General features: G+C 59.6%; 106 protein-coding genes and 3 pseudogenes (1 of these 109 only partly in view). 57 read left to right on the forward strand and 52 right to left on the reverse strand.

What is annotated here, in order from left to right; all coding sequences use genetic code 11:
* A partial coding sequence (locus ACR0JN_RS15640) for a hypothetical protein (protein ID WP_480886931.1) occupies positions 1-680 on the forward strand: 680 nt, incomplete at its 5' end.
* 156 nt (positions 681-836) lie between these two features.
* Here the strand turns inward: ACR0JN_RS15640 and glf are convergent.
* The 3 genes from glf to ACR0JN_RS15655 form a co-directional block, all read right to left on the reverse strand.
* Positions 837-1,994, reverse strand: a complete 1,158-nt coding sequence (glf, locus tag ACR0JN_RS15645; RefSeq protein WP_480886933.1) for a UDP-galactopyranose mutase — start codon at positions 1,992-1,994, stop codon at positions 837-839.
* Positions 1,995-2,083: 89 nt separating this feature from the next.
* Complete coding sequence (locus tag ACR0JN_RS15650) at positions 2,084-2,980, reverse strand: hypothetical protein (protein WP_480886935.1); 897 nt, start codon at positions 2,978-2,980, stop codon at positions 2,084-2,086.
* Positions 2,977-3,777 (reverse strand): glycosyltransferase family 25 protein, encoded by an 801-nt coding sequence (locus tag ACR0JN_RS15655; RefSeq protein ID WP_480886937.1) that lies wholly within the window; start codon positions 3,775-3,777, stop codon positions 2,977-2,979. Before ACR0JN_RS15655 ends, ACR0JN_RS15650 begins: the two co-directional genes overlap by 4 nt.
* 479 nt (positions 3,778-4,256) lie before the next feature.
* Here ACR0JN_RS15655 and ACR0JN_RS15660 point away from each other — a divergent pair, with 479 nt between their 5' ends.
* The 16 genes from ACR0JN_RS15660 (at position 4,257) to ACR0JN_RS15735 (ending at position 21,011) form a co-directional block, all read left to right on the forward strand.
* On the forward strand, positions 4,257-6,041 hold the full coding sequence (locus ACR0JN_RS15660) for an ABC transporter ATP-binding protein (protein ID WP_480886939.1): 1,785 nt from the start codon (positions 4,257-4,259) through the stop codon (positions 6,039-6,041).
* Between the two features lie 200 nt (positions 6,042-6,241).
* Complete coding sequence (locus tag ACR0JN_RS15665; protein ID WP_480886941.1) at positions 6,242-6,910, forward strand: cupin domain-containing protein; 669 nt, start codon at positions 6,242-6,244, stop codon at positions 6,908-6,910.
* A gap of 3 nt (positions 6,911-6,913) precedes the next feature.
* Positions 6,914-7,597, forward strand: a complete 684-nt coding sequence (locus tag ACR0JN_RS15670; protein ID WP_480886944.1) for an SDR family NAD(P)-dependent oxidoreductase — start codon at positions 6,914-6,916, stop codon at positions 7,595-7,597.
* A gap of 3 nt (positions 7,598-7,600) precedes the next feature.
* Positions 7,601-8,668 (forward strand): flavin monoamine oxidase family protein, encoded by a 1,068-nt coding sequence (locus ACR0JN_RS15675; RefSeq protein WP_480886946.1) that lies wholly within the window; start codon positions 7,601-7,603, stop codon positions 8,666-8,668.
* Positions 8,665-9,228, forward strand: a complete 564-nt coding sequence (locus ACR0JN_RS15680; protein WP_480886949.1) for a TetR/AcrR family transcriptional regulator — start codon at positions 8,665-8,667, stop codon at positions 9,226-9,228. Before ACR0JN_RS15675 ends, ACR0JN_RS15680 begins: the two co-directional genes overlap by 4 nt.
* A 160-nt stretch (positions 9,229-9,388) precedes the next feature.
* Positions 9,389-9,826 carry a hypothetical protein gene (locus ACR0JN_RS15685; RefSeq protein WP_480886951.1) on the forward strand — a complete coding sequence of 146 codons (438 nt, stop codon included), beginning with the start codon at positions 9,389-9,391 and terminating at the stop codon, positions 9,824-9,826.
* Positions 9,823-10,488, forward strand: coding sequence for a MotA/TolQ/ExbB proton channel family protein (locus tag ACR0JN_RS15690; RefSeq protein WP_480886952.1), 666 nt, complete (start codon positions 9,823-9,825; stop codon positions 10,486-10,488). Before ACR0JN_RS15685 ends, ACR0JN_RS15690 begins: the two co-directional genes overlap by 4 nt.
* Complete coding sequence (locus ACR0JN_RS15695; protein ID WP_480886954.1) at positions 10,481-10,846, forward strand: ExbD/TolR family protein; 366 nt, start codon at positions 10,481-10,483, stop codon at positions 10,844-10,846. The genes ACR0JN_RS15690 and ACR0JN_RS15695 overlap by 8 nt, the downstream gene beginning before the upstream one ends.
* A gap of 4 nt (positions 10,847-10,850) precedes the next feature.
* Complete coding sequence (locus tag ACR0JN_RS15700) at positions 10,851-11,228, forward strand: ExbD/TolR family protein (RefSeq protein WP_480886955.1); 378 nt, start codon at positions 10,851-10,853, stop codon at positions 11,226-11,228.
* Positions 11,225-12,346, forward strand: coding sequence for an energy transducer TonB family protein (locus tag ACR0JN_RS15705; RefSeq protein WP_480886957.1), 1,122 nt, complete (start codon positions 11,225-11,227; stop codon positions 12,344-12,346). The genes ACR0JN_RS15700 and ACR0JN_RS15705 overlap by 4 nt, the downstream gene beginning before the upstream one ends.
* 123 nt (positions 12,347-12,469) lie before the next feature.
* The gene (locus ACR0JN_RS15710) at positions 12,470-13,528 is read left to right on the forward strand and encodes a dipeptidase (RefSeq protein ID WP_480886959.1); all 1,059 of its coding nucleotides are present in this window, start codon (positions 12,470-12,472) and stop codon (positions 13,526-13,528) included.
* Between the two features lie 137 nt (positions 13,529-13,665).
* Positions 13,666-14,688, forward strand: coding sequence for an Ldh family oxidoreductase (locus tag ACR0JN_RS15715; RefSeq protein WP_480886962.1), 1,023 nt, complete (start codon positions 13,666-13,668; stop codon positions 14,686-14,688).
* A gap of 36 nt (positions 14,689-14,724) precedes the next feature.
* Complete coding sequence (locus ACR0JN_RS15720) at positions 14,725-15,849, forward strand: aminotransferase (RefSeq protein WP_480886963.1); 1,125 nt, start codon at positions 14,725-14,727, stop codon at positions 15,847-15,849.
* A 199-nt stretch (positions 15,850-16,048) separates the two neighbouring features.
* Positions 16,049-17,788, forward strand: coding sequence for a type I secretion system permease/ATPase (locus ACR0JN_RS15725; RefSeq protein WP_480886965.1), 1,740 nt, complete (start codon positions 16,049-16,051; stop codon positions 17,786-17,788).
* On the forward strand, positions 17,788-19,104 hold the full coding sequence (locus ACR0JN_RS15730; RefSeq protein WP_480886966.1) for an HlyD family type I secretion periplasmic adaptor subunit: 1,317 nt from the start codon (positions 17,788-17,790) through the stop codon (positions 19,102-19,104). The genes ACR0JN_RS15725 and ACR0JN_RS15730 overlap by 1 nt, the downstream gene beginning before the upstream one ends.
* 875 nt (positions 19,105-19,979) lie before the next feature.
* A complete protein-coding gene (locus ACR0JN_RS15735; RefSeq protein ID WP_480886967.1) occupies positions 19,980-21,011 on the forward strand; it encodes a sulfotransferase domain-containing protein in 1,032 nt (343 codons plus the stop codon).
* A gap of 127 nt (positions 21,012-21,138) precedes the next feature.
* Here ACR0JN_RS15735 and ACR0JN_RS15740 read toward each other — a convergent pair whose 3' ends face one another.
* The 3 genes from ACR0JN_RS15740 to ACR0JN_RS15750 form a co-directional block, all read right to left on the reverse strand.
* Entirely contained in the window at positions 21,139-22,926 is a 1,788-nt protein-coding gene (locus ACR0JN_RS15740) for a DUF4422 domain-containing protein (protein ID WP_480886969.1), read from the reverse strand.
* 465 nt (positions 22,927-23,391) lie between these two features.
* The gene (locus ACR0JN_RS15745) at positions 23,392-24,111 is read right to left on the reverse strand and encodes a glutathione S-transferase family protein (protein ID WP_480886970.1); all 720 of its coding nucleotides are present in this window, start codon (positions 24,109-24,111) and stop codon (positions 23,392-23,394) included.
* Positions 24,098-24,310 (reverse strand): hypothetical protein, encoded by a 213-nt coding sequence (locus ACR0JN_RS15750; protein WP_480886971.1) that lies wholly within the window; start codon positions 24,308-24,310, stop codon positions 24,098-24,100. Before ACR0JN_RS15750 ends, ACR0JN_RS15745 begins: the two co-directional genes overlap by 14 nt.
* Positions 24,311-24,438: 128 nt before the next feature.
* Here ACR0JN_RS15750 and ACR0JN_RS15755 point away from each other — a divergent pair, with 128 nt between their 5' ends.
* Positions 24,439-24,840: a winged helix-turn-helix transcriptional regulator gene (locus ACR0JN_RS15755; protein WP_480886973.1), complete on the forward strand. Its 402-nt coding sequence runs from the start codon at positions 24,439-24,441 to the stop codon at positions 24,838-24,840.
* Here the strand turns inward: ACR0JN_RS15755 and ACR0JN_RS15760 are convergent.
* Genes ACR0JN_RS15760 through ACR0JN_RS15770 form a run of 3 tightly spaced genes read right to left on the reverse strand, consistent with a single transcriptional unit; the run spans position 24,827 to position 27,838 of the window.
* On the reverse strand, positions 24,827-25,834 hold the full coding sequence (locus ACR0JN_RS15760) for an ABC transporter substrate-binding protein (RefSeq protein ID WP_480886976.1): 1,008 nt from the start codon (positions 25,832-25,834) through the stop codon (positions 24,827-24,829). The genes ACR0JN_RS15755 and ACR0JN_RS15760 overlap by 14 nt on opposite strands.
* Positions 25,813-27,180, reverse strand: coding sequence for a sensor histidine kinase (locus ACR0JN_RS15765; RefSeq protein WP_480886980.1), 1,368 nt, complete (start codon positions 27,178-27,180; stop codon positions 25,813-25,815). Before ACR0JN_RS15765 ends, ACR0JN_RS15760 begins: the two co-directional genes overlap by 22 nt.
* A complete protein-coding gene (locus ACR0JN_RS15770) occupies positions 27,170-27,838 on the reverse strand; it encodes a response regulator transcription factor (RefSeq protein WP_480886982.1) in 669 nt (222 codons plus the stop codon). The genes ACR0JN_RS15765 and ACR0JN_RS15770 overlap by 11 nt, the downstream gene beginning before the upstream one ends.
* A gap of 108 nt (positions 27,839-27,946) precedes the next feature.
* Between ACR0JN_RS15770 and ACR0JN_RS15775 the strand changes: the two genes are divergently transcribed.
* The 5 genes from ACR0JN_RS15775 (at position 27,947) to ACR0JN_RS15795 (ending at position 32,940) form a co-directional block, all read left to right on the forward strand.
* Positions 27,947-28,927: a Bug family tripartite tricarboxylate transporter substrate binding protein gene (locus ACR0JN_RS15775; RefSeq protein ID WP_480886984.1), complete on the forward strand. Its 981-nt coding sequence runs from the start codon at positions 27,947-27,949 to the stop codon at positions 28,925-28,927.
* Positions 28,928-28,994: 67 nt separating this feature from the next.
* Positions 28,995-29,477: a tripartite tricarboxylate transporter TctB family protein gene (locus ACR0JN_RS15780; RefSeq protein ID WP_480816281.1), complete on the forward strand. Its 483-nt coding sequence runs from the start codon at positions 28,995-28,997 to the stop codon at positions 29,475-29,477.
* A gap of 1 nt (position 29,478) precedes the next feature.
* Entirely contained in the window at positions 29,479-30,990 is a 1,512-nt protein-coding gene (locus ACR0JN_RS15785; protein ID WP_480886987.1) for a tripartite tricarboxylate transporter permease, read from the forward strand.
* Positions 30,980-32,167: a CaiB/BaiF CoA transferase family protein gene (locus ACR0JN_RS15790; protein WP_480886988.1), complete on the forward strand. Its 1,188-nt coding sequence runs from the start codon at positions 30,980-30,982 to the stop codon at positions 32,165-32,167. The genes ACR0JN_RS15785 and ACR0JN_RS15790 overlap by 11 nt, the downstream gene beginning before the upstream one ends.
* A complete protein-coding gene (locus ACR0JN_RS15795) occupies positions 32,164-32,940 on the forward strand; it encodes a citryl-CoA lyase (RefSeq protein WP_480886990.1) in 777 nt (258 codons plus the stop codon). Before ACR0JN_RS15790 ends, ACR0JN_RS15795 begins: the two co-directional genes overlap by 4 nt.
* A 29-nt stretch (positions 32,941-32,969) precedes the next feature.
* Here ACR0JN_RS15795 and ACR0JN_RS15800 read toward each other — a convergent pair whose 3' ends face one another.
* From ACR0JN_RS15800 to ACR0JN_RS15815, 4 genes are all read right to left on the reverse strand, one after another.
* Entirely contained in the window at positions 32,970-34,172 is a 1,203-nt protein-coding gene (locus ACR0JN_RS15800; RefSeq protein WP_480886992.1) for an acetate/propionate family kinase, read from the reverse strand.
* Complete coding sequence (locus ACR0JN_RS15805) at positions 34,169-35,566, reverse strand: bifunctional enoyl-CoA hydratase/phosphate acetyltransferase (protein ID WP_480886995.1); 1,398 nt, start codon at positions 35,564-35,566, stop codon at positions 34,169-34,171. The genes ACR0JN_RS15800 and ACR0JN_RS15805 overlap by 4 nt, the downstream gene beginning before the upstream one ends.
* Positions 35,567-35,774: 208 nt before the next feature.
* Positions 35,775-37,952, reverse strand: a complete 2,178-nt coding sequence (locus ACR0JN_RS15810) for a Tex family protein (RefSeq protein ID WP_480886997.1) — start codon at positions 37,950-37,952, stop codon at positions 35,775-35,777.
* 98 nt (positions 37,953-38,050) lie between these two features.
* The gene (locus ACR0JN_RS15815; protein ID WP_480886999.1) at positions 38,051-39,247 is read right to left on the reverse strand and encodes an ROK family transcriptional regulator; all 1,197 of its coding nucleotides are present in this window, start codon (positions 39,245-39,247) and stop codon (positions 38,051-38,053) included.
* A gap of 182 nt (positions 39,248-39,429) precedes the next feature.
* On the opposite strand from ACR0JN_RS15815, the gene ACR0JN_RS15820 reads away from it, so the two are divergent.
* From ACR0JN_RS15820 to ACR0JN_RS15845, 6 genes are all read left to right on the forward strand, one after another.
* Positions 39,430-40,449, forward strand: coding sequence for a substrate-binding domain-containing protein (locus ACR0JN_RS15820; protein ID WP_480816289.1), 1,020 nt, complete (start codon positions 39,430-39,432; stop codon positions 40,447-40,449).
* 113 nt (positions 40,450-40,562) lie between these two features.
* Positions 40,563-41,636 carry an ABC transporter permease gene (locus tag ACR0JN_RS15825; protein WP_480887001.1) on the forward strand — a complete coding sequence of 358 codons (1,074 nt, stop codon included), beginning with the start codon at positions 40,563-40,565 and terminating at the stop codon, positions 41,634-41,636.
* Positions 41,636-42,412 carry an ATP-binding cassette domain-containing protein gene (locus ACR0JN_RS15830; protein ID WP_480887003.1) on the forward strand — a complete coding sequence of 259 codons (777 nt, stop codon included), beginning with the start codon at positions 41,636-41,638 and terminating at the stop codon, positions 42,410-42,412. The genes ACR0JN_RS15825 and ACR0JN_RS15830 overlap by 1 nt, the downstream gene beginning before the upstream one ends.
* Positions 42,409-43,047: a nucleoside/nucleotide kinase family protein gene (locus ACR0JN_RS15835; RefSeq protein ID WP_480887005.1), complete on the forward strand. Its 639-nt coding sequence runs from the start codon at positions 42,409-42,411 to the stop codon at positions 43,045-43,047. The genes ACR0JN_RS15830 and ACR0JN_RS15835 overlap by 4 nt, the downstream gene beginning before the upstream one ends.
* Before the next feature lie 74 nt (positions 43,048-43,121).
* Complete coding sequence (locus ACR0JN_RS15840) at positions 43,122-44,066, forward strand: hypothetical protein (protein ID WP_480887008.1); 945 nt, start codon at positions 43,122-43,124, stop codon at positions 44,064-44,066.
* Between the two features lie 106 nt (positions 44,067-44,172).
* Positions 44,173-44,628 carry a hypothetical protein gene (locus ACR0JN_RS15845; protein ID WP_480887009.1) on the forward strand — a complete coding sequence of 152 codons (456 nt, stop codon included), beginning with the start codon at positions 44,173-44,175 and terminating at the stop codon, positions 44,626-44,628.
* 42 nt (positions 44,629-44,670) lie between these two features.
* On the opposite strand, the gene ACR0JN_RS15850 is transcribed toward ACR0JN_RS15845, so the two are convergent.
* The 3 genes from ACR0JN_RS15850 to ACR0JN_RS15860 form a co-directional block, all read right to left on the reverse strand.
* On the reverse strand, positions 44,671-45,138 hold the full coding sequence (locus ACR0JN_RS15850; protein WP_480887010.1) for a nuclear transport factor 2 family protein: 468 nt from the start codon (positions 45,136-45,138) through the stop codon (positions 44,671-44,673).
* 25 nt (positions 45,139-45,163) lie between these two features.
* Positions 45,164-47,221 (reverse strand): 2Fe-2S iron-sulfur cluster-binding protein, encoded by a 2,058-nt coding sequence (locus tag ACR0JN_RS15855; RefSeq protein ID WP_480887011.1) that lies wholly within the window; start codon positions 47,219-47,221, stop codon positions 45,164-45,166.
* Between the two features lie 68 nt (positions 47,222-47,289).
* On the reverse strand, positions 47,290-47,913 hold the full coding sequence (locus ACR0JN_RS15860) for a glutathione S-transferase family protein (protein WP_480887013.1): 624 nt from the start codon (positions 47,911-47,913) through the stop codon (positions 47,290-47,292).
* 117 nt (positions 47,914-48,030) lie between these two features.
* Here ACR0JN_RS15860 and ACR0JN_RS15865 point away from each other — a divergent pair, with 117 nt between their 5' ends.
* Both ACR0JN_RS15865 and ACR0JN_RS15870 read left to right on the forward strand, forming a co-directional pair.
* Positions 48,031-48,918 carry a LysR family transcriptional regulator gene (locus ACR0JN_RS15865; protein WP_480887017.1) on the forward strand — a complete coding sequence of 296 codons (888 nt, stop codon included), beginning with the start codon at positions 48,031-48,033 and terminating at the stop codon, positions 48,916-48,918.
* Between the two features lie 152 nt (positions 48,919-49,070).
* A complete protein-coding gene (locus ACR0JN_RS15870) occupies positions 49,071-49,820 on the forward strand; it encodes an outer membrane protein (RefSeq protein ID WP_480887019.1) in 750 nt (249 codons plus the stop codon).
* Between the two features lie 31 nt (positions 49,821-49,851).
* Here ACR0JN_RS15870 and ACR0JN_RS15875 read toward each other — a convergent pair whose 3' ends face one another.
* Both ACR0JN_RS15875 and ACR0JN_RS15880 read right to left on the reverse strand, forming a co-directional pair.
* Positions 49,852-50,328, reverse strand: coding sequence for a cysteine hydrolase family protein (locus ACR0JN_RS15875; protein WP_480887022.1), 477 nt, complete (start codon positions 50,326-50,328; stop codon positions 49,852-49,854).
* A gap of 34 nt (positions 50,329-50,362) precedes the next feature.
* The gene (locus ACR0JN_RS15880; protein ID WP_480887024.1) at positions 50,363-50,776 is read right to left on the reverse strand and encodes a VOC family protein; all 414 of its coding nucleotides are present in this window, start codon (positions 50,774-50,776) and stop codon (positions 50,363-50,365) included.
* 181 nt (positions 50,777-50,957) lie between these two features.
* On the opposite strand from ACR0JN_RS15880, the gene ACR0JN_RS15885 reads away from it, so the two are divergent.
* From ACR0JN_RS15885 to ACR0JN_RS15895, 3 genes are all read left to right on the forward strand, one after another.
* On the forward strand, positions 50,958-52,775 hold the full coding sequence (locus ACR0JN_RS15885) for a BCCT family transporter (protein ID WP_480887025.1): 1,818 nt from the start codon (positions 50,958-50,960) through the stop codon (positions 52,773-52,775).
* Positions 52,776-52,957: 182 nt separating this feature from the next.
* Positions 52,958-55,021 (forward strand): oxidoreductase, encoded by a 2,064-nt coding sequence (locus ACR0JN_RS15890; protein ID WP_480887027.1) that lies wholly within the window; start codon positions 52,958-52,960, stop codon positions 55,019-55,021.
* Positions 55,018-56,589: a trimethylamine methyltransferase family protein gene (locus tag ACR0JN_RS15895; RefSeq protein ID WP_480887029.1), complete on the forward strand. Its 1,572-nt coding sequence runs from the start codon at positions 55,018-55,020 to the stop codon at positions 56,587-56,589. The genes ACR0JN_RS15890 and ACR0JN_RS15895 overlap by 4 nt, the downstream gene beginning before the upstream one ends.
* A gap of 65 nt (positions 56,590-56,654) precedes the next feature.
* On the opposite strand, the gene ACR0JN_RS15900 is transcribed toward ACR0JN_RS15895, so the two are convergent.
* Positions 56,655-58,307: an ABC transporter substrate-binding protein gene (locus ACR0JN_RS15900; protein WP_480816305.1), complete on the reverse strand. Its 1,653-nt coding sequence runs from the start codon at positions 58,305-58,307 to the stop codon at positions 56,655-56,657.
* A gap of 96 nt (positions 58,308-58,403) precedes the next feature.
* Between ACR0JN_RS15900 and ACR0JN_RS15905 the strand changes: the two genes are divergently transcribed.
* Positions 58,404-59,351 (forward strand): LysR family transcriptional regulator, encoded by a 948-nt coding sequence (locus tag ACR0JN_RS15905; protein ID WP_480816306.1) that lies wholly within the window; start codon positions 58,404-58,406, stop codon positions 59,349-59,351.
* Here the strand turns inward: ACR0JN_RS15905 and ACR0JN_RS15910 are convergent.
* The 16 genes from ACR0JN_RS15910 to ACR0JN_RS15985 all read right to left on the reverse strand — a co-directional run bounded on the left by ACR0JN_RS15910 (position 59,348) and on the right by ACR0JN_RS15985 (position 74,038).
* Positions 59,348-59,686 (reverse strand): type II toxin-antitoxin system RelE/ParE family toxin, encoded by a 339-nt coding sequence (locus ACR0JN_RS15910; RefSeq protein ID WP_480887030.1) that lies wholly within the window; start codon positions 59,684-59,686, stop codon positions 59,348-59,350. The genes ACR0JN_RS15905 and ACR0JN_RS15910 overlap by 4 nt on opposite strands.
* The gene (locus ACR0JN_RS15915; protein ID WP_480816308.1) at positions 59,686-59,961 is read right to left on the reverse strand and encodes a hypothetical protein; all 276 of its coding nucleotides are present in this window, start codon (positions 59,959-59,961) and stop codon (positions 59,686-59,688) included. Before ACR0JN_RS15915 ends, ACR0JN_RS15910 begins: the two co-directional genes overlap by 1 nt.
* A gap of 82 nt (positions 59,962-60,043) precedes the next feature.
* Positions 60,044-60,739, reverse strand: coding sequence for an RraA family protein (locus tag ACR0JN_RS15920; protein WP_480887032.1), 696 nt, complete (start codon positions 60,737-60,739; stop codon positions 60,044-60,046).
* A complete protein-coding gene (locus ACR0JN_RS15925; protein WP_480887033.1) occupies positions 60,736-61,431 on the reverse strand; it encodes an alpha/beta fold hydrolase in 696 nt (231 codons plus the stop codon). The genes ACR0JN_RS15920 and ACR0JN_RS15925 overlap by 4 nt, the downstream gene beginning before the upstream one ends.
* Positions 61,428-62,555: a cobalamin-independent methionine synthase II family protein gene (locus tag ACR0JN_RS15930; protein WP_480887035.1), complete on the reverse strand. Its 1,128-nt coding sequence runs from the start codon at positions 62,553-62,555 to the stop codon at positions 61,428-61,430. The genes ACR0JN_RS15925 and ACR0JN_RS15930 overlap by 4 nt, the downstream gene beginning before the upstream one ends.
* A 16-nt stretch (positions 62,556-62,571) precedes the next feature.
* Positions 62,572-63,534: a cupin domain-containing protein gene (locus tag ACR0JN_RS15935; protein ID WP_480887036.1), complete on the reverse strand. Its 963-nt coding sequence runs from the start codon at positions 63,532-63,534 to the stop codon at positions 62,572-62,574.
* 147 nt (positions 63,535-63,681) lie between these two features.
* Positions 63,682-64,674 carry a nuclear transport factor 2 family protein gene (locus tag ACR0JN_RS15940; RefSeq protein WP_480887038.1) on the reverse strand — a complete coding sequence of 331 codons (993 nt, stop codon included), beginning with the start codon at positions 64,672-64,674 and terminating at the stop codon, positions 63,682-63,684.
* A complete protein-coding gene (locus tag ACR0JN_RS15945; protein WP_480887040.1) occupies positions 64,671-65,714 on the reverse strand; it encodes a LacI family DNA-binding transcriptional regulator in 1,044 nt (347 codons plus the stop codon). The genes ACR0JN_RS15940 and ACR0JN_RS15945 overlap by 4 nt, the downstream gene beginning before the upstream one ends.
* Positions 65,714-66,478, reverse strand: a complete 765-nt coding sequence (locus tag ACR0JN_RS15950; protein ID WP_480887041.1) for an SDR family NAD(P)-dependent oxidoreductase — start codon at positions 66,476-66,478, stop codon at positions 65,714-65,716. The genes ACR0JN_RS15945 and ACR0JN_RS15950 overlap by 1 nt, the downstream gene beginning before the upstream one ends.
* Positions 66,478-67,533, reverse strand: a complete 1,056-nt coding sequence (locus ACR0JN_RS15955) for an ester cyclase (RefSeq protein ID WP_480887044.1) — start codon at positions 67,531-67,533, stop codon at positions 66,478-66,480. Before ACR0JN_RS15955 ends, ACR0JN_RS15950 begins: the two co-directional genes overlap by 1 nt.
* Before the next feature lie 48 nt (positions 67,534-67,581).
* The gene (hisD, locus tag ACR0JN_RS15960) at positions 67,582-68,913 is read right to left on the reverse strand and encodes a histidinol dehydrogenase (RefSeq protein WP_480887046.1); all 1,332 of its coding nucleotides are present in this window, start codon (positions 68,911-68,913) and stop codon (positions 67,582-67,584) included.
* Positions 68,914-68,923: 10 nt separating this feature from the next.
* Positions 68,924-69,454 (reverse strand): ester cyclase, encoded by a 531-nt coding sequence (locus ACR0JN_RS15965; RefSeq protein ID WP_480887049.1) that lies wholly within the window; start codon positions 69,452-69,454, stop codon positions 68,924-68,926.
* 4 nt (positions 69,455-69,458) lie between these two features.
* Positions 69,459-70,613 carry a carbohydrate ABC transporter permease gene (locus tag ACR0JN_RS15970; protein WP_480855175.1) on the reverse strand — a complete coding sequence of 385 codons (1,155 nt, stop codon included), beginning with the start codon at positions 70,611-70,613 and terminating at the stop codon, positions 69,459-69,461.
* Position 70,614: 1 nt separating this feature from the next.
* Positions 70,615-71,637, reverse strand: a complete 1,023-nt coding sequence (locus ACR0JN_RS15975) for a carbohydrate ABC transporter permease (protein ID WP_480887051.1) — start codon at positions 71,635-71,637, stop codon at positions 70,615-70,617.
* A 67-nt stretch (positions 71,638-71,704) separates the two neighbouring features.
* Positions 71,705-72,916, reverse strand: coding sequence for an ABC transporter substrate-binding protein (locus ACR0JN_RS15980; RefSeq protein WP_480887053.1), 1,212 nt, complete (start codon positions 72,914-72,916; stop codon positions 71,705-71,707).
* 48 nt (positions 72,917-72,964) lie between these two features.
* On the reverse strand, positions 72,965-74,038 hold the full coding sequence (locus ACR0JN_RS15985) for an ABC transporter ATP-binding protein (protein WP_480887055.1): 1,074 nt from the start codon (positions 74,036-74,038) through the stop codon (positions 72,965-72,967).
* 272 nt (positions 74,039-74,310) lie between these two features.
* On the opposite strand from ACR0JN_RS15985, the gene ACR0JN_RS15990 reads away from it, so the two are divergent.
* Both ACR0JN_RS15990 and ACR0JN_RS15995 read left to right on the forward strand, forming a co-directional pair.
* Positions 74,311-75,204 (forward strand): ester cyclase, encoded by an 894-nt coding sequence (locus tag ACR0JN_RS15990; protein ID WP_480887057.1) that lies wholly within the window; start codon positions 74,311-74,313, stop codon positions 75,202-75,204.
* A complete protein-coding gene (locus ACR0JN_RS15995; protein ID WP_480887058.1) occupies positions 75,201-76,079 on the forward strand; it encodes an amidohydrolase family protein in 879 nt (292 codons plus the stop codon). The genes ACR0JN_RS15990 and ACR0JN_RS15995 overlap by 4 nt, the downstream gene beginning before the upstream one ends.
* A gap of 5 nt (positions 76,080-76,084) precedes the next feature.
* On the opposite strand, the gene ACR0JN_RS16000 is transcribed toward ACR0JN_RS15995, so the two are convergent.
* Positions 76,085-76,768, reverse strand: a complete 684-nt coding sequence (locus ACR0JN_RS16000) for a DnaA N-terminal domain-containing protein (RefSeq protein WP_480887061.1) — start codon at positions 76,766-76,768, stop codon at positions 76,085-76,087.
* 468 nt (positions 76,769-77,236) lie between these two features.
* Between ACR0JN_RS16000 and ACR0JN_RS16005 the strand changes: the two genes are divergently transcribed.
* Positions 77,237-78,544, forward strand: a complete 1,308-nt coding sequence (locus ACR0JN_RS16005; RefSeq protein WP_480887063.1) for an AAA family ATPase — start codon at positions 77,237-77,239, stop codon at positions 78,542-78,544.
* Entirely contained in the window at positions 78,541-79,647 is a 1,107-nt protein-coding gene (locus ACR0JN_RS16010; RefSeq protein ID WP_480887065.1) for a ParB/RepB/Spo0J family partition protein, read from the forward strand. Before ACR0JN_RS16005 ends, ACR0JN_RS16010 begins: the two co-directional genes overlap by 4 nt.
* A 326-nt stretch (positions 79,648-79,973) precedes the next feature.
* Here ACR0JN_RS16010 and ACR0JN_RS16015 read toward each other — a convergent pair whose 3' ends face one another.
* The 6 genes and pseudogenes from ACR0JN_RS16015 to ACR0JN_RS16040 all read right to left on the reverse strand — a co-directional run bounded on the left by ACR0JN_RS16015 (position 79,974) and on the right by ACR0JN_RS16040 (position 86,046).
* Positions 79,974-80,135, reverse strand: a complete 162-nt coding sequence (locus ACR0JN_RS16015; RefSeq protein ID WP_480816328.1) for a hypothetical protein — start codon at positions 80,133-80,135, stop codon at positions 79,974-79,976.
* A 514-nt stretch (positions 80,136-80,649) separates the two neighbouring features.
* Positions 80,650-81,655: pseudogene (locus ACR0JN_RS16020) on the reverse strand (IS110 family RNA-guided transposase).
* A 94-nt stretch (positions 81,656-81,749) separates the two neighbouring features.
* Positions 81,750-83,477: a thiamine pyrophosphate-binding protein gene (locus tag ACR0JN_RS16025; RefSeq protein WP_480887067.1), complete on the reverse strand. Its 1,728-nt coding sequence runs from the start codon at positions 83,475-83,477 to the stop codon at positions 81,750-81,752.
* Positions 83,478-84,605 (reverse strand): enolase C-terminal domain-like protein, encoded by a 1,128-nt coding sequence (locus tag ACR0JN_RS16030; protein WP_480887069.1) that lies wholly within the window; start codon positions 84,603-84,605, stop codon positions 83,478-83,480. It abuts the gene before it with no gap.
* A complete protein-coding gene (locus ACR0JN_RS16035) occupies positions 84,602-85,348 on the reverse strand; it encodes an aspartate/glutamate racemase family protein (protein ID WP_480887071.1) in 747 nt (248 codons plus the stop codon). The genes ACR0JN_RS16030 and ACR0JN_RS16035 overlap by 4 nt, the downstream gene beginning before the upstream one ends.
* On the reverse strand, positions 85,345-86,046 hold the full coding sequence (locus tag ACR0JN_RS16040) for a GntR family transcriptional regulator (protein WP_480887073.1): 702 nt from the start codon (positions 86,044-86,046) through the stop codon (positions 85,345-85,347). Before ACR0JN_RS16040 ends, ACR0JN_RS16035 begins: the two co-directional genes overlap by 4 nt.
* Before the next feature lie 99 nt (positions 86,047-86,145).
* Here ACR0JN_RS16040 and ACR0JN_RS16045 point away from each other — a divergent pair, with 99 nt between their 5' ends.
* From ACR0JN_RS16045 to ACR0JN_RS16065, 5 genes are read left to right on the forward strand one after another with little or no spacing between them, the layout of a single operon-like run.
* The gene (locus ACR0JN_RS16045; protein ID WP_480887408.1) at positions 86,146-87,387 is read left to right on the forward strand and encodes an NAD(P)/FAD-dependent oxidoreductase; all 1,242 of its coding nucleotides are present in this window, start codon (positions 86,146-86,148) and stop codon (positions 87,385-87,387) included.
* 33 nt (positions 87,388-87,420) lie between these two features.
* On the forward strand, positions 87,421-88,401 hold the full coding sequence (locus tag ACR0JN_RS16050; RefSeq protein WP_480887075.1) for a TRAP transporter substrate-binding protein: 981 nt from the start codon (positions 87,421-87,423) through the stop codon (positions 88,399-88,401).
* A gap of 59 nt (positions 88,402-88,460) precedes the next feature.
* Positions 88,461-88,997, forward strand: a complete 537-nt coding sequence (locus ACR0JN_RS16055) for a TRAP transporter small permease (RefSeq protein ID WP_480816334.1) — start codon at positions 88,461-88,463, stop codon at positions 88,995-88,997.
* A gap of 4 nt (positions 88,998-89,001) precedes the next feature.
* A complete protein-coding gene (locus ACR0JN_RS16060) occupies positions 89,002-90,309 on the forward strand; it encodes a TRAP transporter large permease (RefSeq protein ID WP_480816335.1) in 1,308 nt (435 codons plus the stop codon).
* A gap of 12 nt (positions 90,310-90,321) precedes the next feature.
* The gene (locus ACR0JN_RS16065; RefSeq protein WP_480887076.1) at positions 90,322-91,242 is read left to right on the forward strand and encodes a hypothetical protein; all 921 of its coding nucleotides are present in this window, start codon (positions 90,322-90,324) and stop codon (positions 91,240-91,242) included.
* 113 nt (positions 91,243-91,355) lie between these two features.
* On the opposite strand, the gene ACR0JN_RS16070 is transcribed toward ACR0JN_RS16065, so the two are convergent.
* The 3 genes from ACR0JN_RS16070 to ACR0JN_RS16080 all read right to left on the reverse strand — a co-directional run bounded on the left by ACR0JN_RS16070 (position 91,356) and on the right by ACR0JN_RS16080 (position 94,043).
* Positions 91,356-91,898 (reverse strand): luciferase domain-containing protein, encoded by a 543-nt coding sequence (locus tag ACR0JN_RS16070; RefSeq protein WP_480887077.1) that lies wholly within the window; start codon positions 91,896-91,898, stop codon positions 91,356-91,358.
* Positions 91,899-92,010: 112 nt separating this feature from the next.
* Positions 92,011-93,378 carry a sensor histidine kinase gene (locus ACR0JN_RS16075; protein ID WP_480887079.1) on the reverse strand — a complete coding sequence of 456 codons (1,368 nt, stop codon included), beginning with the start codon at positions 93,376-93,378 and terminating at the stop codon, positions 92,011-92,013.
* On the reverse strand, positions 93,375-94,043 hold the full coding sequence (locus ACR0JN_RS16080; RefSeq protein WP_480887081.1) for a response regulator transcription factor: 669 nt from the start codon (positions 94,041-94,043) through the stop codon (positions 93,375-93,377). The genes ACR0JN_RS16075 and ACR0JN_RS16080 overlap by 4 nt, the downstream gene beginning before the upstream one ends.
* A 139-nt stretch (positions 94,044-94,182) precedes the next feature.
* Between ACR0JN_RS16080 and ACR0JN_RS16085 the strand changes: the two genes are divergently transcribed.
* The 7 genes from ACR0JN_RS16085 to tcuB all read left to right on the forward strand — a co-directional run bounded on the left by ACR0JN_RS16085 (position 94,183) and on the right by tcuB (position 102,384).
* Positions 94,183-95,271, forward strand: a complete 1,089-nt coding sequence (locus tag ACR0JN_RS16085) for a tricarboxylate transporter (protein WP_480887083.1) — start codon at positions 94,183-94,185, stop codon at positions 95,269-95,271.
* A gap of 80 nt (positions 95,272-95,351) precedes the next feature.
* Positions 95,352-97,382, forward strand: coding sequence for a tripartite tricarboxylate transporter permease (locus tag ACR0JN_RS16090; protein ID WP_480887085.1), 2,031 nt, complete (start codon positions 95,352-95,354; stop codon positions 97,380-97,382).
* Positions 97,383-97,390: 8 nt separating this feature from the next.
* Positions 97,391-98,479: a 4-oxalomesaconate tautomerase gene (locus ACR0JN_RS16095; protein WP_480887086.1), complete on the forward strand. Its 1,089-nt coding sequence runs from the start codon at positions 97,391-97,393 to the stop codon at positions 98,477-98,479.
* A 48-nt stretch (positions 98,480-98,527) separates the two neighbouring features.
* Positions 98,528-98,764 (forward strand): hypothetical protein, encoded by a 237-nt coding sequence (locus ACR0JN_RS16100; RefSeq protein WP_480887089.1) that lies wholly within the window; start codon positions 98,528-98,530, stop codon positions 98,762-98,764.
* Positions 98,761-99,738, forward strand: coding sequence for a D-2-hydroxyacid dehydrogenase family protein (locus ACR0JN_RS16105; RefSeq protein ID WP_480887093.1), 978 nt, complete (start codon positions 98,761-98,763; stop codon positions 99,736-99,738). The genes ACR0JN_RS16100 and ACR0JN_RS16105 overlap by 4 nt, the downstream gene beginning before the upstream one ends.
* Positions 99,739-99,935: 197 nt before the next feature.
* Complete coding sequence (gene tcuA / locus ACR0JN_RS16110; RefSeq protein ID WP_480887094.1) at positions 99,936-101,330, forward strand: FAD-dependent tricarballylate dehydrogenase TcuA; 1,395 nt, start codon at positions 99,936-99,938, stop codon at positions 101,328-101,330.
* Complete coding sequence (gene tcuB, locus ACR0JN_RS16115; protein WP_480887095.1) at positions 101,320-102,384, forward strand: tricarballylate utilization 4Fe-4S protein TcuB; 1,065 nt, start codon at positions 101,320-101,322, stop codon at positions 102,382-102,384. The genes tcuA and tcuB overlap by 11 nt, the downstream gene beginning before the upstream one ends.
* Positions 102,385-102,454: 70 nt before the next feature.
* Here tcuB and ACR0JN_RS16120 read toward each other — a convergent pair.
* The 6 genes and pseudogenes from ACR0JN_RS16120 to ACR0JN_RS16145 form a co-directional block, all read right to left on the reverse strand.
* A pseudogene (locus ACR0JN_RS16120) lies at positions 102,455-103,084 on the reverse strand (IS6 family transposase).
* 220 nt (positions 103,085-103,304) lie between these two features.
* A complete protein-coding gene (locus tag ACR0JN_RS16125) occupies positions 103,305-103,610 on the reverse strand; it encodes an FAD-dependent oxidoreductase (protein WP_480887096.1) in 306 nt (101 codons plus the stop codon).
* Between the two features lie 631 nt (positions 103,611-104,241).
* Positions 104,242-104,478, reverse strand: coding sequence for a DUF2798 domain-containing protein (locus ACR0JN_RS16130; RefSeq protein ID WP_480887100.1), 237 nt, complete (start codon positions 104,476-104,478; stop codon positions 104,242-104,244).
* 24 nt (positions 104,479-104,502) lie between these two features.
* Complete coding sequence (locus ACR0JN_RS16135) at positions 104,503-105,933, reverse strand: NAD-dependent succinate-semialdehyde dehydrogenase (protein ID WP_480887102.1); 1,431 nt, start codon at positions 105,931-105,933, stop codon at positions 104,503-104,505.
* 109 nt (positions 105,934-106,042) lie between these two features.
* Positions 106,043-106,993: a LysR substrate-binding domain-containing protein gene (locus ACR0JN_RS16140; protein WP_480887104.1), complete on the reverse strand. Its 951-nt coding sequence runs from the start codon at positions 106,991-106,993 to the stop codon at positions 106,043-106,045.
* Entirely contained in the window at positions 106,990-107,766 is a 777-nt protein-coding gene (locus ACR0JN_RS16145) for an aspartate dehydrogenase (RefSeq protein ID WP_480887106.1), read from the reverse strand. The genes ACR0JN_RS16140 and ACR0JN_RS16145 overlap by 4 nt, the downstream gene beginning before the upstream one ends.
* Before the next feature lie 143 nt (positions 107,767-107,909).
* On the opposite strand from ACR0JN_RS16145, the gene ACR0JN_RS16150 reads away from it, so the two are divergent.
* The 6 genes and pseudogenes from ACR0JN_RS16150 to ACR0JN_RS16175 all read left to right on the forward strand — a co-directional run bounded on the left by ACR0JN_RS16150 (position 107,910) and on the right by ACR0JN_RS16175 (position 113,100).
* On the forward strand, positions 107,910-108,863 hold the full coding sequence (locus ACR0JN_RS16150; RefSeq protein ID WP_480887108.1) for a dihydrodipicolinate synthase family protein: 954 nt from the start codon (positions 107,910-107,912) through the stop codon (positions 108,861-108,863).
* A gap of 88 nt (positions 108,864-108,951) precedes the next feature.
* Positions 108,952-109,494 (forward strand): 3-hydroxyanthranilate 3,4-dioxygenase, encoded by a 543-nt coding sequence (locus ACR0JN_RS16155; protein ID WP_480887110.1) that lies wholly within the window; start codon positions 108,952-108,954, stop codon positions 109,492-109,494.
* A 16-nt stretch (positions 109,495-109,510) separates the two neighbouring features.
* On the forward strand, positions 109,511-110,248 hold the full coding sequence (locus tag ACR0JN_RS16160) for an alpha/beta fold hydrolase (RefSeq protein WP_480887112.1): 738 nt from the start codon (positions 109,511-109,513) through the stop codon (positions 110,246-110,248).
* Positions 110,249-110,276: 28 nt separating this feature from the next.
* Positions 110,277-111,250: pseudogene (locus ACR0JN_RS16165) on the forward strand (TRAP transporter substrate-binding protein).
* Between the two features lie 63 nt (positions 111,251-111,313).
* A complete protein-coding gene (locus ACR0JN_RS16170) occupies positions 111,314-111,844 on the forward strand; it encodes a TRAP transporter small permease (protein ID WP_480816354.1) in 531 nt (176 codons plus the stop codon).
* Positions 111,841-113,100 (forward strand): TRAP transporter large permease, encoded by a 1,260-nt coding sequence (locus ACR0JN_RS16175; protein WP_480816355.1) that lies wholly within the window; start codon positions 111,841-111,843, stop codon positions 113,098-113,100. The genes ACR0JN_RS16170 and ACR0JN_RS16175 overlap by 4 nt, the downstream gene beginning before the upstream one ends.
* A gap of 17 nt (positions 113,101-113,117) precedes the next feature.
* Here ACR0JN_RS16175 and ACR0JN_RS16180 read toward each other — a convergent pair whose 3' ends face one another.
* On the reverse strand, positions 113,118-114,120 hold the 3' portion of the coding sequence (locus ACR0JN_RS16180) for a sulfatase (RefSeq protein ID WP_480887114.1). 521 nt of this gene lie beyond the right edge of the window; the window shows 1,003 of its 1,524 coding nt (coding positions 522-1,524); its start codon lies beyond the right edge, outside the window; it ends in the stop codon at positions 113,118-113,120.

The raw sequence follows: 114,120 nt of genomic DNA on the forward strand, positions 1-114,120 counted from the left end.
GCGGCGTGGCGAATGTGGTCGATGTCGAGGTGTTCTATGGTGCCGATTTGAACAACGACGGTACGATTGGGCATTTCAACACCACAATTGAAAATGCAGGGTCGTCGACTCTCGCCTCGTCGACACGCGGCATGTATCTGATCGACAGCAGCACCGAGATCACCTGGAACGGGGCCACCATGGGGCCAGACAGCCTCAACGGATGGAGCGCCATTCACGTCGAAGCCGACGGCGGTGGGTACCGCGTCCTGTGGCAGCACAACAATGGCAATTATGTCGAGTGGATCCTTGACAGCCAGGGCGAAAGAACAAGCGGCGGCAGTGTGGCGAATGTGGTCGATGTCGAAGCTTTCTACAACTACGATATAGACGGTAGCGGCACCGTTGGGCATACACTGCCGAAGGTCGCTCTTGCGTCGATGGCAGGTCAAGAAACGACACCAATCTCCGATGAATCTGCTGTACTCGACTTCGACAAAAATGCGGATCTATTAGAGTTCGAGTTTGTCCAATCTGATCAAGCTACGGATTTCGATTTCACCGCCATAACAGCCCCAAGTGAATCTGACTTTAACGATGTACAGGCTACTTCTTTAGAAGAAACCTCTCTGTTTAATGATCGAGAAGAGATCAAAACAGACGAGTCCTTCGGTCTCCAAGAGGACTTCTTCTTGCTTTAGCTTGGGATCAACCAGTTGCACAAACAGTATCGGCGGTGGGCATACCAAAGAGGAACCCACCGCCGCTAGCTGAAAGACACAATTCAGTTGAAAGAAGTATCCAGATTTTCGCGCCCGCCGGAGCAACGTCGCGCGGGCCGCGTAAGACCTTAGAATTTACAACACTGAGACGACAAAGGGATCTAGCTGCTTTCCCGCATCAATAGCGGCCAAAGCCGTCTTGGCAGTGTCCAGCGCCTCCCGAATGGTGACGTCCATATCCAGATATCGGTAAGTGCCCAACCGTCCAACAAAAGTAACCTTCTCGGTCTTTTTCGCCAGTTCCACATATTCACTTAGCAGAGCTTTTTCCTTCACCTGCCGGATCGGGTAATATGGGATATCGTCCGGGCCAGCTGCGCGAGAAAACTCACGATAACAGACCGAACCATCATGCGACTCCCAAGGGGCGAAATGTTTGTGCTCAGTAATGCGGGTATAAGGCACGGATTCCTCACCGTAATTCATCACCGCGCAGCCTTGGTAATCTCCGTCATAAGTAAATCGTTCAAAATCCAGTGTTCGATAACCCAATCGGCCTAACTGATAGTCGAAATACCCATCCAACGGGCCAGAATAAAAGATGTGATCGTAACCCTCATCCATGCTGCGGTCGAACGTTGTACTCAACTGTACTGTAATCAAAGGGTGATCAAGAATACCGGCGATCATATCGGTGTAACCGGTCTCGGGCATACCCTGAAACTTGTGGAAGAAGTAGTTGTCGTCATAATTGAACCGTACTGGGAGGCGTTTGAGAATTGACGCTGGCAATTCTGACGGATGGCACCCCCATTGTTTTATCGTGTAACCTTTGAAAAATGCCTCGTATAGATCACGCCCAACAAAACGCATGGCCTGTTCTTCAAAGCTCTGCGGATCCGTTATCGAAGTATCAGCCTGTTCTTGGGTAATAAAGGTATGCGCCTCATCCGGTCGCATGGTCTTTCCGAAAAACTGGTTAATCGTGTGCAGATTCACTGGCAGCGAAAAGACCTGACCTCTGGAAGTGGTTTTTACCCGGTTCTTATAGGGTAAAAAGTTCGCGTAACTGTTGACGTACTGCCAGACTTCTTCGTCGTCTGTGTGAAAGATATGCGGGCCATAAACATGCACCATGACACCAGTGTCAACATCCCGCTCGGTGTGGCAGTTTCCGCCGATATGATCCCGGCTATCCATAACCGTGACCTCGTGCCCGTGCTCAGCGAGTTCTCTTCCGATCACAGCACCGGAAAGCCCGGCCCCAACCATCAAAAAACGCCTCGCATTCATTTAGACACCACCTTGTTTTTGGCAATCATTGCCATTTCACTCCAACCAACGTGCCCACGGGGCACGCGGGGTTTATTGCCTTCACTGGGTCAATTGCGGACAGCTGCTGGCTTCATCGAAATCGTTGTCATATCCAGCGGTTTGCTCAACTGACGGCGGGCGATTTTGAAGATTCCGGCCCGAGCCTCTTGCGCGCTGCGGAAACTCGGCAAAACGGACATCCAGTTCCAGCACATACGCCAGCCAACCTGAAAACGGCCCGAGATCGGCTGTCCGCCTTGCAATATTGCCGCAAAGACAATCGGCACTGTACGGTGCGACAGATCAAACATGTTTTTCAGAACGGCCTCTTCTTCTTCCGAACTCATGTTGCCCTTATCGGCCATGGCGGTTTTCAGATTTTTTCCGACGGGTCTTGTGTGGTGCATCGCGATTTCATCCAGAATCGCCGCGCGAAACGCTCCGGCTTCGGCCCAACGGCACCAGATATAGTCTAAACCGTAGCCGCTCATGGTGTCCTGAAACAGGGGCAGGGCCTTGCTCAGGATGTCCCTATGCAGGCACGGGGCCATGATCTCTATATAGTTCGTGTATCTCAGCACGAAACCCGGGCATTGGCTGAAAACGAAATGAGAAAAGTAGCTATCGGGGCTTAAGGACGGTTGTGCTATGCGCAGACCGTAAACCTGCATGGCTTGGAACAGCGCATTCACGTCCTGCGCGCTGATATCCAGATCATCGTCCGGCAGCCAGAAATAATCATATTGGCTCAAGTCCCGGTCCTTGAGGGTCTGGAATAGCCCATCCCACTTTCCGCCTTTGACCAAAACGGCTTCGACACCGGGCTCGGGGGAAAATTGAGCGTAAGCCTCGTCCGAGAAAAAACTGATCAGAAGATCGAAATTTCGGTCTTCATAGGGAAGGTCCTGCCAGCGGGAGTGCAGCGACTGGCTGCCTGCGCGCACGACGACGAGGTTTTTTTTCATGAGCGCGTCTGGACTCGGGATTCAGCGCGAATTATCGGGGCAAGGCCTTCGATCATGTCCGGGCGCAAAGGATGGCTCAACCGTCCATGGGTGTATTTGGCCTGATAGACGAGGTTGCGCACGAACCTGCTAAAGGACGATCCGGTTTTGGTCGCAATCCGGCAGGGCTCGATTGTACTGCTGAATGTCTTACGCTCTTCAACCATCTGTTCGATCAACGTGAGGATCGGGATTTGATGTTCCCAATAAAACTTCAGATCGATATCGATGGGTCGCGCAATCGGTGCAGCAAGATCAACCAGCCGCGCGGCAGCCCTGCGGCCAAGGACATAACCGGTGGTGCGCGGGGGCAAGCAATCGGACAAAACCAGACTTTGATCTGCAACCGTCCTGAGAACCCGGGTGTTCCTGTCACACACCCCGTCGAGTTTTATCATGACATCTTCAAAACACTCGGCACATTGATCTATAGCCTCAACGAAAGGTCTGGGGTCCTGAACGAATGTGGCGTCGTCTTCCAGCACAAGGCTCACGGAATCAGAGCCATCCGCGACCCTCTGCCAGATCCGGCGATGCCCCAGCGTACATGCGACTTCACTGCGGCTCAGTGGTCGTTTGAACTTGCTGCGGTTCATTTCAGCATCATAAAAGCGCAGCAGATCGGCCTGTTCCAGCTGATCGCCGGAAATAGCATCCGCAAATTCATGCGGCAAACCTAGATGTGTCAGTTCATTCCTACAGGAATGCCGCCGCTCCACATCTTCTGGCAGGCTTAGAATAAAGGTCCTGATCGACACCGAACTATCACCAACAAATCCCAAGTGTTACTAGCAGCACACAAGATGCGAGCAAGGGGATATAAGGCGATCTCTCACCAAATAGCCCGATTTTCTGCATTGCGGCGCTTTTCCGCCCACGTCACGAACAACCCGCGCAAAAAACAAGCTGTGCAGACAAGGGCAAAACCCCGCAAAGAGCCAGAAAAAAAATATCATATTGAAGTATCAAAATCAAACATTTGGCGAAAACGCGCTTTGATCTTGCCTAACCAGAAAACCACCCTCTCTGGAATGGGTTGCAGGTTCACGTGGCCCAAATTGTCACACGTTGGGACACTTGTTCAATCAGCGACCTGTCGCTATCTAGCCCGTTCGGGTCCTGAACAAAGCACCGCCTGCATTCACTCAGGGCCTCGGCCTCGCATCATCTGCACTTTAGGCAGACATGAATATAGGTTATTTGAGCGAGAGCACGGTATCATGATCTGGAGAATGCCATGGTAAAGCGCGCCTGGAACAAATGGCGATCGGGCTATATGGGCCGCCTGATCGGCGAAAGCTTCTATGCGCAAGGCGGGCTGTATGGCGTTGCCATTTTTGCGATGGTCATCGTTGCCATTACGACTGCCGGGTCTGCGTATATGATGGAGTACATCGTCGACGCGATGACCAGCCCGGATATGCGTAGCTGGGCCCATATCATTGCTTTAGGCGTTGTTGGCCTGTTCCTGACAAAAGCTTTGGCGTCCTATGTTCAGGCCATGTACCTCGCCCGCGCGGGCAACCGCATCGTTGCTGCCCAGCAAGAGCGTGTTTACCGCAAGCTGCTTAAGCACGGCATTGCGTTTTTCAGCGCCAACGAATCCTCCGATCTTTTGATGCGGACAACCAACGGTGCGCAAATGGCGCGCCGATTGATCGACGTTCTGGTAACCGGCTTTGTTCGGGACGCTCTGACCCTGGTTGGACTTGTCGTCGTCATGGTCTACCAACAGCCGGTTCTGTCGGTCATGTTCTTCATCGTGGGACCGGTGGCTCTGCTGGGCGTACGCTACCTGTTGAAAAGCGTTCGCTCGATCATGCAGGCCGAGTTCAAATCCTTGGCCGAAATCATCCGCGTTCTTCAGGAAACGTCCAGCGGCATCAAGGTGATCAAAGTCTTTTCGCTGGAAGACCGGATGATAACCCGTATGGAAACGGCGATCCGATCGGTCGAAAAACGATCCAATGACATCGCCAGATTGCAGTCCATCGCCAGCCCGCTGATGGAGTTTCTGGCAGGTCTCGCAGTTGCGGGCGTGCTGGTCGTCAGCACCATGGGGATTGCTGGCAGCGAACAGCCTTCAGCGGGCCAGTTGATGTCGTTCATCACGGCGCTTCTGATGGCATATGAACCTGCCAAGCGTCTCTCGAAGATGCGGGTTCAGATCGAAGCCTGCATGGTCGGCGTAGGCATGCTTTTCGGGCTGTTGGATGCAGAAGACACCATGCAGGAAAGCCCGGATGCCCGTGATCTGCCAAAAGGACCTGGTGAAATCGCATTGCGTGATGTCACATTTGGATATCAAGGCGCCGTTCCGGTGATCCATAATATGGATTTGAAGTTCGAAGCTAAGAAAACCACGGCGCTTGTCGGCCAATCCGGGGGCGGGAAATCCACCATTTTCGGACTGATCATGCGGTTTTATGACCCGGACCATGGCAGTGTGGAAATCGACGGGCAGGACCTGCGCGAGATCAGTTTTGCGTCGCTACGCCGTAAAATCTCTTATGTCGGTCAGGACACATTCCTGTTCTCAACCTCCGTGATGGAGAACCTGCGCTGTTCTGCTCCCGACGCATCGGATGAAGAGGTTATGGAGGCTGCAAAAGCGGCCCATGCCCATGACTTTATCTGCGACCTGCCTAAGGGCTACGACACGCCGGTTGGCGAAAACGGAACTTTCCTGTCAGGCGGGCAGAAGCAGCGCATCGCGATTGCCCGCGCCATTCTGCGCAACGCCGAGATTCTGCTGCTGGACGAGGCCACCAGCGCACTGGATGCGGAATCGGAATCGCTGGTCAAAAACGCTCTGGACGCGCTGACCAAGGATGTGACCGTGATTGTAATCGCACACCGGCTATCGACCATTCTGGAGGCGGACAAGATCATGGTCGTGCAAGATGGGGCCATCGTCGAACAGGGCAACCTGGATGAGTTGATGCAGATCGACGGTAACTTCCGCCGCCTTTTCGAACAACAGTTCAAAAAGCACGACTCAGCCCCGGAAGTCGCGGAGTAACCGCGATTCCGCCCGCGTGCCGTTCTATTTGCACTACCAATAACAGGTTCGGCCACTCGTTGGCCGGACAAAACGTCTTGGGCACACAAATCCGTGAAGGCCGGGTGGTTGAGGGTATTTAGGTTTGAAAAGATACCTACCTTTCAGTAGGTATATGACCAACCTGAAACGCCTGTAACCAGCCGAAGGGACAAAGACCCATGGAACTCAACTCCGACTTCTCCTCCCGCGTCGTTGTGCATTCGGACCAGCTTGATTGGCAGCCCTCACCGATGAAAGGCGTGGATCGACGCATGCTGGACCGGATCGGGGGTGAGGTCGCCCGTGCCACGACCATTGTCCGTTACGCACCGGGCAGCAAATTCTCGGCCCATACGCATACCGGTGGTGAGGAGTTCATCGTGCTGGACGGCGTGTTTCAGGACGAACACGGGGATTTTCCGGCGGGGACATATGTGCGAAACCCTCCGACCTCGCAGCATACGCCGGGGTCCGCGCCGGGCTGCACAATCTTCGTTAAACTCTGGCAGTTTGACATGGATGACCGCACCCAGTTCCGCAAAACCATGGCCGATGAACTGAACGCGCCCGAATACGGTGTGGCCACCGCGACACTGCACGAAGACACGCGCGAGATCGTGACCTATAGCCATCTCGACCCCGGGGCATCGCTGACATCCAACGCAACCGGAGGCATCGAACTTCTGGTCATTGATGGCGCAATCACAGCCGGGGGCGATACACTGGCCAAAAACGACTGGCTGCGCCTGCCCGAAGGTGAACCACTCTCGGCAATCGCAGGACCGGATGGGGCCAAGGTCTGGATGAAGACCGGCCACCTGCCCTTTGCCAAAGCACCGGAGGTTTGATCCATGTCGACTGAAAAACCACTCGCACTCGTCGCCGGGGCCGGGGCCGGTCTTGGCCAGACCCTGCTCGCCCGATTTCAGGCCGGAGGCATGACCGCAGTGGGTCTGGGACGCACGACGCCGGACAACCCGGTTGGTGCGTTTCATCAACTCGATGTCTCTGACCCCGATGCCGTCGGCCCCGTGGTCGCTGACCTGATCGCAACCCATGGCCCGCCAAAGATCGTTGTTCACAACACGGCTGAACTGGTGATCGCCCCTTTCGCTGAGACCACCCTGTCGGACTATCAGCGGACATGGACATCCATGGTCCAGTCGCTGATCGTTCTTGGCCAATCCGTACTGCCGCCGATGGCCAGCGGCGGGGGCGGAAGCCTGATCGTTTCCGGTGCCACCGCCTCGCTGCGCGGCGGGGCACGGTTCTCCGCCTTTGCCTCGGCCAAGTTTGCGCTGCGGGGGCTCACCCAATCGCTGGCACGAGAATACCAGCCAGCGGGCGTGCATGTGGCGCATGTGATTCTGGATGGCATCATCGACACAGCCAGATCGCGTGGGCTGCACAGTCTTGATCCGGCCAAGATGATGAAGACTGACGAGATTGCCGAGGTCTATTGGCAGCTTGCCCACCAGCCCCAATCAACCTGGACCCACGAACTGGACCTGCGCCCGGCCACCGAAGGGTTCTGAGCCGTGCGCACCCAGACGCTCATCATCGGCGGCGGGTTATCGGGTCTCAGCCTAGCCTCACATCTGGCCCGGCAGGGCCGGGACTTCTTGCTGGTCGAAGCGCGGGATCGGCTAGGCGGGCGCATTCTGACCCGGGAAATGGGCGGCGGCCATTTCGATTTGGGTCCGGCGTGGTTCTGGCGTGGCCAGCCCCGGATCGCCACGCTGATCGAACGGCTGGGGCTGGAGTGGTTCGAGCAATATAACGAAGGCGCGTTGAGTTTCGAAGATGAGCGCGGGCGGGTCGAGCGGGGGCGCGGCTTTGCCTCGATGCAGGGTTCCTATCGCTTGAAAAAGGGGTTTGGGGCCTTGATCGAGGCGCTGGCCGCTGAAATCCCGGCGGGGCGTGTGCGCCTCTCGACCCCTATCGGCTCGCTTTCGAAGTCAAGCGACGGTGTCACCGCAACGGCGCACAACGGCCTGACCTTACACGCGCAGCAGGTCGTGATGGCCCTGCCACCACGGGTCGCGGCGAACATCTCCTTCTCCCCTGCCCTGCCCGACCAGACCCTCACCGCAATGACCGGGGTCGCCACATGGATGGCTGCTCAAGCCAAGGCCGTCGCCGTTTACGAAACCCCCTTCTGGCGCGAGGCCGGCCTGTCCGGCGACGCCATGAGCCGCCGGGGTCCGATGGTGGAAATCCACGATGCCTCGCCTGCAAATGGCGGTCCCTACGCCCTGTTCGGCTTCATCGGCACGCCGCCGCATGCACGTCAGAACGATCAGATGTTGCGTCAACTGGTCGAGGCGCAGCTGATCCGACTGTTCGGTCCCGAAGCTGCGAACCCGATGTCGCTCAGTATCAAAGATTGGGCTTTAGACCCTTTCACTTCGACCGAGCGGGACCTGCAGCCGCTCTATGCCCATCCCCAATACGGGCTTCCACCCGCGTTGCAGACGGTCTGGGACGACCGGCTTATCTTCAGCGGCACCGAGGTCGCCGCCGAATTCGGCGGCTATATCGAAGGGGCCCTGGAGGCGGCAGAGACCACACTGGACCGCATTGCATTGGAACAGGTCTGGCCATGACAACCGACACTAAAACAGCCCTGCTTGACGTCGCCGAACACGCCGCGCGGGCGCGTGGGTTTGACGGCTTCAGCTATGCCGATCTGGCCGAAGCGGTCGGCATCCGCAAAGCTTCGATCCACTATCACTTCCCGACCAAAGCCGCCCTGTCCGCCGCGTTGATGGAGCGTTATCACGCGTCGATGGAGGACCAGTTCAACGGCATCGAGGGCCAGTACAAAACCGGGGCCGAACGCCTGCGCGCCGTGATCGCGCTCTATCGCGAGGCGCTGAATGGTGGCGAAACGCTGTGCCTGTGTGTCTCGCTGATTTGCGGTCGCGAGAGCCTTTCGGACGAGGTGATCGAAAAGATCAGGGCATTCCGGGCGATGATGGTGCAGCGGATCACGGCGCTCTTCGAACTGGGACGGCAGGACGGGACGATCCGGGGTATCACGGACCCGGTCGCTGATGCCCGCGCGACGCTGGCGTTGCTGGAAGGCGCACATCTGTCCGCCCGCGCCGAAGAAAACGTGGCAGGCTTTGATGCGGCGGTTGAAATCCTGACCTCTCGGCTTTGATCGCCTCGCTGTAACACCTCAGGCAAGACACCGCTCACGCACCAGGTCACAATGCCGTCGGCCACCCTTTCACCCATGGGTTTACTTGGATATGACGGAAATAGCGCCAGCGGAACATCGCGGGCCTTCACATTCCGCGCCCTGCAATCAGGAGAGCCCCTTGATACCGTTTCGTTCCTTCGCATTCGCGGCCCTGCTTGCCGGGGCAACACCGGTCGTGGCCACGGCTCAGGACACCTCTGATACCGGTGGGGGTCTGCTTCTGGAACTCAACACCCTCAAGGACGTGGGCGGGGCCTGCCGCTTGTCCTTTCTGGCCAACAACCAAACCGGAACCGCCATCGACGAGGCGGTGTTCGAGACAGTGATTTTCGACGCCAATGGCGGTGTCATGAGCCTGTCCCTGTTTGACTTCCGCGACCTGCCCGCCGACCGCCCGCGCGTTCGGCAGTTCGATCTGTCCGGCACGGCGTGCGCCGATGTCGGGCAGGCGCTGATCAACGGGGCAAACTCCTGCGTGGTCAATGGCACGGAAAGCGATATCTGTCAGCAATCGCTGTCGCTGAGCAGCCGTGTGGATGTGGAGCTTCTGGGATGAGCATTCTCGACGCCTTTCGCGAAATTCTGGCCCTCGGCGGGCCTGTCGTCGCCATCCTTATCGTCATGTCGGTGCTGACGCTGGCGGTGACGATTTACAAGCTCTGGCAATTCGCGGCCTCCGGCGTGGGGCGGCACAAGGTGCTGTCCGAAGCCCTGGCTGCCTGGGACGCTGGCGACCGGACCACCGCCCGCGCGCGCCTTGCCAAAAGCGGCAGCTACCTTGCCCCCATCGTCAGCGCCGCGATGGATGCGTCGGATACGCCCGGTCTGAACGATCGGCTGGATGCCGAAGCGGGCCTTGCGTTGGCCGGACTGGAACGCGGGTTCCGCCTGCTGGATACGGTCGCCCAGCTTGCGCCCCTGCTTGGGCTGTTCGGCACTGTGCTTGGCATGATCGAGGCGTTCCGCAGCCTTCAGGCCTCTGGCTCATCGGTCGATCCATCGCTGCTTGCGGGCGGAATCTGGGTTGCGTTGGTGACAACGGCCGTGGGTCTGGCGGTTGCAATGCCCACGTCCATGGTGCTGTCATGGTTCGAAAGCCGCACAGCGCGGGAACGGGTTTTCGCCGACAAGGCCCTGCGCACCATTCTGGTGCCCGGTCATGCGCTGCATGAAATGTCGGGGTCCGAACGCCCCCAAGCAACGCCGGAACATGCGTAACCCGGCCCCCTTTGTCCGGCGCCGCATGGCGATGACGCCTCTGATCGACGTGATCTTTCTGCTGTTGCTGTTCTTCATGCTGACCTCGACCTTTTCCCGGTTCGCCGAGATCGAGCTGAGCAACGCCACAGGGGGCAACGCGACCTCGGGCGAAACCGCCGAGCGGGTCTTTGTCCAGCTTGGCCCCGAACGGCTGGCGCTGAACGGTGCGCCGGTGACACTGGACGCGCTTGTCGCGCAGGTCGAAGCCGGGCAGGTCCTTGTCAGCCTTGATCCCGAGACCTCGGCCCAGCGGCTTGTGGACCTGTTGGTGCCGCTGCGCGGGCGCGAGGGGCTGACCGTGACGGTGTTGGAGTAAGGCCATGATCCGCCACGCCCACCCCCGCCGTTCCCGCGATTCGACCATTCCGCTGATCAACATCGTGTTTTTGATGTTGGTGTTCTTCCTGATCGCCGGCACTGTTGCCCCGCCGCTGGACCCCGACCTCAAGCTTGTGGACACCGCCGAGCTTGAGGGGCGCGAGCCGCCCGATGCGCTTATCCTGCATCAGGATGGAACGCTCAGCTTTCAGGGCGCGCCGACCGATCCCGAACGCTACATGGCCATCCATCAGGAGGGACCCGTGCGCATCGTGCCCGACCGGAACGCCCCCGGCCCGCGGCTGATCAAGGTCGCGGGAACGCTGCGCAGGCTGGGCGCATCGTCGGTGTTTCTTGTGACCGAGCAGGCTCTGGAATGATCCGGGGGTCGGTTTTCGTCGCTATACTGGCCGCTCTGGTGTCGCTTGTGGTGCATATCCTCGGCCTCAGCATGACCGCGCCCAATCTGGCGGAGCCGCAGACCACCGAGACCGCACCCGACACGGTGGCTTTGGGCAACAGTTTCGAAGACCTTGCCGAAACGCCGCCCGAACCGGTTGAACCGGAACAGGCGGAAACACCGGAGCCTCCGGTCGAGACACCGCCTGAACCCGAACCTGCCGAGATACCGACCAGTCAGGCCAAGGTGGCCTCACCCGATCCGCAGCGTGTGTTCGCGCCCGACACGGGGACCTCGCAGATTGCCCAGCCGGAAGCGCCGGAACCCGAGGTGGTCGAGCCCGTCGGCCAGCCTGACAGCGAAGAAAGCGCCAGTGACGAGGTAACCGAAACGCCCTCGGTCGAACCCGATACGGTCACTGAGGTCCCTGAAGGCACCCCGGACGCGCCGATTGAAACCCCCACCGAGGCACCGGTCGAACCCGAGCAGCTTGCTGCTCTGACACCCCCCGAAGCCACGGCAGTGCCCGTGATCCCGCTGGAGCGTGATGCGGTTGAGCCCGAAATCTCGGTTGAACCGACGCCAGAGGACCCCGAAGAAACCGAGTCCGAACAGGCCGTCACCGCCTCGATTCGGCCACGCCTGCCGGACCGCAGGCCACAAACCACGCCACGGGGCATCCAAAGAAACCTGAGGAATTTCGACAATCTGAAATTCCCCGAACAAACCATCGACTCGCCCCTGACCGTCTACCGGCGCGAAGGGCTGGATGCCTTTACCCGCAGCAACTCGGGCACACGGTCCGGTGGCCGTGGTCCCGGCAACGCGAACGAAACCAACTATGCGGGTCGGGTGCTTGTGCACCTCAACCGCGCGCCCCCGGTTTTCGTAAAGGCTCGCGGGTTTGCGCAGGTGTTTTTCCAGATTGACCCCGATGGCTCGCTGGCCTGGGTCGATATCATCCGCAGCTCGGGTTCGCCAGATGTCGAACGTGCGGCCCGCGAACAAGTCCGCGTCGCCGCCCCCTTCCCGCCGCCGCCGGGCGGGGTCAGCCGTAAGCTGTCATTCTACTACCAGAACAGCCCGCCGGGAGGATGATCTGAGGCGGCCAACCCGATCCGGGTACGGGTCAGATTGGTCCGGCAAGGCTTCCTGAGTTTTTCACAACAATCCTGATCAGGTCTGTTAGCGTATGCCGAACCTGGATTTTGCGACGATAAGATGAATACACTCACACCCCTGATTATTGACGGTCACAACGATGTTCTGTCCAACCTTGCAAAGGCGGGCGGATTGCCCGAGGCCAAACAGTTCCTGTCCGGTCTCGACGGCGCGATTGACCTGCCCAAAGCCCGCAACGGCGGCTTTGCCGGAGGGTTCTTCGCCGTCTGGGTGCCATCCCAAGTGGATTGGGACGCCAAAATGGAACAGATGGTGCAGGTGGAATATGACCTGTCCCTGCCGGATCAGATCGATGCCAAGGACGCGTTGCCTTCGGCCCTGAAACAGATCGCTATTCTGTTCGAACTGGAGCGTCTGGGCGGTTTACGCGTGGTCCGGTCCGTGGCCGATATTCGCGACTGCATGGCCGAAAACCGCATCGCCGCGATCTTACATATCGAAGGGGCCGAGGCCATCGACACCGATCTGCACGCGCTGGATGTGTTCCATGCCGCAGGCTTGCGGTCAATCGGGCCGGTCTGGAGCAGGCCGAACATCTTTGGCCACGGGGTGCCGTTCCGATACCCTTCGGGGCCGGACACGGGCGACGGGTTGACCGATCACGGTCTGAGGCTCGTGCGCCGGTGCAATGAGCTTGGCATAATGCTGGACCTGTCGCACCTCAACGAACGCGGGTTCTGGGATGTGGCCCGCCATTCTGATGCACCGCTGGTTGCCACCCATTCCAACGCCCACGCCATTTGCCCCCACGCCCGCAACCTGACCGACGATCAGTTGCGCTCCATCGCCGAAAGCGACGGAATGGTCGGCCTGAACTTCGCCGCCGCTTTCCTGCGTGAAGACGGGCGGATGTTGTCGGTCGTGCCCTTAAGCCAGGTGATGCGGCATCTGGATCACCTGATGGGCATACTGGGCGAGGATCGGGTCGGGCTGGGCTCGGATTATGACGGGGCAATTGTACCGGATGAGATCACCGATATCTCGATGCTGCCCCAATTGCGGGACGCCATGCTGCGGCATGGATATGGCGACGAGCTTGTCAGGAAGCTCTGTCATGAGAACTGGTTGCGGGTTCTGGAAAAGACCTGGGGATCGTAGCCGGACAAGAAACCAAGGTACCGGATAGCTCATCAGGCCAGCATCAGCCGGCTTCCCAGACCCAAAGATCGGTGTATGGTGACCGGCAGGTTTGTCTTACCAAAAGGCATCCTAGCAAAACGAACACGAGGCATCCTGTGACAGACGCATCAACACAACAGCTTTCGCTCGCCGAAATTCGGGATCTGGCCAAAACTGTCCTGACCTTTGCCGGGATGGACGATCACGGCAGCGACGTGATCGCGGATATCATCATGCTGTCGGAACGGGACGGCCCGCGCAGCCACGGCCTGCGCAATCTGCCCGCCTATGTGCAAAGCTTCACGTCGGGCTACGCCAATCCCACCGCCTCGCCCACTGCGACCCGCATCGCGCCGGGTGTGCTGCGGGGTGATGCCGATAACGGGTACTATCAGATTGCTGCCCGCGCAGCGCGCGCCGACCTGATCACGATGGCTCGTGAAAACGGGATCGCCTCGTTCACCTGTGCGAATTGCCACCATCTGGGGGCCCTGCGCTTCGACACGGAACCATTGGCCGAGCAAGGGCTTCTGGCGATTGCCGTCATCAACGCGCTTGCACTCGTGGTGCCGCATGGGGGCGAAAGGCCGGTCTTTGGCACCAACCCGATGGCCTTCGCCTGCCCGCGCGAAGGCGGCGCGCCGATTGTTTGGGATCAGGCCTCATCCGCTGCGGCTCTGCTGGAAGTCAAGCTGGCCGCCGCCGATGGTCACGCGCTGAAACAGCCCTCGGGTCTGGATGCCCAGGGCCAGCCGACAACCGACCCGAACGCCATACTGGAAACACGGTCGATGCTGCCCTTCGGCGCACATAAGGGCGCGGCGATCGCCTTTCTGGTCGAGGTTCTGGGCGCCGCCCTGGCAGGCGGTACGCTGGCGGTCGACAACGCCGAGCGCGAGCGGCACGATGCGCTCAACATCAAGGGCGGCGCGACCCTGATTGCGCTGGACCCGACCCGCTTCGGCAATCCAGCCTTCAACGACTACATCACCCGCATCTGCGCCGAGATCGAAGGCAACGGGCAGGCCCGCGTTCCCGGCGACGGGCGGCTGAAAACCCGGGCCGACGCCGAAGCCAACGGTGTGCCCGTCAGCACCGACATTCTGGCCGCTCTCGACGCGCTGAGGGTCGGGGCTTAAGTTACACCTCTGCCGCAGTGAGTAAGGAACCACCCGATGCATATCGAACCTTTCGGTGTCGAGATCTGGATGAACGAATGGGAAACCAGATGCGACTGGAATCTGGCTGAAACCTGCGTCGAAAGCCTGACCATCCAGGAACTTCTGGCCCTGACAGGCCGCAACGCCACCGATCTGTCCAACCTGCTGGACATGAAGATGACCTATGGCGCCATCGAGGGCTCAGACCGGCTGCGTAGGGCAATTGCGGCGCTGTATGACCAGCAGTCCCCGGAAAATACCATCGTCACCCATGGCACGATTGGCGCGAATATGCTGGTGCATAAGACTCTGGTCTCGGCAGGGGATCGCGTGGTGGCCGTGGTCCCGACCTACCAGCAGCATTATTCGATACCGGCCAGCATTGGGGCCGACGTACATCACTTGCATCTGCGCGAGGAAAACGGGTTTTTGCCCGATCTGGACGAGCTACGTGAATTGGTCGAGTCTGGAACCCGCCTGATTGCGATCAACAACCCCAACAACCCGACCGGCGCGCTGATGGATCAGGCCATGCTGGAACAGATTGCCGAGATCGCCCGCGCCGCCGATGCCTGGATTCTGTGTGACGAGGTCTATCGCGGCACCGATCAGGACGGGTCGGGTATGACGGCTTCGATCGCGGATATTTACGAAAAAGGCATCAGCACCGCCGGGATGTCCAAGGCCTATTCGCTGGCCGGTCTGCGGCTCGGCTGGATCACCGCCCCGCGCGAGGTGATCGAGGCGGTGACGATCCATCGCGATTACGACACGATCTCGGTCGGGATGATCGACGATCACTTTGCGGCGCTGGCTTTGGAAAACTGCGACAAGCTGCTGGCGCGCAGCCAGCAGATCACCCGTGGCAATCTGGCGATCCTGCAGGACTGGGTGGATCACGAGCCAAGGATTTCATGGATCGCACCCCGCTCGGGCACCACGGCTTTGCTGAAATACGACCTGGCGATCAGCTCGCGGGATTTCTGCGTCCGGCTGCTGCAGGAGACCGGCGTTCTGTTCACGCCCGGCGCGGCGCTGAACATGGAAGGGTACGTCCGCATCGGCTACGCCAACAACCCCGAGATTCTGCGGGAAGGTTTGAAACGCGTGTCCGCGTTTTTGTCCGCACAGCGATCTTGACGGCGTCAAGCGCCGCTGTCGCCAAACGAAACGCCACGGCAACTCAACTTTCCGCCAAAACCGGCCAAAAAACGCCTTGGGCGGGTCTTTTCATTCGCGGTTTCTTGCCGGAGTGGATATACCGAGTTGGAAAGGTCAGAGGACCGCTTTAAGTCGCGGGTCTCTCTGATCTCCCACTGCCTGTTGCGGAAGAAAAACCTTGAAACCGAATACCCGTAATTCTGCGGCCCCCCGTCATGAACTGCACAATGTGCGCAATCAGGGCGTAACCTTTTTGGGGCTGGCCTTTTTGTTCAGCATCTTCGTCAATTTGTTGATGCTGACCGGCCCCCTGTTCATGCTGCAGGTCTATGACCGGGTTCTGGGCTCGCGCGCCGTTGAAACGCTGACCGCCCTGTTCCTGCTGGTTGCCTTGCTCTATGGGCTGATGGCGATGCTGGATTTCGCCCGTGGCCGGATCGTGGCGCGGTTCGGCGCCCGCTTCCAGTCGCAACTGGATGAGCGTGTTTTCGACGCCACCCTGCGCCGGTCCCTGATCCCTCAGACCCGGTCTGCCCCAGCAACCGCGTTGCGGGATCTTGAGACCATTCAAAGGCTTTGCGCCTCGCCCGTGCTGCTTGCGGTGATGGATATTCCGTGGACCCCGGTCTTTCTGGCGGCGATCTTCCTGTTCCATCCACTGCTGGGCTGGCTGGCCGTCGCAGGCGGCGGTCTGCTGATCGTCATCGCCCTGCTGAACCAGGCGCTGACCCACCGCAAAGTGGCCGAGGCGCAGACCTCGTCTGCCCGCGCAAACGCCTTTGCCGAACACGCCCGGCAGGCGGCCGAGGTCGTGCGCTCGCAGGGCATGCAAGAGGACGTGACCAAACGCTGGCTGAACCAACGCTCGGACGCGCTGAACCAGACTATCGCGGCCAGCGACTGGACCGGCAGCTTTACGTCCCTGACCAAGTCGCTGCGGCTGTTCCTGCAATCGGCCATGCTGGCCTTGGGTGCCTATCTGGTGCTGCAGAATGAATTGACGCCGGGGGCGATGATTGCCGGGTCGATCCTGCTGGGCCGCGCGTTGGCCCCGGTGGAACAGGCGGTGGGTCAATGGGGCATGATCGAACGCACGCGGACAGCGTGGATATCACTCAGCCGGTTTCTGGATCAGACCCCGCCAGAGCGCGCGCGTACCAAGCTGCCAACACCTGCGGCCCGCCTGACGGCCAAAACCCTGACTGTCATCCCGCCCGGCGCGTCGACCCCGACGCTGCGCAATGTCAGCCTGGGCCTTGAGCCCGGAAAAGCACTTGGCGTCATCGGCAAAAGCGGGTCCGGCAAAACAACCCTGGCCAAGGCTTTGCTGGGCCTGTGGCAACCCGCTGCGGGGGAAATCCGGCTGGGTGGCGCAACGCTGGACCAGTACGACCCTGACGATCTGGGCCATCACATCGGGTACCTGCCGCAAACGGTCACGCTGTTTAACGGCACCGTTGCCGAAAATATCGCCCGCATGTCTGAAAACCCGGACCCTCAGGCCGTTGTCGAAGCAGCCAAAAAAGCCAAGGCGCATGACCTGATCCTGACGCTGGAAAAAGGCTATGACACCTTTCTGGAGGGCAATGACAGCCAACTATCCGGCGGCCAGAAACAGCGCATCGCACTGGCGCGGGCGCTTTACGGCGATCCGGTGCTGCTGATCCTGGACGAGCCGAACTCGGCGCTGGATGCGGACGGTACCGAGGCGCTGAATGCCGCCGTGCGCGGGCTGAAAGCGGCCGGCAAAGCGGCGATCATCATGACCCACCGACCGCAGGCGATTTCCGAGTGTGACGACCTGGCGGTGGTCGAAAAGGGTCAGGTGGTGAAATTCGGCAGCCGGGATGAGGTGCTGAACGCCATGGTGCAGAATGCAGGTGCGATCAAACGCAAGCTCAGCCAGGTAGGTGAATAATGTCCGCTAAGACAAAACAGAAAGCCCGCCCCGTCTGGCGGATCACCGTGCCTGCGATGGTCGGATTTGCCGCACTGGCCATTCTGGTCGGCGGGCTGGGCATCTGGTCCATCAAAACGCAGCTTGCCGGTGCCATCGTTTCGTCCGGTGTGATCGAGGTGCAAAGCAACCGGCAAGTGGTTGAACACCCCGACGGCGGCGTTGTCGGCGAGATTTTCGTTCGCAATGGCGATGTGGTGGCCGAGGGCGATATGCTTTTGCGGCTTGACGACACGTTCCTTTCCTCGGAACAGACAATTGTCGAGACGCAACTGTTCGAACTTCTGGCCCGGCGGGCCCGTTTGGAGGCCGAGCGCGATGGCGAAGACTCGGACCAGTTGGCGACACGACTGGGTGAAGTGCAGCAGGAATACGAAATCGCGCCCGATCTGATCTCCGGACAGCAAAGCCTGTTTGACGCGCGACTGGAAACGAAGAACAAGCAGACGGAACAGCTGAGCAAACAACTGGTTCAGATCGAAAGCGAAATCGAAGGCACCGAAGCCCAGCTTGTATCCCTGCGCCGTCAGGTCGAACTTATTCAGGCTGAACTGGAGGACCAGCAAAGCCTGTTGGAACGAGGCCTGACGCAGGTCAGCCGGGTTCTGGCCCTGCAGCGCGAAGAGGCCAGTCTGACCGGTGAAATCGGCAGGCTCGAAGCCGCCGTGGCGCGCCTGAAAGGCCAGATCGCTGCGACCGAGATCGAGATTGTCGAACTGTCCGCCACTCGGCGCGAAGAGGCGATCACCACTCTGCGCGAGGTCCAGACCCAGATCGCCGAACTGGCCGAACGGCGCCTGTCGCTGGCCGAGCGTCTGTCGCGACTGGATATACGCGCCCCGGTTACAGGCCGCGTCTATGACAGTCAGGTCTTTGCCCTGCAATCGGTGATTCAGCCGGGCGAACCGATGCTCTATGTCGTGCCGCAGGACACGCCTTTGCTGGTCGCGGCACGGGTGGATGCGATCCATGTGGACCAGTTGCATGTAGGCCAGCCCGTCGCCCTGCGCTTTTCCGCCTTTAATCAGCGTGAAACCCCGGAACTGGACGGCCATGTGGTGAACGTCTCGGCCGATACGTTCACCGACGAGCAGACAGGCTTCACCTTCTACCGCGCCGAAGTGGCCCCGGACGAAGGCCAAGTCGAACGGCTGAACGGACAGGAACTGCTGCCCGGCATGCCGGTCGAGACCATGATCAAGACCGACGAACGCACGCCGCTGTCATACCTGGTGAAACCGATGGCCGATTACTTCAACCGCGCCTTCCGGGAATGAACCGGCTGTCAGTTCTTTGGTTCAACGATTACGTGGAAAACCATTGGAGGCCAAAGCCTGCAGAACGTAGCGTCCCTTCGAATTGACCGAACATCCAAAAAACGGAAGGTCACTTCTGACCAGAGCAAAAATAGAACCAAACGTGATATCAGCCTTGTCCAAAGCTGGATAGGGATACATCCACATACCGCGAACACGCAGGTGGGTTTCGTCCGCGCACGAAAATTTCTACGTCGCGCGCTTAATCGACTGTGCTCACACAGCGATCATAGGCGAGTAATTTACAATCCACGCGTGGAGACCCGTGTGATCAACTTGGGCACCGTGTTTGGCTAAGATCTCTTCCAGATCGCGAGTGCAGCGCAGATAGAATTAATCGAGGTGCGAAACGGCAACCTGCGGGAAAGGGCAGCCTTTCAAAGGCAGCATGGCAAGACCTGTTGGAAAACAAACCTCTAACAACAAGAGACGGAACCTGCGTGCTCGTCAACGAACCCAGTCTTCATTGAATCGTTCTTTAAGCGAATAGACACCAAATAAAATAGTTATGCTACAGTGGCTTAGACCGCAACCCAGCATCCAATCCCTGAGCCCATCCGGAGCTAAAGCACCAAGTTGCCTTTTGGAGAAGTTGACCTTTGGAATTCTGAAAGGACACCAAGTCCAAGTGTGTACAAGGAAACTATGCTTCACCACTGGATCAAAGCCATTACTTGCTAGACAAGCAAATCGACCCGTCGTAGACGTTACGAACCATTCTGCATCGTATCGGTGTGCAGAAATTACTATCTCCTGTATCCCAGGTGTTACTGTCGAAGCCTCACCTAAGAGAGAACATCAGTGAAATGATCTTGGACAAGATATGAGGCTACGAGTTGCAGAACGCCAGTGAATTTAGTCTTTTCAGGCAAATCTACCACTATGGGCATGTGGGTAGAGAACCGTTTGGTTTCATGTGTTTCGACAGTAGCGGTCGAATTACGGGCTATTCAAATAAAAAGGAATCGCGGTTTTCTTTTGATGGGAAAAATCTAATTTTGCTGGCCGATGACGGTCGAAAAACTGTTGAGTTTGAGCGAGAAAAAGATGGTCCAAATTTTCGGAGAGTATCGGGTGCGAAACACTATTTAAAGCACATTTTTGGATTAGGGGCACCAAAACCAAGCGATCTGCCGAAAGTTGTTGTCAATACTGTGCCTAAGGCGGGCACTTACCTGCTGGCGGAAGCTTTGTCGATATCAGGCTATTCGCAAGTACGTTTGCATCTGGCAGATCACTTTTTTCACGATAACCGCAATACTCCTGACAACCAGATTCACTGGGATCCAGACGGGCGTAGAGTTGACATTCCAGCTGATGTAGTTTCGCGCATATTGTCCCATGGAGAGTTTCTAGTCGGCCATATTGGGAGTCGGAATGCCCTTAACAGTATTATAGATCAGGAAGTACAGGTTATCAATGCAGTTAGAGATCCTAGGTCACAACTGGTTTCGCTATATCACTTCGCCTTAGCTAAACAGAAACCCACTGCGCGGAGCCATCTCTGGCGCTCAATACCCGAACAACATAGGTTCAAGGCTTTCCTTTTGTCGCAAGATGTCAAAAGCATTGTGGATCACAACAGAATACTAACGTCCCTTGGCCCGTTCTTTTGTTTTGAGGATCTATCGAAAGGGAAAATAATTGAAAGAAACGGAAAAATTTTCAAATCCAAAAAACGTCGCCAAGTTATTTCGGATTTGTCCTCCGCTATGTCTAAAGCAATCGGAAAACCGACGTCTACCCAGTCAAATCGGAACCGGAAAAGAGACTTAGCGTATTTCGACGACCCTGCAATCGCAGAGTTTGCTGCTGGACCTTGCGGGTTGAAAGAATTCTCGGACAAGTATGAAATGTTTCTCAAATAAATTGCGACTACAGGTTGAATTTCCTCACTCAGGAGACAACGGAGTATGTCAGCCATCCAACTTATTTTAGGTCGGTCAGACTAATCGGGTTTATGTACCTATCGGAAAATTTTTCAGTGCATCAGACCTATGGAAGGCACCGAGAGACTTCAGACATGTTCTGTCTGTAACGTGAGTTGAATCGGCACCACAATGCTCGCATAACCCTCCGCCGCATATTTCCAAACTTGGTCTCAGCCCAAGGCGTTTGGTTGAGATGAAACCAGTACAAGTCATAGTATGGGTTGTAGCACTTTAGGTGCCAAGGTTTGCGCTTGTCGGTAAAATGTAAGATGCCAGGGTCAGCGGCGGCAGCGTCGGACTGCTCATCAGAGTATGCGGGATCCAGTTCGTTTTTCATGAAGATCCGGTTGTTTACGTTCCATTTCAGGTCAAGACTCGTGGTGCGGTTTTCAAAAATAATGTTAAGCAAGTCCTGATCTTGCAGCGTAATGAATTTTCCGTATTGCTCAAACGCATTCAAAACAGAAGCATGCAAATCCATACGCCTGAGCCCTGCAGTATCCAATATCAAGATACCGGCGTTGAAGTACGGATGGGTTGTACTCAATCTAAGGCGTCGAGACTGTTGAACGCCGCCTTCGTCGGGTGCACCCGCAATAATGCGACCATCAAGATCGATATCCCACAACTCTTCTAGCGCCGAAGTAGCAACAGTATCTGCGTCCATGTAGATCACGCGTTTTACGTGAGAAGGCAGAAACTTGTCCATGACCAATCTATAATATGTTGTCAAAGAAATGTGAGGCCGATTCAATGGCAACCACTGCAGACTATCCACAGGGACTTCGACAAATTCAATACGCGCGCTAAAGTCACTGGAGACGGCTTCAAGTTTCTGGCGGGAGTCCGGTGTCAAATCGCCTTTATGGAAGACATAGCTGTTATAACGAGCCGGAGTTTCAGCATTCAATAGGACCGAATGAAGTGAAGCGGCAGCATGCTTTGCATAGACCTCGTCGATCGCAAACGCAATGTTTATTGGTTCGTTCGGCACGTTAGAAGAAGCCGTTTTTTTTGGTATTAGTCTCTCAGCGGTTTTCAGTTTATTTGCCACCAGAGCTTTGTGAGGAGGCTTGGCCGCAAATGCAACTGGGCATTCCTTGACCCTTGCGCCCTTAACCGTTTGAGCATAGCGAAAGTAAGATTCTGTCAATCGCTCCGCCAAAAAGCCAATTACACGGGATTGGTAGTTGTCGTAGTTTGAACTGTCAATCTGGCGCTCTGTGTTTTCCAAGATTGGAAAGATCCAATCGGTGTACTCGAAGAACAATTCTCGGCGCATTATGAACATGTTACCAAAACGCGTTTTCGTGTCGTTCAGCGTTTGAAGCAGAAACGGGAATAAGTCACGGTTAGACTCACGACAAACATCCAGACATATGTCCATGTCCTTAACGAAGTGATCGCGAGCGTACATATCATAATTCGTAAGCAAGAGTTCCGGTAAGCCAGCCGGATGAATTCTGTAGAGCGGAGGGGTTACAATGTCGCATACATTCATTTGATTTCGTATCGACTGATCATCCCAAGCAAAACGCTTAAAATCCGATTTTCTTGCCCAAACAAAAGACTTATCTGATTTGATTTTGGGAGAGAAAGAAAGCAGCCGACGATAGTGCATTAAGCCGTAGAAATCAGCGTCAACGTTGTGTTTCATCCAATAAGCTGCAGTCAGTTCGCACCATTTCCGATTCTTGTCCGAGATGTTGGTGCCAGTATTATCAGCAATTGCAAAGTCCAGTTTGACCTGAGAAGACGCAGCACCAACATGAATGGGATTGAGTATCTCAGTGGAAATCACCGGTGATTGCTTATGATAGCAAACACCCACAAAAATATCGGATTTTTTCATAGGTACAGAGCTTTCTAGACCCAGTTTCGCACAAGAGACCTTTAGAGGGGTAATTTGTTTTTGGCCAGCCACCAAAAGTCGAAACATAGGAGTGTCAGACTAGCAGATGGTGGCCCGACAGGAGCAGCCGCAACCGCTTGTCTGTTGAATGAAGCCGAAAACATCTTGAGGCAATACCCAAGAGGAACGTCCGATATGGATGAAGGCGCTCTGCAGTTCTCTTGTAGCGTGTAAAATATGGCCTTATTCTGCGTGGTTGCCTGACCTTGGACGATGCCGTCTCGGATTTGAGCTCTTAAGTTCTAAAGGCAATTAGTCACCTGAGGCGCTTATGGCGTTGATAGATCGGGTTGGCTGAGGCGGCTGCGACCCTGTAGCACGCCAAATTAACAATCAACTTGGATCAGTCAAATGAGTTTGCTCAATCGCTCTTCCCAGGAATAAGCCAGCCATCAGCACTCTGGCTCAGCCTTTCTTGACGTCGCCCGCAAACCGGGCGGCGTTTTCTTTGGCAAAGGCGCTGGCGTCGGCGTCCTTGTCCCAGAATTGCGGGTTCGCCTTGGGAATGGTCAGCGCCTTTTGCACCGCAGGCCGGGCGTCGATCCGATCAAACCACGCTTTCAGATGCGGCAGGTCGTCAACCTCGACCCGCGCCCAGACATAGGCGCGCGCCCACGGGTACAGCATCATATCCGCGATGGTGTATTCCTCGGCAGCGATCCAGTCGCGCCCGTCCAAACGGGTGTTCATCACCTCTAACAGACGGCGGCTTTCGTCGACGTAACGGCGGATCGAAAACGGTTCCTCGTGCCCGTTCGGGGCGGCGATATGCTGGAAATACATCGCCTGCCCCATCATCGGGCCGACATGGCCGACCTGAAAGAACACCCATTGCATGACTTCCGACCGTTTAACCGGATCAGTTGGCAGAAATTTTCCATACTTTTCGGCCAGATGCCAAAGGATCGCACCGCTTTCAAAGATCGCGCGCCCCTCGGCCCGGTCGTAGATCGTCGGGATCTTGCCATTGGGGTTCAGCGCCAGATAGTTGGGCGCTTTCTGTTCCTGTTTGGAGAAGTTGACATGGGTCAGGTCGTAGGGAACGCCCGCTTCTTCGAGGAATACGACTGGCTTGTAGCCGTTCATAGTTCCGGCGGTAGAGAGATGGATATCAGGCTGGGACATTTTCGACCTCGACAAACGGGGGGTTCAGATGTGCGTCAACTTCGGCCTTGGAATTGTCAACATCGGCCACGGAGGTGATCTGTACTACATGCGCCTGCTCAGAAAGTTGCGCACGGGCCCGTTCGGTCAAGCTGGCGTTCAGCCGTCCGGGCGCAAATTCGCAAAGTTGCGTGTCGTTCACAGGCAGGATGTTGCTCATATCCATATCCTCAAGGCCAAAGCTGCCTCCTTGACTTGCAGGGGGCCTGAGCAGAAGTTGGGCAAGTAAGAAAAGAAAAGCAACCAGTATACTTTTTGTAACCACCTGAAACGAGATGGAACCGCGCGATGCATGCGATGATCGAGGAAGACGCCAAAGGTCGCCGCACAGTGGCCCACGCCTGTACCGAGCCCTGCGCCATCGAACGCGGCATGCGGATTATCGGTGGCAAATGGACGGGATCGATCCTCTGGCATCTGCGGGACGAACCGGTCCGCTTCAACGACCTGTCCCGGATGATCGGCGGGGCCAGCAAAAAGATGATCTCGGAACGTCTGAGGCAACTTGAGGCGCAGGGCCTTGTCCACCGGCAAGTAATGGATACCGCGCCAGTCTCCGTCCAGTACTCGATCACCGACTTTGGGCGCACCGCGCTGGGGTTTCTGGAAGAACTTCGGAAGTGGAGCGACGGCCTGCCGCAAAGCCTTGCAGACGGCCCGCAGGCCAAAGCACCCGCTAGCGTTGAATAACCGCGTTTTCCCATTCCGACAGGAATTTCTTTCGCTTCAACCGATCAAGAAAGGTCAGCAGCGCCGGGTCCAGCGATATGGCCGCACGTTCGTCCGTTTCGGTGCCGGACACCAGCCGAGGCAGCGCGAACCCCTCTCCTGAAGGTTCGCTGTTCTTCGCGATCAGGTGCCGCACGAACATCGCGGCAGATTTCGGGTCTTGGGCGTCCTGCAAGACCATCGCCGTGCGCATCATGGTGGTCTGGAAATCCGATGGCAGAATGATCTCAAGCGAGTCTTTCCCCTCGGCCCTGACAGCGGCATAGCTGCCCAGCACATTATAGGCGACCGCGATTTCTCCGTCGGCCAGATCGTTGATCATATCGGCGGAACAGCAGTACAGGCGCACATCCAGCCCGCCCAGAACCTCCATCAGCCGCCAATAGGTCTCGGAGGCGCGCGCATCCTGCGTGGCAAACAGATAGCCCAGCCCGGATTGCCTTATGTCATAAGTCCCGACCTTGCCACGAAACTCCTCGGGGCGCGCGCGCAGGGTTTCGATCAGGTCCTGACGTGTTTGCGGGATCGGCCCGCCCGCGAAGGCGTCGCGATTGACCACGATTGTCGCGGGTTCGGACGTGAAGGCGAACAGGCGGTCGTGCCATTGGGCCCAGGGCGGAAGGGCGACATCCTCGACCGGCAGGGCGAACCCGTCATTGGCCAGTTTCAGCTGCAGGTCCATGGCGCTGGAGATGACGATGTCGAACGCATCGGGCATCGCCCGGACAAGCCTGTCGATATCGGCTGTGCCAGTTACCAGATACTCGACCGAGATCGAGGGATTCTCGGCCACGAACCCCTCGATTATTGGCGCGAACAAGGCGGTGTCGGTGCTGGAGATCACGCGCAGGCGCGCGCCTTCGGCGTCCGGGTTGAAGACCCGCTGGTCCTCCCATTCGCTGGCCCATGCGGCGGCGGAAAACAGGCAAAGGATCAGAGCGATAAGATAACGCATGCGCCGCCCTTCGGTTGGTTGGTGAGCGCAAGCGAACCGCCATGCGCTGTGGCAACATCCTGCGCGATGGTCAACCCCAGCCCCGAACCGATGGTGCCCGTGGCGTTCTGGCCCCGCTCGAACCGCCGTGTCAGCGTTTCGATCTCGTCCGCAGGAAAACCGGGGCCCTGATCTATGACCTTAATCTGAACGCCCGGAACGGCAGTCACGTCAATGATCACGGTGCTGTCCGTAGGCGCATACTTCAGCGCGTTGTCGATCATGTTGCGCACCGCGTTCTGGATCAGGATCGGATCGCCGGAATAGGTCAGTTCGCGGTCCCCGGTCAGGGACAGGGACAGGTCCTTCATCTCAGCGATCGGGGTCAGCCGCTGTACAAGCTCGCGGATGAGGGCGACCAGATCAATATCCTCGCGCACCAGATGGTCGGCGCGGAAGGTGATCATCGCGTGATCCAGCAACTGCCCCGCCGCGCGCGAGCTTTCGTCGATGGCCCGGACCATGGATCGCAACGCCTCGCGGTTTTCTTCCTTTTCGACCCGGTGCAGGGTGGCATCGGCATAGGATCGCACCGTCGCCAGCGGTGTTCTCACCCGATGTGCGGCCTCAGCGATGAAATCTTCGGATTGGCTCAGCGACTGGTCCAGCCGCCCCATCAGTGAATTCAGCGATGTGACAAGCGGTGCCATCTCGCGCGGCACCGGCTTTCGGAACGGGCTCAGATCCTGCGGCCCGCGGCGTGTGACCGAATGGGTCAGCTTGTTAAGCTGACCGATGGTTGATGAAGTCGCCCAAAAGGACAGCCCGGCAGCCAGCGCAAAGAACCCCAGCCCCAGCAACGCCGCATTGCGCGAGATCTGGTCCAACGTCTCGGCCAGCGCGTCCTGTGTCTGTCCCAGCGCCACCTCAATTTCGGTCTGCCGGCCCAGCCCCACCAAAGTGCGGCTGGCACTGACCTGTCGGACGTTTTCGCCGCGCACCTCACCGGACCGGAACGCCCATCTGCCATCTGCCGCCACTTGGGTCAGCGGTAAATCCTGATAGCCCGACAGGAACTCTCCGTCTTGGAAAATGGCATAGAACACCCGGTCATCCGCCGGGGTGGTGAGCATTGAAAACGCCGCATAGGGGATGTCGACCTCAAGCTCTCCGTCCCGCAGGGCGGCTGCGTCCAATATCGACGTCACCGACGCGCCCAGAATGTTGTCCTGCCCCTGCTGAGCCACCTGGGCGGCGTAGTTGCGCACCGCAAAGAACAGCAGCAGCGCAAGGATCGCCGCCCCGCCGATCAGGGTCAGCACCAGACGGTTTCTCAGCGATCCGGAAACGGTTGGACTAGCCGCCATGATCCAGCCTGTAGCCTAACCCGCGCAGGGTGGTGATTTTCAGATCAGACTTCTCCAGATGTTTGCGCAGGCGGCCCACATAGACCTCAATCGCGTTGTCCGAAACATCTTCGTCATAGGAAAACAGCCGATCGGCCAGCTTCTGTTTCGAAAACACCTGACCGGGGGCATTTACGAACAGCTCAAGCAGGCGCAGTTCGCGGTTTCTGAGCGGCACGGCATTCCCGCCGACGGTCAGATGACCAGCCACCGGGTCAAAGACGATGCCGCCAAATTCAATCGTCGATTTCGAAATACCGGACTGGCGGCGCAAAACGGCGCGGCACCGGGCCTCAAGCTCGGCATGATCGAAGGGTTTAGTGACATAGTCATCCGCCCCCAGATCGAGCGAGCCGATTCGATCCGAGACCTGACTGCGCGCGGTCAAAACGATGACAGGCGTGTCCAGATGACTGGCGCGATGAAGTTTGAGGAAATCGCGCCCGTCGCCATCGGGCAGCATGATGTCCAGCAGGATCAGGTCGTATTCGCCGGTCTCCACAAAGGCGGTCGCGTCCTCTAATTTCGCTGCGTGATCAACAACATGGCCGTCCAGCCGCATACGGGAACTGATCGCATTCGCGAGGTCCTGATTATCTTCGACCAGCAGAAATTTCATCGCGTCCCAGCAGTTTTTTCGCGCGTGACAGGTTGATGTCAGGTTGATGTGTTTTGGTTCAGCATGATCTGAGCCGCCCTGCGGCCGATTGTCAAATGGGAGGAAAACATGACGACTTTCAAACTGGGCCGCCGCGCCCTGATCGCAGCCGTGGCTGCTGTTGGCCTGACCGGCCCCGCGCTGGCCGAAGATCAGGTCGTGGACAGCATCCACTTTCTGATCCCCGGCGGCGCAGGCGGCGGCTGGGATGGCACCGCGCGCGGCACGGGCGAGGCGCTGACCAAGGCGGGTCTTGTAGGCACCGCCTCTTACGAGAACATGTCCGGCGGCGGTGGCGGCAAGGCCATCGGCTTTCTGATCGAAAACGCAGACAGCAACCATGGCACGCTGATGGTCAACTCGACCCCCATCGTGATCCGCTCGCTGACGGGCGTGTTTCCACATAACTTCCGCGACCTGACGCTGGTATCGGGCACCATCGGTGACTATGCCGCGCTGGTTGTGGGCAAGGACAGCCCGATCAACTCGATGGAAGATCTCCTGGCCGCGTTTGACGCCGACCCGTCGGGTACGGCTATCGGCGGCGGCTCAGTCCCGGGCGGCATGGACCATTTGGTTGCCGCAATGGTGATGGAAGCGGCTGGCAAGGACGCGCTGGGTGTCAAGTACATCCCCTATGACGCAGGCGGCAAAGCCATGGCAGCCCTGCTGTCGGGTGAGATCGCAGCCCTGTCCACCGGCTTCTCGGAAGCGGTTGATCTGGCCAACGCGGGCGAAGTGAAAATCATCGGCGTAACGTCGGACGACCGTGTGGACGCAGCCCCCGATGCGCAGACCATGAAGGAACAGGGTATCGACACCACCTTCGTCAACTGGCGCGGCTTCTTTGCTGCCCCCGGCCTGCCCGAGGACAAGCTGGTCGCCTATCAGGACGCCATCGCCAAGATGTATGACACCCCTGAATGGGAAGAAGTGCGCTCACGCAACGGTTGGGTCAACATCCACAACTCGGGCGACGACTTCTCGACCTTCCTCGAGCAGCAGGAACAGCAGATCAGCGATCTGATGAAGAAGCTGGGCTTCCTGTAAGCACCACCCAAGGCAGAGCGGTTCGCCGCTCTGCCACACTCAAAGACCATATAAGGGAGGGGACATCATGGCGCTAGATCGCTGGATCGCGCTTATTCTGCTTGGGGTCTGCATGACCTATGGCTACGCCGCCTGGTTCACGATGGATGGCAGCTTGCCCCCTTTCATGCAGCGCAACCCCATCTGGCCAAGCACCTTTCCCAAAGTGCTGTCGGTTCTGGGCATCATCGCCTCGGCCATCATCCTGCTGGGGTTCGAGAAATCCGAACTGAAAGAGGCGGATATCGACTACAGGCGGTTGGGCGAATACCACCTTGGTCAAGCCCTGATGCTGCTGGCATTGATGGTGGTCTACGCTCTGTGCCTGCGCCCTGTCGGGTTCCTGATCTCAACCTCGGCCTTCCTGATCCTTGGCTCGTTTATTCTGGGCGAGCGCAAGTGGCACATCATGCTGCCCGTCGCCCTGATCGCAACCGGGTTCGTCTGGTATCTGGTTCAGGAAGTCCTTGGCATCTACATGCGCCCCCTGCCGGGCTTTTTCGGAGGCTGACATGCTTGAAGGACTTCTGATCGGCCTGCAAACGGCATTCTCAATCCAAAACCTGCTGATGGTGATTGCGGGCTGTCTGATCGGCACATTTATCGGCATGTTGCCGGGTCTCGGCCCGATGTCGATCATCGCCATCATGATCCCGGTCGCGATTTCCATGGGCGACCCCTCAGCCGCGCTGATCCTTTTGGCAGGCGTGTATTACGGGGCCATCTTCGGCGGCTCGACCTCCTCCATCCTGCTGAACGCGCCGGGGGTCGCGGGCACGGTGGCCTCAAGCTTTGATGGCTATCCGATGGCCCGTCAGGGCAAGGCCGGCAAAGCGCTGACCATTGCCGCCATCGCCAGTTTCGCGGGTGGCACGCTGGGCGCAGTCCTGCTGATGGTCTTCGCCCCGGCCCTGTCCTCGGTCGCGCTTCTGTTCCATTCTGCCGAGTATTTTGCGCTGATGGTCGTCGGCCTGTCGGCCATCGCCGCCTTTGCCGGGTCCGGTCAGGTGGCCAAGGCGATGATCATGACCGTCCTCGGCTTGATCATGGCAACCGTTGGCGAAGGCGCGCTGTTCAACCTGCCGCGTTTCACCATGGGCATCATGGACCTGCAATCCGGCTTTGGCTTCATCACCCTCGCCATGGCGATGTTCGCCCTGCCCGAGGCGCTGTTTCTGGTCCTCAAACCCAAGGACCTGAAGGGCGATGACGGCGAGATCAAAGACTTGCGCATCACCAAGGACGAGGCCAAGGCCATCGCTCCGGTCGTGGGCCGCCAGTCGGTACAAGGCTTCTTCATCGGCGTTCTGCCCGGTGCGGGTGCCACAATCGCCAGCTTCCTCGGCTACGCGGTCGAACGCAACATCGCCCCGAAAGAGGAACAGGAAGAATTCGGCAAGGGCTCGATCAAGGGCCTTGCCGCGCCCGAGACAGCGAATAACGCCGCCTGCACCGGTTCTTTCGTGCCGCTGCTGACGCTGGGCATTCCTGGTTCCGGAACGACCGCCATCCTTCTGGGCGCTCTGATCGCGCTGAACGTCACACCGGGGCCGCGGCTGATGATCGACGATCCGCAGATTTTCTGGGCCGTGATCATGTCGATGTTTATCGGCAATCTGGTTCTGCTGATCCTGAACCTGCCGCTGATCCCCTACATCGCCAAGGTTCTTGCCGTTCCGCGCAACTTCCTGATCCCGTTCATTTTGTTCTTCACCCTAATGGGGGCCTATATCGGACAGAACAACGCGACCGAGTTGCTGATCCTTGTGGGTTTCGGCATATGCGCCACCGCGCTCAAGTTCGCCGACTACCCGCTGGCCCCGCTGCTGATCGGCTTCATCCTCGGCGGTATGATGGAGGACAACTTTGCCCGCTCCATGCAGCTTTACGATGGCATCGCGTTCATCTGGGAACGTCCGATGACGCTGGGCCTGCTGGTGATCGCTGCCTTGCTGGTGCTGCTGCCCAGCTACCGTGCGCGGCGCGCACGGGCGCGGGCGGCCGGGATCGCGGATGGCGACTGAGCCGCTTGCTGGCATACGGGTTCTGGACCTGACCAACGTTCTGGCCGGACCCTATTGCTGCTACCAGCTTGCCCTGATGGGGGCCGAGGTGATCAAGGTCGAACGCCCAGGCGGCGGCGACCTTGCCCGCGTTCTGGGGGCTGACCCCGACCGCAACAAAGCGGGGATGGGGATCAGCTTTCTGGCGCAGAACGCGGATAAGAAATCTGTCACGCTGGATATGAAATCCGATCGGGGTAAGGACCTGCTCAAACGGCTGGTGCGCACAGCGGATGTACTGGTCGAAAACTTCCGCCCCGGCGTCATGGACCGTCTTGGCCTTGGATATGACGTGCTGCGCCGCGAAAACCCACGTTTGATCTACTGCGCCATCAGTGGTTTCGGACAGGACGGGCCGCGCCGGGATGATCCGGCCTATGATCAGATCGTGCAAGGCATCAGCGGCGTGATGTCCATCACCGGCGCTGCGGACACCGCGCCCTACCGGGTCGGCTATCCGCTTGCGGATACGGTCGGCGGAATGACCGCCGCTTTTGCCGTGGCCGCCGCGCTGAACGCCACCCCGCGCGGGGCGTTTCTGGACGTGGCTATGTCCGAATCCGTGATCTCGACCATGGGCTGGGTGGTCTCGAACTATCTTGTCGGCGGTGTGACCCCCGGCGCGCATGGTAACGAAAACACTACATCCGCCCCGTCCGGCACCTTCGCCACCGCCGACAGCCCCATCAACATCGCGGCCAACCGCGACGAGCAGTGGCAGGCCCTCGCCCAGCATCTTGGGCGGGGGGACCTGCTGGATCACGCCGATTATGCGACCCGCGAGGATCGGAAACGGAACCGCCACGCATTGCGGGACCAACTTGAGAAAACGCTGCGCACCCGAGCGGCGAGCGACTGGGTGCGCGACCTGAACGCCTTGGGCGTGCCAGCCGGGCAGGTTCTGACGGTGCCCGAGGCCCTGTCTGATCCGCAACTGGCCGACCGGGGGCTGATCGGAAAACTCAATGTTCAGGGCGAAGAAATGCAGCTGGCAGGCAGCCCGGTGGTCATGGATGGCACCCGCCGGATGCCCGCAAGCGCACCGCCAGAACTTGGGGCCGATAACACCACAATCTGGTCCGAACTCGGCCTGTCCGAGCCTGAGATCGACGCCCTATGCCGCGAGGGCGCGATATGAGCGACGTGTCCGACTGGTGGAAAACCGCGATCATCGACATGGAACCCGGCCGGATCGAATTGCGCGGGCAGCCGATTCAGGACCTCATCGGCAATCTCAGCTTTGCCGAGATGATCTGGCTGATGGTGCGTGGCGACCAACCCTCGGCAACGCAGGCGCAGTTGTTCGAGGCCGCCTTGGTGGCCGCCGTGGATCATGGGCCGCAAGCCCCCTCGATCGCAACTGCCCGCATGGCCGTGACCTGCGGGCTGCCGCTGAATAACGCGATGGCCAGCGCGGTGAACTTGTTGGGCGATGTTCACGGCGGCGCGGGTGAACAGGCGGTTGGCCTGTATCACTTCGTGGAAGACCACCCCAACGGGCTGCAGGACGCACTTGATGACTGGATCGCAACGCAGGGAAAAATCCTGCCGGGGTTCGGCCATCGGTTTCACACCCCCACCGACCCACGCGCACCGCGCCTGATGAATTTGGTTACGAAAGCGGTGGCCGACGGGGCCTGCGAGGGCAAATACCGCCAGATCGCGCTGCAGATCGAGGCGGAATTGGCCCGCCGCAAAGGCAAGCCCGTGCCGATGAATATCGACGGGGCCACAGCCGTTATTTACGCCGAACTTGGCTTCGCGCCGCCGCTGGCGCGCGGGTTGTTCTGCCTGTCCCGCTCGGTCGGGATTCTGGCCCATGCGTGGGAGCAGATGCAGCAAGGCGGCCGCAACAAGGGGCCGACACCGCCGCATTATCGCTGGACGTACATCGGTGGCGGCAGCCAGTAGCGCCACCACCATCCCTTCGAGGACGTCCCCTATGCTCCCTTACGAAACTCGGGCGTTTCAACAGCCATCAGATCGGCTGCGGCACGGGCGATGACCAGTTCTTCGTTGGTGGGAACCACCATGACCGCCACCCGGGACAGATCGGTCGAGATGATCTTTTCATTATCCGCATTGGCATTCGGGTCTAGTTCGACACCCAGCCAGCCCATTCCGGTGCAAACCCGTTCACGAACAAGCCGCGAATTCTCGCCAATTCCACCGGTAAACACCAGCGCGTCGATCCCCCCCAGAACAGCGGTCATCGCGCCCAATTCCCGCTGCAGCCGGAAATTGAAATAGCTGATCGCCTGCCGCGCCTCTTTGGTGTCGGCCTGCTCCAGCGTGCGCATGTCATTCGACAGGCCCGACAGCCCCAGCAACCCGGATTTCTTAAACAGCAGGTTCGAGATTTCGGCGGCGCTCATCCCCTCCTGATCCATCAGGTAGAGCAGAACGCCCGGATCAAGCTGCCCGCATCGGGTGCCCATCGGCAGGCCGTCGAGCGCCGAGAACCCCATGGTCGAGCCCACGGACCGCCCACCGATCATCGCACACATCGACGCGCCGTTGCCCAGATGCGCAACAACGACCCGGCCCGCATGCAGCAAAGGGGCGGTTTCGGCCAGATGGCCCGAGATATATTCGTAGCTGAGTCCGTGAAACCCGTATCTGCGCACGCCCTTGTCATAATACTCGCGCGGCAGTGCAAAAACGTCGTTCTCCCACGGGTGATTGCGGTGGAAGGCGGTGTCGAAACAGGCGATCTGCGCCGCGTTTGGGAAGCGCTGCATCGCCGCGCGGACGCCGGCCAAATTGTGCGGCTGATGCAGCGGCGCAAAGGGGGAAAGCTTGTCCAGCGCCTCGATCGACGCCGCCGTCAGCGGCAGGGGAGTTGTGGCATCCGGCCCGCCGTGGACGATGCGGTGGCCGACGGCCTCTACCTTGCAATTGGGATATGCCCGGTCCAGCACGCCCAGCACACAGTCCAGCGCGGCGGTATGATCCGGTATCTCTCCGGCTGCGTCATTGGCAAGGGCCGTGCCGCCCGCTGTTTTGACCCGCAGGGTCGACCCGGATTCACCGATCCGTTCGACGATCCCGGTGCAGACCGCAACCGGGTCCGACCCGCCCAATTCGAACAGGCCGAATTTCAGCGATGACGATCCCGCATTCAACGTGACGACATGGGTCATCTGATCCCTCCTGCCATTGCCGACAGGCGCGCCGCGTGCAGCGCGGCGACGGCGCATGAGGCCAACCGCGCCTTGTCATCATCCGCCCGGCTGGTCAGGATGATCGGAACCTTCGCTCCCATCACCACCCCGGCCCCTTCCGCATTTGCTATAAACGTCAATTGCTTGGCCATCATGTTGCCCGCGTCCAGATTGGGCACCACCAGAATATCGGTCTGCCCGGCGACCCGCGACACGATCCCCTTGGTGCGCGCCGCCGCCAGGCTGACGGCGTTGTCCATGGCCAGAGGGCCATCCACCAGACCCCCTCTGATCTGGCCGCGTTCAGCCATTTTCGACAACAGCGCTGCATCGACCGACGACCGGATCGCCGGGTTCACGGTCTCAATCGCTGACAGCACCCCGGCCCGAGGCTCCTCGATCCCAAGCGATAGCGCCAGATCAATCGCGTTCTGGGTGATATCGATTTTGGTTTCCAGATCGGGCTCGATATTGATCGCGGCATCCGTCACCAGCAAAGGCCGCGGCTGGCCCGGAACGTCCATGACGAACACATGAGTGAACCGACGCCCGGTCCGCAGCCCGTTATCGCGCCGCAACGCCGCCTTGAGCAGCTCATCCGTATGCAGATGCCCCTTCATCAGCGCATTGGCGCGGCCTTCGGCGACCAGATCCACCGCCGTGTTCGCGGCGGTGAAGTGATCGCGCACCGGGACGATCTCGATCCCGTCCAGCGATGCCCCGATCTCATCCGCAGCCGATGTGATTTTGTCCGGATCCCCGATGAGGATCGGCTGAATGATCGTCTCGCGCGCGGCCAGCAGGGCCCCGCCCAGCGAGTTCGGCTCTTCCGGGGCGACAATCGCCGTGGGCATCGCGGGCAGGGCATGGGCCTTTTCCAGCAGGGCATCGAAATGGCGGTGCCGCTTGACGACCAGACCGGGCAGGTCCAGCTCGGCAAACACCATCTCCTTTTCCGGCGCGATCACGACCGCCTGACCGCTGACAATCACAGCCCCGTCCGAGACGCGAGAGACGCTTGTGTCGAACAGAACCTCGCGGTTTGGGCGCTTTTCAAGGACTGTGACCTTGGACAAAAGTTCATCCCCCGCATAGGCGCGTGCCGAGAATTCGAGGTTCTGCGATTTGTACAACGTGCCCGCCCCAGGCAGGATGTTGCCCAGCACGGCCGAGATCAGCGCGCCAACGAACATGGCGGGCGCGACGGCCTCGGGGATGTTGTCGCCGTCGCCGTCTTGGTTCGCCAGATGCAGCGGATTGTGATTGCCGGAGTTGTTGGCGAACACATAGAAATCGTCAACGGAACAGCTGCGTAGCAATTCTGCGGTGTCGCCAATTTCCAGGCGGTCATAGGGTTTGTTCTTATATTGCATGTCTTGCTCTACCCGCCTTCGGACGCCTGCCCGCCTTTCTTCAATCGAACCCACGCCGAGCCGCGCCCTTCTGGCGATCCGTCGTGCGGACGGCAAATATCACTATAAAATGTCAATTTCCAACACCGCTGCGTCAATGCTGCTATGCAGCATCGTCTTAACAATGGCGTGACAAGACGCACAAGGTGCCCGAAGAGATCTGTATCTGTCAGTTTTTTCGGCGGTTCGCCCCTGCGTTCTTTCGCATGCTCAACCCGATGCGTTTGCGGGGCACGTCCACCTCGACCACCCGGACCTTGACGACCTGACCGGTCCGGACGACTTCATGCGGGTCCTTGACGAAGCGGTCGGCCAGTTGGCTGACATGGACCAATCCGTCCTGATGCACGCCGATATCCACAAACGCGCCGAAGGCCGCGACGTTGGTGACCGTGCCTTCCAGCATCATCCCCGGCTTCAGGTCTGTAATGTCCTCGACCCCGTCGGTGAATGAGGCGGTTACGAAGCTGGGCCGGGGATCGCGTCCCGGCTTTTCAAGCTCGGCAAATATATCGCGCACCGTGGGCAGGCCGAACCGGTCATCGACGAACTGCTCGGCCCGCAGCCGTTTCAGCGCCCCGTCATGGCCCATGATCTGCCGGATATCGCGCCCGCAGGCCGCAACGACTCGGCGCGCAACATCATAGGCTTCGGGGTGGACCGAGGACGCATCCAGCGGCTCGGCCCCATCGCGGATACGCAAAAAGCCCGCGCATTGCTCAAAAGCACGCGGACCAAGCCGCGCCACGTTCAGCAGGTCGCTGCGGGAGTTGAACGGCCCGTTCAAGTCGCGATGGGCAACAATGGCCTCGGCCTGCGACGGCCCGAGGCCCGAGACATGCGACAGCAAAGGGGCCGAGGCTGTGTTCAGGTCAACACCCACTGCGTTCACCACGTCCTCAATCGCCGAGTCCAGTGATTGCGACAGGCGGTGCTGGTCTACGTCATGCTGATACTGGCCGACACCGATGGATTTCGGCTCGATCTTGACCAGTTCCGCCAGTGGGTCCTGTAGGCGACGGGCAATCGACACCGCACCACGCAGCGAGACGTCCAGATCGGGAAACTCCCGCGCCGCCAGTTCCGAGGCTGAATAGACCGAGGCACCCGCCTCGGACACCACCACCTTGGTCGGGGCCTTGACCGATTTGGGCAGCAGGCCAAGCGTGTCCGCGACCATCCGTTCGGTTTCCCGGCTGGCGGTGCCGTTGCCGATGGCGATCAGCTCGATCTCGTGGGCCGAGATCAGGTTCAGGATCGCCGCCTGCGCGCCGCGCAAATCGTTCTTGGGCTGAAACGGGTAAAGCGTATCGGTTGCAACCAGCTTGCCAGTCGCGTCTACCACAGCCGCCTTCACCCCGGTCCGGATACCCGGGTCCAGACCCAGCGTGGCCCGCGCGCCAGCCGGGGCGGCGAACAGCAGGTCTTTGAGATTGCGCGAGAAGACCTGAATCGCCTCATCCTGCGCCCGGCTGCGCAGATCGGCCATCAACTCGACCATCATCGACAGCGACAGGTTCACCCGCCATGTCCAGCCCGCCACTTTACGCAGCCACACGTCACCCGGCCCGCTGCCCCGCGTCTGCAGATGCGCCGCCACGATGTTTTCGGCCCGCGCCGCGCCGAATTCCGGTTCCGGCGCAATATCCAGCGTCACAATCCCCTCTTTCGACGCGCGCAACATCGCCAGCGCCCGATGCGAGGGCACCCCGGACCACAGTTCGGAATGGTCGAAATAGTCGCTGAACTTGGCGCCTTCTTTCTCTTTCCCTTCGATCACCCGCGCGCTCAGTACCGCTTCGCGCTGCATGAAACGACGCAATTCACCCAGAAGGGCGGCGTTTTCGGTCAGGCGTTCGGTTAGAATATCCCGCGCGCCGTTCAGGGCGTCTTTCACCGTCGGCACCGCATCAGACACATAGCCTGCCGCCAAGCCCTCGGGGTCAGCGTTGCGGTCGCCGAGGATAGCATCCGCCAGTGGCTCCAACCCGTTTTCCCGCGCGATCATCGCCTTGGTGCGGCGCTTGGGTTTGTAGGGCAGATAGATATCTTCAAGCTGCGCCTTGGTATCGGCCTGCGCGATGGATCTGGCCAGATCGTCGGTCAGCTTGCCCTGCTCCTTGATCGAGTTCCGGATCACCTCGCGCCGCGCCTCTAGCTCTCGCAGGTAAACCAACCGCTCGGACAGGGTGCGCAATTGCGTGTCGTCCAGCCCGCCCGTCACCTCTTTGCGGTAGCGCGCAACAAAGGGCACGGTGGCCCCGTCATCCAGCAGGTTGACCGCCGCGCTGACCTGTTCGGGGCGCGCGTTGATTTCGGTGGCGATGGTGCGGGCGATGCGGTTCAAGGGGTCCTCCTGACACTGGGCTGGAGGGGTTTCTTAGCCAGCCGTTTCAGGGAGGGAAAGAGGGTTCGGCCCCACCCGTTACATTTCCAGCGACAAGGTCACGCCTCAACCAGATAGCGCTCGGACAAGGGCAGGCTGGCCGCGCCAAGCGAGCGCGCATCGGGGCCAACCGTGCCGGCGGCAATCATCGGACGTTCAAGACCCGTCAGGTTCAACTGTGACAGCCGGGCCGTGACTGCCTCGATCAGCCGCGCCTTGACGGGCAGCGGCAGCCAGCCGTCAATCTTCACACATTCGAAGTCGATGACACTGCACGAGGACGCAATCGCATGGGCCAGCCCATGGGCTGCCTGATCCAGCCAGTCGCTCAAAAGCGGCTCGGGCACGTCCCAATGCTCGGTCGTTTCCCAGACCAAAGCCCCCTGCCCGCGCGCAGCGACAGAGCGTTCCAGCGTGTAAAGGCTCGCAACGTCAATCAATGGCTGCACCAGCCCCGACCCGGTCGGAACCAGCATCGGCCCAAGCGCCCCGGCATTTCCCCGGCCCGAAAAGATCGAGCCGTTCAGGACCACACCGCCGCCGATAAAATACCCCAAGTAAAAATACAGAAAATCCCGTGGCCCTTCCTGCGGACCAAAGACCAGTTCGGCCCCACAGGCGGCTGTTGCATCGTTTTGCACGAAAATCGGGATGTCGCAAGTTTGCTCTAGAGCGGCCTTGATATCCGTCTCCCGCCAAGGGTCCATTTTCGCCTGCGGTACTTGCAGGGTTTGCGCCCAATTCCACAGATAGAACGGCATCGCGATCCCCAGCCCGGCCACTCGCGTCTGCGCGGTGGGCGACAGGCCGGACATCATTTGCCCCAGATATTCGTTTGCAAACTCCAGCGTCGCGTCCGGGGTCGGATAATCATAGGTGCGCCGAGCGCGCTGCCGGACATTGCCAAGAAAATCCGTCAGCACCAATTCAGCGCTGCGCCGCCCGATTTTGAGCCCGAAGAACAGCGCGCCTTCGGGGTTCAGCCGCATGGGCACCGAGGGCTGCCCGACCTTGCCCCGCACCGGCTCACCACGCAGCAACAGACCGTCTTTTTCAAGCTGCCGCATGATCACCGAAACCGTCTGCGCTGACAGGCCTGTCATCCGCGCGATCTCGGATTTGGCCAGCGCCTGATGCCTGCGCACAAGGGACAACACAAGGCGTTCATTGCGCGCGCGCATGCCGCTTTGGTTGGTGCCCCGCACGCCCGAAACCGGTTCTGACGGGGTGTTGTCCTGTGTTGTATCGGCAGACAAATTTGCCCCTCCCTGTCTTAAAGAATGGGAAAATCGCCAATCTCTGTCAATAATAATTAAGAGTGATTTATTTATTGACTCAGATTTCGAATCTTGGGATGATTTTCTTGTGGGGTCGGGTCGATTTCCGCCCGATCACCCGTATGCCCGCACGGGCATGGGAGAAAATGGGAGGACTACAGATGAAACTTGCGAACCTCGCGGGCGCAGCAGCGCTGGCTTTGGCTGCCGGAACCGGTGGCGCGATGGCAGCGGGCGAAACCGTCTGCCTGATCACCAAAACGGACACCAACCCGTTCTTTGTTAAAATGAAAGAAGGCGCGACCGCCAAGGCGGAAGAACTGGGCATGACCCTGAAAGCTTTTGCGGGCAAGGTGGATGGCGACCACGAAACTCAGGTCCAAGCGATTGAGACCTGCATTCTGGACGGCGCTAAGGGCATTCTGCTGACCGCGTCGGATACCTCGTCGATTGTCCCCGCCGTGGAACAGGCGCGGGATGCGGGGCTTCTGGTGATCGCGCTGGACACGCCGCTTGAACCCATCGACTCGGCAGATGCCACATTTGCCACCGACAATTTCCTTGCCGGATTGCTGATCGGCCAGTGGGCCAAGGCCACGCTGGGGGATGCGGCCAATGACGCCAAGATCGCCACGCTGGATTTGGCGGTCAGCCAGCCGACCGTGGACGTTCTGCGAAATCAGGGCTTCCTGCAGGGCTTCGGCGTTGAGCTGGCCGACCCCAATGTGATCGGGGACGAGGATGACCCACGCCTTGTCGGCAGTGACGTCACCGCAGGCAACGAAGAGGGCGGCCGCCGCGCGATGGAGAACCTGCTGGCCAAGGACCCGACCATCAACGTTGTGCACACGATCAACGAACCGGCCGCCGCTGGCGCGTATGAGGCGCTTAAAGCCATCGGGCGTGAAAATGACGTGCTGATCGTCTCGGTCGATGGCGGATGCCCCGGTGTTCAGAACGTTGCGGACGGTGTGATCGGCGCAACCTCGCAGCAATATCCGCTGCTGATGGCCTCGCTGGGTGTGGAGGCCGTGAAGAAATGGGCGGATGAGGGCGTGAAGCCTGAAAACACACCGGGCAAAGACTTCTATGACACCGGTGTGGCCCTTGTGACCGACAAGGCCGCCGATGGCGTCGAGTCGATCTCGGTCAAAGAAGGCATGGACCTCTGCTGGGGTTAAGCTGAGTGTGCGGGAGGCTGCCCAAGGCGGCCTCCTGACCCAAACTGCCTGCTCACCCAAATTTCTTGCTAAAGTGATCCCAAGACGGGCGCTTGACGCATGGGGGATTCTCTATGTCCGACACTTCCGGGAAATCCGACGATTTCGAGGCCGCCGCGCAGGGCAGCCCGGAACAGGTCGCCGAGTTTGACGATCACCATCGAGGCTTCGTCGGGACGATACAGCATTTTCTGCATATCAACCCATCCCTCGTGCCGCTGATCGTCCTTGTCGCCGCGATCGTCATCTTTGGCGTTCTGCTTGGGGCCAAGTTCTTTTCACCCTTCGCGCTGACCCTGATCCTGCAGCAGGTGCAGATCGTCGGTATCGTGGCGGCGGCGCAAAGCCTTGTGATCCTGACAGCGGGCATCGACCTGAGCGTCGGGGCGATCATGGTAATGTCCTCGGTGGTAATGGGGCAGTTCACTTTTCGCTACGGCCTGCCGCCCTCGGTCGCGATCTTGTGCGGGCTGGCGGTCGGAACTGCCATCGGGGCCGTCAACGGATTCCTTGTCAGCCGCATCAAACTGCCGCCTTTCATCGTGACGCTGGGCATGTGGCAAATCGTTCTGGCGGCGAATTTCCTGTATTCACAAAACGAAACCATCCGCTCACAGGATATCGAGGACAACGCGCCGATCCTCCAGCTGTTCGGGGCCAAATTCAACGTGGGCGGCGCGGTCTTCACCGTTGGCGTGATCTTCATGCTGGTACTGATCCTCGGCCTTGCCTACGCGCTGCGGCACACAGCCTGGGGCCGCCATGTCTATGCGGTTGGGGACGATCCCGAGGCGGCGGAACTTTCCGGCGTTAACGTGCACCGCACGCTGATGTCGGTCTACATGCTATCGGGCCTGATTTGCGCGTTTGCGGGCTGGGCGCTGATTGGCCGGATCGGGTCTGTTTCGCCCACATCGGGGCAACTGGCCAATATCGAAAGCATCACGGCGGTTGTGATCGGCGGCATTTCCCTGTTCGGCGGGCGCGGCTCGATCCTCGGGTCATTGTTCGGAGCCCTGATTGTCGGCGTGTTTACTCTGGGCCTACGCCTGCTGGGCGCGGATGCGCAGTGGACCTTCCTGCTGATCGGCATCCTGATCATCGCAGCCGTTGCCGTGGACCAGTGGATCAGAAAGGTAGCCGCGTGATGGAACCCATTCTCAAAGGACGAAACCTTGTGAAACGCTACGGCAAGGTCACGGCGCTGGACCAGTGCGACTTTGACCTTATGCCCGGTGAGATTCTTGCGGTAATCGGCGACAACGGCGCAGGCAAATCCACCCTGATCAAAGCGGTGTCAGGAGCGGTCACACCGGATGAGGGCGACGTCTGGCTCGACGGGCACAAGGTGAACTTCCACTCACCCATCGACGCGCGCGAGGCCGGGATCGAGACCGTCTATCAGACGCTCGCCATGTCCCCTGCCCTGTCCATTGCCGATAACATGTTCATGGGGCGCGAGATTCGCCGCAAAGGCCCGCTTGGGTCCGTGTTCCGCATGCTCGACCGCCCGGCGATGGAGAAATTCGCCCGCGACAAGCTGAGTGAACTGGGCCTGATGACGATCCAGAACATCAATCAGGCGGTCGAGACGCTTTCGGGCGGCCAGCGGCAGGGCGTCGCCGTGGCCCGCGCGGCGGCGTTCGGATCCAAGGTCATCATTCTGGACGAACCCACCGCCGCCTTAGGGGTAAAGGAAAGCCGCCGGGTGCTGGAACTGATCCTCGACGTAAAATCGCGCGGCATCCCGATCATCCTGATCAGCCATAACATGCCCCATGTGTTCGAGGTCGCCGACCGCATCCACGTGCACCGCCTGGGCAAACGGCTCTGCGTGATCGACCCCAAGGACTACACCATGTCCGACGCCGTGGCCTTCATGACCGGCGCCAAGGAACCGCCCGCCGAGGATCAGGCGGCGTGAGTAACAACGCCGCCTCTCCCACAACGCTGGCAGAGCGGATCGCCGATGCCGCCGCCGCGTTGCCGCCCCAGCATGGGCGGCATCTGGTGGCTGTGGCCGGCCCGCCGGGTGCGGGCAAGTCGACGGTCGCGGCACTGGCGCAGGCAGAGCTGAACCAGCGCGGGCATCCTACCGGTCTGCTGTCCATGGATGGGTTTCACTACGACAACGCCATCCTGACCGCGCGCGACATGCTGCACCGCAAGGGCGCGCCGGAAACCTTCGATGTTGCGGGTTTCCATGCGCTTCTGATCCGGTTGAAGACCGAAGACGATGTTGCCGTCCCCGAATTTGACCGTGATCTGGACAAAGCCATCGCCGCCCGCTCCATCGTCACAAAAGACCAACGGATCGTTCTGGTCGAAGGCAACTACCTGCTGCTGGATGAACCCGGCTGGGCCGAGTTGCAAAGCCTGTGGTCGGTCCGGGTGTTTCTGGATGTCGATCTGCAGACCCTCGAAACCCGGCTGACGGACAGGTGGCTGTCGCATGGCCTGACGCCCGACGCGGCCAAAGACCGCGCGCTTGCCAATGACATCCCCAACGCCCGACGCGTCGTGTCGCACTCATTGCCCGGCGACATGGTACTTGGATAGTCCAAACCTGACATTCGCGCCAAAGCCCCGAACACGGTATCATGCCCAGGCGAACCGAGTTCAGGGGGTGGGATATGCAAAACTCAATTCTCCGGCGCGGCATGGATTTAGCCGCCACAATTGGCCTGAGCCTTTGGATCTGCACGGCCCCAGCCTCCGCCAATCAAAGCGACGCAGAGGCCGCGATCCAAACGTTCGACAAAGCGATGCTGTCGATCTTCCACCGCGGTCAGGACCAACTGTCCGAGGCAACGCGGCCCGTCATGGTCATCGCCCGTGACGTCACGGTGATCTCGGAAAACGGTGAGGCCAGCTATACCAGAAACGCGCCGCTGTATCAGAACCTCAAATCCACCTCGCACGTCCTGCTGGGGATCATCGGCGCGGTGACCCCGTGGCCCGAGGATGCGACCGATAGTGACCGCTGGAAAATGGAGTTCTCGGAAATCGCGACCCAGATCGACACGCTTCTGCCAGCCCTTGAAGACCTCGGCCTGTCTCCAGAGCTACTGACCGGCCAGCAACAGATGCTGAACACCGCACGCAGCTTTGTCACCGACGCCCTGACCAAAGACCAGATCACGCGCGAGGCGGTCACCAAAGCCATCAACGACATGCGCCCGATCTGGGCCGAAAACATGCGCCAGACCGCGCGGGCCGAGCTGACGGCGCTGCACAAGGCGGTCTCGGACGCGCGGGCGGCCATGACCAAGCAGGACTGGGACAAGATGTATATCTTGCACCACGGCGGATCGAGCGTGAAGAACGTCAACGTGGTCCGGCTGTATCTGGAACGCGTGATGCCGGAAAAAGTCGCCGGCGGGCAGGTGCTGTTTGCCGAAAACGCACATGGGACCGACGCGCTGGCAAAACACGCGGGCTATGTCAGGATGCAGCGGCTTGTCGGCCAATGGGCCTTTGGCGACCCCGCCCGGATGGAGGTCGATCTGCTGGGATACGAGGCCGGAGCCATTCTGGACGAGATGATCCCTGCACTGCCGCCGCTGCCGTCGGACTGATCAAGCCGCCCATGAAGCGCAGATGAACATTCCTTTATAATCGGGCCCGGCCATAGCAATCTCCCGCTCCGCTTCCAACATCTATGCAAAGGAAACGGAGGAAATCATGACCAGAGCCAAACTGATCGGTGCCGCCGCCCTGGCCAGCACCCTTGCCCTTTCGACCCACGCTTCTGCCGACACAACGCCCGACCTGACCGGCGTCTGGAGCGGCAACCATACCGTGGTCGGCCTGCCCAACGAACACAGCGACGGTGCCCCGCGATTCAACGAATCCGAGTGGGTGCTTGAGATCAAGGAACAGCAGGACAATGTATTCTGGGGCACCAGCAAATGGAGCCGCGCCAGCTCGGACCGTTGGGGCGAAGCGCAGGTGACCGGCACGTTCAATCAGGACGGGTCCGGCACCATCGCCATGATCGAAACCCGGACCGGCCCCGAACGCCAAGTCAACGGCCTGATCGACGCCCGGATCGAAGACGGCAAGATCTATGCTGATTTCCGCAGCCTGCGCAGCGGTATCGCCTACAGCACCGTACTGGAGCGGGCCGAGGGCGTTTGATCAGATAAGCAGGGACCGGCGCGCGCCGGTCCCGTTTTCCGGCTACAGTCCAAGTTCGGACAGGCCCGGATGATCAACCGGGCGTCGCCCCTGCGGCCAGCGAAACAGACGGTCTTCTTCCCGAATGGGCAGATCGTTGATGCTGGCATGACGGTTCTGCATCAGGCCGTCGGGGGAAAATTCCCAGTTCTCATTGCCGTAAGACCGGAACCAGTTGCCACTGTCATCGCGCCATTCATAGGCGTAGCGCACCGCAATCCGGTTCTCGGTGAACGCCCAAAGCTCCTTGATCAGCCGGTATTCATTCTCGCGTATCCACTTGCCGGTCAGAAAAGCCTCGGCCTCTTGTCGGTTGGTGACGAAATGCACGCGGTTGCGCCATTTGGTGTCCAGCGTATAGGCCTTGGCCACTTTGGCTGGATCACGGCTGTTCCAGCCATCCTCAGCCAACCGTATCTTTTCGATCGCGGTCTCGCGGGTGAAGGGCGGCAGCGGCGGGCGGGTTTTCATATCGGTCATCCTTTTTGCACAGGTCTCAGAGGTCGAGTTTCAGGTCAGTTGTCCCTGCGGCGGGAACGGCGCAGCACAGCAGAACGTCATCTGCGGAATGGTCCGGTGTGGGCGGTGTCCGATATGCAACCTTCCCTGCGATCCGGCGGGTCAGGCAACTGCCGCAGGAACCGCCCCGGCAGGAAAAGGACGGGGTCAGACCCTGCGCCTCGGCCAATTCCAGAAGCGTGGTACCACCCGCTTGCCACTCGGCGGTTTTGCCGGACGCCGTGAAGGTCACTGTCGCGGATCGCGCCTCGGGCTCTGGCTCGAATGCCTTTGTTGCAACGTCCAAGCGCCGGTTCAGCGACGCTGGACCAAAGCTTTCCGCCAAAATACGGTCATCCCGCACGCCAAGCCCCAGCAGCATGTCATAGACCGCCTGCATGAAGCCGGGCGGGCCGCAGAGGTAGAATTCATAGTCGTCCAAAGCCAGCGTCTCGCGGATCAGATCCGGGCTGATACGCCCCTCGGCATGGAAATCCACGCCCACCTGATCCCCCTCGTCAGGCCGTCCAATGACCGAGAGATAACGGATACGTCCCTCACTGACCGCCTCGGCCTGGCGCAGTTCCGCATGAAAGGCGCGCTGGCCAGTTGTCCGCGCGGCATAGAACACCGTCAGAGGTCGCAGGTTTTGCGGGTCGCTCAGCACATGGCGCACCATCGACATCATCGGGGTGATCCCGACCCCTCCGGCGAGCAGAACCGCGGGCCGCGCGGCCCTTGCGTCGAAGACAAACCGGCCTTTGGGAGCCTTGACCTCGACCCGATCCCCGACCGTAAACCTGTCGTGCACATGGTTCGAGACAAAACCGCCGGGCTCACGCTTGACCGAGATACGATACCCATCCTCGCCCGGTGCCGAGGACACCGTATAGGTCCGGGTCAGAGGTCGTTGCCCGTCGGGCTGCACCCGGATCGTCAGGAACTGGCCCGGCTCGAACGGCGGCAGCGGCAGATCATCCGTAGGCTCAAACGTGAAAGACCGAATGGTCTCGCTTTCATCCTGAATCCCGGCAACCCGAACCGACCGCCACGCGGACCGCTGCGTTTCGGCCTGCACGCGCGCCTCGGCCCTTGGCCAGTCATCCGCCATCAGGCTGTTGGGCGAATAATCCTGCAGCTCGCCACGAAACGGCAAAGCGTCGCTCAGGCGCAACCCGTGGTCCAGTTCGAACCGCCATGCCCGGTCCGCACCCTGAAACGCCGCGATGTCGGGGTGGTTTTCGTCCAGCACCTCAACCGCCCCGGTCAGCATCAGCAGATCACCGGTCTGATAGTCGGGAAACAACAACCCGGCACGCGAGGTTAGAAGGAAATTCCCCAGCGTGTTGAAGAAGTTGTTCCCGGCGAAATCCGGGACCAGCAGGCTGTCGCCCTCCACTTTGACAAAGCCCGACCGTCCGCCGCGATGGGAGACATCGACGCCGCTCGCAAAAGCCTGCCCGGGCGTATGCGCGTGACTGGCAACATAAAACGAGTTGGCGGCAGAGATCGCCTCGCGCGCGGCCTTGTCCAGTTGTTCCAAACGCTCGACCTGCACTGGCTGCCGTGCATGCGGGTCGCGGACGAACCGGATATCGTGGGTCTGAATATATTGCGGGCAATTGCCAAAGGACTGCACCACGTCCAGAGAAAACCCGGTCGCGGTCATTTCGCCCACAGTCGCGTTTACCCGGTTACGCCGCCGCGTGGGCAGTTCGATCCCCAGCGCCCCAATCGGAGCCCCCGTTTTCAGCGCTGCATCAAGCGGGTCCGCCGCATCGGGATTTGCATCCACAGTCAACCGCCTGTCGGTCGGCGAGCCGATGAACCCAGGCTTGCCCGGCAGTATCGAAGCCCAGGGCCAGCCGTCCTCATCCACGCTTCCCAGAACCAGAAACGGGATTTGCTCGAAAAACGCACGGTGCTGGTCGGGCATGTAGGGCCGGATGACCGCGCGGCCCAGCTTCTCCATATCCGCGCGCTTGCCGATCCGCCTTTGCATCATCTGCTCACCCTCGTGAAACACTGAGATGTCTTTCGCTACCGGCGCAATCATGGCGGGCCTCTTGTCGCAAATGGGTGGGCCAGCCGCGCCCTTGCGGCTGGCACATCTTTTTGGCGGCGTCAGGCGGCGTTCAGACCGGCTGCGGTTTTGGGCATCGGAACAAACCCGTCCAACGCCTCGATATTGGCCAGCAGGCGGCGGACATTCGGGTAAGGTTCAAGCGACACGTCACCTTCGGGCGCGTGGGCCGTGTAGCTGTAGATCGCCACATCGGCGATGGTCGGCGCATCCCCAACCAGCCACTCGCGCCCGTTCAGATGCGCCTCGAGCTTGCCCAGCACTTTAGCCGCCGTCGCATGGGTGAATGCCTTGTCCAACGGCGCGTTGAACACGTTGATCAGACGCGCGGCGGCGGGGCCAAACGCGATCTCACCAGCGGCGAGGGTCAGGAACTTCTGAACCTCGGCCTCAAGCACCGGATCGCTTGGCAGATAGGCGGGCGCGTATTTGCGGGCCAGATAGACGAGGATTGCGTTGCTGTCGGAGACGACCACGTCGCCGTCTTCCAGAACCGGCACCTGTCCGGCCGGGTTCAGCGCCAGAAAATCGTCCTGTTTCTGCGCGCCGCCTGCCAAATCGACATCAGTTACCTCATGGTCGATGCCCGCCAGATTGGCGAACAAAACAGCCCGGTGCGCGTGGCCGGACAGCGGAAAACTGTGAATGCGGATGGTGTCAGACATCGGATGGGTCCCTTTGCAAGTGCTGTGGTGAATCTGTCTTTGGGTCCCAACTTAGCTTGCCCGCCCAATGGCGATAATATACCTTTTCATTCAATGACTATGAAAAATGTGTAGATAATGGATACCATCACCGGAATGCGCACCTTTGCCGCTGTGGCCACCCATGCCTCGTTCACCGAGGGGGCGCGGCAGGTCGGGATCAGCACCAAGCTGGCCAGCAAATATGTCGCTCAGCTAGAGGAACGGCTGAACGCGCAGCTTTTCCACCGCACCACGCGCAGCGTCACCTTGACCGACACGGGGAAATCCTATTTCGACCGCTGCCTGCCCCTGCTGGACCAGTTTGACGAGCTGGAAGGGCTGGTCCAGCAGAAGCAAACCGATCTGGCCGGCGGTATCCGGATCACAGCCCCCACGGGCTATGGCTCGGCCCAACTGGTGCATCTGCTGAAACCGTTTCAACAGGCGCATCCCAAGGTCTCGGTCGAACTGCATCTGTCGGACCACCACGTCTCATTGGTGGATGAGGGGTACGATCTGGCCATCCGCTTCGGCGCGCTGAAAGAGTCGACCCTTGTGGCCCGCAAGCTGACGGACATGCGGATCGTCTGCTGCGCTTCGCCTGATTATCTGGCCCGGTTTGGCACACCCGAACTCCCGGCGGATTTGACCCGGCACAACTGTCTGCTGCAGGCCACCGGGAACAACGTGGACCAGTGGGAATTCAAAGGGCCGGACGGCAAATTTACAGTCACCGTCGCAGGCAATTTCCGCGCCAACTCGCCCCGCGCTGTGGCCAACATGGCGGCTGACGGTATGGGCGTGGGCCGCGTGCCGCTTTACACCGCTCAGCCGTTTCTGGACGCGGGCAGCCTGCAATTACTGTTTCAGGCGCAAGAGGCCAAGGTTCTGGGGCTTTACGCAACCTATCCGCCAAACCGCCATCTGACCGCGCGGATCCGGGCGCTGATTGATCATCTGGTGACGGAGCTGCGTCGCAACTAGCAAACGGCCCATCTTTTCCAAGTGAAGTCATGCGAGCGTCAGACTAAACTATTTAGCACTTATGCGAATTTTTTGATGTTAATGTTCCCATAACGCATACTGTCCCGGTTGCGAGAAGGGGCGGGACAGCACAATCAAGCCGGAGGGACAAAATGACCGGAAAAATCTCCAAAAGAGCAGCGGTCGCAGCAGCGGTTTTTGCGGCAACGGGCACGTTTGCATCGGCCCAGCAGTCCGAGTGGTCTTACGAGGCGACGCTCTATCTGTTCATGCCGGAAACGGATGTCTCGCTGGCGACGCCGGTGGGCACACTGGACGGCACGCTCAGCTTTTCCGACGCTCTCGAGAACCTCGATCTGGCCTTCATGGGCGCGTTTTCGGCAACCAACGGGCGATGGTCCCTGCTGGCCGACTACAATTACACCGACCTGTCGTTCAGCAACGATACGCCCGGCCCGACGAGTTCTGGGCTCAGAACCTCACTAACCACACAGTTCTTCAGCGGGTATCTCGGATACCGGGTCTACCAAACCCCGACCACCAATGTGGATGTCGCAGCTGGCTTCCGCTGGTTCAGAACCGAGACTGACTTTGACGTTTTGCCGGGAACCGCGCCGGGGCGCTCGGTTTCCGTGGATGAAAACTGGACCGATCCGGTGATTGGTCTTCGGGCACGGGTTGCACTGTCAGATCGATGGTCCGCAACAGGGTTCGTGGATTACGGCGGTTTTCGCAGCGACAGCGAAACATGGCAGGTGCTGGTGACAGCCGACTACGCGATCAACGAGCGCTGGTTGATCCGGGGTGGCTATCGCTACATCTCGTTCGATCACGAGATTGACGGCAATAACTTCAAATTCGATCAGTCAGGCCCGGTCATTGGGGCCACCTACCGGTTCTAGCCAGCGATCCGACGCCCCGTTTGGCCGGGGATCAAGGGCTCGGCAACAGGTCAGAGTGCTTGTCGACCACCTGCCCAAAGTGATGCCGCCACAGGTCAACCCCCAGCTTACCGCTGCGATCCAGCGATGAGCCTGCGACCGCATCCGCAACAATGGTCGGCTGCAGGCCCGCATCAAACAGGGCGAAACCCGCCGCCAGAACACAGCATTCGGCCTGAATGCCGCAGACCAGAACGCGGTCCACCTGCCAGCTTTGCAAAAGCGAGATCACCTCTTCCGGCGGCCTGTACCCGAATTTGTAGACAACGTGATCCGTCCCGACCAGCCCGTCATCCACCGAGCGCGGCGTCCACCCGATCTGGCGATAAAACGGCACCTTCTGCTCATCATAGCGGTGGACGGTCGCAATCGACGGCATGCCCGAGGCCAGCGCCTGACAGCGATCGACCAGCCAGTGCGGCGGATCGAAACACGGCTGAACATCGACCACAATCAGAGCCTGTTTCATGTCATTCCCTTACTTTGGCGCACCGGTTGCAGGGTCAAACCGCCTGATGCACCTCGATGATATTGCCCTCGGGGTCGTGAAAGAAGATCTGGTGCCACTCTTTCGCAAAGGCGGTGCCGTAATCCGAATAGCGCACGCCCTTGTCGTCCAGCATCTGCTTGAAGGCCTCGATATCGTCGGTGCGAAAGGCGATGTGGCCACGTTCGACCGGGTTGATCGCCTCACCATGTTTGAAGGCCACATCTAGGTTCCTCTCGGCCAGATGCATCTGCATCGCCCCGTCCGTGGCAAAGCGGATTTTGCCGTTGTATCCGGTTTCGTCCGTCGCCGTGGACCTTGGGAAGTTTTCGATCGGAATGTCCTGCAACCCCAAAACATCCGTATAGAAGTCGTGCAATCGCTCGACGTCATCAGACACATAGTTGATGTGATGGAATTCCAGTTTCATGACCCGCCGTCTTTTCTGTTTGCGCCTGACCCCACCAAACCCCGGAACCCGGCGACTGACAAGCCGGAACGATGCCCTTGTGGACAGGAGTTGCGCTGAAAACGGTTGCAGTTGCGCGGCGTTTCCCAGATGCTCAACTTTGGGGCAAAAGACGCAGGAACCGAGCTGGGCCGGAAGAAATATGTCGCTGGAAGAGCCATTTACAGACCTCAAAATCGAAAGGCAGTCGACCGGGTTTTACAAAGGCTATAGCCTGCCGATTGCTCTGGTCAGCAAAATCACTGTATCGCTCTTGGTTCTGTGGGCCTTGGTCTGGCCGCTTTCAGCCAATGACACGCTGCGATCCTGGAAATCCGGTCTGCTGGCCGAGTTCAACGTCTTTTACGACATCTCCGTCGCGGTGTTTGCGTTTTTTCTATTCCTCGTCGCCGTCATTCCCGCCACCGGGCGCATGCGGTTGGGGGCCGAGGATGAACGGCCCGAATTCTCAAATTTTTCTTGGTTTTCCATGATGTTCGGCGCGGGGTTGGGCGTCGGTCTGATGGTTTACGCTACCGCTGAGCCGCTGGGATTGTGGGAAACCAACCCCCTGACCGTCTCGGGTGAGGTCGCCTCAAAAAGCCAGGACGCAATTCAGGGGGCCTATCGCTATACCTTTTTGCACACAGGATTTCACGCCTGGGCCATCTATGTGGTGACGGGGCTCAGCCTTGCCTACTACGCCTATACCCGAGGCATGCCACTGACGATCCGCTCCGCCCTGACGCCTTTGCTGGGCGAATATTCCAACGGTATCGCGGGCCATGTGATCGACATTCTGGGCGTTGTGGCCACCATCCTTGGCGTGGCCGTGACCATCGGCTACGGCGTGTCGCAGCTTGTCGACGGGGCCTTCCTGATCACCGGCGGGCAATGGCTGATGGAGACCGCGGGCAGCGTGATGAAACCGTCCACCGCCGGGCTGATTTCGGCTTTGGCGCTGGTGATGCTGATGTCCACCCTGTCCGCCGTGTCTGGCGTGGGGCGGGGGGTCAAATACCTGTCGAACCTCAATCTGATCCTGTCGCTGATCCTGCTCGCTGTCTTCATCCTGTTCGGGTCCTTTGCCTTTGCCATGACGACCTACGGGCAGGCCTTGCTGGACTACGTGCTCAACTTTATCCCGCTCAGCCTGCAAGCCTATACCCCGATGTCGCAGGCCGAGTTCGCCTCGGCCCTGCCCCCCGAGGCCGTCCCTTTCGCGGCCGAGCTGTTCCCCGGCGCGACCGATGCATGGGGGACCAAGGACAGTTTTCTCGCAGACCTCAGCGGAGAGGCCGCCGCGCTGGCGGATGCCACCAAAACCGCCATCTACGATGCGGGAACACCGGGGCGGCTGTTCGACTGGCAGTCGGGTTGGACCACCTTTTACTGGGCGTGGTGGATCGCGTTTTCCCCCTTTGTCGGCCTTTTTCTGGCGCGCATCTCGCGCGGGCGCACAGTGCGCGAGTTCATCTTTGGCGCAGTCGTCGCCCCGTCGCTGGTCTGTTTCGCATGGATGACGATCCTGGGCGGCTCGGCCATCGACCTGGAACTGAACGGGGATGCCAACGGGGCGATCCTTGCGGCCTCAACCACGGCGACGCTGTTTGTGACGCTGGAACAGATGATCTTGGGCAATCTGCTGACCATCATCAGCTTCATGTGCGTGGTTCTGACCATGACCTTCCTGGTCACTTCGGCGGACTCGGGCATTCTGGTGATGAACACGATCATGTCAGGCGGCACCGAAGATACCAGTGTTACCCATCGCATCCTCTGGGGCGGGTTGCTGACCCTGGTGATCGGAACGCTGTTGATCGCGGGCGGCGGCGGGCTTGAGGCTTTGACCAACTCGATGATCATCGGCGCCCTGCCCTTCAGCCTTGTGCTGTTGTTGATGTGTGTGTCGCTGGCCAAGGCGATGATCAACGATCTGCGCCGGTCACAATACGAAGACACCCCGTCGCAATCTGAATAAAACATTAAGGGCTGGGGCCGTTTTCTTAATCTTTCCGCCGGGGTGCGCTTCATCTCGGACGGATAGATGTTGATGGACTGTCCAATGGCGAACCCCATCTTACACGCGCCTGACAGCCAATTCGTCGACAAGACTAAACTCAAAGGAACCGCAACGGATCAACTTCAGGAAAGGGCCGCGCCATGTCTGACGCTCAGGTTTATGCACCGCTATTCCAGCCCATCCGCCTTGGTCCCGTTACTGCGAAGAACCGGTTCTATCAGGTCCCCCATTGCACCGGCCTTGGCCATGTCCGCCCGCGTGCCGAGGCCGCGCTGCGCGGCATGAAGGCCGAGGGCGGCTGGGGCGTCGTGTCCACGCAGGAAACCGAGATTCACCCGACCTCGGACCTGGCCCCGTTCGCCGAGGGCCGGCTATGGGATGCCCGCGACATCCCCGCCCTTCACCTGATGACCGATGCGGTGCATGACCACGGCGCGCTGGCAGCAGTGCAACTGGTGCACAACGGCAGCCACGCCACCAACCTTTTGTCGCGTGCGCCGGTGCTGGCCCCATCCGAGATGGCGATCAGCGCTGCGCAACCGAAACAGGGCCGCGCGATGGACAAGGCCGATATCCGTGCCCTGCGCCAATGGCATCGCGACGCCGCCCTGCGCGCCAAAGAGGCCGGGTTCGACATCATCTATGTCTATGCGGGCCACGGGATGACTCTGGCCCAACACTTCATGCTGCCGCACCTGAACTCTCGGACTGATGAATACGGCGGCACGCTGGAAAACCGCGTGCGCCTGACCCGCGAGTTACTGGAAGACACCCGCGAGGCGGTGGGCGACACCTGCGCCGTCGCTTTTCGTTTTGGCATTGACGAAATGCTGGGCCCCGACGGGATGCAGGCCGCCGAGGAAGGCCGTGCCGTGGTTGAACTGCTGGCCGAGCTGCCCGATATCTGGGACGTGAACGTCTCGGACTGGTCCAATGACTCCGCAACCACGCGGTTTCAGCCGCAGGACGGGTATCAAAACGACTATCTGGCCTACGTGAAACAGGTGACGAACAAGCCGGTTGTTGGGGTCGGGCGGCTGACCTCGCCCGATCTGATGCTGTCGATGCTGCGCAAAGGGGTGGTTGACCTGATCGGGGCCGCGCGCCCCTCAATCGCCGACCCGTTCATCCCGCGCAAGATCGAAGAGGGCCGCATTGACGAAATCCGCGAATGCATCGGCTGCAACATCTGCGCCGCCTCCGACGGGCTGGGCATCCCGATCCGCTGCACCCAGAACCCCACGATCGGCGAGGAATGGCGGCGCGGCTGGCACCCCGAACGCATCGCAGCGCGTGGTGAGGCACAGCAAACGCTTGTCGTGGGCAGCGGCCCCGCCGGTTTGGAATGCGCCATGCAACTGGCCCGGCGCGGCTATGACGTGACCTTGGCCGAAGGCGAGATGGATTTCGGCGGGCGGGTCTTGCGCGAAAGCCGCCTGCCGGGGCTGGCCGCCTGGGGTCGGGTCGCGGATTACCGTCTGACCGACCTGCGCCAACGCGCCAATGTTCAGATGTTCACCGACAGCGCCTTGGACGCCGATCAGGTACCGGAACTGGGCATCGACCACGTGTTTCTGGCTTCCGGCGCGCGCTGGCGGGCAGACGGGATCGGGCGCAACACCCGCCGCACTCCGCCCCGGATCGACCCGGCAGCCTTTGTCTACACGCCCGACGACATCATGGCCGGAACAGAGCCCGAAGGCTCGGTGCTGGTCTATGACGATGACCACATCTATCTGGCCGGGGTGATCGCAGAAAAGCTGGCGCAGATCGGCTGCGAGGTGACGTTCGTGACGCCGGACAGCGCGGTCTCGGGTTTCTCGGCCTACACGCTGGAACAGCACCGCATTCAGGCGCGGCTGATCGAACTGGGCGTGGACATCCGCTGCAATCAGGTGCTGCACAGCATCGCGCCCGATCATGCGACCACGGCCTGCACCTATACCGGGCGGCACAGCCCGGTCGATTGCACCTCGGTCGTTCTAGTCACGGAACGGCAGCGCAACACGTCGCTTTATGACGCGTTGCAGGGCAAGGGGCTTAAAACGCTGGAGCTGATCGGCGATGCCGCCTCACCCGGCTTGATCGCCGATGCGGTTTTCGACGGGCACCGCGCCGCGCGCGATTTCGAACGCCCGAAACATGCGGCAGAACAAGACTGGTTCCGCCGGGAAATCACCGATCTGCGGGAGGAGACGCCATGACCGAAGCCACCCTAAACACATCCCGTCGCCGCGGCGGCGGCCGCGCGGCGCGTATCGCGCTGCAACAGACCACAACCGGCAACGAAGCCGTCCACGGCGGCATCGCCGGTGGCCGCTACCGCCCGCTGTCGCAAACGGATATGGAGGCCATCCACAACGCCGCCCTGACCGTTCTGGATCAGACCGGCCTTGCGGATCACTTCCCCGAACTGCTGGATCTGGTGCTGCCCAAGGGCGCGGTGCTGAACGAGCATAACCGCCTGTGCTTCCCCCGCGCATTGATGGAGGATTTGCTGGCGGGCGCCGCGCGAGAATACTACGTCCACGCGCGGGGAGACCGCGCGGGCAAGGACGACATGCACTGCACCGCGCAAAGCGTCTATTTCGCCAATTCGGGCACGGCCGTCACGACATTTGACGCCAAGACCAAGTCCTATCGCCCCTCCGAGCTGCGCGACATCTACGATTTCACCCGGCTGGTCGATAGGCTGGACAATATTCACATGCTGGGCGCAACCGTTCTGGCCACCGATGTACAGGATGATTTCACCCATGACATGAACATGGTCTACGCCATGCTGTCGGCCAGCCAGAAACCGGCCTGCATGGCCTTCCGCGACCGTAGCCATATCCCGCATGCCATCCGCATGTTCGATCTGGCCTCGGGTGGCGAGGGCTCGTTTCTGAAAAAGCCCTCGGTCGTGTTTGGCGGCTGTCCCATCGTCTCGCCCCTGCGCATCGGGCGCGAGAATATGGAGATTTTGATCGACACCGCCAAGCTGGGCCTGACCGTCGATCTGGCCGTGCCGCCGCAGGCGGGCGCAACCGCGCCTGCAACGCTGGCCGGAACGCTGGTGCAGGCGGTGGCGGAAACGTTGGCCTGCGTGGCCATCGCCAACCTGATCAAACCGGGCTGCCCGGTCAGCTTTTCCGCATGGCCCTTCATCACCGATCTGCGCAGCGGGTCCTTCACCGGCGGTAGCGGTGAGCAGGCCCTGATCGGGGCCGCCGCCGTGCAGATGGGGCAGTTCTACGGCCTGCCCACCTCGGTCGGGGCGGGCATGACCGATGCGAAACTGCCCGACGCGCAGTACGGGCTGGAAAAGGCTCTGACCTTCTCACTCGCCGCCCATGCCGGGGCCAACCGGGTGTGCGAGTTCGGCGGCATGCTGGGCAGCCTGATGGGCTGCAGTTTTGAGAGCATGGTCATCGACAATGAGGCGGGCGGGATGATCCTGCGCTCCTTGCGCGGCATCGAGGTCACGGATGAGACGCTGGCAGTGGATGTCATCCACACCTGCGCCATCGACCCCGGTCATTTTCTGGGCAACCCGCACACGCTGGGCTTCATGAATTCCGAATTCGTCTATCCTCAATTGATGGACCGCGCCCGCACCGACACGTGGGAAAATGAAGGCAAGCTTGACCTGCTGGAACGGGCGCATGAAAGCGCAAATGCCATTCTGGGCAGCCATTTCCCGAACCATTTCGGCGCTGCCGATGCGCAGGTGCGCGAGGAGTTTCCAATCCTCCTCAGCAAAGAGGACATGCAGCGCATCCGGGGGTAATCCGGCCACCCCAAAACGAAAAAGGCGCGCCCAAGGGCGCGCCGTCTTCGATTTCAGTCAGGCGTTTAGCCTTCCAGACCCAGCTTGTGCACGTGGATCTCGTTGATCGGATGGCTGTCCGCGCCAACGATTCCCGGGCGCGAGTGCCTGTAGAGAGACCGCCAATAGGGCTGAATGACCGTACCGTCTTCGCGCAGGAAGGTCTGGATCTTCTCCATATGCTGGCGCCGCGTATCCGCGTCGGCAATGGCCGAGGCCGCATCCAGCATCGAGTCGAACTCGTCACTGGCCAGACCGGTTTCGTTCCAGGCCACGCCATTCTTATAGGCCAGCGTCAGAACCTGAACCCCCAGCGGACGGTGACCCCAGTCGGTCGAGCTGAACGGGTATTTGTTCCAGTCGTTCCAGAACGTATTGCCCGGCAGAACGGTCCGCTTCACCTTGAAGCCCGCATCACGCAACTGGGCGGCCAGCGCGTCGGTGGTGTTGCGGCGCCAGTCATCGTCGATCGAGATGATCTCATGCTCGAAATCCATCATGCCCGCTTCTTCCATCAGCGCGCGTGCGCCTTCCGGGTCCAGCGGCGGCGCGCCGATATCGGCGTATTCCGGATGGATCGGGCAGACATGGTGGTTTTCCGCAATCGTCCCGCGGTTGGCATAGCCCAGTTCCAGCAACACGTTGTTGTCGCAGGCCATGGCCAGAGCGCGGCGGACCTTGGCGTCGGCATAAGGTGCAACGCCATCCACTTCCGAATCGCGGTTGGTGCGCAGCACCAGCGTGTTGGCCGAGACGGATTCGCTCTGGTTCCAGCCGATGCCTTCGAAGATTTCGACAAATTCACCGACCGTTTCATAGGTCATGTCGATCTCTTCCGCCTCGGCCGCCGCTAGATGCGCCGCGCCGTCGGTGCCGTAGTCGATGAACTCGATCCGGTCCAGATAGGCCCCTTCGCCCCACCATTCGTGATCGGTGTTCTTCTCAAGCACGACCTTTTCGCCGACCGCATATTCGACCAGCTTGTAAGGTCCGGTGCCGACAGGATCATTCGCCGGGTCGCCCGACCAGCCATCGGGAACAATCGCCGCCGGGTATTCGGTGACCGCCGGGATGATGGTGATATCGGGCCGGGTCAGGTTCAGCTTCAGCGTCAGATCGTCAACAACCTCAAGCGCGCCATCCGCCGGGCCGTCGCCAGCATCGTTCTGCAACGAGCCCATGCGCGCGGCCATCGAGTTGCCTTCCCATGTGCCATCGCACCAGCGCCCGAAGTTATAGGCCACATCCTGCGCGGTCAGCGTGCCGCGCCCGTCGTTCCAGTTCACACCGGGACGGATGCGCAGCGTGTATTGGGTGGCGTCGTCATTGACCTCCCAGCTTTCCAGCAAGCGCGGCTCGAACGTGCCATCCGCGTTGTACTGGACCAGATATTCCAGAAAACCGCGCACCACGTTGCCAAGCTGCGGCCAGTTATAGAGCGGCGGATCAAGCTGCGCGCGCACGACCTGCTGAATGCGGATCGTCCCGCCCTGCTGGACATTGACGGCGGCGCGCGCGGGCTGCGCCAGACCGATCATCGAATAGGCGGCAGATGCCGAAACACCCAGTGCTGTTGCACGGGTCAGAAACTCTCGGCGGCTTAATTTGCCGCTCTCTACTTCGTCCACATGCATGTGAACCGCAGGATGGACCTGCTGCGAATTGCCGAGGCTTGTCATTTATATCTCCCCAAAATCTGGCCTTGCGGGTCTTATTGTACCCATTTGCCTAAGTTTTGGTACAGATTCGATTAAGTTTGCAGTAGTTGAATTTTTATGGATGACATTAGCAAAATTAATCGCAAACTCAGCCGGAACCTGGTCGCGCTGCACGCCTTTGACGAGGTCGCGCGGCACGAAAATTTCACCAGCGCAGCTGAGGCGCTGGGGCTGACCCAGTCCTCAATCTCACAGCGCATCAAGGCGTTGGAAACGGAATTGGGGGTGACGCTGTTCAACCGCGAACACCGGGGCGTGTCGCTGACAATCGAAGGGTTGCGCCTGTTGAACGAGGTCCGGCCCGCCATGACTCAGATGGGCCTCGCCGTCGTTTCCTTGTTGAATCGAAAGTCAAAACCACGGGTGCGCATCTCGGCGGATTTCGCGTTTTCAACCTTCTGGCTGCTGCCGCGCCTGTCGGTCCTGCGCGACGAGATCGGCGATGAGATCGAGATCCAGATCCTCGCATCCCCCACCCCACCGGTCGAAGGGACCGACGATTGCGATATTCAAATTCACGTGGCGCATTACGACCGGATGAAACCCGGCGATGTCCTGCTTATCGAGGAAAAAGTGGCCGCCGTCGCCAGCCCTCAGCTATTAGCCAGAACGGGGCCAATCCAATCTTCCGCCGATTTACTTAACGTTCAACTTCTGAGCCTGTCCAAGCCGCCATCGGCAGAATGGCAGACCTGGCAGGGCTGGTTCGAGCAGCTAAACGTCAGTGGCACGCGCAAAAAGAACTATGTCAGCTTCAACAATTACGACATGGTCACGCAATCCGCCATCGCCGGAGATGGCGTGGCCTTGGGCTGGCTGGGGCTAGTTGACGGGCTGATTCAGTCCGGCGCGTTGGTGCAGGTGACAAGTGACGTCGTGGTCAGCGACGCCGGATATGTGATGTCCTGGGGACAGACCAATCTGGGTCAGGGCCCCCGAAAGGTGTTTGACTGGATATCGAAACAGGTCCGCTCGACAGATAGCGACCGGACCCGGACCTTCTAACCCGAGACCGGAACGGTCCGGCGTCTGGCGGCTATATCCGTCCAGTTCCGCCCGCCGAAAGCGATCAGCGCGATATAGAGCGTGTCCGTCTCAGGCTCGGGGCTGAACACGACGGTCAACCGATTGCCCACGCCGCCATGGCGCACCAGCCAGCCGGAAAGGCGGCCCTGCAACCGCATCCCCGACAGCGGGTTGGACAGGATCGACCGCGCCAGCGCGTCGACCTCATCCAGACGGCGCTGTGCCGCAGCGATATCGCCGTCGGTCACGTCAACGATGTGATCAGCGATACCGATCAGATCCCGTTCGACAAACGGGTGGCGAACCAGCCGCATCAGCGTCGTGAATTCAGTGAAGCCAGATATGCCCGAGCCCCGGCCGAGATGTCCGAAACATCCCCGACCGGCTCCCACTCCCCGGTCGGCAGCGACAGGCGGCGTTCCAGCTCTGCCTCGAGCAGCGAATTCTCACGCTCGCGCGCGGTCTTTGCCTTGGTCAATTCACCGGATACCGCCGCGCTGACATTGGGGTATTCGCCCGCCTCGACCAGTTCCTTGGCAAAGGCATAGGCCGCTTCGGTGAAGCTGACGGATTGCTTTTGAACGGTCATGGCAAATCTCCGATGGTGCTCCATTAGAATACCAGCCAAGCCGTCAGACGGCAATATCACCCGGTTCGGACGCTGAACCCGGTCATACCCGGGCGCGCTCGAACTCGGCCGATGCGGCTTGAAACTTGTCGAAATCGAAACTGGGCGCGCGTGCCGCGTCCAGGACGATCCGCTCGGTCGAGACCATCTTTTCGATCGCAGCTTCCAACTGCCCCTCCAGATCGCCGGGGATGACCAGCGCACCATGCCGGTCCGCATGGATCAGATCACCAGGATGGATCGTCAGACCAAAGACCGAGACCGGTGTGTCGATTTCCCGGACGTGAACAAACCCGTGGCTGGGCCCGACCGAGCCTGCAACCACCGGAAACCCCTCGGGCAGATCGCCCAGATCGCGCATGACGCCGTTGGTCAGGGCCCCGGACATGCCGAACCCCTTGTGCACGCTGGTGTTGATCTCACCCCAATAAGCCCCGATGCAGTGCGGGTAATCCACGTCCTCGATCACCGCGACCGAGGGCGCAGGGGCCTCGGCCATATATCGGTAATAGTCCATACGGCGTTGGCGGATGATCACGGGGGCCTCGGACGGAGGTTGAACCGCAGCAATCTTCGCAGTGCGGGCATAGCCGACGACGGCAGGCTCGGACGGGGCGGAACACAGCATCGTGCCGCGCGTGAACCGGTCAAACCCGCGTTTGCCCTGCGCCACTTCGATGGCGTTGCAGACGGTGGGCGTGTCGACCTTGCGCAACAATGCCAGAAGGGATGGTGTCATGGGGCCTCCAGCCAGCGGACCAGCGCCGCGGTTGTTTTGTCACGTTGTTCCAGAGTGGTCAGGTGCCCGGCACCTTCGATGATCTCAAGCACGCTGTTTGGCATCAGATCATGCATCAATTCGTGCCGCTCGACAGGGCACAGCCCATCCTCGCGACCGCACAGGATCAGGGTCCGGCCGTCGTATCCGGCCAGCGTTTCCGTCTGATCCGGGCGGGTCATCAGGGCCTGCGACTGGCGCAGGAACACATCCGGCCCCAGATCCATCGCCATCGCCATGCACAGATCCAGAATGGCCCCCTGCCGGGGACCGTCTGCCAGATAGTTGGGCTTCATCTCATCCCGCATCACCTGACGCAGACGGCCCGCGCGGGCGGCCTCCATCTGAGGGCCGCGCCGCGCTTTCACCGCTTCAGTCTCAGCCAGCGGGTTGGTGTCCATAAGCGCCAGCTTCTTCACCCGGTCGGGGGCCTGACGCACGATCTCCATCGCGACGATCCCGCCCATGGACAGACCCGCCAGCGCAAAGACGGGCGGAGCGTTTTCAAGCACATGCCCGGCCATCGCTTGAACGCTGTCTTGTTCGGACAGTGGGAAGCTCATCAGCGGCACCGTGCCCGACAAGGCATCACTCTGCGGGCCGAACAGGCGCGCGTCGCACATCATGCCGGGCAAAAGGATCAGCGGTATCATTTGGACGCCAGTTCTGCCCCCTGCGCCAGTGAGGCCAGCTTGGCATAGGCGATATCCGGATCAACCGCGCCGAACCCGGCGAAAGTGCCGAAGCCACAATCACTGCCCGCAATCACCCTGTCTGCGCCGACAATCCCCGCAAAGCGCTCGATCCGCTGGGCGACGAGTTCGGGGTGTTCGACAAAATTGGTCGTGGTATCGACAACCCCCGGCACCAGCACCTTGTCGTCGGCAATCTCAGCCCGGCGGTCCCGGAACACGGTCCATTCATGGGCATGACGCGGGTTCGATGTCTCAAACAGAACATAGCGGGATTTGGTGCGCATCAGGGTCGAGAACACCGTGTCCATCGCAATATCGCAGCAATGGGGCCCTTCATAGTTGCCCCAGCAGATATGCACCCGCACTCGGTCCTGAGGAACGTTCTGCAAGGCATGGTTCAGCGCCTCGACATGCATGTCAGCGATCCGGACGAAATCCTCATCCGACAGGTCGGTGAAAAGCATGTGCCGCGACAAGGCCAGATCGGGGCAATCCAGTTGCAGGTCCAGCCCAGCGGCCACGATGGTCTCGTATTCCTCTTTCATCGCATCGGCCAAGGCGGCCAGATAAGCCTCTCGACTGCTGTAGAAATCGTTTTGCAGAAAGAGGGAAATCACGCCCGGCGAGGCCGCATTCATGAACCCACGCTCGACCCCATGCTGCGCCATCGCCGCCTTGAGGTTGGCAATGTCCTTCTGCAACTCTCCCTGTCCTTTCGACTGCACCTCGCCTGTACACATGGGCCGCGCATATTGCGGCGTGCCGCCATCATCGGCCAGACGTTGCAGGAAACCGGGAAACATCTTCAGATCAGCAGGCGCATTGCGCGGGCTGTCGCCGGAGAAGCCGGTGTAGCGGTCCTTGACATAGGTCGCATAGGAAATCTTGGAGGTCTCGCCATCGCTGACGATATCAATCCCGGCCTGCACCTGCCTGCGCACGGTGTCCGATACGGCGTTGGCCATGCAGGCATCAAAAGCAGCGGCATCATAGGCTCCCTCGCGCTCGCGCGCGAAGATGAAATCCACCACCTCCTGAGATCGAGGCAAAGACCCCACATGCGTGGTCTCAATTCTGGTCATGCGGGATCTCCTTCGCTCAGTTGCCAGTCCAGGTCGCACCCGCAGGATCGTCGGTTGCCGTGATCCGGTACAGCCCCGCCTGCCCGGTCATCGAAGGCTGCACGCTATAGGCTTCGCCCGGCAAAACCAGCGCGGTGTCCCCCACGGACAAAGTGGTTTCATACCCGTCCACCGAAATCCGCCAATGGCCGCTGGCGGGCATAAGGACGACCGGTTTGCCCACCGCCACCGGCTCCGCCACGCAAGAGCCGCGCCCGAGGAAATCGACCTCGAACCCCGGCTTGTCCTTGATCAGACCGTTTTCACCGATCACCACGGCAGGCTTGTCGGCGGCCAGCGCCATCAGGTCCCAGTAGCGGGCGACATATTTGCCGATCACGGCCTCGACCGGCACCTCGGGATAGGCTTTCAGTTCCTCCTCGGTCAGCAAAGGCATCGGGCGCACGTTATGGGGCAGGTCCTGACCCTTTTTGCTGTCATAAAGCACGCCGTTATCGCCCAGCATCAGCCCATGCGCCTGCGCATCCTCGATGACTTGCGGGGCCCAGGTGACACCGCCGCCCGCATCGTCGCCGCCCAGCATCGACATGATCATGCCGTAGTCCTGGCCCACATTCTCGAACCCGCGAAAGATGCCGGTCGGGATGTTGAAGATGTCGCCCTCTTCCGCAATGAACTCGCCCGCCGTGCCGTAGCGGCCCCAGAAGAACCGCCAGCGGCCTTTGGCGACAAAGAACACCTCGGCCGTTGTATGGCTGTGCAATGAGTTGCGGCATTTCGGCGGCTGCCCCGCCGCACCGATGTTGAAGCCGATCTTGTCGGTGATGTGAACGTGCTGGTCGGGCGACTCGGACACGCCGCCGCCGATGATGGTGAAGTTTTCCTTCTGATCGCTGCCCGGGGTATGGGCATCGATAAAAGCGGTTTTGCAGGGTTTCAATTCGCCATAGCGGACGATGCGTTGCTGGATGGTACTCATGACCTTATCTCCTTGAATGTGAGGGCAATGGGATCAATCCCCGCCCTCCGGGAGGTCGATTGTTCAGTCGCCGCGCCCGCAGCGAGGCGCGATGGCAATGAAACCGCCGCGCCGCGTGACTGGCATTCAGAGACGAAACCCGCGCGGTCACTCAGCTTTCCCACTTTGCAGCAAAATCTGTTTCCAGACCGAGGTTTCGTCGAACAGCGTATACTCCCGCCGCAGTTGCGGCTGACCACCAATCAAGGCCCCGAACTCGGCATGGCTGATGCCCAGCACATAAACCTGCGCCCCTGTCGGCGCACCGAACACGCCCCAGCCGTCATGCTTGCCCCACAGGCTCCAGCGGAGCGCGGCACGCGGCGGCATCTGCGGATCGTCGCGCCCGATCTGATGGTCGATCCGGAACTCGGCATTCGGGAAACTGGCGCGCAAGCCCATCCAGAATCGATCCACCGGGTCCCAGCCGTGGCCGGTCATGCCGCCCACATATTCGGACTGCACCGCACGGTCATATTCGGCCTCGATCACGCCCATATCCGCGCCCATGATCCGGGTCAGGATATCCGCGTAACGCTGACCCCATTCGTTGTCATTGCCCCGGCCTTTGTAGGGGCCGGGCTGGTCGATCTCGGGCGTCAGCGGCCGGACGCAATTCTCGGGCCCGCCCTCGCGTGCGATCAGATCAGCGGCATACTCCTTGGGCTCCCACCCCATCTGCCGGACAATGGCGCCCTGATCCCGGATCAGCCATTCGTCGTTAATCTGGTTGTCGATGGCATGACAGTCCGCCAGAATGCGATAGCGCAGTTTGGTGCCGGTCGGCTTGCCATATACACCCTCGGCCAAATGCGTCGCCGTCGAGATAATCCTGTGCGAGCTCAACATCCCCTCGCCCGGCGTGCCAGACCAGATCACATCCTCGCCCAGCAATTGCCGGTCGGGAAACTCGGCCAGCGTCGCCATGGTCGCGCCGATCACGTTCTGATTGCCCAACACCACCGAACCGGGCGAGCGCACGACGATATCCTTGCTGTAGTAGTCGTGCAGGGTCGCGATGCCCCGGTCTTCCCAAATCTCTTTGGTGATACCGATGATGTAATCGGGAAAATCCCGGAATTTGGGATCAAAGCCTTTCATGTGTTCGTCCTTTGTGGGGTCCATCCTTTGGGCAACCGGGCCGAGGTACGCACGATCAGTGGCCCGTCAATCGCCACCTTGCGCGGCTCGGCCACCGCCGGGTCCTGAATATGGGTCAACAGCGCATCGACCGTTTCCGAGACCATAAGGTTCGCCCGCTGCCGGATCGTCGTCAGATTATAGGCGGGCCAGCCTGCCGGGGGCACATCGTCGTAGCCCACGACCGAGACATCCTCGGGCACGCGCAGGCCCAGTTCGAACCGGATTACATCCATCACCGCCAGCGCCATGTGGTCATTGGCGACAAACACCGCGTCGGGTCGCTGGTCAGGTGCCACATCAAACATCCGGCGCGCGGCGGCGCGGGCGATTTCGGTGTGGAAATCGCCAACATCATGGGCAAACAGGTCCTGCCCCGCATCGCTTAGCGCCGCGCGGAACCCGGCCTCGCGGTCGCGCTGGGTCGAGGCCCCTTGCCATCCCGCAACATAGGCGATTTTCTCATGCCTCCCGGCCAGCAGAAACTCGGCCACTTTACGCCCGCCGGCATAATTGTCAGAGGCAACAGTGGTGATCCCGTCAATATCCTGACTGCGGTTGAACAGAACCACCGGCACACCCGCCTGCTGGCACCGCGTCGCAATATCCGAGGACATGGGAACCGAGGCAAGAATGACACCATCGACCTGATAGTCGAGGATCTCCTCCATCACGTTGTCTATATTGCCCGCCGACCGCGAGGCCATGAAGATCAGGACGTGATAGCCATGCTTTTGCAGACCGTTCGACAGTTTCTCAAGCGCTTCGGGGTAGAAGTAATTGTCCAGATACCCGACCACCAATCCGATGATGCGACTTTTGCCCGATACCATCGCGCGCGCCAGCACGTTCGGGCGATAGCCCAGCTCGGTGGCGGCTTTGCGCACTTTTTCCTCGGTTTTCTTGCTGACCGAGGCTCCGGGCGTAAACACCCGACTGACCGCCGACTGGCTTACTCCAGCCAGTTGCGCAACCTGCAGCGATGTGACTTTCTCAGCCATCAGTCCGCCGTCCACCCCCCGTCAATCAGCATCGACGTGCCGGTCACCAGCGCCGAGGCGTCCGAGGCCAGATAGCGCACCGCGCCCATGATGTCTTCGACCTCGCCCACGCGATCCAGCTTGATCTTGTCCATAATCCACGCGGCGCGTTCGGGGTTGTCGAATGTGGCCTGAGTCAGCGGCGTGCGGATGAAGGTCGGGCAGACCGTATTGATCCGGATACCCTGCTTGCCCCACTCGATGGCCATGGATTTGACCATCCCCTCAAGCCCGTGTTTGGTGGCGCAATAAAGCGCCCGATCCACCCCGCCCACATGGCCCATCTGGCTGGAGATATGGATGATCGACCCACGCCTGCCCGCGCCCATCAATGCCTTCGCCGCATAAGCCGACAGGAAATAGGCCGAACGCAGATTGACACTTGTCACCGCATCGAAATCCTCGGGCGTGGTCTCAACCGCCGCGCTGTGGCGCGCAGTCCCGGCTGAGTTCACCACCACATCAAATACGCGCCCGTCAAACACGCCGTACAAAGCGTCCAGATCGCCCTGATCCAACACCACGGCCTCGGCCGACCACCCCTGCGCCTGCAATGCCACAACGGTTTCGTTCAACCAGTCAGCCCCGCGCGCCGCACAAACCACTTGCGCCCCGGCCTCGGCCAAAGCGACGGCGCAGCCCTGCCCGATGCCCGAGGACGCGCCAGTTACAAGCGCGGTTTTTCCATCCAGCGAAAATGAAGGGGTGCGGGGCAAGTCAGTCATCAGCTCATTCCATCCGGTATCTCAATAGGGCCCACGTTCCGGGCCTTATTGAACTCCCGCAGTCGAGCAAAAACGTCAACGCCAAGTTGCCGGTAGGCGTCCAGCAAATCGACCAGAACCCAGTTTTCCCGAATCCGGCCCTCCTCGAGCCGCCAGAAATCAAGGCTGCGCATGGTGATCCGCTGGCCCGAGGGCGCAATGCCCATCCAGCCGTCATCCGTGACCGTCTGGATCATGTTGGGCCATCCCGTAACAGCCGCATAGTCGCCATCGCCGAAGAAGTGATAGGTGATCTCGTCCACATACTGCCCGCGATCCGGCATTCCGTTTAAAAACGGAATCTGGTGCCAGTTGCGAAACCCCGCATAGCCCCGCCCGGTGCCAATCCCAGACGGCCCGTACCAGTTCATTCGAGGGTGCCAGAACCGCTCCATCTCCATCACTTCGGGGCCGCCTTCTGACGGGTGTTTCTTGAGGTGATCCAGCATGTCGATGATATGCTGGCACGCGGCCTGCCCCTTTGCCGCATCATAAGGTCCGGGCACAAACCCATCCTGCGTCGCCGGACCTGGCACATGCCACTCGCGCCCCAGACTTGGGGCCATCGGCCAGGCATTTGCCTGCATCATCACTTCGGGAATATCCCAAAGCGCCTGCATCTCGACCAGTTTACCATTCTCGAACCGAAAGAACTCGTGAAACCGCATGGTCACCTGATGACCGGTCGGAGGGATATCCAGCCACGGCCCAACGAACGTGCCGGTGTAATAACCACCGCATCCAACCCAGTCAGCGCCGCCCCCATCCGGCCCGGCCATGACGATGTAGTCGCGCCGCTCCAGATCGGGCCAGGCCCCCAACAGGTCCCGAAAAGCCGTATCAAAAAACGCCTCACTGCCGATGCTGTCCCCAAACGGATGGCACAGCCTGAACACAGCATCCGGAGCACTCGCCTCTGCCAGCGCCCCGCGCACTCCGGCTTCGGAGAAATCATACATCGCCGCCCGCAGCGGCGCGATAAGACCCTTGTTCTGACTGTGCCGATCCAATTTCATCTTTTCCAAAATACTCCGGGGGAGGCCAAAGGCCGGGGGCAGAACCCCCTACTCTGCCGCCTCCCGATAGGGCGCTGCTTCCCCGTAGGGCACGTTGATCCCGCCATAGCGACGCACCCGGATGTTGCACTGCTCGGCATGGCCCACGAACCCTTCCAGCATGCACAGGCGCGAGCCATATTCGCCGATCAGCGTCGCCGCCTCATCGGTCAGAACCTTCTGATAGCTGTGCGTTTTCAGGTATTTCCCAACCCACAACCCGCCAGTATACCGCCCCGCTTTCTTGGTCGGCAGCGTGTGGTTGGTCCCGATCACCTTGTCCCCGTTCGAGACATTGGTCCGCGGCCCCAGAAACAGCGCGCCATAGCAGGTCATATTCTCAAGGAACCAGTCATCGCGGTCGGTCATCACCTGCACATGTTCGGAGGCAATGTCATCAGCCATCTGCAGCATTTCATCGTAGGTGTCGCAGACGATCACCTCGCCATACTCGTCCCAAGACACTTTCGCGGTCCCGGCCGTCGGCAGAATGCCCAACAGGCGATCCACTTCCGAAAGGGTCTCCTCGGCCAGCTTGCGCGAATTGGTCAGCAATACGCAGGGGCTGTTGTAACCATGCTCGGCCTGCCCCAGCAGGTCAGTGGCACACAGCTCAGCATCGGCGGCGCTCTCATCCGCGATTACCATCGTCTCGGTCGGACCAGCGAACAGGTCAATCCCGACCCGGCCAAACAACTGCCGCTTGGCCTCGGCGACAAAGGCGTTGCCGGGACCGACCAGCATGTGAACGGGATCAATGGTCTCGGTCCCCAAAGCCATCGCGCCGATGGCCTGAATACCGCCCATCACATAAATCTCATGCGCGCCGCCCAGGTGCATTGCCGCAATCACCGCCGGGTTCGGCTTGCCCTGAAACGGAGGCGTACAGGCAATGATCCGGGGCACCCCCGCCACGCTTGCCGTTGCCACCGACATATGGGCCGAGGCCACCATCGGGAACTTGCCACCCGGGACATAGCAGCCCACGGACTGCACTGGGATGTTCTTATGGCCAAGGATCACACCCGGCAGCGTCTCGATCTCGATATCCAGCATCGAATCCCGCTGCGCCTGCGCAAAGTTCCGAACCTGCGCCTGCGCGAATTTGATATCGGCCAGTTCGCGGTCGGTCAGTTGCCCGATCAGCGCGTCGATCTCAGCCTGCGACAAGCGGAACGAGGCAGGCGCATAGTTGTCGAACTTCTCACTCAACTCGCGCACGGCGGCGTCGCCACGGGTTTCGATGTCTTTCAGCGTCGCTTCCACAACAGCGCGGGTTTTGGCATCGTCTTCGGCCCGATCAGCGTCAGATTTGCCGCGTTTAAGATACTCGATTGCCATTTTCCAATCCTCAGTTTTCGGGCCGGGGCGGCGTTTTCTCGCCTCGGTCAAATGCTTCCCAGCCTTCGCCGTTGAACAGGTCCACACCAAGCTGCGCGGCGACATGGGCAAAATCCACGTTCACCCAGTTGTCGACAATCTTGCCGTCCACCACTTTCCAGAAATCCATGTACCGGATCTCGACCCGCTTTCCGGTGGGGGCGATGCCCAGAAACTCGCCGGAATGGGTGGCCTCTTGCCGGCCAAAGGCAGCGGCCCATTCGCCCATATAGAGGCGTGCCTCGTCGATGCAGGTCTTGTCGGAAAACGCCGCCTGGAAGGGGCGCTGCCAGTTGTCCTGAAACTCTTTCAGGCCGGTCTTGGTGCCGCAGCCCTGATTGCCCATCCAGCGGAAACCCTGCGAAAAGAACTCACCAATATCGTCAATACGATGGTCGTTCAGACCGTCCACCATGGTTTCGATCACGCGGCGCGTATCTTCGGTTTTGCTCAAATCCGTGTCACGGGTCAGAACGGCTTGTTCCGGGCGGGAACCCTTCATTTCTTTATCCTTTTACTGCGCCAGCAGTCAGTCCGCTTACGATTTGGCGTTGGAAGATCATCACAAGGAAGAACAGCGGCGCGATGATCGACACCGCAGCGGCCACAGCGACCACTTGGTCGGTCGTCGTTGTCTCGCGGTTGAACATGCCCGCAATGGCGGGGACCATCGTCTGGTTCTGCGCATCAAGCAGCAGTGAGGTTACAAGAAAGTCGTTATAAGCCAGCAGGAAGCTGAACAGCCCGGTCGTAATCACCCCCGGCCACATCACCGGCATGATCACCCGGCGGAAGGCCTGAAAGTGGTTGCAGCCATCAACCCGCGCGGCCTCGTCCAGTTCAGCCGGAATGTTCTGGAAGAACGAGCGCAGCATCCAGATCGTGAACGGCTGATTGATCGCCACCAGCACCGCGATCACGGCAAAAGGCTTGCCATAAAGCGTCGGTGCGTTCTCACCCAGAATAGGTGCCAGCCATTCGGCTGAGTTGATGAAGACCGGCAGATAGCCCGCCACCAGAACCGAATGCGGCAGCGCGCGGAAGATAAGCGCGATCAGCAAGATCCAGAAGGCCAGTGTCGAGCCCGACCGCGCCAGTCCATAACCCGCCAGAGTTCCCACTGTCAGCGACACGGTCACAACCCCGGCGGTCACGATCAGCGAGTTTTTGAAATTGTTTGAAAAACCCCGGTCAACCCAGACGGTCTTGTAATGCTCGGTCGTCATGCCCAACACATCGCGACCCAAGGGGCCGAAGAGCGGGTTCAACACATTCAGAACCGCAGGCAAGACCACAAAGAACACCAGAAGGAAGGCGATCAGCGCGACCAGTACTCCGACCACCCAGCCGAACCATGCCTGACCCGGCGCGGTGTATTCCTTGATCTTCGCGGGCAGTACTTTGGTCACGAGCATCGCCGCGCCCCAGATCACCGCGATGCCTAGGATGATATCCAGAATCGAAAGCCCATTCCCTGTGGCCAGAGTTGCCGGGCCAAAGATCACGTTCAAGGCGTTGCTGTCATAGGCATCCACGGGGGATTTGACACTCATGATCGCGATCCAGACTATCGGGAAGGCGGCCACAAGGCACCAGAACGCCAGGAAGATATTCGAGGTCAGCCGCAGGCTGAGCGGTTGGCGAAGTGCGCGCGAGGACATATCAGTGGCCTCCTTTATGGTCGCGCCAGGTGCGGCGCAGCGGCAGGATCAGCAAAATGACGATCCCGATCATGGTCAGCATCGCGCTGGCCGAAGCCCGGCTGATCGACCGGTTGCCCGCCTGATCCGGCACGAGGAAGTCGAAGGTCAGCCATTGCAGCGAGATGACATAAGCTTGGCTCGAGAAACCGACGATCTCTTCGAAGACCCTGTAGGCGTCCATCAGGTGGATCATCGAGACAAAAATGATCAGCGGCATCAGATGCGGAATGACGATGTATTTCATCCGCTGCCAACGAGTCGCCCCGTCGATCACGGCGCTTTCCAGACTGTCCTGATTGACGGTCTGCAGCCCGGCGTAAAACACAACGGCCGCAAACGGGGCCACGTGCCAGACACGGTAGAACATCATCAGGATTTCAATCGTCCACGCCTGCGCAAACAGCGCGATGTCGCGGTTCAGCCACCATTCCAGCAGCGCTGTCAGGATGCCGTCACCACGGAACAGCCAGTTGATCGACAGCGCGCCGATCACGGGCGTAATGATGAAGGGCAGCAGCGAGATAAAGATAACCGGCCCGCGGATCGACCGCGCGGCGTTGTTGATCAAAACCGCGATGCCCAGCCCGAACCCGATGACCAGAGGCAGCGTGATCAGCGTGAAGGTCAGCGTGAACCGTAGCGCCTTCCAGAAGTTGATCGTGGACAGGACCGACCAGTTGCCCTCGGTGATCGCGCGCCACGCGCGTTCAGGCTCCAGCACGTTGCGATAGCTTTGCAGGCCGACATATTCGGTCTGGGTGATCACCTCGCCATGCTCATCCAGCTTGGGTTGCGACTTTTCTTCGGTGACGCAAGTCTGGGTCAGAAAGCCGGGGGTGCAGGTCTCGACTTCGACCGTCTCGTAGACGGGTTGGGTGATGTAAAAGCTTTGCTTGAACACGCTGACCAATGGGAAAGCGATAAAGAGAAGCATCATAAAGACAGAGGGGCCAACAAAGGCGGCAAATGTCCTGAAATTCATGGCTCTGCCTTTCTCATGGTTCTCGGGTGGGGAAATAGGGAGGGCACGGGGCCCTCCCCAGAGAGGATCAGTTGCTGATCAGACCAGCCTCTTTCGCAGCGGTGATATAGTCCGCCTCGATATCGGCCAGTGCGGTCTGCGCGTCCTTGGCCCCGGTCAGGTAATCGGCCAGACCATTGCCCAACGCGCTGTGCAGCACACCCATTGCAGCGCTGGCCGGGTAGGCCCCCGCACCGTTTTCCGCCGAGGCAGCGGCGCCAGCGGCCAGTTCGCCGGGTTGGTAAGCAGCGTTCAGCCAGACGGCGGTGTCATTGTTGGCGCTGACCATGTCTCCGTCGATCCCTTCCATGACCAGACGGAAGGCGGCGTCTGCCTCTTCGTCGCTCATGTTCGAGGCCAGAACGATGCCGTCCCACCAGATCGTGGTTGAGGGACGCTCGGAGCCCATCGGGGCCGACGCCATGGTGACCTTGCCGACCACCTGGCTTTCAGCCTCGTCATTCATGGCAGCTGCGCGGCTGGCCCACAGGTTCGCCATGGCGATCTTGCCCTGCTGGAACTGCTGCTGAACATAGGTGGAATCGGACACGAGGTATTCAGGATCCATGAACTCGGTCATGGCCTTCATGGTCTCAAGCGCCTTGATGCCCTTTTCGTTGTTGATCGCGGGCATGTTGCCTTCGCCAAGGAACGCCCCGCCTTCGCCCATATACATGTTGACGAATTCCTGCGCGAGGTTCCAACCGGTCTTGAAGGTGCCGCCGATGGGGTATTCCATCACGCCGGCCTCTTTGATCTTGGCGGCGGCCGCCAGAACATCGTCATAGGTCTTGGGCTCTTCGATGCCCAGCTCGGCCAGAACGTCGTCGCGGTACATCAGGTGCTGCGCGTTCACCATCATGGCAATCGCCATCACCTTGCCATCCACCTTGATCAGCTGGTTGGGCAACAGGTCCTGCCCGTATTTCGCAACCAGATCATCCAGCGGACGGATCGTGCCCGCGTTCAGCAGCGGGATCATGGTTTCATTCGCAACACCGCCGATCTGATAGAGCGAGGGGTTGGCCGCAAAGGCCTCGGGCTGCTTCTCGCGGAATTCCTGATCCAGCGAGGCGCTGAAATTGCCGCATTCGGCCATCGCGTCGGTCACGGCTTTCCAGGCTTCAAAACCCGCAGACAGCGATTTCAGCGGCACTTCGTTTTCATAAGAACAGGCCGCCGATGCACCGCCTGCGGCGATGGCCATGGCCCCTGCCAAAAGGATCGTCTTGAGTTTCATGCGTTTCTCCCTGTCAGGATCGGTCCGTCGTCGACGTCCGGACCGCTGTTATGCCCGTGCGGGCTGTTGTTGGGGATGCTCCCCCATCCGCGCACCGCTTCCAGCTTCGAAGAGGTGACAGATTTCTGTCGGCACCGAGAACGAGACGTTTTCGCCAATCTCGGCGCGGAAGGATTTGTCGGCCTTGACCGACACCAAGGCACCGCCAACCCGGACCGAGATCATGGTGGCATCCCCCAGCAGCTCCAGCGTGTAGATCGGCGCGGTGATCTGGCCTGCGCCTTCGGCAAGGCTGGCATCTTCGGCCCGGAATCCCAGCGTCATAGGACCGTCGGGTGCATCGACCGGAATCTCGACATGTTCGGCACGAAACACTCCGCCCGTGACCTCACCGTCCATCAGGTTCATCGCGGGCGAGCCAATGAAGCTGGCGACAAAGGTATTGGCGGGGCGGTCGTAGATCTCGGTCGGGCTTCCGACCTGCTGCACTACGCCCTGCTTCATCACCACAACACGGTCGGCCAGCGTCATCGCTTCGATCTGATCGTGGGTCACATAGATCGTCGTCACCGCCAGTTCGTGGCTCAGGTTCTTGATCTGCGCCCGGGTCGAAACCCGCAGCTTGGCATCCAAGTTCGACAGCGGTTCATCCATCAGGAACACATTCGGCTCGCGCACGATGGCGCGGGCCAGCGCCACACGCTGCCGCTGACCGCCCGACAACTCAGCCGGTTTGCGATGCAGGAAATCGTCAAGCTCCACCATCGCGCTGGCGCGGCGCACCTTGTCGTCATGGGTGGCCGGATCGATCCCCCGCACTTTCAGCGGGAAGCGAATGTTCTCATAGACATTCATGTTGGGATATAAAGCGTAGCTTTGGAACACCATCGCCACGTCGCGGTCCTTGGGTTCCAGATCGTTGACGACCCGGCCATCGACCAGAATCTCGCCCTCGCTCACATCCTCGAGTCCCGCGATCATGCGCATCGTCGTGGTCTTGCCACATCCCGAGGGGCCCAGCAGAACCAGAAACTCCCGGTCTGCAATTGTCAGGTCGAAATTATGGACCCCGATAAAGGACCCCCACCGCTTGCCGACATTGCGCAGCTGAATTTCCGCCATGGTGCCCCCTGCAAGGATTCGGTTTGCATACGTTTGCAAAACTGTAAGTCGCATACATCAAATCAGGCAAGACTTTTTTGCATACGTATGCAAGAATAAGCCGAAACGGCGATTCAAAAGCCTGCATCGCCCCCTCTAACAGTGTGACGAAGAACGGAAAAACTGTGAGCTTCCAGAAAGAGAAACACCTGGTCCTGGCCTTTCACGACGCCCTTGAAACAGCGGACGATGCAAATCTTGTAGGCATAATTCAGCAGTTTTGCGCACAAGGTATGAACTGGCGTGGCTTCCATCCCTTCGACCAAATCACCGGCGCGCAGGCGATTGCCGAAAAATTCTGGCAACCGCTGAAACACAGCCTGAAACGAATGCAGCGCCGACAGGATATTTTCTTCGCCGGTCGCAACTCTCTGGACCAGGGCGAGGATGTCTGGGTGGTCTCGATGGGCCACCTGATGGGCCTGTTTGACGCCCCGTGGCTGGGTATCCGCCCCACCGGCAAGATGGCCTTTCTGCGCTATTGCGAGTTTCATCGCGTGTCGCATGGGCAGATCGCCGAAACGGCCATGTATTTCGACATCCCCAATCTGATGGTACAGGCGGGCCAGAACCCCTTCCCCCCGCAAACCGCCGCCCATCTGGTTCAGCCCGGGCCACGGACCCATGACGGTATCCTGACCGAAGACCAGCCCGAGGAAGAAGGCGCTAGGACCTTGGCGGCGATCAACGCCATGATCTCAGACCTCGGCCAGTGGAACAGCGGCCTGACCCTGACCGAGGAACTGGCCCGCACCTGGCATGACGACATGATCTGGTGGGGCCCCGAGGGGATCGGCGCGACCTACACAATCGACCGTTACGCGCAGCAACATTCGGGCCCCTTCCGCGCCGCCTTCGCCGAACGCTCCCAAACCCGCCACATCTGCCGTCTGGCCGAGGGTCACTATGGCGGCTTTTTCGGCTGGCCCAACTTCACCGCCATCCCCACGGGCGGTTTCATGGGCATGCCCGCAACCGAAAAACCCGGAGAATTCAGGGTGATCGACATCTATCGCCGCGCAGACGACAAGCTGGCGGAAAACTGGATCTTCATTGACCTTCTGCATTTCTGGAACCAACAGGGCGTGGATATTCTGGCCCGCACAACAGGGCTTGAACCGCAATGAAGGTCGATGCGCATCACCACCTCTGGGATCTGAACGCCGTCCACTATCCGTGGCTGATGGAGAAAGGCGCGGTCCGCTTCTTCGGCGATCCCGCACCCATCCAGCGCGATTACTTGCTGCCCGAATTTCGCCGGGACGCCGCAGCGGCGGGGTTCACCGCCTCGGTCCATATTCAGGTCGGGGCCGCCGACCCCTGGGTCGAGGCGCAATGGCTGCAAACCGTCGCCGACGCGAACCCGGACTGGCCGCTGGTTCAGGTGGCGTTTTGCGACCTGACCGCAGATGACCTCAGCGCACAGCTTGACCGGTTGCAAACCCTGCCCTCGCTGCGCGGCGTGCGCCAGATCATTGGCCGCTCACCGGGTGAGGACATGACGTCCGGCACTAACGACCTGCTGACCAACCCGAGATTCCTGAGCGGTCTCAGGCAGTTAGGCGATCGGGGCCTGTCCTTCGACCTGCAGTTGCTGCCGGAGTTGATGGAACAAACCGCCGCCGTGCTGGCCCAGGCCCCCAACACCCAAATCGCCCTGTGCCACGCAGGCTCCCCGCACGACCGCTCAACAGCAGGGATCGAGCGCTGGTCCCGCGCCCTGCGCAGTCTCTCGGCGCTGCCGCAGGCCTGTTGCAAACTATCAGGGCTCGGGATGTTCGATCACAACTGGTCCGCCGACAGCGTCCGGCCCATTGTCGAGGCCTGCCTGTCCCAGTTCCAGCCCCATCGTTGCATGTTTGGCTCGAACTTCCCGGTCGACAGCCTGTCCTCGTCTTACGCCGACCTGATCTCGCGATACCGCACGCTGGTTCCTGACGGGTATCAGCAAGAGGTCTTCGGCGAAACAGCCGCGCGATTCTACCGTTTCGCCGCCCCCTAGGCACCCTATTCGACCGTTTCAAAGCGTAAGGAGCGCACCTCGGGGTCCACGCGGCTATAAGCGGCCAGCAGGCGACCGGTCCACTTCTGGGCGATGTAATCAGCCATGAACCGCGACGGGGCCAGCAGGGTGACAACGCCCCCTGCCCGGTCGGCCTCGGTCAAATGCTGGAACCAGCTGGCCCAAAGTTCAGGGTCGCGCCCGTGCAAGATCGCCTGAACCTGGTTCCAGGCTTCAGCGCCGGTATCTTCGGGCATCGGAGGACGGATTTTGAACGGAACGATATTGGTCTCGGCCTCAGGTTTATCCTGCATCCGCGCCTGAAAATCCGGGCCGATCACCGGCCAGACCTCGGATGTATCGATCATCACCTGCTTCAGATCCAGTTCATAAACCGCGACTCGCCCCCGTGCCGCCGGGCGTTTGACCATAATCCAGCCCATGGACCGAAACTTGGCCATCTCGCGTTTCACCGTGCGTTCGTTCACAGACCAGAGTCGGGCAATCTCCTCGCGCCCGATCGAGACTTCGTTCTTTCGCCAATTATACCGGGTGGTGATCAGCGCAACAATGCGCAGAATGCTGCGCTGCCGGTGCTTGTCGCCCGACAAGGCATGAACGGCCAGAGCCGACAGAATGTCATATTTCAGAGCCGGTGCATTGCGCCCGACGGGTTTGGCAACCTGCATTCCTTTTCTCACCGTACTGTCTGCCTCAGACGGATGTTTCCGCCAGTTCAGCGCCGTTTGCCAACGCTTTTCGCTTTGATGCCCTGATTAGCGTCCAAAGCTTCGATTCTGTCAAGCAGAGAGTGAAAATGGCGCGGTCTGGCGACCCTTTGGCCTCAAATCAAATAAAGAAAAAGGGTGAAGTATTGGTGATGGGGGACATCCTGGATGACCCCTTATTGGTCCCTTTTGTCCCCCTATATGCACCGCAACGACCCAGAGCGACCCCCTAAATCTTGAGGTCGGTGTCCACCGCGGCGCTCGGTTTCGGCCCCCTGTCCACCGAATCGGTTCGCACTCCCAAGGTCCTTATTTTCTTACCCGTGGGTAAGATCACACTATGATCATAATTTCTTTTGCGTAAAGCGCAAATCAAGCGTAAATAGGAAACGCATAACATTTAGCGTCCAAAACAATGAGACCCGAGGCATGTACACGCACGAAGACCTGAACGCATTGCGCAACCAGTCGCTCAAGATGCAGGGCTGGATTCGCCAGCAGACTTTCAGCCCCGAGATGGAGAAAACCCTCCGCCGGTTTTCAAGCTGGGAGGTGTCGGAGCTGATCTTCCGGGTGAACCAGTCCACCTTTCGCGGCAAGCTGGCCGCCGATCCGTCCCTACCCGGCGGCGAGGTTGAACCCGACGGCCGCCAGCGCTGGTTCAGCCTGGAAGAGGTGAATGAGCTGCGCCGCCGGCTGAGGGTAAACCGCAAATCCCTGATGCCCCCCCGCCCTGCCGGCAAACGCGCCATGCGCGCGGCGGTGGCCAATTTCAAAGGCGGTGCGGGCAAGTCCACTGTTGCGCTGCATTTGGCCCACGCCGCGGCTTTGGATGGCTACCGGGTTCTGGTGGTCGATTTCGACCCGCAGGCGACGCTTAGCCATTCCATGGGCCTGACCGACGTGGCCGAGGATTTCACCGTCTGGGGCATCATGGCCCGCGACCTGATCCGTGAGACCGAGCGGATGAACAACCGCCCCGCCGCCGCCGAATCCGGCACCGCCCTGCCCCGCCGCGAGTTGCCGCCGTCGATCACCGGCATGGGCCTGGGTGATCTGCGCATTTCCGACTTCATCAAGCAGACGTCGTGGTCGACCATCGACGCCATCCCCTCTTGCGCCAACGCCGCATTTGTCGAATTCGCTTCGGCGCAGTATCGGCACCTGAACCCCGAATGGTCGTTCTTCGCCGCTGTGTCGCGCTATCTGGATCAGATTCCCGATGATGCTTATGACTTGATCCTGTTCGACTGCCCCCCGGCGATTGGTTACCAGTCCATGAATGCGGTGTTTGCCGCGGACATGCTGTATATCCCTTCGGGCCCCGGTTACTGGGAATACGACTCAACCACCTCGTTCATCGGTCAGCTGGCCGAAGCGCTCGAGGATCTGGCCTACGGCTTCGATAAGACCTTACCCACGGGTAAGATCGGCCTGCCGAAAACCTTTTGCGAGTTGCGCTTCCTGCTGACACGATACGAGCCCGGCAACGCCCTTCACCTTGCCATGTTTGACGCGTTCAAAAAAGTGTTCGGCGAACACGTCGCTGAACACCCGGTGGAAATGACCCGCGCTGTCGAGCAATCGGGCCGGTTCCTGAGTTCGGTGTACGAGATGGATTACCGCGAGATGACGCGCGAGACCTGGCGTCGCGCCCGCTCGACCTTTGACAACGTGTATGAAGAATTCCGGGGCGTGATGTTGTCGGCCTGGGACAAGCTGGAGGATGACGCATGAGCCGTAAACGTAGAATGTTCGACATCGACATGCCAGCCATGGAGGACATCCCGGTCGGCAAAATCCCCGACAAGGTGCTGGAGAAACGGCGCGGCCCGATGGCCACGGCCATTTCCGAAAACGCGGATGCCCTGCGCGACCAGCAATCAACCGAGGATACGATCCGCGCCGAAAATGATCGTCTGGCGCATGAACTGGTCCGGCTGCGCTCGGAAGGTTTGATCACCGAACATGTGGCTTTGGCCGACGTGGTGACGGAAAAGCTGACCCGCGACCGCAAGCCCGGCCTCGACCCCGATCTGGACGAGTTGAAAGATTCGATCCGGGATATCGGATTGTCAAACCCGATCCGTCTGGAACGCCGCCCGGATGGCCTGTTTGATCTGATCCAGGGCATGCGTCGGCTGTCCGCCTACCGCGCATTGCACGCGGAAACCGGCGATGATCTCTACGCCAAAATCCCTGCGGGCATTTCCGAGGCCGCCGGGTTGCACGACAGCTACCGGCGCATGGTGGATGAAAACCTGATCCGCAAGGATATCTCATTTGCCGAAATGGGTGCGCTGGCACGGGCCTTTGCCGAAGACCCGGCGAACGACTGTGCTGATGTCGACAAGGCGGTGGCGATCCTGTTCAAATCCGCGAGCTACACGAAACGCAGCTACATCCGGTCCTTTGCTAGTCTTTTGATGATGCTGGACAAGGTGCTGCAGCACCCCAATGACATCCCACGCAATGTAGGGGTCGAGCTTAAGCGGAAACTTGACGCCAATCCCGGGCTTGTCGGTCAGGTCAGCACTGCGTTGAGAAATGAGCCGGACCGCGACGGTCCGCGTGAAGTGGAGATTCTGCGGAGCTTTGTCACATCCGAACCCGTGGCAGCAAAGAAACCGGCCTCGGCGGGCGCGAGTAAGACACGCCGCGCAAAGACAACGTTCCAGGTCTCGGGGAGGGCAGGGGTCGCAAAATGCTCTGCCTCAAGCGGGCGCATCGAATTGCGGTATGATCTGGATTTCACGCGTGTAGATCGCGGAAAACTGGAGCGGGCCATTGCTGTCCTGATTGATGATTTGCAAGAGGAAGACGATCTTACCCACGGGTAAGAAAGTGGTTGCCGATTGTCGGATTGAACGAAACGCCGGGTAATAAGCCCGGCGTTTTGCGTTTGAACATTTGTGTCCACGGTTCGGTCGGCGTGTCCTCGGCGGATTAGCCATGGTCTACGCCCCTTCACGCCTACGATGTACATCGGAGCAAGGGCAGGGGCGTGGTGGTCAACGGAGCGTTGTCGGAGACCGGAACTCACCGTTCCGGAGGGATCAGCCCGTTGGTCAGCTATACCCATGTGATATCCACGTCGCCAGTGCTGGGCGAGAGAGGGCATTCTTGACAGGCGGCTGTTCTAGGTCGCGTGCGTGATCGAGAATGATTACCGACACCATGGCTCCGCCATCTGGCCAGTTCTGCGACGAGCGGAACCACGCAGCGTATTGGCGGGCGTGCCGCGCACGTAGAGATCGGTCAGCGCCTCCTGATCTTCGACAGAAAGCGACGGAGAGGCGGCGGGCAGATATGGGGCAGGGGGCTTCATGAGGTTCATTCTGCGCGGTTTGCGCGATGAAATCAATCGTTACTGATAAGCGATACTTATCGAGAGTGGCTAAGATTTTGAGAGCCAATTTATGTAATCGGCAAAAATAACGAATAATGCGCGTAAGATAGATTGCGTCTCGTTCAAAAAGGGTGGGGAGGGGCTGTCCGAACATTGTTCCCAACTGACAGACTTCGCGTCGTTTCTGTAGTGGATGCTTGAATTTCACAGGAGCCGAAAGTGAAGATCTCATTCAAGGGTCCACATTTTCCGAAAGAGGTGACTTATGTCGGTTCCTTGGCATTGGTTCGGGTACTTCTGACATGCGTTCGGCCTGTTGCGGGGCTTGTGCTCATGCCTCTGACTCGTATGGTGTTAGCGGATCTAGTCCAACTCAGAACCGCGTGCTCAAAGCACTCTGCTGAAAACTGGTTTTCCTGATCGGGTCTCACGATCCTGATGCCAAACCGCCCTTGTCCTTTTCCGTTTCCGCTGCCTCACCGTCGCGTATGCGCTATGTGCGGGTGATTGGAGTTCGGTGGACTTTCCCCTTGCTCATCAGAGCCCAAGCGATCCTCGCCATTTTGTTGGCCAGGGCTACGCGACCCAGCAGTGGTGGCACGCGCTCAATCATTCTAGCAAGCTAAGGATCGCTTCCTGGCTTATTAAATGAAAGCTAAATTGCAACGCTGTTTGCACCGTTGATCAACAATCGCCTGAGCGAACGCTTTCGCATCTTTTTTCGCCCTGAGACGTTGTTTGCCCCCTGTTGAATGCTGCCTTGGCACCAACCGGAGCCAAATCGCGAAGTCACGCCCTCGACGGGACGTTTCCTGCGTCGGGGTAAGGGCCATTACTGCGGTTGCGATGAGCGGGCCAATTCCTAGCACCGCAATAACGCGGAGTGCCATTTCAATTGACCGTACTCGGCGGGTAATCTCGGCATCTAGCTCTTTGATTTGACAATCCAGTTGGTCCAGCATGCTGATCAGTCTTTCAAGACATTCCCGGACCGCAACCGGGATCGTGCTATCGCTAATGTCCAAAAAGGCAACAAGCTTATGAGAATTGGCTTTTCCTTGGGGCGTGAACTGGCCAAGCTCTCCAAGGTGACCTCGAAGAGCAATGGTCAAATGAGTGCACTGCCGAACCAAAGGCTCGCGAGACCGATGTATCATCGCTGACGCCTGCGTCGCTTCACTTTTTACGGCAACAAAACGCATCGTTGGTCGGCACGAAGCTTCACAGATTTCTTCCGCATAAGCCATATCGTTCTTCTGACGTTTGGCAAATGATCTCACACAGGTTGGAGGGATAAAATGGCCCAATCGACCGATCTCACACCCCCAGTAGTGCGCACTTACACAGGCAACCACGCAATGCGGTAGCTTGGCAAAATGCTTGAGGACCTAGCCTCTGCGCAATTTCTTTAGAAGAACAAAGTGACCCGAACCATCTGTTCCGCGCGCCTGGAACACCTTCTTCGCCAAATTCAAGCCAATCATGCTAGTCAATTCCATAGACGCCTCCATTTAGGTTGTTGCAAACCCACAATGGCACATCGAGGCCAGTGGTGGCGTCTAAACCTTCATATCCGGAGAAACCGCTTACCCATTAACAGAAATACGGGAGGTTCTTGTCCTTCGCTGCCCGCACCCAATTGGGGACGAAGGGCACGATTTTGTCCTGGGTAGGAACCATCATCTCGATGAAATTGGCACCGGGGTTGGAAATTGCCTGTGCCAGGATCGGCTCGATTTCGTCCCCGGACGTGATGCGGGCGGTTTCAAAGCCGAAGCCTTCGGCCACTTTCAGATAGTCCACTGCGCCGAAATCCGTTGTCCACGGCGCATCCACATCGTCAAGAAGTATGGCCTCGCCCCGAATCCACCCGAAACTGTCATTGCGGTTGAGGATGATGGTCACATTCTTCCCCGACCGCTTTATGGTTTCCATATCCCCAAGTACAAACCCGATCGATCCGTCACCGGTCAATGAGATGATCGGGCCGTCAGTCGCGTAAGACGCGCCAAGGCCTGCGGGTATGGCATAGCCCAACGCGCCCATTGAGTAGTTGGTGATGTAACGGCGGCCTGCCTCGCGAAAGGTCAGCAGGGCAGACGGATAAATCGCACTGACGCCCGGCTCAGACGTGACTATGGCGTCGGCTGGCATGATCCGGTCAAGCGCCTGTGACAGTTTTACGGGCGATATCGTTCCCGCCGGCATCGGGATGTTTGCGTTAAAAACCTTGTCCAGTGCGGTTCGTTTCACCTGTGTCAGGTCAATGCGTGGCCGGGTTACGGTGGCATGTTCGGATTTCAGAACTTCGATCATGTAAGCAAGGGTGGCGCGCGCATCACCGGCAAGGCCAATCTTGACGGGAAAATTGTTGCCGATATGCGCTTCGGCAATATCGAGATGCAGGAAGGTTTTGTCTTGCGGATCACCGTACAGCTTCCAGTGATCTGTCGCGGCGCTGTCGGTATTCGTTCCGATGAAGAAGATCAGATCGGCATCGTGGACGTACCGGTTCGCATATTCCATGCCACCCCGCGCCCCGACCACCCGCAAGGCCAGCGGGTGATCCTCAGGGATCGTCCCCTTGCCGGGCGTCGTCGTCCCCACGGGGATTTGCAGAAACTCGGCGAGTTCCAGAATGACGTCGGTTGCCTTCGATATCAGGCCACCCTGACCGCACACAATTGCGGGCTTCTTTGCAGATAGCAGCGCCTCTATGGCAGCGCGCACCTTGCTGTGGTCTGCGACCGGGCGGTGTGCCGGATAGGCGCTGTATTCCGGTTCGGCATACAGATCGGCGATATCGGCCTCTTCCCCGAAGATGTTGATTGGCACCCGGATATGCACAGGCGCCGGGCGACCGGAGGTTGCAACGCGAAAGGCGCGGCGAAGCAGGAACGGAATTTCGCGGACATTGGTGATCACAAAGGATTCCTTGCAGATGCTGTCATAAAGGGCCGTCTGATCGACCCCTGTCAGCCCGTGCCTTTTGTCCTGATTGATCGGGATGTCGGACGAGAAGAAAATGACCGGAACCGAGCTCAGGAAGGCTTCGGTGATCCCGGGGGTGCAATGGGTGACACCGGGGCTTGGCGCTTCCAATACGGCGGGTTTGCCGGTGACCTTGGCATAGGCCTCTGCCGCGTACGAGGCCGTGCGTTCGTCTCGGGTCAGGACGAACTCGATATTCGAATGGGCCCGCCATTCCTTGTACCAGCCGATCGTGGTTTCACCCGGCAAACCGAACACATGCGTGACCCCATGCAGTTCCAGCATATTAAGCAAAACCTGCGCGCCGTTCATTCGTGTCAGCTCGGCCATTTACGTGTCCTTCAGAAGTTGGGTGCGGTAGCGCGCCAACGTATCGGGGTCCAGGGCGATACCAAGGCCCGGCGTTGCCGGAACCTGCACATGGCCGTTGCGGACCGGGAAAGGCGTTTGGGCGATATCGGCCTCGGCATAGTAGGTGGACATGTAGAACTCACATCCCAGTGTCAGATCGGGAATGGCCGCCATCAGATGCCCGCCTGCCATATGGGCGACGGAGGTCTCGAACATGCAGCCGCCATACACCTCGATGCCCGCGGCGCGGGCAATGGCGGCGATTTCGATACAGCGCCGGATGCCACCGGATTTGGCGGTTTTCAGCGAGAAGATATTTGCAATCCGGGAGCCGGCACCCTGCAATGCCTGTTGAACGTTGAAAACAGCCTCATCCGCCATGATGGGGACATCGACCGCGCGCGTGATCTCGGCCAGGGCATCGCGCTCATGCATACGCACCGGCTGCTCGACAAAGTCCGGGTGAAACGCTTCGAGGTCGCGGATATGGCGAATGGCATCATAGGCCGGAAGCCCCTGATTGTAGTCGATCCGCAGACCTATGGCGTCCCCATAGGTATCGCGCAGCTTTTCAAGGCGCATGAGATCGAAGGCGTGATCTGCAAACCCGGTCTTGAGCTTGAAGATTCGCACACCGTCGGCCCACAACCGCGCAATGTCCTTAAGGTCGGCGTCGAAATCTGGGTTTGCGACCGAAAAGCTGAGGGGGATTTCGCTGCGGTGCCTGCCACCCACAAGCTCGGCGATCGGTAGGCACGTGATTTGGCCGGTAAGGTCCAACAGCGCGCATTCAAGGGCGGCTTTGGCCTCTGGATGGCCGACCAGAACGCGATCCGCCTGTGCCATGACCGGTTCAACCTGACACGGGTCCTGACCGATGACATGAGGGCGCAGATGCACATGCAGCGCAGCGGCATTCGCCTCGACCGTGCCGGTGAACACGGGCCACGGAGAGGCCTCGCCCCAACCGGTCAGACCGGTGTCTGTGGTCAACTCGCACAGGGCGGCGTTGATCCCGCCGACATCTCCCGAGCCATGAGAATGAACGGCTTGTGCCGGGATGTGAACACAGTGTACGCGCAGCTCCGTAATGCGGTGGTCGCTCATGGCTGCGCCTGCGGGATGTCATCAAGATGGGGCGGGAAACGGCGCGGCAAAAGGCCAGATTGGAACCACAACAGATAGGTGTAGATGGAAAAGACCGGACGGCCCGTGGCTCGACGAATGTCGGCCGCATAGGGAACCATGTTGGTGCATTCCAGCAGGATGGCCCCGATGTTCGGGTGATCCGACACCAATCGCTGGGCGGCGCGGATATTGTCGGCGCGGGCCTGATCAAAGTCGATCTGCGCGGCATCACCCAGCACCTGCGTGGTAAAGTGCGAGCCTGAGCCGGTACCGGCAATGGGCGTGCCTTCGGGAATGCCCGCAGCGTCCAGATGAGCGGTGGTCAGGGTTTCCGAAGATATCGTGAGGATGCCCAGTTCCTGATCGGCGGGCAAAGTCTGGCGGATAAGCGGTGCCTGTAGCAGCGAGGACGATGCAACGGGTACACCAAGTGCGCGGGACATCTCGGTCTGAAACGGGACGAGAAAGCCGCAATTCGTGGCAATGCCGTCGCAACCCAATCCCACCAACTCGCGGCCTGCGTCGATGAACGCGTCCAGCAGCGGTGTAGCATCGCCACGCACAACGTTGTCGGGCGTGGCGGCAGTAACAACCTTGTACTGCACGGGGAAGGGCCATGTGGCTGCGTTGCCGATATCGCCCGGTATTCGCGGGAAACGGGTGTTCAGCATCAGGATGCCGACCGAGGCACCATACACGGTTTTGCCGCCATGCGTTGTCATCGAAGGGTCTCCTGCGGGGCGTAGAGGTCCGCGAAAGCCAGGCGCACGGCCTTGGAGGCATGCTGTGCGCGGTTTTCGATATGTTGGCGCATGGCCGCAGCCGACCCGTCCGCATCCCCCTTGCGCACCAGTTCCAGAATCACGCGGTGCCGTTCCGTTGTGGTTCGCCCGGCGGCCTGCAAACTGCGCAGATCCGCGGCGCGCACAAAGCGGATCTTGTCATAGATGGTCGCCAGCATGCGAATGAGTTCCGGGTTGCCCGAAAGCTGCGCAAGGCTCATGTGAAACGCCTCGTCCAACTCCAACAGGCGCAAGGGGTCCGTGCACGAGGCGTATTCGCTGGCTGTATCGTCAAGGGCGGCGCTGATGCCCTGCACATCGTCCGGACTGGCGTTGTGGGCGGCCTGGCGCGCGATTTCACACTCGATTGCCATGCGGGCCTGATACAGGTGCGTAATCCGCTGATCGGACAGCGCCCTGCAAAAGAATCCGCGCCCGGCGTGGAAATCCACGAACCCCTCGGCCACCAGACGGTTCAGTGCCTCGCGCAGGGGCGTGCGACTGGCCCCGAGGTCACGGGACAGCGCGGATTCGTTGATCCGTTCACCGGGTTTGAAGGCAAACGAAGCCGCCATGACGCGCAATTGCGCGTAAACCGCGCTGACTGTGTCTTCGGCGTTGGAAAGGGTGAGAGTCACATCGGTTTTTCCCATAGAGTCACAAGCAGCGTACGCAAGGCTTGCTTTGAACGCAATGCTGTGCATTGATCTGTATACAGATAAGCGAAGGACGGGGTCATTCCAAATCGGATCATCATCGCGGGTGCAGGAATTGTCGGTGTATCAGCCGGTATCTGGCTGCGCCGCTTTACCGATGCCGAGGTGACGATCATTGACCGTCTGCCCCCGGGCGAAGGGACGTCCCGGGGCAATGCCGGGGTGATCGCCGCCTGCTCGGTGGCCCCTGTGACGGCACCGGGGCTGGTGCGCAAGGCACCGGGGATGTTGATGAACCCGGACTTTCCTTTGTTCATGAAATGGGGGTATTTCCCGAAGCTTTTGCCCTGGCTGATCAAGTATCTGGGCACGGCCAATGACCCTGACACGCGTCGGATTTCCAGCGGGTTAACCACGATCGTTGCCGACAGTGTCGACCAACACAAGTCGCTTGTTGCCGACACAAGCGCGGCGGATTGGGTGCAAGACAGCGATTATTCCTTTGCCTACGCAGACCGGGCGGCCTTCGAGGCAGACAGCTACACATGGGGTTTGCGGCGCGAGGCAGGGTTCGAACCTGTCCTCAGGCAAGGCGATGACCTGCGCGCATTTGAGCCGAACCTGTCGCCTTCGGTCGGGCTGCTGGCAACCATGATCGATCATGCCTATGTCCGTGATCCCGGCGGCTACGTAAAAGCCTTGGCCGCCGTTTTCCAAGCCTCGGGTGGCACGATCCAACAGGCCGAAATCAAAGATTTCGAAATGACGGACGGCAAGGTGGCCGCCGTTATCACCTCAAACGGACGGCAGGTTTGCGATCAGGTCATTCTGGCAACCGGCGTCTGGTCCAAACCGCTGATGCGGAAATTGGGTCTCAACATCCCGATCGAGACCGAGCGCGGCTATCACATCGTATTCGAAGACTCAGCGGGTGGACCGTCCCACCCCATCATGGTGGCAAGCGGTAAATTCGTGGCCACGCCAATGGCCGCAGGGCTGCGCTGCGCTGGCGTTGTTGAGTTTGGCGGGCTCGACGCGGGCCCTTCGGATGCGGCGCTGAACCTGCTGCGACGGCAGGCAAAGGCGGCCTTTCCCAATCTGGTTTACAAGCAAGAAGTGCCGTGGCTCGGGCACAGGCCTGCGCCATCAGATAGCCTGCCTTTGATTGGTGAGGTACGTGACACGGGCGTGTTCGCCGCCTTTGGACATCATCACATTGGATTGACCGGTGCCCCGAAAACAGGAAGGATCGTGGCGGGTCTGGTCGCGGGCCAACCTGTCAACACTGACATTGGCGCATTTGATCCCATGCGTTTTGCATAGGACCGCGCGGATTTGACCATCAGGGAGAGGAAAATGACAAAAATCACGACGACATGTGCGACGATTGCCACGGCAACATTGCTGGCCGTACCTGCGGCTGCGCAAGAAAAATGGGATTTGCCTATGGCCTATTCCGGGTCCAACTTTCACTCGGTAACGGGGGCAGAGTTCGCAAAATGCGTGACCACCGGAACTGGTGGCGAGATCGAGATTACAACCCATCCATCCGGTTCGCTTTATGCCGGGGCTGACATCAAACGGGCAGTGCAAACAGGTCAGGTGCCGATTGGCGAACGACTGCTGTCCGGCCACCAGAACGAAAGCGCCATCTTCGGCTGGGATTCCGTGCCATTTCTGGTGTCCTCATTTGACGAGCATGAAAAGCTTTACGAGGCAGCTTTGCCGCATGTGCAAGACCTGCTGGCCGAGCAGAACATGACTATGCTCTATTCCGTGCCCTGGCCTCCACAGGGCCTGTATTTCAACAAGGAAGTGAATTCCGTCGCCGATATGGAAGGCCTGAAATTCCGGTCCTACAACAATGCAACGGCCCGAATGGCCGAACTGACCAAGATGCTTCCCGTGTCTATTGAGGCGGCCGAGATCAGCCAGGCCTTTGCCACCGGCGTGGCGGAGTCGATGGTGTCATCCGGGGCCACCGGATACGACCGCAAGGTCTGGGAAAGCCTGAGCCACTTCTACTCCGTCGATGCGTGGTTGCCCCGCAACTACATGCTGATCAACAACGATGTCTGGAACGGCGTATCGGATCAGAACAAGAACGTGATCAAGGCGTGCGCAGAGCTGGCCGAATACGCGGGCACATGGCGCGCCAAGGAATACACCGGCTTTACCCTTGCCGGACTGGCCGAAGGCGGCATGAGCGTTGCCCCCGCGGGTGAGCAGCTGATGTCCGATCTGCGCGGTGTGGGTGAAACCATGACGGCCGAGTGGCTGGAGGCTGCGGGCGATACAGGCACGGCCATCCTCGACGCCTATAACGCGGCGCAATAAGTGCGATTGCCCGGGCTGCATGTGCTGGCCCGGGCGTTATCAGCCCCGGAGACTGACCTATGACGGGTGCCTTGCGCGGCCTGCGCCGCTTTCTTGATTTTCTGTATCTGGCAGCCGGTGTTCTGGCGGCACTGTGCCTGATCGCCATCCTTTTGCTAATCGTCGCGCAAATGGTGGCCCGCTGGACCGGAGAGATCTTCCCCGGAGCCGCGAATTACGCTGGCTATGCGATGGCCGCAGCCAGCTTCTTCGCCTTTGCCAACGCGCTGAACCGGGGCGCGCATATCCGGGTGTCGATCCTGCTGAACGCGGTCCCGCAAGGGGTTCGCCGGGTGATGGAAATCTGGTGTTTCGCCATAGCGGCAGCCGTGATGTGGTATTTCGTATATTACGCCTACTGGTTCACCTACTGGTCGTGGAAATTCAATGAATTGAGCCAGGCTCAGGACGCGACGCCATTGTGGATACCGCAATCGGTCATGGTGCTTGGGGGTGGCATTCTGGCGATCTCGCTGACCGATCATCTGATCCATGTCATCTTCCGCGGGGATCACCGCATTCAGCGCGATCTCGTCGATCAGAGTTTTGGGGAGTAGCGTGATGGAAGAAATCTATGCAATCACCCTGTTCCTGTTTGTCCTGTTCCTGTTGTTGGGCACCGGGGTCTGGGTTGGGCTGGCCCTGATGGGCGTGGCCTGGGTGGGGATGGAACTGTTCACGACCCGCCCCGTCGGTGACACTATGATCACCACGATCTGGGCCTCGTCCTCCAGCTGGACCCTGACCGCGCTGCCCCTGTTCATCTGGATGGGAGAGATCCTGTTCCGAACACGGTTGTCCGAGGACATGTTTCGCGGCTTGTCCCCCTGGATGGCGCGCTTGCCCGGCGGGTTGGTGCACACCAATATCGTCGGATGCACGGTATTTGCGGCTGTGTCGGGGTCGTCGGCAGCGACGCTGACCACGGTGGGCAAGATGTCGATCCCGGAACTGCGCGCCCGCAACTACCCCGAGCGGATCGTGATCGGCACATTGGCCGGGGCGGCAACGCTGGGCTTGATGATCCCGCCGTCACTTGCGCTGATCGTCTACGGTGTCACCGTGAATGAAAGCATCACGCAACTGTTCTTTGCGGGCGTGTTTCCAGGCTTGTGCCTTGCGCTGATGTTCATGGGTTATGTGGCGCTGTATTCATGGTTCTCAGGGTCCTGGAACCCAAAACAGGAAACGTTCATGAGCTTCGGCGACAAGCTGAAGAACTCGCGCTTTCTGATTCCGGTCATGTGTCTGATCTTTGTGGTGATCGGATCGATGTATGCGGGCCTGGCCACCGCGACCGAGGCTGCGGCCATCGGGGTCATCGGGTCCCTCGTTCTGGCTGCAAGCCAGCGTTCGTTGAACTGGACCACGTTCACCGAAAGCCTGATGGGTGCGACACGGACATCGGCGATGATCGCTTTGATCCTGGCCGGGGCCGCGTTTTTGAAGCTGGCAATGGGCTTTACCGGTCTGCCGCGTGCATTGGCCGACGGAATTGCCTCGATGGAATTGTCGCGGTTCGAGCTGTTGATGATCCTTATGGTGTTCTACATCGTGCTGGGGATGTTTTTGGATGGCATTTCATCGGTGGTGCTGACGATGGCCGTGGTCGAGCCGATGGTGCGTGAAGCGGGCATCGACCTGATCTGGTTCGGCATCTTTGTCGTCGTTGTGGTCGAAATGGCGCAAATCACGCCGCCCATCGGTTTTAACCTGTTCGTTCTGCAAGGCATGACTGAACACGAAATGGGATATATCACCCGCGCCGCTTTCCCGATGTTCATGATCATGGTGCTGATGTGCTTTGTTCTGATCTGGTTCCCGGACATTGCAATGTGGTTACCCGAAAACATGCGTCAGGCCCCCTGACAGGTGGGTGCCGTGCTCAGCTGGCTTGGGCGGCAGGGTCGATACTGCCTGATCGCCGGCTTGATCGCCGGGTTGCTGGCGCCCGACCTTGCCGAGTTTTTGCGCCCGTGGATCGGGGTTTTGGTGGCAATCCTGCTGCTGGTGACCGGGATCCGCGTGGGCGCGCGTCAGGCATTTGGTTTGCGCGGTGACCTGATGCCGACGTTGCTGCGGATCGGGGTGTTGCAGACCCTGCTGCCGCTGATCGTAATTCTTGTGCTTGCAGCGGCGGGCCTGTTGCAGTTTCCCTTGGCCGTGGCTGTCTGTTTGATGCTTGCCGCGCCCTCGCTTACGGGGGCACCGAACTTCGCCATTATGATGGGTCAGGACCCCGCTCCGGGGATGCGGCTTTTGGTTATGGGAACAGGGCTGTTTCCCCTGACCGCTTTGCCGGTTTTTCTAATCCTCGATCCTGCCGGAGGTGGCGTGCAAAGCGGGATCAGCCTGTCCCTTGGTCTTCTTGCAGCGATCCTTTTGTCTGTCGGGCTGGGCTTTGCCACACGGCACCTGTTTCCCGAGTTGGGAAAGCCAAGGGCCCTGGAAATGTTGGACGGGTGTTCTGCCCTGTTACTGGGTATCGTGGTGATCGGATTGATGAGCGCAATCGGCCCGCTTGTCCGTACCGATCCATTGGCGATGCTAATGTGGTTGGTGGCAGCACTTGCAATCAACTTTGCACTGGTCGCTTTGACCTTGTTCTTGTCGAGCGCGGCGCGGCTGGGCATGGCTATTCCAACGGCAATCTACGCAGGCAACCGCAATATCGCCCTATTCCTGATCGTTCTGTCGGACGAGGCCGCAGCCCCATTGCTGGTTTTTGTGGGCTGCTATCAAATCCCTATGTATCTGACACCGATCCTGCTGACGCGCATCAAACTGATGATGTCACATTAGTTCTGCCCGATTGGGCGGTCAGATTTCTACGATCAGCAACCACTTGGCAGCCGAATCTTTCTGACACCACCCGTTCGCTGGATAAGGCCACTATTTCAGCGCCGATGATCACTTCAGTTTGATGATGAACCCAGACCCGTCACAAACTTGTATGACGCCTCGACCAGATTGAACACAACTTCCAGCTCATCCGTGTTGACCGGTGTAAAAATCATGACAAAACCACCCCAACCCGGTCTTTGATCCGCCCATGGGTGGCTGACGGCCCAACCCTTTTCAGTTGCCTCCTGCGCAAGCGCCGGGGACAGCGACGCATGCAGACTGCCATCTGGGTGCAAGTGGGCGAACTCACGACCACCCACAATAACCTCGGGTCGCGCCAGTTCGGTGTTTTCGGTGATCCAAAAGCCCAGAGCCCCCGGCAGGGATACGACCGTTTGCCGGATCTCAACGCCGGGTAGATTCGACACCTTTTTCAGCAGGGCCTCTGATATCTCCGGTACCGGCTCTACATCGATCTGAATATGCGGCACGCCATTTGTTGTTCGCGGGACTGGTGTTTCAAGTACCGGCAGGTCTGTCAGATCGGCTAACGCGAGGGAGGCCCCACAGACGCAGGTCAGGGACGCCAGAAAGATGAGGTGACTTACCTTCATATTTTAATCTCCCTTCGATCAACATCAGTCCGCTAAACGGTCATTCGTGGGATACGTACAGAGCCCCCGATAGCAAAAGTGCGGGGTTTTTATCGTAAACTCCGGACGTAATCTATGAAAGCACCGGTAGTTGAAGCGTAAGGCTTGCCCCCTGTTCGGCCCGATTGATGGAAATCTGGCCCCCGTGGCGTTGCGCGACGCCCGACACGATCGACAATCCCAACCCGCTTCCGTCGGATGGCTCCAGTTGCGAAAATCGTCCAAAGGCCGTTTCGCTGTGTTCGGGGGACAGGCCCTTGCCATCGTCGGCCACAGTCAAAGCGACCGTGTCATTCCTGCGTGCCACGGTGACCGACACTTCGCTCAGATCCTTGCCGCCATGCCTAAGCGCGTTGTCGAGAAGGTTCTTGATGGCCTCGCTCAGAAAGATCCTGTCTCCGGAAACCGGTATTCCCTCATTCGGCATGCTGAGTTCAAACTCGATACCTTTAGCAAGAAAGTGCACGCCCATGTCGGTGCAGACGTCTTCGACGATGTCCCGAAAATCGAACTCTTCGATCTTGTCCAGATGTGTTGGGTTCCGCAGACGTTCGAGAGACAGCAATTGCTCTGCGACATTCGCAGACCCTTTGGCCGCGATCACCAGATCGGCGAGGCGCCTGTCCCTGTCCGCGTCGGTTTTTGCGTCCCGAAGAGCCTCGGCCATGGATTGAACCGCCGCTGCTGGATTGCGGAGTTGGTGGGCGGCTTCGGATATGAAGGTTTGATGCGCGGTGATGCTGCGTTCCACCTGACCGAACAGCCGGTTCAGGGTTTTGACGATGCCTTGTGCCTCGGAGGGAACCGGTCGTCTGATCTCACTCAAATCGTCGGGTGAGCGTAGGTCGATTGCGTCTTGCAAATCCAGCAATGGCCGCAGACCGCGCGCGACGCCGAACCAGACGACAATCGCGAGGGTGGCCAGCAGGATACCCATCAGGATCGCGGCGCGCAGTGACAGTTCATTGGCAAAGGCGTTGCGGTCCGCGATGCGCTGCCAAGCCGTGACTGTCGCGTCACCCAGTAAATTTTCTTGTGTGACTCGTTCCGTCATTTTCAAAACGCGCACCGGCTCGCCCCGATACACCGCTTCAAAGAACTGCGGCTGGTACGCGTTCTGTTCCGAGGGGTCCGCGGAGGCCGGAGGATAGGCATACCCCGTCACATAGATACCGCCGGGTCCGGTCACGTGGTAAAATATCTCTCCGCCCGACGCATCTCGGATCAGACTGCGCGTGGTCGGCGACAGGGCATCGCCATCGGAAACAGCCACATCGCGGGAAATCGCAAGCCCGGCTGAGAGCAGACTGTCGTCAAAGAGCTCCTGCGCTGTCTGTTGGGCGACCGTGAAGCGCCACAGCCCCAGCAGGATCGCGAGCAAAACGAGCGGGGTCAGGATCAGAACAAACAGCCTGAGCCGGAGTGAGCCGAGATGGATCACTGTTCTACCTCAAGCAGATACCCAAGGCCCCGGGCGGTTTTAATCCGGATGCCCAGTTCCTGCAGTCGCTTGCGCAGCCGCGACACATGCGGTTCGACGGCGGAGGGTTCCACATCTGCGCCGACACCGTAGACATAGTCGGTCAGCTGGTTTTTCGGAACGATCCTTCCCCGACGCTCCAACAGGCATTCAAGCACAGCCATTTCCCGGCGCGGAATATCCAAGACCTCGCCTTGTACGCTGACCTGACGCGCGGTCCGGTCGAATTCCAGATTACCGATCTGCTCGCGCGCGCCGTAATCAAGCTGTTTGCGGCGCGACAGCGCCCGGATGCGCGCTTCAAGCTCGTCCATCTCGAAGGGTTTGACCAGATAATCATCGGCCCCCATGTCCAGCCCGGACACCCGGTCGCTGGTTTCGGTCCGTGCGGTCAGCAGGATCACGGGCGCGCCGTCGCCCCGGTTGCGAAGGGATTGCAGAATCTCCAGCCCAGACCGGCCCGGCAGGTTGATATCCAGAACGATCAGATCCGCGCCTTCCTGCTGCAGATACAGATGCGCTGCGTCGCCGTCTGTCAGCACATCCGCGGCGTGGCCCCGGTCGCGCAGACGGTAGGCGATGGCGTTGGCGAGGGGCTCATTATCCTCGACGATGACGATCCGCATCCGCTCTCCTGCAAGTTTCACGCAAGGTTGGCGTTCCATGATTGCCAGATGGGAGGGGGAATCAACCCCACAGTTCTATTTGCGATCACGGTAGCGCGGAGGGCGCTCGCGTGGTTGTCTGGTCAACAGGGAGGAACCAATGACCATTTCCAATTTCACCCGCCGCGCTGTCGTGGGGCTGATCGCCGCCGCCGGTCTTGCAGCGCCTGCCGCCGCCGAGGTCGATTTCTCGGGCAAGACCATCGAATGGGTCATCCCATTCTCGGAAACGGGTGGGTCGGCCAAATGGGCCAACTTCTTCGCCCCGCTTCTGTCCGAGGCGCTGCCGGGGCAACCGACCGTGGTCGTCAAGTTCATGCCCGGTGCCGGTTCGACCAAAGGCGCAAACTGGTTTCAGGAGCAGGAGCACGACGATGGCACCTTGCTGTTCGGCACCTCCGGTTCGACCCAGTTCCCCTATCTGCTGAGCGATCCGCGCGTGCGTTATGAATATAACGACTGGATCCCGGTCATGGCGTCGGGCACTGGCGGTGTCGCCTATCTGAACGCCGAGGACGGGGCCAAGTTCGATGGCTCGGCCAATGCGCTGAAAGACACCAATTTCATCTACGGCTCGCAGGGCGCGACCCGTCTGGACCTTGTTCCGCTGCTGGCCTGGCAAATGCTGGGTATGAATGTGGAACCGGTCTTTGGCATCAAGGGCCGTGGCGACGGTCGACTGATGTTTGAACGCGGTGAGGCCAATATCGACTATCAGACCTCCTCGGGCTATCTGGGCGGCGCGGCCCCGCTGGTCGAGGCCGGACAGGCCGTGCCGATGATGACCTGGGGTGCACTGGATGCCGATGGCAACATCGTGCGCGACCCGACCTTCCCGGATATCCCGACCTTCAAAGAGGTCTGCGAAGCCACCGATGGCTGCGAAACCAGTGGTGAGGCATGGGATGCATGGAAAGCCTTTTTCGTTGCAGGCTTCCCGGTGCAGAAACTGGCCTTCCTGCCCGGTGACACGCCGCCTGAGGTCGTTGATGCCTACACCGCCGCCTTCCAGGCCGTGACCGAGCGTGGGGACTTTGCTGACATCTCCTCGAAACGTGTGGGCAAATATCCGGTGTTTGTTGGCGATGGGTCCAAATCGGCGCTGCAGACGGCGACCAATGTGGACGACAATGCCAAGCAATATGTCCTGAACTGGCTGAAAGAGGCTTACGGCGTCGAGCTGAACTAAGCCGACACGCCGCAGCGCGTGCCCCAGACAAAGGGCGCGCGCTTTTCTGCACACAAGACAAACAATGAAAGGCGGCCGCTATGGAGGTTTTCGCCACCGCTCTACCTGCGCTCAGCGACGCGTGGGGTCTGATCCTGCAACCTATCGTTCTGGGCTACCTTGTTCTCGGCGTCGTTATGGGGCTGGCCGTGGGCGTCTTTCCGGGGCTGGGCGGTATCGCCGGTCTGTCCCTGTTGCTGCCTTTCATGTTCGGGATGGACCCGATCCTTGGTCTGGCGCTGATGATCGGGATGGTTGCCGTTGTGCCCACCTCGGACACCTTCGCCTCCGTTCTTATGGGCATTCCCGGCAGTTCCGCCTCGCAAGCGACGGTGCTGGACGGCTTCCCCATGGCAAAAAAGGGCGAGGCCGCCCGCGCGCTGTCGGCGGCCTTTTCCTCGTCGCTATTCGGCGGTCTGGTGGGCGCGACCTTCCTGACCATGTTCATTCTGGTCGCACGCCCCATCGTTCTGGCCTTCGGCCTGCCCGAGATGTTGATGATCACCATTCTCGGCTTGTCGATGGTCGCGATTCTGGCCGGGCGTATCCCCTTGAAAGGCGTCGCCGCCGCCGGTCTCGGCCTGATGGTCGGCACGATTGGTGAGGCGGATGCAGGCGGATCGCTGCGGATGGCGACCTACGACATTCCCTATCTGACGGACGGTCTGAAACTGGTCATCGTCGGTCTGGGCATCTTTGCGGTGCCCGAGATCGTCTCGCTGCTGCGGCAGGATCGGTCGATTGCCAAAGGGGCGTCGCTTGGGGCCGGATGGTTGGATGGCGTCAAAGACTGGTTCACCAATATCTGGCTGTCGGTCCGCTGTTCGATCATCGGCGTGGTTGTGGGCGTCATTCCCGGGCTCGGCGGCTCGGTTGTCGACTGGATCGCCTATGGCCATTCGGTGCAATCGACCAAGGACAAAAGCAATTTCGGCAAGGGTGAAGTGCGTGGCGTGATCGGCCCGGAAAGCTCGAACAACGCCAAAGAGGGGGGCGGGCTGGTGCCGACCCTGCTGTTCGGCATCCCCGGTTCCGGCTCGATGGCGATCTTCATCGGCGCGGTGGCGCTGCTGGGCTCCGGCGATATCGAGGTCGGCCCGAGTATGCTCAAGGACAACCTCGACATCACCTATTCCATCGTTTGGCTGCTGGCTCTCGCTAACGTCGTGGGCACCATCCTGTGCATCGCGGCCTCGGGCGGGATCGCCAAGCTGACGACGATCCGCTTCACCTATTTGGCCCCGTTCCTGTTCATGCTGATCAGCTTTGCCGCCTTCCAGTCCGGTCAGAACTTCGAAGACCTGCTGGCCCTGTTCGTGATTGGCCTGATCGGCATCTTCCTGCGCCGCTTCGACTGGTCGCGCCCGGCCTTCCTGATCGGGTTCGTGCTGTCGAACCCGGTTGAGAAGTTCACCAATCAGGCGTTCCAGATCGCCTCATTCCGGTTCCGCAAAAGCTTTGGCGAGGGGATGGAATATGTCTTCAGCCCCATCGTTATCGTGCTGATCGTCGTCACTGTGGCGTCGGTCATTCTGGGCATTCGTCAGGCCAAGATGATCATGGCCGAAGGTGATGTACAGGCCGGGCACAAACGCGCGCCGCTGGTCTTCCTGCTGGTCATCATGGCCTATCTGATCGTCGCTTTGGTCAACGCCAACATGATTCCCGACTACAACATGACCGACAAAGTCATCCCGCTGGTGATCGGCAGCGTTTCCCTGTTCTGCTGCGTGATCCTTCTGATCCAGATGATGCGGCGGCCCGAGGGCGATGCGATCTTTGCCGACAAGGAAATCTCCGGTGAAGACGCCAGTGCGCCCCACGGTCTGTGGTCCACGCTGGCCTGGTTCGCGAGCCTGATCGCAGCCACATGGGTCGTGGGCTTCATCCTCGCGCTGCTGGGCTTTCTGATCGCCTTCTTCCGTATCCGAGCGGGGGCCAGTTGGCAGATGACCCTGATCCTGACCGCCTGCGGCATCGGCTTCATGTGCCTGATGGCGGGCGCACTGAACCGCGACTTCCCACCGGGTCTGTTGCAGGACATGGTGGATCTGCCGTGGCCGCTGAAATGAGCCGCGCCGTGAAACAAACCGCAATCCCCTACATCTTCATGCGCGGCGGCACCTCGCGTGGGCCTTATTTTCGCAAGTCCGACCTTCCCGAGGATCAGGAGGTTCTGGCCGACGTCCTGATCGCCGCGGTTGGGGCCGGTCACCCGCTGAACATCGACGGGATCGGCGGCGGCGCGGCGGTGACGACCAAGGTGGCCATGCTGTCGGTCAGTGACGATGACTGGGCCGATATCGACTATTTCTTCGCCCAGGTCTCGGTCGAGGAGAAGCTGGTGGATTTCAAACCGACCTGCGGCAACATCCTGTCCGGGGTTGGTCCCGCTGCAATCGAGATGGGTTTGACCCGGCCCAATGGGGATCAGACCGAAATCCGCATCCGCGCCGTCAACACAGGCGCGCAGGTTGTCGCCCAGGTGCAGACGCCGGGCGGTGAGTTGACCTATGACGGGGACGCCGAAATCGCCGGTGTTCCTGGGCACGCCGCGCCGGTGCAATTGAGCTTCATGGGGGTTGTCGGCTCATCGACCGGGGCCTTTCTGCCCACCGGACATCTGCGCAACACTGTTCAGGGGATTGAACTGACCTGCATGGATGTCGCCATGCCGATGGCCATTGCGCGGGCGTCCGATTTTGGCCTGACCGGGTATGAAAGCGCGGAAGAACTGGATGCCAACCGCGCCTTCTTTGACCGGATGGAGGCCATTCGGATCGAAGCAGGGCGGTTGATGGGCATGGGCGATGTCTCTCAGTCGGTGACGCCCAAGTTCGGGCTGCTTGCGCCCGCTCGGGAAGGAGGAACCATTGCCGTGAGGTATTTCATGCCTTGGAAAACGCATCCCACGATGGCTGTCACCGGAGCGCAATGCATGGCCTCTTGCGCCCTGACGCCCGGAACTGTCGCGGACGGGCTGCTGAACCGGGGGAACGTGCGACCGGCGCAGGTGGTTCTCGAACATGCGTCGGGAACCATCGACGTTTTGGTGGATTTCTCGACCGACGAGGGGTTTTCGCTGAACTCCGCCGGTCTGATACGCACCGCGCGCAAGCTGGCCGACGGGCATATCTATGTCCCAAACAGCGTCTGGAACGGGAGTTGATTGGCCTCCGTCATTTCGGTATACTAAGGTATACAAAAGGGAGCCTCTATGACAGACTATTCTGAATGCCTCGACATCGCCCGGCAGGAGCTCAGGCTGGCACAGGCCGCGCTGCGGCGGGACATGGCGCGGTACCCGACACCGATTGCGGGGTGCGACGTGCAGTTCAATCACCTGCTGGATCAAAGCGAACGGGTTCGCAGCGCGCTGGCGGCCCTTGAAGCGCCAAATTTTGTTCCGACACCCCGAAACCTGGCCCCCGGGCGGAGTATCGAAAGCCGATGAAAGTTCACATTCTGGATGACTGGTTCGACACGCTGCGCGGTTTGCCGTGCTTTGCGAAGCTTGCCGAGCACGAGGTGACGGTCTGGACCGATCACGTCGAAGACACTGACAAGCTGGCCCTACGGTTGCAGGAGGCCGAGGCGGTCGTTTTGTTTCGGGAGCGTACCAAAGTGACGCGAGAGTTGCTTGAGAAACTGCCCCATCTGAAACTGATCAGCCAGCGTAGTGTTTATCCTCATGTGGACGTAAAAGCCTGTTCGGATCAAGGCGTGCTGTTGTGCTCTAACATGCATGCAGGCACTCCGTCCTACGCGGCGGCCGAGTTGACCTGGGCGCTGATCATAGCCGGGATGCGCGATTTGCCGGGGCAAATGGCCTCTGTCAAGGCGGGGCGCTGGCAGGCCGGGGTCGGCAAGACCCTGCGTGGGCGGCAGCTGGGGCTTTACGGCTATGGCCGCATCGCCCGCGCGGTTGCGGGCTTTGCCGACGCGTTTGGGATGAAAGTGGCCTGGTGGTCGTCGGAGGACGGCCGGGCGCGGGCGCAGGCCGACGGTATGCAGGTCGCACCCAGCCGTCAGGAATTCTTTTCGGACAGCGATGTGGTCTCGGTCCATGTGCGCCTGAAACCGGATACGCGCGGGATCATCACCGTATCGGATTTCGCGCAGATGCAGCTGGGTGCGCTGTTCGTGAATACCTCAAGGGCCGGGCTGATTGCGCCGGGTGCCTTGCTCGAGGCGCTCAATTCAGGTCACCCTGGCAAAGCGGCAATTGACGTGTTCGACACCGAGCCGCTGACTGATCCGACCGATCCGCTGCTGTCGCACCCAAACCTGATCGCGACGCCGCATATCGGTTTCGTGACCGAGGACGAGTTCGATCTGCAATTCGCCGACATCTTTGATCAGGTGAACGCCTATGCCAATGGCGCGCCGATCCACATGATCAATCCCGAGGTTTGGACCGGCGCATAGTCAGACGGGCCGCCACGAAGGTCACAGGCACGATCCGCGTCAAATGGTGGGGAAACTCCGGAACGGCCCCGTCCGTAGGGTCGGGTTTTGACCGTGTTGACTCGATATGTATCCATATGTATACAAATGGACGCAACGCAGCTGCGAACCCACGTTAGCCCAGCGGCTGAGGCTAAATTCGGTAGGTAAAACAGGACATGGCCCCCAAAAAGGAAGCTTACGATATCGCTGTGATCGGCGGCGGAAATGCAGCCCTCTGCGCCTCGATGACCGCGGCTGAGGCCGGTGCCCGCGTTCTGATCCTTGAAACGGCGCCGAAGCCCTATCGCGGGGGCAACTCGCGCCACACCCGCAACTTTCGCTGCATGCACGGCGCCCCTCTGGGTCCGTTGATTGAAGAGTACAGCGAAGACGAATACCTCTCGGATCTGCTCAAGGTAACCGGCGGCAAAACCGATGAGCATCTGGCCCGTTTGGCGATCCGCACGTCCGAGGAATGCCTGCCATGGATGGAGGCGCACGGAGTTCGGTTTCAGCCCTCGCTGTCCGGCACATTATCTTTGGCACGCACCAACGCGTTCTTCATGGGGGGTGGGAAATCTTTGGTAAACGCCTACTACCGAACGGCGGCGGGTCTGGGCGTGGATGTGCTGTATGAGGCTGCCGTCACGCATCTGGAGCTGAATGGCGATCTGATTGAGTGGGTGGACTATACCTATGAAGGGCAATCCCACCGGATCACGCCGAAAGCGGTCATCGTTGCCTCGGGCGGGTTTCAGGCGGATACCGATTGGCTGACGCGTGAGTGGGGTGAGCCCGCAAAGAACTTCCTGATCCGGGGCACCCCCTACAACCGCGGCGTGGTGCTGGCCGACCTTCTGGATCAAGGGGTCGAGAGCGTCGGCGACTCGACCCAATGCCACGCCGTTGCCATCGACGGGCGCGCGCCGAAATTCGATGGCGGCATCGTCACCCGCCTGGATTGCGTGCCGTTTTCTATCGTCGTCAACAAGGACGCGGAACGATTCTACGACGAGGGCGAGGATGTCTGGCCCAAACGCTACGCGATCTGGGGGCGCCTAGTGGCGGGCCAGCCGGAACAGGTAGGCTACGTGATCATCGATGCCAAGTCGCTGAACCTGTTCATGCCGTCGGTGTTCCCACCGCTCAGGGCGGACACGCTGGAAGACCTCGCCGGGATGATGGGCCTGCCCGCCGACAAGCTGACGGCCACCGTCAGTGACTTCAACCAAGCCTGCGGCGACACCAGTGGCTTTCATCCGACCGAACTGGACGGGGTTGCCACCTTGGGCCTGACCCCGCCCAAAACCAACTGGGCCCGCCCGATCGCCGAGCCGCCCTTCTACGGCTACTCGCTGCGTACCGGTGTGACCTTTACCTATCTGGGGCTCAAGGTCGACGACACAGCCCAGTGCTCGACCCCGGGCGGCAAGATCAAAAACCTCTGGGCGGCGGGGGAAACCATGGCCGGGTCGATCCTTGGCCAAGGCTATCTGGCCGGGTTCGGCATGACCATCGGAACCGTTTTCGGACGCATCGCAGGACGTGAGGCCGCCGCTTATGCAAACTGAACTGATACAGGAAGCCCGCCGTCAGGCCGAGATTTGCAACGCCTGCCGGTATTGCGAGGGCTATTGCTCGGTCTTTCCATCCCTGCATGCGCGGCGGGCATTCTCGGATGGAGACATCACCCAACTGGCCAATCTCTGCCACAACTGCAGGGGGTGCTACTATGCTTGCCAATACACGGCCCCGCACGAATTCGACCTGAACCTGCCCAAAGCGCTGGCCGAGGTGCGCAGGGACAGTTGGGAAAGCTTTGCCTGGCCGCAGCCTCTGGCGCGTCGGTTTCATACCCATGGCGGGGCCATCGCCCTGGCGCTGGTGGTCGGGTTTGCCCTGATGTTCTGGGCTATCCGCGCCATCGGATCGAGCGGGGGCGAGGGCTTCTACGCCGTCCTGTCCCACACTGCGATGGTAGCGATCTTCACCCCCGCTTTCCTGCTGCCGCTGGTCAGCATCGGCATCAGCCTACGGCGCTATTGGCATGCGGTCGGCGGCGAACCCGTCCAAATTTCCGACCTGATGGCCGCCTGCAAACGCGCGGGCAAGATGCAGGATCTGGCTGCCGGACATGGCGAGGGCTGCAACTTCGAGGACGAAGACCGGTTCAGTCAGGCCCGACGTCATATTCATCAGGCTATCCTGTACGGCTTCCTGTTGTGCTTTGCCTCGACCTCGGTGGCGACTGTTCTGCATTACGGCTTTGGGCTGCACGCGCCCTACGGATTCTGGTCCTTGCCCAAACTGCTCGGGATTTCCGGCGGTCTTCTTCTGACAGTGGGTTGTGGTGCGATGGCGCATCTCAAGCAGAAATCCGACCGCGATCTCGGCGATCCGTCAGCCTGGGGCGGCGAGATCGGCTTCATCCTGTTGCTTGGGTTTGTCGGGCTGAGCGGGCTTATCCTTTTTGCCCTCGGCTCAACACCGCTGATGCCAGTTCTGCTCGCCATTCATCTCGGATCGGTTCTGACATTCTTTCTACTGACGCCCTACACCAAAATGGCCCACGGGTTTTATCGGCTTGCAGCGCTTGTCCGGGATGCGCAGCGTCAACGGGTCTGACTGGGTATGCACTGGCCGGGTTCTGTTGCGAAGTGTTAGGTGACGGAAGAAAACACACCGGACGGATGGGCTAAGAAGCCAGTTCCGCGAATTGGCGAAACGGACGGTTTCCGGGCGTGAATCGAACTTTGCGGATCAGTTCTATGCCTGCCTGGACAGATGCGGCTGATGAGAGAGATTTGAAACCCAGCATGAGTCTGATCCGTCGTTTGATGAAAGGGTGATCCTGCTCGATGATGGTATCGAGGTATTTCCGCCTGACCATATCGATCAGGATCGGGCAACCAAAGCTCTTGAGCATCTTGTTGATGGCTTTGATGCCAGCCGCATTGGCAACATTTTTTTGGCGACAATCTTCCGTGGCAAACCGCTTACCTCGAGAGCGCGCGCGAAGAACCTCGTCGCAGCGGCCTTATTCCGTTGCTCAGATAGCATGAAAGCCAGTGTCTTGCCGTTTTTGTCGATGGCTGGATAAAGGTAAAACCACTCACCCTTCACTTCCTCATAAGTCCCATCCATGTGCCATAAATGGTCAGCGGGACGCTATTTGTACGGCGAAGCATCAGCTACTAGACCAGCGAATAGTCTCACCCACAGGTTCGGAGGTGCATGACCGAGTTCAACGCCTCTTTCCGCTACAATTTGCTACAAGCCCGATATGATACGCCGTATCCACGATAGAAGAAAAAACGTACAAGATTACTTCTTTTGGAGAATGCGCGAACTTTCACGAGATTGTCACCGTCTGCTCCGGTCATTCAGAGCACGGACTACCAAAACGAAGCGTCGTCTGACAGGTGGACATTAAGTTTGCGACGGAATCCTCGGAGTTGCGAGCTTTATGAAGTGGCAATCAAACTGCGGCATTCGATCGGGCCTTAGGAACTTGGTTGATATTTGCTGCGGCGGGTTTTTCCGATCTAAGTGCCCGAGATATACGCGCGGGTCATTTCTGCCGTAACGGCGGGAAGGATAAGGCTTATGTGACCATGACCGGACGCGACAAAAACCCTTGGGTTTTGCGGTGTTGGACCGATGGTGGATAACGAATCCGGTGTGCTGGGCCGGTCACCCGACCAAAGCGCTGCGGTTTGATCTCCGATCCCTATGATCTTCTCAGCTTTCCGGAAAATCGGCCCCATCCGCGTATAATCCGGAGGGCGGCTGGCCGAGGTAAACCCAGCCTCGGTTCTAAGTCGCAATCCGTCGGGCATCAGAGATGCCACGACGCGGATGTCAACAAACAATGCGGATCGTTCAAACGCGCGGGCCTGTCGAACCGCTTTTGATAGCCATGGTCGGCAATGATGGGAACTTTAATACCAAGAAGTTTCAAGAAGCTTTGGCAGCCAACCCCCGCGGCCAGAACCGCACATCGAAATCGTGGTCACCTGCTTTCCGTATTTACCTTTACGTCCGTTGGTGAAAGAGAAAGCTTCAGAACATTCTCTTGTCGAATGCCGACAAAAGCGCATCTAGCATGGCTTCTGACGAAATAACTTGACTGACGTTCCGAAACAGCGTGGCGCTTTGGACAAGATCAGTAAAGCGAGCGGATACCAGACCGGTTTCGATCTCAAAAAGCTCGCCGGCGGAAAGTTCCTCGACGCAGGTGCCCAACCTCCGGCGCCTTCACAAAGTGCTTTTAGCTGCAAGCGCCGACTCCTCTGAGAGGTAAAGCTACTTCCATTGCCTTGAAGAAAAACGCTCGCGCCTTCGAAGAGGCGCGCGAGGTCTGTAACGAATATGGGCGCTTCTTGCGAAAAACGGGGAATATTAGGGGGTTCCACCCAATCTGTCGCTGTGTGAGTCAGGGGATCAAGAATTGTGATCCGTTCTCGCCGTTCAGTGCATCGCTTATTTTTCTTTGACCACAAGCCTCAAAATCCTGCGCACAAGGGGCGCGACGATCAATACGATTGGAAATGAGAACACCCAAGCTGCCAGCCACGCTGCAAACCACTTGCTGAGGAAATCGACAACGAATCCAATGTTCGAATAGGTCGCCAGTCCGGCAACCATGCAGGACATCATCCCGGACAAGATGAAACCAAAGGCAAGCGGCTCGTACTTTTTGGGAATGAAGGGTGCCATGTCGCCTGCTTTACACCGTTGCACCTAAACGATGGCCGCCGAGTGCCAGACGTTTTTGACGTCCATGTAATTGTCGAGGCCTTCAGTGCCACCTTCACGCCCATAACCACTGGACTTGACGCCGCCGAACGGCGTTTCGGGCATAGACGCCTCGAGCGTGTTTATGGAAAGGTTTCCAACCTCAACTTCGTCGATCAGGCGGTCAATGTAATCGGCGCGATTGGTAAACGCATAGCCCGCGAGGCCGTATGGCACCGAATTTGCTTGTGCGATCGCCTCATCCAGCGAAGAGACCGGGTTTATCACAGCGACCGGGCCAAACGGCTCTTCCTGCATGATCCGCGCCGTTTGCGGTACGTTCAGCAGAACCGTGGGCTGGAAGAAATACCCGTTGTCCCCATGCCGCGCGCCGCCGGTGGCCAGTGTTGCGCCTTTGGCAACGGCATCTTCGACCAACGACGTCAGCACGGGCACGCGGCGTTCGTTTGCGGTTGGTCCCATTTCGACGCCCGCTTCCATACCGTTTCCGACGACAGTTGCCTTGGCGCGCTCGATAAAACCGGCGGCATAGTCATCAAAGATGCTTTGGTGGGCAAAGAACCGGGTCGGTGACGTGCAGACTTGGCCCGCATTGCGCATCTTGCGAATGGCGCTCGATACGGCGGCGGACTGCACATCGGTGTCCTCGCAGACGATGACCGGCGCATGTCCACCCAATTCCATCAGCACGCGCGTATCGTTTTGCGCGGCCATCGTCGTCAGATGTCGACCAACGGTCGTGGACCCTGTGAAGGCGACGAGGCGCACGGGTTTTTGCGGGATCAAGTAGCCCGAGATGTCGGCGGGGTTTCCGAAGACAAGGTTCAATACCCCCGCTGGCAGCCCTGCATCTTCGAAGGCTTTGACGATGTGGATTGCGCCGGCGGGGGTTTCTTCTGCCGCCTTCAGGATTATCGAGCAGCCCGAGGCCAGCGCCCCCGCGATCTTGCGTGCAGGCTGGCTCATGGGGAAGTTCCACGGCGAGAACGCTGCAACCACACCGACAGGTTGGTGATGCACTGCAAATTTGTGTCCCCGTGCCGACGGAATGATCCGGCCATAGGTGCGCATGGCCTCGCCTGCGTCCCATTCAAAAAACTCCGCGCCCCGAATGACTTCCAGCCGGGCTTGGGGCAGCGGCTTGCCATGTTCCAATGTGATCGCGGTCGCGATCTCGTCCTGACGTTCCCGCATAAGGGCGGCGGCGCGCAGGATCGTGTCGGCCCGTTCGCGCGGAGAGGTTTTGCGCCAAATCTCGAACCCTTTGTCGGCAGCTTCCAGCGCGGCGTCCAGATCGGTCGGACCGGCGCAGGGCAGGCGCCCGATCTCTTGCTCAGTGGCCGGGTTGATCACTGGCATATCCGATTCCGCCTTCCGCCATTCCCCGCCAATGAACAAATTCAGATCAGGATACATCTGTACGCGCCTCCAATTACATTGCCTCCAGATCACCCGTCACCTGCGCTCGCCTCAAGGAAATTGGATGAATACTGATATCGGATTGCGGAATATCAGGCTTTGGTTGCTACTCGGACAGCGATTGGGCTGCCGCATGCAGCGCCGATTTGAACGCACGCCCCGCGGGGGATAGATCATCCCCGACGCGAAGTGAAACACCAATGGGGCCGTGACCAAACGGCACCTGCCAGTCAAGCTCAACAAGATGTTTGCTTGCAACGTCATGCGAGACAACAGCAGCGGGCATTAGACCAATCAGATGACGCGATTGCAAAAGCGCCCGGTTGGTGAGGTACGAGACGCTTTCAATGGCGACTTTTGGTACGTATTGCTGCTGCCGGACAAAGAATTGATCGACTTGACGCCTCAATGTCGTTTCCAGGGGCGGTAAAATCCATCCGAACGGTTTCGTCTGGGCAAAGCTTACGTCGCTTATCTGCGCCAAAGGATGATCCGGACCAACCACGGCAAGAATACGATCTTCGAGCAATTTCTCCTGCCGCAGCTTATCGCGATGCCTTTGCGAAGGCAGGCGTCCAACAACCATGTCAATTTCACCGGACAGAAGGCCGGGCATCAGAACCTCGTTTGTGCCTTCACTGATCTTGATCGCCACATTCGGACGCTTTTCCAGAAGGATTTCGATGGCTTTGGGCAACAGGCTGGTTGACGCCGCAAGCAATGTGCCGACGACAACCCGACCGGCATTGCCTTCGCTCAGGTCGTCCAGTTCCTGCGCGGCATTCGAAATCTGCGCAAAAATCAGCTTCCCGTGACGGATCAGTGTTTCACCGAAGATTGTTGGCACGACGCCCCGGTTGGTGCGGTCGAACAGCTTGACCTCAAAGTCCAGTTCCAAATCCTGGATCATCTTGGTCGCGGCGGGTTGCGACATGCTCAACGACCGCGCCGCATTCTGGATGTTGCCATGCGTGCCAACGGCCACCAACAGACGCAACTGCCGCAGCTTCAGCCGGGTCAGTGCACGGTCAACGATCCGGGCGTGGCGGTCGATCATAGTGAAATACCCGCGGAGATCTGGTCAAGTTTGCTCAGTACGCTCATCGCGGTCAACGCAGAAGAGCGGGGATTTTCAGGCAGGGAATTGCCGCTTATTCGGAACTGGAACTGGCCGAAGTCGCCCTCGGCGGTGACCTCGTGAATGTTCTGCGAGACCTCTGCATCCGCAATCAGCCGAACCTTTGTGTCATCGAATCCAAGGCCCGCAAGCGCGACGGCCGCTGCGACATTGGCGTTCTTGGGATATTTCAGCGCAGCGACACGGGCGCTGCCTTCGAAATGTAGATATGCGCCTTTGGTCAGCCCGTCCAAATCCAGCTTGCCCTCGGCCGGGGACCCTTTCCATCCCTGCGGGGGTTTCCGGCCCGTATAGGTTACAGATGTCAACTTGCCCACGCGCGCAGCGGCCAAACAATCCAGCGCCCCGATGGCACCGCTGGCCAGATGCAACTGCGACCCACCGGCCTTGGCCGCGTCGCGCAAGGCGGCCTCGGTTTCCGGATTGGCCAACGCACCAATTGAAACGGTGATCATGCTGAGACCCCGCGCCAGGATTTGTGGGCCGTGTGCCGCCAGAGCCTCGTGCCCCGCGCAGTCAATCATCAGATCAAGGTCGCGCGGAAGCGCCTCGACCGATCCGACCTCAAGCACCGCACCGTCCGCCACTTTCTCCGGTCGCAGCAGGACAGCGCCCAGCTGATGCCCGTTCGAGGCAAGAGCATCTGCTACATATCGCGCGATTGCGCCTTTGCCGATCAATCCAACTTTCATGGGACGACACTAGGCCATCATAAGGTTCTGAGGAATTACAAAGCGTCTGATATCCGTTTTTTCGATACCCATATACCCCCTTCGGTTTGGACTGCGCAGATGTATTCAGGTTTTCTGGCATCAAATCGTAAGGAGCGGTCCGTATGAAATATACCAAACACGACGCAAAGGCCTATGCGCGTGAGAACATGCGCGGCATTTGGGCGGCTGCGCTGAATCCATTTAAGGATGACCTGTCGCTGGACGAAGAAGGTTTGCGCGCCAACATCCGGCATTGGGTCGATGATCTGGGCATTCAGGGCCTGTTCGTGGCGGGCAAACAGGGCGAGTTCTGGTCGATGAGCCTGCAAGAGCGCAAGCGCAACATGAGCATCGCTGCCGATGAATGCAAAGGCACGGCAGGCACGATCATGTCGATCTCGGACCAGAACATGAATACCGCGCTGGAGCTTGGCCGCCACGCCCAAGATTGTGGCGCAGATTATGTGGTGGTTCATGCGCCCATGCTTAGCTTCTGTCAGGATCGCGGAGACGTCCTCTATCACTACTACAAGCGTTTCTGCGACGAACTGGACATCGGCATCGCGATGTGGAGCCATCCCGATAGCGGCTATCTGATGCAGCCCGAGGAATGCGCCCGCATCGCGGAATTGCCCAATATCGTCGCGATCAAATATTCTGTCCCGCGTGAGATGTATGTGCGCCTGACGCATATGGTCGGCGACAAGATCCACGTCTCGACCTCGGCCGAGCATGAGTGGCTCGACAATATTCTGGAGCTGGACTGGAAGCTCTATCTTTGCTCGTCGCCGCCCTATCAATTGCAGACCAAGGCTGATCAGCGGATGAACGAATACACGCGGCTGGCCTTTGAAGGCAAAGCCGATGAAGCGCGGCGCGTATTCGACAGCCTGAACCCGGTCCGCGATGCGATGAAACGGACCAAGCCAGCAGGCAAGCCGACGGCGTTCGGCAAGTATTGGCAAGAGCTTTTGGGCCAGACCGGGGGCCGCGTCCGCGCGCCGATGCTAGAGCTGACCGAGGCAGAGAAAGAGATCATCCGCCATGGGTTCAACGAATGCGGGCTCAAGGTCTGATATAGCCAAATCGGATATCTACATGCCGACAATTGCTTTGCGGCAAAGGCACGTGTCGCAGACACTTTTTGAAAAGGGGAGACGACCTATGTCCAGATTAGCGGCGTTCAACTTCAAGGCCTGGATCGACGAGCACCGGCATCTGCTGAAGCCCCCGGTCGGCAACAAGATGATCTTTGAAGACTCGGACCTGATGGTCACGGTTGTGGGTGGTCCCAACAAGCGCACCGACTATCATGATGATCCGGTTGAAGAATTCTTCTACCAGCTTGAGGGCGACATGCTGCTCAAGCTCTATGACGGCGAAGAGTTTTACGACGTCCCGATCCGCGAAGGCGAAATATTTCTGCTGCCACCGCATGTGCGGCACTCACCGCAAAGACCGCAAGAGGGTTCCGTCGGGCTGGTGATCGAGCCGAAGCGGCAAGAAGGCCAACATGACGCCATCGAATGGTACTGCTTTGAATGCAATCACAAGGTCTATCGCGCGGAATTTCAACTTCAGTCCATCGTGAAAGACCTGCCGCCGGTTTACGAGAAATTCTACGCCTCGGAAGAAGATCGCACCTGCCCGAATTGCGGCGCGATCCATCCGGGAAAAGAGCCGCCCGAGGGTTGGGTGCAGCTTTAGACAAAGGAGCACGATCATGAAAATTGTTCTTGTCCACGGCGCTTGGCACGATGGCAGCCTTTGGGAAGAGGTCGCGAAACCACTGCGTGACGCGGGCCACGACGTTCACACCCCGACGCTGGCAGGCAATGCGCCCCCGGGTGTCGAGGTGGATCGCACCATCGGCCATGCCGAGGCGGTGCAATCAGCGGTCGACTACATCAACGAAAATGACCTCTCGGATTTTGTCCTCTTGGGGCATTCCTATGGCGGCTCGATCATCTCGAAGGTCGCCGAGGCGATGCCCGACCGCATCCGGCGTCTGGTCTATTGGAACGCCTTTGTTCTGATGGACGGGGAGAGTGTCGAAGACGTCAGCCCCCCGCCATACAAAGAGATGATGGACGGCATCGCCGCCTCGGGTGCCTATGGCGAAGGGGCGGTCAAGCTGCCATTCCCGGTCTGGCGCGAGGCGTTCATGAATGACGCCGATCTGGATCTGGCTCAGAAAACCTATGAGATGACCACGCCGCATCCGATCCGTACACTGACGGACAAGTTGGAGCTGAAGTCCTTCTACGACCTGCAAATTCCAAAGTCCTACATCAACTGCACCGAAGATATCGCGATGCCTCCGGGTGATTTTGCTTGGGTGCCGCGTTTCCCGGGTCGTCTTGGCTTGTGCCGCTTGGTGCAAATGCCGGGCGGACATGAGGCCTGCTTTACCAATCCCGGCCTGCTGGCCGAGAAAATCATCGAAGCCGCGCGCGACTGACGCGACACAAAACGAACAGGGAGACGTCATGAAACACTTCACGAAATTCATCGCCTCAGCCGCTCTTGTCGCGGCTTCAAGCCTTGCCGCGCAAGCCGACGAGTTCCGTTTGGGGCTGATCACTCCGCCACCGCATATCTGGACAAAAGCTGCCGAAGCCTTCGGGGCCGAGTTGGCAGAAGCCTCGGGCGGTGCGCACAGCGTCTCGGTATTTCCAGCCCGGCAATTGGGCAATGAGGCCGAGATGCTGCAACAGCTTCAGACCGGCGCGCTGGACATGGCGTTTATGACCGTTGCCGAAGTCTCGAACCGCGCGCCCGAGCTTGGTGCCTTTTACGCGCCCTACCTGGCCAATGACATTGCTCATGCAGGGCGCATTCTGCGTTCCGATACTGCGAAAGCCATGTTGGAGCCGCTTCCCGGACAGGTCGGTGTGGTCGGTGTTGGCTATGGTATGGCCGGTTTGCGCCAGATTGTAAGCCGGGGCGAAATTTCGTCGGCCGATGACCTTGCCGGTCTGAAGCTGCGGATCACCCCGTTCACACCAATCCTCGACTTTTACAATGCGTCGGAGCCGCGCCCACGCCGATGCCCCTGCCTGCCGTTTACGACGCGCTGGCCAACGGTCAGGTCGATGCGATTGACATGGATGCCGAGCTGATCTGGGTGCTGAAATACTACGACCACGCCGATACGATCGTGCAGTCGGATCACATGATGTTCCCCATGGTCGGGATCGTGTCGGCCAAGGTTTGGGCAGGGCTTTCGGAAGAAGATCGGGCGATGATCAGTGACCTTATGGCAAAGCATGTCGACAGCACGATCGAAAGCTATGTTGCCAAAGAAGCTGGATGGCTGGAACAGATCGCCGGAACCGGCAAGACCTTCACTCAGGTCGACGCGTCTTTCTTTGGCGACACCATCGATGAATGGAACGCCATCTGGTCGGAAAAGACTTCGTCGCTCGAGGCTTTGCGGGCAACAGCTGCAGAAACCGAGTAGTGTGGCACCAGAATTGAGAGGGGCGCGGGCACGTCCGCGCCCTTCTTCATGGGGAGGGTGTAGATGTTATACAAGGTTTCCGCTGCATGGGCACGGATCGAGCTGGTGGGCGCAGCCGTCCTGGCCGCTTGCGTCACCGTGTTGATCTCGCTGAATGTTGCCACACGGAACATTGGGCACGCGTTGTTCTGGGTCGATGAGCTTGCGATCTACGCGATGGTGTGGATGACCTTCCTTGGTGCATCTGCCGCTCTGCATCACAGGGATGCCGTCTCAATCACGCTGATCTCAGAGGCCGCATCCCCTGCGGCGCGCCGCATGATCCGCAAGTTTGTGGATCTCATCGTGTTTGCCTTTTCGGTCGCAATCCTGTGGTTTTGCTGGCGCTGGTTTCTACCACTTGATCTTGCGCAAGCCGGGTTCGACACGACGACATTTCAAGGCAACACCTTCAACTTCATCTATGCAGAACCCACCCTGACACTGGGTCTGCCAAAGTACCTGTTCTGGCTGGTCATGTGGCTTTTTGCCGTTGGTTCAACGCTCCATTCGACCGCACATCTGCTGTCACGCACGTCAGAGAATTCGGCATGAGTGCAATCGTCTTTCTCATCGCCCTGCTGCTGTCTGTTCCGGTTGCGATCGTTCTTGGTATCACGGCTATCTGGTACATCTGGGAAAGCGGCAACACCGTTCTGTTCGATAGCTTCGCGCAAAAGATGTTCGGAGGGCTCGAGAATTACGGGCTTCTGGCCATCCCGCTGTTCATGCTCACCGGCGAGTTGATGAACGAAGGCGGCATGACCCGGCGTCTGGTCGCCTTGGCGCGCATCTTCGCAGGCGGGTTCCGAGGCGGTCTGGCTTACATCAATTTGCTGGCGAATATGTTCATGGCGGCCATCATCGGGTCCGCCACCGCGCAGATCGCGGTGATGTCGCGGGCTACGGTCCCCGAGATGAAGGCGGAAGGCTATGACGAAGGCTTTGCCGCCGCGACCACCGCCGCCGGAGGGCTGCTCGCCCCGGTCATCCCGCCATCGATGATGTTCGTGATTTTCGGCGTTCTGGCTCAGGTGCCCATCGGCGAAATGTTCATCGCGGGTATCATTCCGGGCCTGCTGCTGGCACTGGCATTTGCCCTGGTCATCACAATGATCGGCTGGTCCCAGCAATTTCCAAAAGGCGAGTGGTTGTCCCTTGATGACGCATGTCGCGCGCTGCTGGCTGCTCTACCAGCAATGCTGGTGCCTGTTGCGATCATCGGTGGCATTCTGCTTGGCATCGCAACTCCTACGGAATCAGCCGCGATTGCCTCTCTCATCGCCTTTCTCGTGGGCTGGCTGTTCTATCGCGATCTCGACCCGCGCAAACTGGGCCAGATGTTCGTCCGTACGGCAGCAAATGCTTCGATGATTCTCTTCATGATCGCGGCCGCAAGCGTTTTTGGCTGGGTCATCATCTATGAGGAACTGCCGCAAAAGCTCGCCGGCCTGATCACGTCGATCACCGCTGACCCGTTCATGTTCCTGCTGATCGTTAATCTGGCACTTTTGCTTGTCGGAATGGTCATCGACGGGATCGCGGCGATCATCCTGATCACACCGATCCTGCTGCCAATTGCCACCGGTTCATATGACATCAGCCCCTATCAATTCGGCGTCGTCGCGTGCCTGAACCTGGTGCTGGGCCTTCTGACCCCACCGGTGGGCATCGGCCTTTACATCGCATCGTCCATGAGCGGAACCACACCAGGTTCGATCCTGAGATCGCTCTGGCCGTTTCTGATCGCCGTGACAGCCATTCTGGTCTTGCTGAGTTACTTCCCAAATCTGACAACGTTGTTGATTTGAACTTTGCAACAGAACGTTCAAAGGTCATTGGACAGCAACCCGACCCGTTTGAATGCCTCCTTTGGTACCTGATTTCTCCTCATGATGAGCCGCATGTGGTTTTCCAGCCTCTGCACCACCTCCGGCGCGTCGATGGGGGTGTATTGGCCAGGGTCGGCGTGCAGGTCATAGAGGACCGTTGTCGTTTCGCGCGGCGTGCCCATGCAAGGCACGTCGATATCGCCGTCTTCGGCCTTGCGGGCCGGGATTTTCATCACCCGCAGCCCCTGCGCGAAATCCATTGGCGCGGACAAATCCATCTGCGACAGATTGTCGACCGAGAATGCCTCTTCCAGATGCGTGGGCATCAGCGTGTATTCATAGATCTCCTGATCGGCGATGTCATTGGGATAACGGAAATACGTATATCGCCCGTCGGTGATGTTAACGGACCCGCCGAAAATTCCATAGGCTACAGCTTCGTGCCCCGGTCCGTCTGCGGCCAACAAGGGTGTCAGGTCCTTGCCCTCAACCCCCTCGGGCTCAGGGGTCCCAAACAGTGACAGGATGGTTGGCATCAGGTCCATGGTCTGCGTCAGCGCCTGACGCGAAGTGCCGCCCTGATCGGCGTAGTCGGGGTGATAGATCATCAATGGGATATGGGCGATTTCGTTGTAATAAGGGGTGATGTTCTTGGCCCACCACTCGTGTTCCCCAAGCAGGAACCCGTGATCGGTGGTCAGGATCACCACCGTATCCTTCCACATGTCGTGCCGGTCCATGTGATCCAGCAGCCGCCCGAAATACTCGTCGCACATCTCGACCAGACCGGCGTAATTGTTGCGCAGCTCTTCGATTTCTTCGGCGCTTTCGCTGACCTTGTCATAGCGCGGCCAGTCGAGGATCGGGCCTTCGTATCCGCTGTCACGCCGCCCCTGAAACCGCTCGGGCGACCAGAAGGGTTCGTGCGGGTCGAAACATTCCAGATGGCAGAACCAGCCATCCTTGTCGGCGTTGGTGTCCAGAAACTCGAAGGCCGAG

The sequence above is a fragment of the Ruegeria sp. G12 genome (assembly GCF_056533565.1).

Excerpts from the sequence above, each read along its gene's own strand:
- glf (WP_480886933.1), bottom strand. The coding sequence starts at position 1,994 with ATGAATGCGAGGCGTTTTTTGATGGTTGGGGCCGGGCTTTCCGGTGCT.
- ACR0JN_RS15650 (WP_480886935.1), bottom strand. The coding sequence starts at position 2,980 with ATGAAAAAAAACCTCGTCGTCGTGCGCGCAGGCAGCCAGTCGCTGCAC.
- ACR0JN_RS15660 (WP_480886939.1), top strand. The coding sequence starts at position 4,257 with ATGGTAAAGCGCGCCTGGAACAAATGGCGATCGGGCTATATGGGCCGC.
- ACR0JN_RS15665 (WP_480886941.1), top strand. The coding sequence starts at position 6,242 with ATGGAACTCAACTCCGACTTCTCCTCCCGCGTCGTTGTGCATTCGGAC.
- ACR0JN_RS15670 (WP_480886944.1), top strand. The coding sequence starts at position 6,914 with ATGTCGACTGAAAAACCACTCGCACTCGTCGCCGGGGCCGGGGCCGGT.
- ACR0JN_RS15680 (WP_480886949.1), top strand. The coding sequence starts at position 8,665 with ATGACAACCGACACTAAAACAGCCCTGCTTGACGTCGCCGAACACGCC.
- ACR0JN_RS15690 (WP_480886952.1), top strand. The coding sequence starts at position 9,823 with ATGAGCATTCTCGACGCCTTTCGCGAAATTCTGGCCCTCGGCGGGCCT.
- ACR0JN_RS15695 (WP_480886954.1), top strand. The coding sequence starts at position 10,481 with ATGCGTAACCCGGCCCCCTTTGTCCGGCGCCGCATGGCGATGACGCCT.
- ACR0JN_RS15700 (WP_480886955.1), top strand. The coding sequence starts at position 10,851 with ATGATCCGCCACGCCCACCCCCGCCGTTCCCGCGATTCGACCATTCCG.
- ACR0JN_RS15705 (WP_480886957.1), top strand. The coding sequence starts at position 11,225 with ATGATCCGGGGGTCGGTTTTCGTCGCTATACTGGCCGCTCTGGTGTCG.
- ACR0JN_RS15710 (WP_480886959.1), top strand. The coding sequence starts at position 12,470 with ATGAATACACTCACACCCCTGATTATTGACGGTCACAACGATGTTCTG.
- ACR0JN_RS15720 (WP_480886963.1), top strand. The coding sequence starts at position 14,725 with ATGCATATCGAACCTTTCGGTGTCGAGATCTGGATGAACGAATGGGAA.
- ACR0JN_RS15730 (WP_480886966.1), top strand. The coding sequence starts at position 17,788 with ATGTCCGCTAAGACAAAACAGAAAGCCCGCCCCGTCTGGCGGATCACC.
- ACR0JN_RS15740 (WP_480886969.1), bottom strand. The coding sequence starts at position 22,926 with ATGAAAAAATCCGATATTTTTGTGGGTGTTTGCTATCATAAGCAATCA.
- ACR0JN_RS15745 (WP_480886970.1), bottom strand. The coding sequence starts at position 24,111 with ATGTCCCAGCCTGATATCCATCTCTCTACCGCCGGAACTATGAACGGC.
- ACR0JN_RS15750 (WP_480886971.1), bottom strand. The coding sequence starts at position 24,310 with ATGAGCAACATCCTGCCTGTGAACGACACGCAACTTTGCGAATTTGCG.
- ACR0JN_RS15755 (WP_480886973.1), top strand. The coding sequence starts at position 24,439 with ATGCATGCGATGATCGAGGAAGACGCCAAAGGTCGCCGCACAGTGGCC.
- ACR0JN_RS15760 (WP_480886976.1), bottom strand. The coding sequence starts at position 25,834 with ATGCGTTATCTTATCGCTCTGATCCTTTGCCTGTTTTCCGCCGCCGCA.
- ACR0JN_RS15765 (WP_480886980.1), bottom strand. The coding sequence starts at position 27,180 with ATGGCGGCTAGTCCAACCGTTTCCGGATCGCTGAGAAACCGTCTGGTG.
- ACR0JN_RS15770 (WP_480886982.1), bottom strand. The coding sequence starts at position 27,838 with ATGAAATTTCTGCTGGTCGAAGATAATCAGGACCTCGCGAATGCGATC.
- ACR0JN_RS15775 (WP_480886984.1), top strand. The coding sequence starts at position 27,947 with ATGACGACTTTCAAACTGGGCCGCCGCGCCCTGATCGCAGCCGTGGCT.
- ACR0JN_RS15780 (WP_480816281.1), top strand. The coding sequence starts at position 28,995 with ATGGCGCTAGATCGCTGGATCGCGCTTATTCTGCTTGGGGTCTGCATG.
- ACR0JN_RS15785 (WP_480886987.1), top strand. The coding sequence starts at position 29,479 with ATGCTTGAAGGACTTCTGATCGGCCTGCAAACGGCATTCTCAATCCAA.
- ACR0JN_RS15790 (WP_480886988.1), top strand. The coding sequence starts at position 30,980 with ATGGCGACTGAGCCGCTTGCTGGCATACGGGTTCTGGACCTGACCAAC.
- ACR0JN_RS15795 (WP_480886990.1), top strand. The coding sequence starts at position 32,164 with ATGAGCGACGTGTCCGACTGGTGGAAAACCGCGATCATCGACATGGAA.
- ACR0JN_RS15800 (WP_480886992.1), bottom strand. The coding sequence starts at position 34,172 with ATGACCCATGTCGTCACGTTGAATGCGGGATCGTCATCGCTGAAATTC.
- ACR0JN_RS15805 (WP_480886995.1), bottom strand. The coding sequence starts at position 35,566 with ATGCAATATAAGAACAAACCCTATGACCGCCTGGAAATTGGCGACACC.
- ACR0JN_RS15820 (WP_480816289.1), top strand. The coding sequence starts at position 39,430 with ATGAAACTTGCGAACCTCGCGGGCGCAGCAGCGCTGGCTTTGGCTGCC.
- ACR0JN_RS15825 (WP_480887001.1), top strand. The coding sequence starts at position 40,563 with ATGTCCGACACTTCCGGGAAATCCGACGATTTCGAGGCCGCCGCGCAG.
- ACR0JN_RS15830 (WP_480887003.1), top strand. The coding sequence starts at position 41,636 with ATGGAACCCATTCTCAAAGGACGAAACCTTGTGAAACGCTACGGCAAG.
- ACR0JN_RS15840 (WP_480887008.1), top strand. The coding sequence starts at position 43,122 with ATGCAAAACTCAATTCTCCGGCGCGGCATGGATTTAGCCGCCACAATT.
- ACR0JN_RS15845 (WP_480887009.1), top strand. The coding sequence starts at position 44,173 with ATGACCAGAGCCAAACTGATCGGTGCCGCCGCCCTGGCCAGCACCCTT.
- ACR0JN_RS15850 (WP_480887010.1), bottom strand. The coding sequence starts at position 45,138 with ATGAAAACCCGCCCGCCGCTGCCGCCCTTCACCCGCGAGACCGCGATC.
- ACR0JN_RS15855 (WP_480887011.1), bottom strand. The coding sequence starts at position 47,221 with ATGATTGCGCCGGTAGCGAAAGACATCTCAGTGTTTCACGAGGGTGAG.
- ACR0JN_RS15860 (WP_480887013.1), bottom strand. The coding sequence starts at position 47,913 with ATGTCTGACACCATCCGCATTCACAGTTTTCCGCTGTCCGGCCACGCG.
- ACR0JN_RS15865 (WP_480887017.1), top strand. The coding sequence starts at position 48,031 with ATGGATACCATCACCGGAATGCGCACCTTTGCCGCTGTGGCCACCCAT.
- ACR0JN_RS15870 (WP_480887019.1), top strand. The coding sequence starts at position 49,071 with ATGACCGGAAAAATCTCCAAAAGAGCAGCGGTCGCAGCAGCGGTTTTT.
- ACR0JN_RS15875 (WP_480887022.1), bottom strand. The coding sequence starts at position 50,328 with ATGAAACAGGCTCTGATTGTGGTCGATGTTCAGCCGTGTTTCGATCCG.
- ACR0JN_RS15880 (WP_480887024.1), bottom strand. The coding sequence starts at position 50,776 with ATGAAACTGGAATTCCATCACATCAACTATGTGTCTGATGACGTCGAG.
- ACR0JN_RS15885 (WP_480887025.1), top strand. The coding sequence starts at position 50,958 with ATGTCGCTGGAAGAGCCATTTACAGACCTCAAAATCGAAAGGCAGTCG.
- ACR0JN_RS15890 (WP_480887027.1), top strand. The coding sequence starts at position 52,958 with ATGTCTGACGCTCAGGTTTATGCACCGCTATTCCAGCCCATCCGCCTT.
- ACR0JN_RS15895 (WP_480887029.1), top strand. The coding sequence starts at position 55,018 with ATGACCGAAGCCACCCTAAACACATCCCGTCGCCGCGGCGGCGGCCGC.
- ACR0JN_RS15900 (WP_480816305.1), bottom strand. The coding sequence starts at position 58,307 with ATGACAAGCCTCGGCAATTCGCAGCAGGTCCATCCTGCGGTTCACATG.
- ACR0JN_RS15905 (WP_480816306.1), top strand. The coding sequence starts at position 58,404 with ATGGATGACATTAGCAAAATTAATCGCAAACTCAGCCGGAACCTGGTC.
- ACR0JN_RS15910 (WP_480887030.1), bottom strand. The coding sequence starts at position 59,686 with ATGCGGCTGGTTCGCCACCCGTTTGTCGAACGGGATCTGATCGGTATC.
- ACR0JN_RS15915 (WP_480816308.1), bottom strand. The coding sequence starts at position 59,961 with ATGACCGTTCAAAAGCAATCCGTCAGCTTCACCGAAGCGGCCTATGCC.
- ACR0JN_RS15920 (WP_480887032.1), bottom strand. The coding sequence starts at position 60,739 with ATGACACCATCCCTTCTGGCATTGTTGCGCAAGGTCGACACGCCCACC.
- ACR0JN_RS15925 (WP_480887033.1), bottom strand. The coding sequence starts at position 61,431 with ATGATACCGCTGATCCTTTTGCCCGGCATGATGTGCGACGCGCGCCTG.
- ACR0JN_RS15930 (WP_480887035.1), bottom strand. The coding sequence starts at position 62,555 with ATGACCAGAATTGAGACCACGCATGTGGGGTCTTTGCCTCGATCTCAG.
- ACR0JN_RS15935 (WP_480887036.1), bottom strand. The coding sequence starts at position 63,534 with ATGAGTACCATCCAGCAACGCATCGTCCGCTATGGCGAATTGAAACCC.
- ACR0JN_RS15940 (WP_480887038.1), bottom strand. The coding sequence starts at position 64,674 with ATGAAAGGCTTTGATCCCAAATTCCGGGATTTTCCCGATTACATCATC.
- ACR0JN_RS15945 (WP_480887040.1), bottom strand. The coding sequence starts at position 65,714 with ATGGCTGAGAAAGTCACATCGCTGCAGGTTGCGCAACTGGCTGGAGTA.
- ACR0JN_RS15950 (WP_480887041.1), bottom strand. The coding sequence starts at position 66,478 with ATGACTGACTTGCCCCGCACCCCTTCATTTTCGCTGGATGGAAAAACC.
- ACR0JN_RS15955 (WP_480887044.1), bottom strand. The coding sequence starts at position 67,533 with ATGAAATTGGATCGGCACAGTCAGAACAAGGGTCTTATCGCGCCGCTG.
- hisD (WP_480887046.1), bottom strand. The coding sequence starts at position 68,913 with ATGGCAATCGAGTATCTTAAACGCGGCAAATCTGACGCTGATCGGGCC.
- ACR0JN_RS15965 (WP_480887049.1), bottom strand. The coding sequence starts at position 69,454 with ATGAAGGGTTCCCGCCCGGAACAAGCCGTTCTGACCCGTGACACGGAT.
- ACR0JN_RS15970 (WP_480855175.1), bottom strand. The coding sequence starts at position 70,613 with ATGTCCTCGCGCGCACTTCGCCAACCGCTCAGCCTGCGGCTGACCTCG.
- ACR0JN_RS15975 (WP_480887051.1), bottom strand. The coding sequence starts at position 71,637 with ATGAATTTCAGGACATTTGCCGCCTTTGTTGGCCCCTCTGTCTTTATG.
- ACR0JN_RS15980 (WP_480887053.1), bottom strand. The coding sequence starts at position 72,916 with ATGAAACTCAAGACGATCCTTTTGGCAGGGGCCATGGCCATCGCCGCA.
- ACR0JN_RS15985 (WP_480887055.1), bottom strand. The coding sequence starts at position 74,038 with ATGGCGGAAATTCAGCTGCGCAATGTCGGCAAGCGGTGGGGGTCCTTT.
- ACR0JN_RS15990 (WP_480887057.1), top strand. The coding sequence starts at position 74,311 with ATGAACTGGCGTGGCTTCCATCCCTTCGACCAAATCACCGGCGCGCAG.
- ACR0JN_RS15995 (WP_480887058.1), top strand. The coding sequence starts at position 75,201 with ATGAAGGTCGATGCGCATCACCACCTCTGGGATCTGAACGCCGTCCAC.
- ACR0JN_RS16000 (WP_480887061.1), bottom strand. The coding sequence starts at position 76,768 with ATGCAGGTTGCCAAACCCGTCGGGCGCAATGCACCGGCTCTGAAATAT.
- ACR0JN_RS16005 (WP_480887063.1), top strand. The coding sequence starts at position 77,237 with ATGTACACGCACGAAGACCTGAACGCATTGCGCAACCAGTCGCTCAAG.
- ACR0JN_RS16010 (WP_480887065.1), top strand. The coding sequence starts at position 78,541 with ATGAGCCGTAAACGTAGAATGTTCGACATCGACATGCCAGCCATGGAG.
- ACR0JN_RS16015 (WP_480816328.1), bottom strand. The coding sequence starts at position 80,135 with ATGAAGCCCCCTGCCCCATATCTGCCCGCCGCCTCTCCGTCGCTTTCT.
- ACR0JN_RS16025 (WP_480887067.1), bottom strand. The coding sequence starts at position 83,477 with ATGGCCGAGCTGACACGAATGAACGGCGCGCAGGTTTTGCTTAATATG.
- ACR0JN_RS16030 (WP_480887069.1), bottom strand. The coding sequence starts at position 84,605 with ATGAGCGACCACCGCATTACGGAGCTGCGCGTACACTGTGTTCACATC.
- ACR0JN_RS16035 (WP_480887071.1), bottom strand. The coding sequence starts at position 85,348 with ATGACAACGCATGGCGGCAAAACCGTGTATGGTGCCTCGGTCGGCATC.
- ACR0JN_RS16050 (WP_480887075.1), top strand. The coding sequence starts at position 87,421 with ATGACAAAAATCACGACGACATGTGCGACGATTGCCACGGCAACATTG.
- ACR0JN_RS16055 (WP_480816334.1), top strand. The coding sequence starts at position 88,461 with ATGACGGGTGCCTTGCGCGGCCTGCGCCGCTTTCTTGATTTTCTGTAT.
- ACR0JN_RS16060 (WP_480816335.1), top strand. The coding sequence starts at position 89,002 with ATGGAAGAAATCTATGCAATCACCCTGTTCCTGTTTGTCCTGTTCCTG.
- ACR0JN_RS16070 (WP_480887077.1), bottom strand. The coding sequence starts at position 91,898 with ATGAAGGTAAGTCACCTCATCTTTCTGGCGTCCCTGACCTGCGTCTGT.
- ACR0JN_RS16080 (WP_480887081.1), bottom strand. The coding sequence starts at position 94,043 with ATGCGGATCGTCATCGTCGAGGATAATGAGCCCCTCGCCAACGCCATC.
- ACR0JN_RS16085 (WP_480887083.1), top strand. The coding sequence starts at position 94,183 with ATGACCATTTCCAATTTCACCCGCCGCGCTGTCGTGGGGCTGATCGCC.
- ACR0JN_RS16090 (WP_480887085.1), top strand. The coding sequence starts at position 95,352 with ATGGAGGTTTTCGCCACCGCTCTACCTGCGCTCAGCGACGCGTGGGGT.
- ACR0JN_RS16100 (WP_480887089.1), top strand. The coding sequence starts at position 98,528 with ATGACAGACTATTCTGAATGCCTCGACATCGCCCGGCAGGAGCTCAGG.
- ACR0JN_RS16105 (WP_480887093.1), top strand. The coding sequence starts at position 98,761 with ATGAAAGTTCACATTCTGGATGACTGGTTCGACACGCTGCGCGGTTTG.
- tcuA (WP_480887094.1), top strand. The coding sequence starts at position 99,936 with ATGGCCCCCAAAAAGGAAGCTTACGATATCGCTGTGATCGGCGGCGGA.
- tcuB (WP_480887095.1), top strand. The coding sequence starts at position 101,320 with ATGCAAACTGAACTGATACAGGAAGCCCGCCGTCAGGCCGAGATTTGC.
- ACR0JN_RS16130 (WP_480887100.1), bottom strand. The coding sequence starts at position 104,478 with ATGGCACCCTTCATTCCCAAAAAGTACGAGCCGCTTGCCTTTGGTTTC.
- ACR0JN_RS16135 (WP_480887102.1), bottom strand. The coding sequence starts at position 105,933 with ATGTATCCTGATCTGAATTTGTTCATTGGCGGGGAATGGCGGAAGGCG.
- ACR0JN_RS16140 (WP_480887104.1), bottom strand. The coding sequence starts at position 106,993 with ATGATCGACCGCCACGCCCGGATCGTTGACCGTGCACTGACCCGGCTG.
- ACR0JN_RS16145 (WP_480887106.1), bottom strand. The coding sequence starts at position 107,766 with ATGAAAGTTGGATTGATCGGCAAAGGCGCAATCGCGCGATATGTAGCA.
- ACR0JN_RS16150 (WP_480887108.1), top strand. The coding sequence starts at position 107,910 with ATGAAATATACCAAACACGACGCAAAGGCCTATGCGCGTGAGAACATG.
- ACR0JN_RS16155 (WP_480887110.1), top strand. The coding sequence starts at position 108,952 with ATGTCCAGATTAGCGGCGTTCAACTTCAAGGCCTGGATCGACGAGCAC.
- ACR0JN_RS16160 (WP_480887112.1), top strand. The coding sequence starts at position 109,511 with ATGAAAATTGTTCTTGTCCACGGCGCTTGGCACGATGGCAGCCTTTGG.
- ACR0JN_RS16170 (WP_480816354.1), top strand. The coding sequence starts at position 111,314 with ATGTTATACAAGGTTTCCGCTGCATGGGCACGGATCGAGCTGGTGGGC.
- ACR0JN_RS16175 (WP_480816355.1), top strand. The coding sequence starts at position 111,841 with ATGAGTGCAATCGTCTTTCTCATCGCCCTGCTGCTGTCTGTTCCGGTT.